Origin of the sequence: Micromonospora sp. WMMA2032, from assembly GCF_002688545.1 — a bacterium.
Lineage (GTDB): Bacteria > Actinomycetota > Actinomycetes > Mycobacteriales > Micromonosporaceae > Micromonospora > Micromonospora sediminicola.
Genome location: NZ_CP024052.1, coordinates 4,502,493 through 4,617,209 on the forward strand (window position 1 = coordinate 4,502,493; position 114,717 = coordinate 4,617,209).

The window sequence follows — 114,717 nt, forward strand, 5'->3', positions numbered from 1 at the left end:
TGCAACTCTGAACAAACACCACCCGACCTGGGTTGGTTGACATGTTCATAGAGTTACGGCGGTCATGGCGGAGGGGAAACGCCCGGTAACATTCCGAACCCGGAAGCTAAGCCCTCCAGCGCCGATGGTACTGCACTCGGGAGGGTGTGGGAGAGTAGGACACCGCCGGACAATCTTCAGCTCAGGGCCACCCCGCACGGGGTGGCCCTGACGCATTTCCCCCGCCGGTCCGGCCGGAATCACCACGGCCGGCCCGGGCTGTCTCGTACCGTCGGTCGGGGATCCTTCCGTGCGCCCGGCCGCCCCTGGCGGCTACGGAAACGTGACGTGGCGTACGGCGGGTTCGTGATCGGGACGGACCGGCCGGGGTACAGGAGTGGTCATGGAGATCGGAATCATCGGGTCGGGGCACATCGGGGGCACCCTCACCCGTCGTCTGAGTTCACTGGGCCACAACGTGACGGTGGCCAACTCCCGCGGGCCGGAGAGCCTCGCCGACCTCGCCGCCGAGACCGGCGCGCGGGCGGCCGGGCTGGAGGACACCGTCCGGGGCGCGGAGCTGGTGGTCGTCGCGATCCCGCTCAAGGCGGTGCCGCAGCTGCCGGCGGCGCTCTTCGACGGCAAGCTCGTCGTCGACGCGAACAACTACTACGCCCAGCGCGACGGTGAGATCCCGGAGCTGCTGGACCGTAGCCTCAGCTCGAGCCGCTGGACGGCGGACCACCTCAAGGGCGCACGGGTGGTCAAGGTCTTCAACAACATTCAGGCCGCGCACCTGATGGACAACGGCAAGCTGGCGGGCGCCGCGGGCCGGATCGCCCTGCCGGTGGCCGGCGACGACGCGGACGCCAAGCGGATCGTCATGGGGCTGGTGGACGAGCTGGGCTTCGACCCGGTGGACGCCGGCACGCTGGACGAGAGCTGGCGCCAGCAGCCGGACACGCCGGTCTACGGCACCGACCGCGACGCGGACGGCGTACGGGAGGGCCTGGCCGCGGCGCGGCCCTGAGAACCACTGAGAACAGCGAGAGGCCCCGCCGGCCATGCCGGGCGGGGCCTCGTCGTGTGCGCGGGTCAGGCGCCCGGCTCGGGTGCGCAGATGAAGCGCGGCTCCGGGTCGTAGCGCCAGCTGAACTTCTCCCGCTTGATCACCTTGCCGTCCTTCTTGATCACCCGGTACGCGTCCTGCGCGAACCCCACGCTGCCCGCCGCGGCGATGCAGTCCGGCCCGGGCTTCAGGTAGACGGTCTTCGGCTGGGTGATGTTCCGACGCGGGCCGTACTCGGTCTTCACGCTGTCGTAGATCTTGGTGCTCCAGATCGACACGGTGATGGTGCTGGACGTGTACGACGTGTCGATGAGCACGCCGTGCGGCGTGTTGTTGCGGAACTTGAAGTCGAGCTGGGGCCAGAAGATGGTCGACTCGATCACGGCCGGGTAGCGGCTGAAGTAGAACGAGTGCGGCTTGTGCTCGACGTCCTGCATCCCGGCGTAGTAGGTCGCGTTGAACAGCGTGGTGGTGAACTGCGAGACACCGCCACCCACCCCCGGCACCAGCTTGCCGCCCACGATCGTCGGCGCGTCCTGGTAGCCCTGGTCGTAGCCGCGCTCACCGGTGTGTCCGTTGAGCGAGAAGATCTCCCCCGGCTTCACGATCGTTCCGTCCACGTCCTTCGCGGCCTGGACGATGTTCTGGCTACGCGGCGAGGAGAGGCCGCCGGGGAACCGGGTGGTGAAGGTGGAGACGCGTTCCTTGATGCCCAGCTCCGCGAGCGCGGCCTCGGTCAGCTCCGGCGCGGCCGGCTTGAGCTCGGCGCTGACCGAGCGGCCGGTCGACCTGGGCAGCACCGCGAGCAGGGCGGGGCCGAGCGCGGCGGCGTCGACCTGGCGACCGGCACGGCTCGGCACCACCTTGGGTTTGCCGCCGCTGATGGTCAGCCCGGCGTCGCGCGGTTCCACCTCGAGCGTGGCCAGCTTGCCGCCGAGCGCGGCACGCAGCCGCTTGACGTCGACCCGGGGGGTGAGCGTCCCGGCGTCGTCGGCCGAGAAGCGCAGCGACCGGGCGATGGCGGCAGGTGGGATGGTCACCGACCCGCCGTCGGTGGTGAGCGTGACGGGTGCGGAGACGGCCGGCCGGGCCAGCTCGGCGACGAGGCGGTCGACCTCCTCGCGGGTGGTCGCCGGCCACTTCTCCACCAGCGGCACGGTGACCGGCCGGGCGGCGAGCCAGCCCGACGTCACCGCCTCGGTGGCGCCGGCCGTGTCCACGGTCAGCGCTGGCTTCGGGTAGACGGGCTTGGGAGTGGTGCCGGTCCAGATGATGGCCGGCATGGTCATCTCCCGGCCCTGGGAACCCATCGCCTTGCGCAGGGCGGCCTCCAGCCGGGCGGGATCGACGGTCACCACCGGCTCGACCGTGCGGGACCCGACGAGCCGGCTGACCGCGTGCGCGTCGGCGGCGGCGGCGGCCGCGACGGTGGCGTCCACGTCGATGGCGAGCCCGACGTCCGCCGGCTTCAGTTCGGTCTTCTTCTCGCCCACGGTCATCGTGAGCGGGGCGTTCAGCGTCTCGGCGCGGCGCTCCAGCTCGGCGCGGAGCGCCCGGGCCGCGTCCGCCCGGCTCCGACCGCCCAGCTCGGTGCCGAGCACGGTGGTGCCGCGGGGCACGTCGCCGGCGTAGGCGTAGGCGCCGACGCCGACGCCCGCGGCGAGCACGGCGGCGGTGAGCCCGCCGGCCAGCAGCAGCCGGCCGCGCCGGGACCGCCCGGGCTTCTCCCCGCCGCCCGTGTCGGGCGGTGTGGCGACCGGCTCCAGCTCGACGCCGGGCCAGCTCACCGCCGCCACCTTGATGGTGGGCCGGTCGTCGGCAGCCGGCATCTTCTCGCCGTACATCGTCACTGCAACCTCGATCGGAAAGACACGCGGGGACCGCTTCCCCCGCGGGAGACACCTACGGTAACCAACGCTCGAGCCGGTCGGGAGTCTCCGGCCGGCAGTCGTGTCGGGCGAGTGCCGGTGTCGTACCCGTCACCCGTTTCGGGCCCCCGCTCCGTGGCCGGTCGTGGCACGGTGGGCGGGTGCGGACGGATGACCGGGTGGTGGCCGCGTACGGCGGTGGGTGGCTGGACCGGGCGGCGGCGTTGCGCGGCGACCCGGCCTGGCTGGCCGGGCGGTTGGCCGATCCGGAGAGCGTGGTGCTGCCGCTGTGGCGGGACCGGTGCCTCGTCGACGCCGGGCGGACGCCGGTGCGACCGGCGGTGGCCGGTGCGGCCGGCCTGCTCGCCGCCGCCGACGAGACGGTCTTCCTCGGCTTGGCGGAGGGCCGGGCGGTCTTCGCCGCCGACCTCTCCGGCCGCGCCGAGGGCGAGGCTCGCGACCTGGCCGGCGCCGTCGAGGCGGTGGACGTCCGGGCCCTGGTGGGCGGGCTGGGGGCGGCCGAGGCGGCCGTCCAGGCGTACGCGAAGGGGTTGCTGCACTGGCACCGGGGTCAGCGGTTCTGCGGTGCGTGCGGTGCGGCGACGGTCGCCGGGGCGGGCGGGCACACCCGGGCCTGCACCGGCGGTGGGTGCGGTCGGCCGCTCTTTCCCCGGATCGAACCTGCGGTGATCATGCTGGTGGAGGCGTCCGGTGAGCCGGAGCGTTGCCTGCTGGCCCGGCACCGTGGCGCCGGCGAGGACTCGTGGTCGCTGCTGGCCGGGTTCGTGGAGATCGGCGAGAGCCTGGAGGACGCGGTTCGGCGGGAGCTGGCCGAGGAGGCCGGGATCGCGGTGCGCGGGGTGGTCTACCAGGGTTCGCAGGCGTGGCCGTTCCCGGCCGGGCTGATGGTCGGCTTCCGGGCGACGGCGGCGTCGACGGAGGTCCGGGTCGACGGTGCGGAAGTGGTGGAGGCGCGCTGGTTCACCCGGGACGAGCTGCGCGCCCGGGTCGCCGCCGGTCGTCCGCTCGGCCGGATCGACTCGATCGACCGCCACCTGCTGGGGTCGTGGTTGGACGGCCGGAGCTGACCGGTCTCCGGTCGTCGTCGCGGGTCGGCCGGACGGGTGATCGGCACCTCACCCTCAGCGGCTTGTCAGCTGGCCGTTACCGAACTGTGATGTTTGACCGTGATGGCTACCACAGGTGAAACCTCTGCGCCATCGTGTCGTAATCAGGCCGGTTTGCCCGGGGCCGCTTGTCGCCGGGACGTTAACCGATGGTAACCGTAGGCGATCTTGATACCACAGCTGTGTTACCCGTCAGTAGCAAGGGGCTTGTGAGGTCTGTCGCTTCGCGAGAGCATCCAATCCGCGACCGCGCGGCCCGTTCGGCACAACGGCACCCGCGCCGCCCCGCAGCTTTCCGTCCCGCGTCGCGTCCCGCGTCCGGAGACGCACCCCCGTCGAGGAGGACCTTGTGAGTGAATCGGAGAACCGCGAGCTGAGTGGCGGCACCCGCTGGCGGCGCTTCGCCGCGGTGATGGTGCCCGCGACCGTCGTGGCCGGCGGCATCGTGCTGGGTATGGCCAACGGCGCCATCGCGGCGTCGTTCGCCGTGTCGGGCCAGACCTTCAAGGTCGGCGCCTCGAAGCTGGAGGGCACCGGCTTCAAGCAGTACGGCGGCATCGCCAAGGAGTCGGACGGCACCCAGCACCCGGTCGCCGTCTCCGAGATCGCCGACGCCAAGCTCTACGACCTCTGCCAGTCGGTCAACGCCAGCATCCCCGGCGTGCCGATCGTGCTGACCATCAACGCCGGCGGCGGCGGCAAGCCGGCCACGGCCACCAACCTGCTGATCGACATGGACTCGCTCGAGGGCGACGCCCGGTTCGAGAACATCAAGATCGGCCGGGACGCGGCCTCCATGAACCCGGCGCAGCCGGTCGTGCCGAAGTCCTTCGGCCAGAGCGCCGACGCGGTGACCATCACGGACCTGGAGCAGGTGGCCCGTTCCACCAGCGCCGGCGTCTTCACCCTCAACGGCCTGAAGCTCAAGGTCAACGTGGGCAAGGACGCCAAGGAATGCTTCTGATCTGAACTCGAGGCCCGCGGAGGGCGCCCTCCGCGGGCCTCGACCATGTCTCACCCCGTCAGCACCGCCAGGAGGAGTACGTGACAACCGCCGAAACGCAGCAGGCCCGGCCCGGTCGGCTCGGCCAGGCGTGGCGTGGCTTCCGCCGGTGGCGCCGGGCGCGGCCGTTCTGGGGCGGGCTCTTCACCACCCTGGCCGGCCTGGAGATCTTCGCCACCACCCAGCTGAGCCTCAACGGCCTCACCTTCCAGATGGGGCCCACCGGCTTCCTGTCCTGGCTCATCCCCACCATCCTCGTGGCCTGCGGCATGCTGCTCTGGTTCAGCCCGGCGCAGCGCATGTTCTACGCGGTGGTCGCGGCGATCACCGCGCTCTACTCGCTGATCGGCGTGAACCTCGGCGGCTTCTTCATCGGCCTGCTGCTCGGCATGGTCGGCAGCGCGCTCGGTTTCGCCTGGGTGCCGCGCAAGGGCCCGGCCGCCGACGTGCCTCCGGCGGAACCGACCGACGACGAGCCGGTCGAGGAGCCGGCCGACGAGCCGGAGCCGGCCCTGGTCGACGAGCTGCTGCCCCGGCAGCGGGAGGACGACACCACCGGGGTGCTCACCGACACCCTGCCGGAGCCGCGCAACCCGCTGCGGGAGTCGGCCCCGGCGGAACCGGCCGTGGACGCGCCGCCCGCGGACGCGCCGCGTGGTTCCGGGCAGCCGCCCCGGGCGTACGCGATCCTGCTGGTCCTCGCCGTCTCCGCGGCCGGACTGGTCACGATCCGCGACGAACGGCCGGCGATCGCGGCGCCGGCGGCCTGCCCGACCACCTCGGCCCCGGCGCCCAAGCCGTCCGCCTCGAAGACCCCGACGGCCTCCCCGTCGGCCAGTCCGAGCACCACCGCGCCGGCCGAGCCGGCGGAGGAGAAGGACGGCAACCTGCTGACCGACATCGTCGACGGCATCACCGGCCTGTTCACCGGCGGTGACGACGACAAGGCCGAGCCGTCGCCGTCGCCGTCCGCGTCGGCCGTGGCCGCCGCCGCGGCGACCCCGAGTGGGAGCGCCACGCCGAAGCCCAGCGGCAGCGCCAAGCCGTCGACCCCGGCCGAGCCGGGCGCCGACTGCGACGACGACAAGCCGGCGCCGACCAAGCCGAAGCCGGTCGAGGAGGGCAAGCCGCTGCCCAAGCTGGCCGCCGACCCCGACCAGCCGATCGTCGCCGACCCGCCGTCCCGGCTCACCGGCTCCAAGGTCACGATGACGGGGCTGCGCTTCGAGGGCATCGTCGAGCTGCCCACCCGCGACGGCACGCTCAAGTGCCTGAAGTTCACCATGGACAAGGCGGTCACCGACGACTTCACGCTGCTGGCCAGCGGCCCGGCCGGCAAGAAGCAGCGGTACGTGACCGACCGGCTCACCGTCGAGGGCGACGTCGCCTTCTACGCCACCCGGTTCGTCGGCTACCTGCTCGGCATCAAGATCACGCTGACGCCGGACCTGCCCTTCCCGGACGGCATCCCGATCACCTCGCCGATCCCGATCAGCTTCACCGACCCGGTGATCGAGCTGGCGTACGAGAACTCGAAGTCACTCACCGCCCGGCCGGTGCTCCGGGTCGACCTGGCCTGACCGGCGCGGACAGCGAAACGGCCGGGAGCCGGAGGGAACTCCGACTCCCGGCCGTCGCCGTGCTCAGAGCCGGGCCAGCGCCCGGCGCAGCGGGTCGAGCCCCAGCGCCCCCAGGTCGAGCGCCTGGCGGTGGAACTCCTTCAGGTCGAAGTCGGCGCCCTTGCGGGCCTTCGCCTCCTCCCGCGCCTGCAACCAGATCCGCTCGCCCACCTTGTACGAGGGCGCCTGCCCCGGCCAGCCCAGGTAGCGGTTCAGCTCGAAACGCAGGTTCTCGTCCGGCACCCGGCAGTGCGCCCGCATGAACTCCCAGCCCAGCTCCGGCGTCCAGCGCTCGCCCGGGTGGAAGCCGAACGGGTTGTCCGCCGGAATCTCCAGCTCCAGGTGCATGCCGATGTCGACGATGACCCGGGCCGCGCGCAGCGCCTGCCCGTCGAGCATGCCGAGCCGGTCGCCCGGGTCGGCCAGATAGCCCAGCTCGTCCATCAGGCGCTCGGCGTAGAGCGCCCAACCCTCACCGTGCCCGGAGACCCAGCAGAGCAGCCGCTGCCAGCGGTTGAGCAGGTCGGCCCGGACGGCCGTCTGGGCGACCTGGAGGTGGTGGCCGGGCACGCCCTCGTGGTAGACGGTCGTCACCTCGCGCCAGGTGGAGAAGTCGGTGATGCCCTGCGGCACCGCCCACCACATCCGCCCCGGGCGGGAGAAGTCCTCGCTCGGGCCGGTGTAGTAGATGGCGCCGTCGCTCGTCGGCGCCAGCCGGCACTCGATCCGGCGGACCTGCTCCGGGATGTCGAAGTGGGTGCCGTTCAGCTCGGTGATCGCCTTGTCCGCGAGCTCCTGCATCCAGTCGCGGAACGCCTCCTTGCCGCGCACGGTCCGCGCCGGGTCGGCGTCGAGCGCGGCGACGGCCTCGTCGACCGTGGCGCCCGGACCGGCGATCTGCCCGGCCACGATCCGCATGTCGGCCTCCAGACGGGCCAGCTCCGCGAACCCCCAGGCGTACGTCTCGTCCAGGTCGACCTTGGCGCCGAGGAAGTACTGCGAGGCCAGTTCGTAGCGCTCCCGGCCGGCGGCCTGCTTCTCCCGCCCCACCGGGGCCAGCTCGGTGCGGAGGAACTGACCGAACTCGGCGGTGGCCGCGGTCGCGGCGGCGGCGCCCTTGCGCAGCTCCGCGCCGAGCGCGCCGTCCGCGTCGAGCCGCTCGACCAGGCCGTGGAAGAAGTTGTCGCCCTCCGGGTCCACCCAGACGTCGCACTGCTTGGCCACCTCGACGAGCTGCACCCGCGAGCTGACCCGGCCCTCGGCGGCGGCCTCGCGCAGCGTGCGCTTGTAGCCCTCCAGCGCCGAGGCGAAGCGGTTGAGTCGGGTGGCCACGTTGGCCTTCGCCTCCTCGCCGTCGGTCGGCATCAGGTCGAAGACCATCCGGATCTCGTGCAGGCCGCTCTCGATCACGCTGATCTCGCTGGTGGTCTCCCCGGCGTCGTGCCGGGCGAGCTCCAGGCCGAGGCGCTCCTGCATCGCCTCCTTGGCGGTCCGCTCCGCCTCGGTCTCCGGCTCGGTCACGTCGAGCTGGCCCAGCGTGCGCCGGGTCAGGTCCGCCCGGGCCGCGTAGCCGTCCGGCGTGAGGTCGTCGAGCTGGTCGTCGTAGCCGGCGATGCCGACGTAGGTGGCGCCGGTCGGGCTCAGCGGAGCCCACTCGGCCACGTACCGGTTGGCGAGGTCATCGATTCGTCCCACGGGCGAACCCTACGTGACCGGGCCACCCCGGTGTCGACAGCGTTTGCCGTGTTCGCCGGCGGCGACCCGACGGCTCAGGGCAGCAACTCGACCGGATCGAAGTCGATCGTGAAGGGTGCGTCCAGCTTGAGTCGTTGGCCGCTGACCGCCTGCGCCGTGCTGACGTAGCCGCCGTCGCGGAGGGTGAGGAACTCGACGCCGACGTGACGGATCTGGCGGACGACCCGCACCCGCATGAAGTACGGGACGCCGGCCTCGGCGCAGCGGCGGGGCTTGTCCACGAAGTCCTGACGGCGGCTGCCGGGCGACACGAACTCGACCGCCATGGTGCACAGCCGCACCGGGATCCAGCGATCATCCTGGTCGGTCTCGGGCAGCGCGTGCAGGACGGTGAGGTCGGGCTGGATCCAGCGGTCCGGGCTGAAGGTCAGGTTCACCTGGCCGAAGACGAAGTAGCCGGCTTCCTTCGCCGCGGGCTTGAGCAGATGCAGCAGCTCGCCCTCGGCATAGCTGTTGGTGCCGGTCTCGGCGGGGGTCATGACCAGCCTTCCGTCGATGCACTCGTAGCGCGCGTTCGGCAGCTCGCGCAACGGGAGGTAACGGTCGGCGAGCTCGGTGGTCCACATCCCGTCGAAGTCGACGAGCGGATCGAACGGCGTGGGCATGGCCATCGACGTCCCACCTCCTCGGCTGGTCAACGCCTCCACTGTAAGGCGGTTGCTGTGGTGGTCGACACGGCGTCTGAATTTCGCGCGACATCGTCGTACCCCGGGGGCAGAGTGTCAGGGGTGACAGTCGAGACCACTCCTGACCCCGCGCCGCTGCGGAGCTGGCTGCCCGGGTTCGTCGCGCTCGCCGCCATCTGGGGCTCCAGCTTCCTCTTCATCAAGGTGGGGGTGGCCGAGCTGCACCCCGTGCACCTCACCCTCTTCCGGGTCGCCACCGGCGCGGTCACGCTTCTGGTGGTGCTGGCCGTGCTGCGTGACCGGCTGCCCCGCGAGCCCTGGGTCTGGGCGCACATGCTGGTGGTCGCCGCGTTGGGCGTTGCGCTGCCGTTCACCCTCTTCGGCTTCGGCGAGCAGCGGGTCGAGTCGATGCTGGCCGGCATCTGGAACGCCACCACGCCGCTGATCGTGCTGCCGCTGGCCGTGCTGGTGTTCCGCACCGAGCGGCTGACCGCGCGGCGGGCCGTCGGGCTGGGGCTGGGCTTCGTCGGCGTGCTGGTGGTGCTCGGCGTCTGGGAGGGCGTGGGCGGCGCCCACTTCACCGGCCAGCTCATGTGCTTCGGGGCGGCGGCCTGCTACGGCCTGGCGATCCCGTACCAGAAGAAGTTCATCGCGGGCAGCGCGCACTCCGGGCTGTCGCTGTCGGCGGCGCAACTGCTCGTGGCCACCGCGCAGCTCGCGCTGGTCGCGCCGCTGGTGGCGGGGGCACCCCCGATGCCGACCGACCTCTCGCTGCGGGTGGTGGCCAGCGTGCTCGCGCTCGGCGCGCTCGGCACCGGGCTGGCCTTCGTGATCAACATGCGCAACATCCGGCTGGCCGGGGCGAGCACGGCGTCCACGGTGACCTACCTGATCCCGGTGTTCGCGGTGCTGGTCGGCGCGGTGGTGCTCGGTGAGCGGATGAACTGGCACCAACCGGTCGGCGCGCTGGTGGTGCTCGTCGGGGTGGCGGTCGCGCAGGGCCTGTTCGGCAGGCGTGGACGCCGGCCGGAACCGGTGGCCCCCGCGGCCCGCACGGTCGAGCCGGCCGCCCGGGGCTGACCGCTCAGCCCCGGCCAGCCGTCCACTTCACCAGGCGGTCGGCCGTCCACGTGTTGACCACCCGGTCCGCCGGCACGCCGCAACGCGCCGCCCGCTCACAGCCGAAGCGCTGCCAGTCGAGCTGCCCGGGCGCGTGCGCGTCGGTGTTGATCGCGAACCGGCAGCCGGCCTCCAGCGCCCGGCGGATCAACCGCTTCGGCGGGTCCTGCCGTTCCGGCCGGGAGTTGATCTCGACGGCGACGTCGTGCTCGGCGCAGGCGGCGAAGACGACGTCCGGGTCGAACTCGCTCTCCTTGCGGGTGCGGGCCCGGTGGCCCCGGTCGCCCGGCCCGGTCACGCCCGCCGGCCGGGACGAGACCATCCGGCCGGTGCAGTGGCCGAGGATGTCCAGGTGCGGGTTGCCGATCGCGGCCAGCATCCGGCGGGTCATCCGCGCCCGGTCGTCGCTCAGGCCGCTGTGCACCGAGCCGACCACCACGTCCAGGCGGGCGAGCAGCTCGTCGTCCTGGTCCAGCGAGCCGTCGGCGAGGATGTCGACCTCGATGCCGGTGAGGATGCGGAAGCCCTTCGGCAGCGCCTCGTTCACGGCGGCCACGTGGTCGAGCTGCCGGCGCAGCCGGTCGGCGGTGAGACCCCGGGCCACCTTGAGCCGGGGCGAGTGGTCGGTGAGCACCACGTACTCGTGCCCCAGCTCGACCGCCGCCAGCGCCATCTCCTCGATCGGCGAGCCGCCGTCGGACCAGTCGGAGTGGGTGTGGCAGTCGCCGCGCAACGCGTCCCGCAGCCGCGCCGCCTCCTCGTCCAGGTCGGTGCCCTCGGTGGCGACCAGCCGGCGCAGGTAGACGGGTTCCTCGCCGGCCAGCGACTCGACGACACAGCGGGCGGTCACGTCGCCGACGCCGGCCAGCTCGGTCAGCTTGCCGGTGCGGGCCCGCTCCGCCACCTCCCCGGCGGGCAGCGCGCCGAGCGCCGCGGCCGCCGACCGGAACGCCCGGACCCGGTAGGTGGCCTCGTTCGCCCGCTCCAGCAGGAACGCGATCCGGCGCAGGTCGGCGATGGGGTCCCGGGCAGTCATGCCCTGGAACCTACGCGCTCGCGCCGCCCGCCGGGTGGCCCCGCACCGCGCGTCGGGGTCAGCCGCCGGCGGTCGACCGGCCGGGCGACGTCGGGCAGCCGTGCTTGCGCTGCCAGGCGGTGACCTCGGCGACCGGCGACCGGTTGCCGCCCTTACGCCACGAGTTCAGGTAGGGCGCCGGCCAGACCACACCCCGCCGGATCCACCAGTCGTTCGTGCCGGTGCACTTCGGCGACAGCCCGAAGTGCAGGTGGCAGACGTTGTTGGCGTTGCCGGTGCGGCCCACCTTGCCGAGCTGCTGGCCGGCGCGCACGCGTACGCCGGCGTCGACGCCGGCCGTGATCGCGCTCAGGTGGGAGCCGTAGTAGCGCACCCCGTCGTCGCCCAGCAGCGACACCGAGAGTCCGCCGTTGTTCGGCCCGAGCGGCCCGCGCTTGTCGAACCGGTCCACCCGGCTGACCTCCAGGACCACGCCGTCGGTGACCGCCACGACCGGCTCGCCGCAGTCGGCGAAGAGGTCGGTGCCCGGATAGCCGCCGTGCGTCGGGTGGTAGTCGACGTTGCCGGCCCGGACCGGGAAGACCCGCCGCACGTCGGTGCGGGTCGGCGTCGGGGCGGCGGAGGAGGCGGCCGGCGGGGTCGGGCGGGGACTCGCCGGCTCGGCCGGCTGAGCGGCGGTCACCATCGGGCTCGGGTCCCGCCAGGCGTCGGCGGGCGCGGCGGGGCGGTCGCACCCGGCGGCCAGCGCCGCCACGAGCAGCAGGACCGGGTACGCCGGACGCGTGCGGCGTCCGATCGATGGCGAGCGCATCCGATCATCCTGGCAGACCACTACCGTGGGGACGAACGCCGAGAGTCGGCCGCATAGATCGGTGACTGTGCGTGGTTGTCGAGGTGGGTCGTCCGGGAAGGGGGCAGCGGTGGCGAACGGGTGGTACGGCGTACCCGACGGGCCCGGTCCGGGGGTGGCGCACCCGCCGCCGCGTACGCCGTCGGGGCTCTTCCCGTCCGGCGGGCCCATGCGGCCCAGCTACCGCGAACCGCACCCGGTCACCGGCGGCGGCGTCGCGGTGGGCGCGGTGGCCGCGTTCGCCTGGCTGCTGCTGTTCGGGCTGGTCGGCCGCGATGTGCCCGGCTACGCGTGGTGGACGCTGTTCGCCGGCGGGGTGGCCTGGGCGGCCGCCGCGGCGCTGGTCCGCCACGGCGACCGGGGGGTGGCGACCGGGGTGGCCATCGTCACCGCGGGCGGCTGGAGCATCGCCGCCGCGGTTGTCGCGGTGCGGTGGGCGCAGTCCGGCGACTGGCCGCTCTGGTGACCTTGGGTGCCGGTTTCGCTGCGTAGCGAAGACCATCTTGACGAACGCGTGGTGACGGTTCACGCTCGCGGTATGGCCTGGACCACACCGCCGCGGCTCGACCCCGAGCGGAGCCGCCGTCGCCTGCAACTCCTCGCCGAGTTGGCCGGTGCGCGTGCGGTACAGCAGCGCGAACGGCCGCAGCGGGCGCGCACCGAGCGGCTGCGCCAGCTGATCGCCACCCGTCGGCGCGTCGCCGGCTGAACCACTTTCTCCAGGAACGGCCGGCCCCTTACGGGGCGTTGACCGGTCGCCCGCCGACCCGACCGGTTAACGTGCATCGCGTGACGTGTCGGCGTGCTGCCGAGGCCAATTTGGGGGGACCGTGTCGTACTTCGCTGCTGCCGTGGCGCGCGTCGACGGTGGCTGGACCGCCGGCGAGGTGAGCCTGCGGGGCGTCACCGACATCGAGGAGGTGGCCGACCGGCTGCGCGACGTCGAGCCGGACGCCGACCTCTCCCTGCTCTTCGTCGAGGCGGACGACACGTACCTGGTGATCCTGCGCCTGGACGAGGGGGAGGACCTCCGGGTCTTCGGCTCCGACTCGGCCTACGCGGAGGAGTCCCGGCTGGGCGCGCTGCTGGTGGGCGACCTGAAGACCTCGGTCACCGGGCTGGAAGATGTCGACGAGCCGCGCCCGACCGGCGGCGACGAGGACAGCGAGCAGCCGGCCGTGGACCCGGAGGCCGACCCGGTGGGCGACGCCGACCTCCTCGCCGACCTGGGCATCCCGGCGCAGAAGCTGCTCGCGCTCTGCGCCCACGAGGGTTCCATGCCGGCGGACGTGACCGCCGAGATCTGCCAGGTGCTCGGCTGTGCGGACGACGTCGAGGAGTTGCGTGAGGTCTGAGCCGGGCGAGTCGGTCACCCCCGGCGCGGCGGAACCGGTCGACGCCACCGATCCGGCGCTGGAGACGGTGGGACCGCCGGGCGCGGGGCCGGGTGCCGACGAGTGGCTGGCCGGGCCCGGCGAGCTGGGTCGCCGGCAGCGGCACGAACTGTGGATGCGCCGGGCCTTGGAGGTCGCGGTGACCGGCCCGGACGGCGACACCCCCGAGGACGCCGACGACGTGCCGGTCGGCGCCGTGCTCTACGCCCCCGACGGCGCCGAGCTGGCGATCGGGCGTAACGAGCGGGAGCTGACCGGCGACCCGACGGCGCACGCCGAGGTGCTGGCGCTGCGCCGGGCCGCGCAGCGGCTGGGCCGCTGGCGGCTGGACGGCTGCACCCTGGTGGTGACGCTGGAGCCGTGCACCATGTGCGCCGGTGCGATCGCGCTGGCCCGGGTCTCGACGGTGGTGTTCGGGGCGTGGGAGCCGAAGACGGGTGCGGTGGGCTCGCTCTGGGACGTGCTGCGCGACCGCCGCGTCACGCACCGCCCCGAGGTGTACGGGGGTGTGCTGGAGGTGGAGAGCGCGGCGCTGCTGCGCGCGTTTTTTCGCTGACCGGGTGCGCCGCGGCGCGTCGGTCGCGGCGTGTCGCGGCCCGACGGGCATGTTGCTTTCCTGCGATATGACTCTGAGGCATATTTATGCCGCTGAGTCATGACGCCCGAACCGGAACCCGTCGCGGCCCGGACGACGACCGCCCCGGCACCTGGTGGTGACGGGGCGGTCGGCGGAACGGATCGGTCAGGCGATGATGGTGTCGAGGGCGATCTCGACCATCTGGCCGAAGGTCTGCTCACGCTCCTGCGACGTGGTCTTCTCGCCGGTCTTGATGTGGTCGCTGACGGTCAGGATGGTCAGCGCGCGGGCCTTGAACCGGGCGGCGATCGTGTAGAGCGCCGCCGACTCCATCTCCACCGCCAGCACGCCGTAGTCGGCGAGCGTGTCGTACAGGTCCGGCCGGTCGGTGTAGAAGGCGTCCGCGGCCAGGATCGGCCCGACCCGCATGCTGATGCCGCGCCGCTCGGCCACCTCGACCGAGGTACGCAGCAGCCCGAAGTCGGCCACCGGGGCGTAGTCGATCAGCCCGTCGAAACGCATCCGGTTCATGTTCGAGTCGGTGGACGAGCCGATCGCCGCCACCACGTCGCGCAGCGCCAGGTCCTCGGTCAGGGCCCCGCAGGACCCGACCCGGATCAGCGACTTCACGCCGTACTCGTTGACCAGCTCGTGGGCGTAGATGGAGGCGGACGGCATGCCCATGCCGGAACCCTGGACGGAGACGTCGACGCCGTTCCACCGCCCGGTGAAGCCCAGCATGCCGCGCACCGTCGTGTAGCAGCGGGCCTCCTCGAGGTAGGTCTCCGCGATCCACTTGGCCCGCAGCGGGTCGCCCGGCATCAGGACCCGCTCGGCGATCTCTCCCGGCTCAGCGCCGATGTGCGTACTCATGGCAAAGATCCTGCCAGGCCGGCCGGAGGGATACCGGTTCGGCGTCCAGACCGGTGGTCCTGTACCCTCGTCGGCGGTGGCGTGTCCGAGTGGCCTAAGGAGCACGCCTCGAAAGCGTGTGAGGGTTTACGCCCTCCGCGGGTTCAAATCCCGCCGCCACCGCTCGTGAACAGCGAGAACGCCCGGTGCGATCCGTGAGGATCACACCGGGCGTTCCGCGTTCCGGGTCAGCTCCCGGTGAAGTCGTCGCCGAGCAGTGTGCGGATCCGCCCCAGTGCCCGGGCGTCGCGCATCTTCACCGCCGAAGCGGAGATCCCCAGGATCCTGGCGACGGTGGCGACGCTCTGGTCCTCCCAGTGTCGCAGCACCACGATCGCCTGGTCCCGGATCGGCAGTGTCGCCAGTGCGGACATCAATGCGACGTGCAGGTCGGTCGTCGCTGCTGGTTCCGGCCGTTCGGGCAGGTCGGCGCAGACCACCTCGGTGTCGCTGCGCCGGCTTCGCTGGTCGAAGACGGCGTTCATGAGCACCCGACGGCTGTACGCGTCGAGGTTTGCGCTGTGCCGGACCCGGCCCCAGGAGGCGTACATCTTGGCAAACGTGATCTGGGCGAGGTCCTGGGCGAGGTGCCAGTCCCGGCACATGAGGTAGGCGGTCCGTCTCAGCCGGGGTGCGGTCGCCGCGACGAACGCGCTGAAGTCCTCGTCCCGGGTGCTGCGCTCACGACGGCGGGCGGCGCTCCACCGGGCCAGTGGGCCGGCCGGGCGTTCGGCGGACGGCGTGGCGCGCACGTCGATCTGGCCGCTGGTCACTCACCCTCCCCGGATTCCGGGCGCGCCGGACACGGACCGCCCAGGATCTGATCGACGCCGTCCCTGTCGTGGAAGTCCGCGATGAGCCGGGCGGCGTCCCCCGCCCTGGCGAGTGTGACCTGGAAGGACTCGGGCATCTGCTCCGGCTTGACCGCATTGACCAGATCCGAATTGTCCCTGTACATCTCCTTGAACCTGGCGTACGCCTCGTCCTGGCCCTGGAATGTCACGCTGCGTACGAGTGGATCGGATCGGAGCGTGTCTTGGAGGTCGAGCCGCTGCTGATCGGTGACGTCCTGCCGCAGGAAGACCCGGACGTCGGCCGTCGCGTGTCCGCCCTGCCGGTCGCAGGCGGCGCTCGTGGCAGGCATCAGTGCCCCGGCCGCCACCACCGGTGGCACGGGCGCCCCCTGCGTCAGGGGCAGGTTCAGCGCGACCATGGCGGCGGCGACCGCGGTGAAGCCGGCTGCCGCACCGCCGGCGAGTAGGCGGCGTCTGCGCCGCAGGATCGCTCCCGCCGTCATGGCCTCCCGGGCCAGTTCTCCGGTCGGGGGCGCGGGTTCGACGCCGAGCGCCCGCTCGAAGAGCACGTGCAGGTTCTGGTCCACAGCTCACTCCTGGTGTCCGACGGCTTCCACCCTCAAGGACTGGTCGAGTCGCTGTATCGGTCACACCTGAGTTCCGACGGGTCGGATCAGCAGGGGCCGTAGCCCTCGTCGAAGAGGCGGCGGGCCCAGTCCGCGTACCCGGCGATGATCTTTCGGACCGTGACGCCGTCGTGCAGGAACAGGTACGCGCGGTCGCCGTCGCGGGCGAGCAGCCCGGCGAAGCGGTGACTGCCGGGCGGCGCCGGCAGCGCGGTGGCACCGGGGTACGCGGACCGGACGTCGGCGACCGGCGTGCCGGCGCTGATCCCCTCCGGCGTGCTCATCGGGTCGTCGAGCCAGAGCAGGACGAGCCGGTCGTCGACGAAGATCGGGCTGACCGAGCCGAGCCCGGTCAGCGTGGGCCCGCAGGCCTCCTCGTCGGTGTGCAGCAGGCCGCGCCGGGTGAGGTCCTCCTCGGTGTCGCCGAACTCCGCGTTGCGCAGGCCGTCGAGGCTGACCACCTCGGCGGCCCCGACCGGCCGGGCCGGCCACTGTGGATGGACGCCGCTGCCGGCGATGGACGCGGCAGCGGTCAGCGCGGCGATAAAGCCGAATTGTCGTAGTTTCATGCAATCCCCCAGTCCACAACGGGACCAGGGCGTCGAGGTTGCTGGTGCGGGTCGGATTGGCGCAGCTCCCATTCGTCGGCCAGTTCGTCCCAGTAGTCGGCGGACAGCCCGCGCCGGCCGTGCGCCAGCCAGCCCTCGGTGTCGCGCTCCAGGTGCAGGCCCAGCTCGGCGAACGGGTCGATCCACGCGCCCGGCTCGGCGCCCAGCCGGGCCAGCGCGGTGTTGATCGGCCACTCGACGCGCGGCCGGTCCAGCGCCTGGTCGTAGCGCGGCCCCCAGCTCACGTCGCCGCCCAGCCAGACCACCGCGGACTGGTGGCCGAGCCCGCCGGCGAACTCCGCCTCCAGGTAGGCCACCGGCCCGTTGTTCGACCAGCCGGCCAGCAGCTCCGCCAACGGCGGCGAGAGGACCAGCCGGAACGGGCGCTCGGCGCACGGGTCGTCGGCGGCGAAGTCCGGCAGCCGGCCGGTCAGCTCCTCGACCAGCTGCGGAGTGATCGGCAGCAGCGCGAAGTCCTGGCGGAGCGCGGCGAGCACCGCGTGGTCCAGGCCGGCGGTCCGCTCGCGGAGCAGCTCGACGTCGGCGACCACGGCGCTGAGCTGATAGCTCATCCGACCCGTTCGGCATCCACAGCCTGTGGATAGAACATGTGTACGACGCCTCCTCCCGTGTGTCCCGAGACGTTACCGGGGACGGGGGGCGGAAAACCCCCGGACGGAGTCGGATGGTTTCCGCCTTCTGGCGACCGACGGCGCTGCCTAGCGTCGATCATGTGATCGAACTACGTGAGTTGACCAAGCGCTACGGGGGCCGGGTCGCCGTGGACGGGCTGACCGTCCAGGTTCGGCCGGAGGTCGTCACCGGCTTCCTCGGCCCGAACGGCTCCGGCAAGTCGACGACGATGCGCATGACACCTCACCGGCTGGCGTCACGCCACGTTGCCGCCGACGAGATACCTCGGGCGTCCGTCGGCGAGCGCGGCCACCGCGTGACGCAACCGCTGCCAGATGTACGGGCGAAGCAGCGCCCGCGCGTCGTCGAGCGCAACGAAACGAGCCTCGGCCAGCTCGCCGTCCGTCGGCCGAAGTTGTTCCGTGGCCGGCAGCACGCCTCCGTCGAAGACGAACATCAGGCTGTCGTCCCACGGGCCGTGCGGGGCTACCCAGTCCACCACCAGCATCGACCCGACGCGCAGCTCCAGCCCGAGTTCCTCGTGGAGTTCCCGTGCGGCAGTGACGTGCGGTGGCTCGTTCGCCTCGGCCATGCCGCCCGGCAGATCCCAGTCCGGCTTGTAGCGAGGGTCGACCAGCAGGACCTCGCCCCGCTCGTTGCGCAGGAGCACGTCCACCCCGACCCGCTTGCGCGGTTGGCGCGCATTGCCCTCCGCAAGGTGTGCGCGCCAGGCTGCTGGATCTCGCTCGTACAGGGGACGCTCGTCGGCCATGAGGCCATTGTCGGCGGGTGTCATCCGGTCGGCAGTGGCAGCGCCAGCCAACTCCGTTCCCGGAACGTGTCGCGAAGCCGGTCCAGAAGCTGCGGCACGTCGGGGAGGTGGATGGAATGTGACCGCAGCAGTAGTGCGAGATGCCGAAGCTGATCGAGGACGACGGTGGAGCCGAGCCCGTGGGTGAGGTCGATGGTCTTATGGGTGACCAGGCACGCCTCGTCGATCCGGGCCTGCCCGACCAGCGCCGTGGCCAGGAGCGTCCGGGCAAGTGCCTGACTGCGTACCCGGGTGGTCGGCTCGTCGGTCACGATGTCGTCGAGCAGGCGTAGCGCGGCCGTCACGTCACCGAGGCGAAGTAGGCACCGGGCCATCTCGATGTCGAGTGAGGTGCGGTCGAACGGACTCAGCCATGGGGTTGGCGACGCTGCTGCCTGGCCGAGTGCGACTTCGGCGAGACGGAGAGTCGAGTGGCACTCGGCGGCTCGGCCCGCTGCCGCGAGACCGCGCGCCTGTAGGGCGAACAGCCGTGCGCGGACCCGTGCGCCCGCTTCCTCGTCCGCGATTACGCCGAGCCCTTCGATGGCATGGGCGATGGCTGCCGCTGCGTTGCCGTCGTGGGATGCGAGATGGCTGAGACTGCCGTGGACCTGACCGACAAGGAGGCGGGTGCCGCTGTCGACAGCGAGCGCCAACGCGTCACGGAAGTGCTGGCGGCCCGTGGTCGAGTCGCCGGAATCGTGCGCCATCCAGCCGGCCATCTCGTGCAGCGTCGCAGCCGCCAACAGCGTCGGCCGAGGGAGGGCGGACGATTGCCTCGTCGGCGGGAAGAACGCGGTGATGTGCGCAAGCGCCCCGCGGTACAGGTTCCGTCCGCCGATCTGCCGGTCGGCGCATCGAAGCGCGCTGAGCAGGTGAGGACCGGCTTCTCCGTCGACGTGTGGCGGAGCGTCGTCGCGCCCGGGCGGGAGGCGGAACCGCAGGATGTGGGCGGGAATCCCAGCACCCGAGCCCAATGGGCGAGCCGGTCGAGGTGCACCATCGGCGGCCCTGTCTCGACGCGGCTGAGTTGCGCCTGGGTGACCCCGAACCAACCGGCCACCGTGGCCTGAGGCAGCGGCTGCCGGCCGTGGTACGGATGGTGGCGGTAGGCCCGAATCACGCGGCCGAGGTGCCGTTCCGCCAAGGCTCGCCAAAGCGGCTCGTGCGACCAGAAGGTGGCCGGAACCTCGGGCGCTGCGACGACCCGGTCCCGCTCCGCCCGTTGGCAGGGGGCGCAACGCCCGGAGTTGTTGTCCGTCGCCAGGCCGGCCCCGCAGCGGGCGCAACCTGCTCGCCTCGTCATCGCGGTCATCAGCTCATTGAACTCGCTGCGTGATTGCGCGGTATACAGGCGGCGCATATGTTGCTGGCTGCTCTGCGCGTACGCGGAAGGGGCCGGACCTTCGACGGGCCCGGCCCCCTGGCGATCAGGTCGTCACCACGCGGACATGTCGGGGAGTTGGTCGATGGAGATGGTCCTCGGGTTGGCCATCGCGGTGCGCCACAGCCCGGCCACGTCCTTGCCGCTGCCGTTCCAGTCACGCGAGGCCCAGACCACGAAGTACGGCCACGCCGGGTCGGAGTTCGGGTTGAGCGGGCTGAACGTCTCCGCCACACCGGTGGTCTTGGCGCCGCTGACCGCCTTGGTGGTGGCGAAGTCGGAGGCGCTCTGGAAGTAGTCGGAGGTGACCAGGTCGACGTAGCCGTCGCCCGGGTACCAGGACGCCAGCGAGGTGCCCTGGCCGCTGGCCATGCCGTTGAACACCCAGACGATGTTGTGCGCGCCGGCGAGCTGGGCCCGCTGGTAGATCAGCCGCCAGAGCTGCTTGTAGGCGTCCTGACCCTTCTTCGCCCACCACATGTAGTTGTTGTTCGCCTCGTGCAGCGGGCGGAACAGCACCGGCACCCCGGCGTCACCCATCTTCTTCAGCTCGCGGACCACCAGGTCGATGTCCTGGTAGAGCTTCGACGACGGGTTGTTCAGGTCGGGCTGGAAGTCGCAGGGCGCGGAGTAGTTGCCGCCGCGCGGGCAGTACCAGTGCCACTGGAACGCGACGATGCCGTTGCGCGACCTCGCCCAGTCGATGACCTGCTGGGTCTGGATGCTGCCCCGGGTGTACTCCATGAAGTCGAACGCCACCATCGCCGGGTAGCGGCCGGTCAGCTGCTGCACCCGGTCCGCGTCCGGCAGGTCGGTCTGACCGCTGACGTAGGTGTGCGTCCGCAGGTAGCAGATCAGGTTGCGGGCCTTCGAGTTCGCCTGCGGGTCGGCCGGCGCCTGGCCGCAGTCCGGGCCGGGCGGGGCGGGCGGCTTCACCGCGTAGACCTCGAACTCGTAGAGCGAGTAGCCCCAGGCGGTGCCGCGTGCGGTGCCGGACATCCGGACGTACCGGCCGCTGGCCCCGGCGGGCGTGACGTCGTCGGTGCCGCCGTCGCCCGTCGTGGTGCTGAACACCGGGGTCCAGGTGGCGCCGTTCGTCGAGGTCTGGATCTGGTACGCCCTGCCGTACGCCGCCTCCCAGCGCAGCCGCACGGTGGTGATCGGGTACGTGGCGCCGAGGTCCACCTGGATCCACTGCGGGTCGGCGTAGAGGCTGGACCAGCGGGTGCCGCCGTTGCCGTCGACCGCCTGGCCGGCGACGTTCGGGCTCTCCGTCGACGAGACGGCGACCGGCCGGTTCAGCGCGAGGTTGCCGGTGGGGGTGGTGGTCGGGTCCGGGTCCACCGTCGGGCTCGGGCTCGGGCTGCCGGTGGGGCTGGGCGTGGGGCTGCCGGTCGGGCTCGGCGGCGCGGTGTCGCCGCAGGCCGCGCCGTTGAGCGTGAACGCGGTCGGGGTCGGGTTCGACCCGGTGTAGGTGACGTTGAAGCCGAAGCTGACCGTGCCGCCCGCCGGAACGCTCGCGTTGTAGGAGACGTTCGTGGCGGTGGCGTTCGCGCCGGACTGCGTCTTCGTCGCGTTCCACATGTCGCCGATCACCTGGTTGCCGGGGAACGCCCAGCCCAGCGTCCAGCCGTTCACGGCGGCCCCGGTGTTGGTGATCGTGACGTTGGTGGTGGCACCGCCGCCCCAGTCGTTGGTGACCTGCCAGGTCACCGAGCAGGCGCCGGCGGCGGCCTGGGCGGGTGGCGTGGTGACGAGGGCGGTGGCCAGCGCGGTGACGGCTGCGGCCGCCCCGGCCAGACACGCCCGCGTGCGGGTGCGCTGGTTCATGAGGAACTCCCGTACGGGTGGTGGGTGCGGGGGAGTCCTCGTCGCCCGGACGGGCCGGACCGTCGGTTGCCCTCCCGGCGGTCGACCCGGCGAAGATATCAACGATGGTCTTCTTAACCGGTTAACTTTGTCAATGCCCAGTCGAACACTCGTCGAACGGGAGGCCTTGTGAACCGGTCAAGGGTCGCTGGTCGGTGGGCCGGACGGCATCACGGCGGCGGGAACGACGAAGGGCCGGCACCCGAGGTGCCGGCCCTTCGTCGACGGCGGAGGATACGAGATTCGAACTCGTGAGGGTGTGAACCCAACACGCTTTCCAAGCGTGCGCCCTAGGCCTCTAGGCGAATCCTCCGCGAGCCAGGATACAGGTCCCCCGACGGCGGGCCACCCCACCCTCCCGGAAGATCCACACGGCGTCGGGTAGGCTGGTCCCACCTCCCGTGCGGCGGTATCTCGTGAACCTCCCCAGGGCCGGAAGGCAGCAAGGATAAGCGAGCTCTGCCGGGTGCACGGGAGGCCTTTCTGTCTCCGGGTCCCGGTAACGTCGCCTCGGGTCGAGTCACGGGGTGGTGGGTGGTCACCCGGGGCCGACCGGCGCAGAATGGCTCGGTCGAGAGGAGGCGGGACGGGTGGCACTGGCCCTTTACCGCAAGTACCGGCCGCGCACCTTCGCCGAGATGATCGGCCAGGAGCAGGTCACCGAGCCGCTGTCCCAGGCGTTGCGCAGCGGTCGGCTCAACCACGCGTACCTCTTCTCCGGCCCCCGCGGCTGCGGCAAGACCTCCAGCGCCCGGATCCTGGCCCGCTCGCTCAACTGTGAGCAGGGCCCCACCCCCGAGCCGTGCGGGCAGTGCGACTCGTGCCGCGGGCTGGCCCCCGACGGCGGCGGGTCGATCGACGTCATCGAGATCGACGCGGCCAGCCACGGCGGTGTCGACGACGCCCGCGAGCTGCGCGAGAAGGCGTTCTTCGCGCCGGCCCGCAGTCGCTTCAAGATCTACATCATCGACGAGGCGCACATGGTCTCGTCGGCCGGCTTCAACGCCCTGCTCAAGCTGGTCGAGGAGCCGCCGGAATACGTCAAGTTCATCTTCGCCACCACCGAGCCGGAGAAGGTCCTCGGCACGATCAGGTCGCGGACGCACCACTACCCGTTCCGGCTCTACCCGCCGAAGGTGGTCCGGCCCTACCTGGAGCAGCTCTGCGAGGCGGAGGGGGTGACCGTCGAGCCGGCGGTCTTCCCCCTGGTGGTGCGCGCCGGTGGCGGCAGCATGCGGGACAGCCTCTCCGTGCTCGACCAGCTCATCGCCGGCGCCGGTCCGGAGGGGGTCGGCTACGCCCGGGCCGCCGCGCTGCTCGGCGTCACCGACTCCGCGCTGATCGACGAGATGTGCGACGCGCTCGCCGCCGGGGACGGCGCGGCCGCGTACGCCACCGTCGACCGGGTCGCCGAGGCCGGCCACGACTCGCGCCGGTTCGCCACCGACCTCCTGGAGCGGCTGCGCGACCTGATCGTGCTCCAGCAGGTGCCGGACGCCGCCGCCAAGGGCCTCATCGACGGCCCGGCCGACCAGATCGAGCGGATGGCCGCGCAGGCCCAACGGCTCGGCCCGGCCACGCTGTCCCGCTGCGCCGACATCGTGCACAACGGCCTGGTCGAGATGCGCGGCACCACCGCGCCCCGGCTGCTGCTGGAGCTGATCTGCGCCCGGATGCTCCTGCCCGGCGTCGACGACTCGTCCGGCGGCCTGCTCCAGCGCCTGGAGCGGATGGAGCGCCGGCTCACCCTGGGCGGCGCCGAGCCGGCCGCCGCGCACGCCACCGGAACCCCGGAGGTACGCCCGGCGACGCCCGCCCCGGGCGCGGCTGCCGCCGCGGTCCACCCGGAGACCGCCGGCACGCCGGCGGCTGCCGACGCCCCGACCGGTGCGGCCGCCGCCCGCGCCGCCGCCCTGGCCGCCGGCTCCCCCCGTGGTGCCGCCGCGGGCGGTGCCGCGCCCGGCGCCTCCGGTGCCGCAGCCGGTGCCCCGGCTGCCGAAGCCGCATCCGGTGGCCCGACGGCCGATGCCCCGGCCGCCCCGGCCCGCCGCCCGGTGCCGCCCTCGGCGGTGATGCCCGACCCGGCCACCCCCGAGCCGCCCCGCCCGGGCGCGGCGAACCCCGGCGCGCTGGACGCGGTCGCGGTGCGCCGGGTCTGGCCGGAGGTGGTCGGCAAGGTCAACCGGAGCAACAAGCGGATCGCCGCGCTGATGCGTGACGCGGTGGTGCGTGACCTGGACGGCGACACGCTGGTGCTGACCGTGAAGTCGACGGTGCTGGCGAAGATGATGGCCGACCACGCCGCCGTGCTCACCGACGCGCTCTACGAGGAGTTGGGCGGTCGCTGGCAGATCCGGTGCGAGGTGGCCGGCGAGCGGGGCGCGTCCTCGCTGGGCGGCCCGTCCCGCCCGTCCGGCGCGAGCCGCGCCCCCGCCGAGGCCGTCCCGGCCCCGGCCACCTCCGGTCCGGATGACGCCGCCCGCCGGCGCCCCGACTCCGGGACGCCGGACGCCGCCGACGGGCGTCCGGGCCCGGGTGGCCCGCACGGTGCCGGTGGGCGCCCCGACTCCGGTGGGCCCGACGGTGCCGACGGCCGTCCGGACTCCGGAAACGGCGGGGTCGCGCCTTCGGCGTCCGGCCCGGGTGGGGCCGCACCGGCCGGCTCGACCGGTGACTCGGGCACCCGGTCCGCGCACGGCAACCGCGCCGACGACCACGGCAACCGCGTCGGTGGGCCGGCGGGTCCGGGCGGCGGCCGCTCCGGCACCGGGGCCGCGCCGGCCGGCGGGTCGACCCGGGCGTCGGCGGGTGCGCCGGCCGCCGGAAAGCAGGACGACGAGGAGGACTGGCCGGAGCCGGTGCGACCCGGTGGCGCCACCAATCCGGTGCGTACCCCCGCCGCGACGCCCGCCGTCGACGGGGAGGACTGGCCGGCGGCGGCCCGTCCGGGCGGGGTGGCGGCGACCGCGACCGCCGCTCCGGCCGTACCGAAGCCGGCCGCGCCCCCGGCGGCGCCGGCGGGCGGCGGTGGGCCGAAGAACAGCGCCATCGCGGCGGCCCGCGCGGCCGCGGCGGCCGCGGCGGCCGGCGGTGGGCCCGGCAAGGGGACGCGGGCCGCGCAGCCGGCGCGGAAGACCGCGGACGCGGAGTGGGCCGGTGAGCCGCCTTACGACCCGGACTTCGACGGGCCGGTCCGGGGTGGTCGGGCGCCGGCGGCCGCGGCACCGGCGTACGAGGGCTTCGACCCGGGCGACGAGCCGCTGGACGAGGTGATCGACGAGCGGACCGCCCGGCAGTCCAGCGAGGAGCAGGCGGTGCAGCTGCTGCGCGAGACGTTCGGGGCCGAGAAGATCAACGAGGTGGACGCGCGCTGAGCGCGGGTCGACCCGGAGGAGCGGTGCCGTGGCCCGACTAGGCTGGGCGCGGCCGAGCAGACGAGTGCGAGAAGGAGCGGTCCGTGCGCCCAGGTGGACAGCCGAACATGCAGCAGATGCTGAAGCAGGCGCAGAAGATGCAGCAGCAGATCGCCAAGGCCCAGGCCGAGTTGGCCGAGGCGGAGCTGGAGGGCACCGCGGGCGGTGGCCTGGTCACCGCCACCGTCGCCGGCACCGGTGAGCTGAAGGCGATCAAGATCGACCCGAAGGCGGTCGACCCGGAGGACGTGGAGACCCTGGAGGACCTGGTCGTCGCGGCCGTGCACAACGCCGCCGAGGCGGCCCGCGAGCTGACCGAGAAGAAGATGGGCCCGGTCGCGGGTGGGATGGGCGGCCTCGGCCTGCCCGGGTTCTGAGCCGGCAGATGTACGAAGGTGCCATCCAGGACCTGATCGACGAGCTGGGCCGGTTGCCGGGCGTGGGCCCGAAGAGCGCCCAGCGGATCGCGTTCCACGTGCTGTCGGCGGATCCGGCCGACGTCAACCGGCTGGCCGGCGCGCTGCGCAAGGTCAAGGACCTGGTCCGGTTCTGCACGACCTGCTACAACGTGGCCGAGTCCGAGCAGTGCCGGATCTGCCGCGACCCCCGGCGCACCGACGAGGTGCTCTGCGTGGTCGAGGAGCCGAAGGACGTGGTGGCGATCGAGCGGACCGGCGAGTTCCGCGGCCGCTACCACGTGCTCGGTGGCGCGATCAATCCGCTGGAGGGCATCGGCCCGGACAACCTGCGGATCCGTGAGCTGATGACCCGTCTCGGCAGCGGTACGGTCCGCGAGCTGATCCTCGCCACGGACCCGAACACCGAGGGCGAGGCGACGGCGACCTACCTGGCGCTGATGGTCAAGCCGATGGGGATCGCGGTGACCCGGCTGGCCAGTGGCCTGCCGGTCGGCGGCGACCTGGAGTACGCCGACGAGATCACGCTGGGTCGTGCCTTCGAGGGCCGTCGAGCGGTCTGAGAACCGTCGTGTCGCCTCCGGCGGGTGCCCTGCGGGGTGCCCGCCGGCGGTGTCTCCGGACCGGATCTCCGACGTTCGTCGATCTGACAGGTACGAGCCTCCGGGACCGGATCGACGTAACAAATTCGGCCCTTCGGCCGACGAACATTAGGTGAACAGCAGCGATACCCTTCGAATCGAATGCCTCGCTGCGGAAAAGACACGATCCGATACCAACCCGCCCCCCTGGCGTTTCCGCATGCTCCGCCCTGGGGCTAAGGTCACCGCACATCGGTGACCCCTGTCACCACGTTGTCCGTACCCCCAAGGACGAGGTGAAGCACCATGCGTGCACCCAGGCCGAAGGCCGCGATCGCGGCCGTCGCGGTCGCGGCCCTCGCGGTAGCAGGCTGCGCCGAGAGCGACCGCGACAGTGGCTCCGGAGGTAGCAAGAAGGACACCCTCGTCTTCGGCGTCGCCGGAGACCCGAAGGTGCTCGACCCCAGCTTCGCCAGCGACGGTGAGTCGCTGCGCGTGGCCCGCCAGGTCTTCGAGACCCTGGTCCGCCCCGAGGAGGGTGGCACCAAGGTGACGCCGGGCCTCGCCGAGTCCTGGACCCCGGACGCGGCGGGCACGACCTGGACCTTCAAGCTCCGCTCGGGCGTCAAGTTCCACGACGGCTCCGACTTCAACGCGGAAGCCGTCTGCTACAACTTCAACCGCTGGTACAACGCCAAGGGCCTCATGCAGAGCCCGGACGTGACCGCGTACTGGCAGGACGTCATGGGCGGGTTCGCCAAGAACGAGAACCCGGACCTGCCGCCGAGCCTCTTCAAGTCCTGCACCGCCAAGGACGCCACCACCGTCGACCTGGCGTTCAACCGGGTCTCCAGCAAGATCCCGGCCGCGCTGATGCTGCCGTCGTTCTCGATCCAGAGCCCGAAGGCGCTGGAGCAGTACGACGCCAGCAACGTCACCGGCACCGCCGAGGACATCAAGTACCCGTCGTACGCGATGGAGCACCCGACCGGCACCGGGCCGTTCAAGTTCAAGTCGTGGGACGTCGCCAACAAGACGCTCACCATCGAGCGCAACGACGACTACTACGGCGACAAGGCCAAGCTGAAGACCATCATCTTCAAGACCATCTCCGACGAGAACGCCCGCAAGCAGGCGCTCCGCTCGGGTGACATCCAGGGCTACGACCTGGTCGGTCCGGCGGACGTGGAGCCGCTGAAGAAGGAGGGCTTCAACGTCCTCACCCGCCCGGCCTTCAACATCCTCTACCTGGCGATCAACCAGAAGGGGAACCCGAAGCTGGCCGACATCAAGGTCCGGCAGGCCATCGCGTACGCGTTGAACCGGCAGGCGCTCGTCGACTCGAAGCTGCCCCCGGGCGCCAAGGTCGCGATGAACTTCTTCCCGGACACCGTCGAGGGCTGGAACGGCGACGTCACCAAGTACGACTACAACCCGGAGAAGGCCAAGCAGCTGCTGGCCGAGGCCGGCGCGACGAACCTGACGCTGAAGTTCCACTACCCGACCGAGGTCACCCGGCCGTACATGCCGAACCCGAAGGACATCTTCGAGCTGCTCTCGGCGGACCTCAAGGCGGTCGGCATCAACGTCCAGGCCATCCCGCTCAAGTGGAGCCCGGACTACCTCAACGCCACCACCTCCGGCAGCAAGCACGACCTGCACTTCCTCGGCTGGACCGGTGACTACGGCGACGCGTACAACTTCATCGGCACCTTCTTCGACCGGCCGAAGGACGAGTGGGGCTTCAACAACCCCGCGCTCTTCGCCCAGTTCAAGGACGCCGACACCACCGCCGACGCGGCGGCTCGGACGGAGAAGTACAAGGCCCTCAACAAGGCGATCATGGACTTCCTGCCGGGTGTGCCGATCTCGCACTCCCCGCCGGCGATCGTGTTCGGCAAGGACGTGACCGGGATCAAGGCGAGCCCGCTCACCGACGAGCGGTACGCGACCGCAGAGTTCAAGTGATCTGAAGGCACTGACGCGGGCGGGCGCTGTGACCACAGCGCCCGCCCGCACCCCTCCGCACCCCCTCCGAGGCGCCCGTGTTCCGGTTCATCGTCAGACGCCTGCTACAGCTGATACCCACGCTGTTCGGGCTCTCCGTCCTGCTGTTCATCTGGCTCCACCGACTTCCCGGCGGGCCCGAGACCGCGATCCTCGGTGAACGGGGCACGCCCGAGACGCGCGCCGCCATCCGGCGCAACCTCGGCCTCGACGAGCCGATCCTGGTCCAGTACGCCCGCTTCCTGCGGCGGATGATCCGGCTCGACCTGGGCACCTCGACCGGTACGAAGCGAGCGGTCACCACGGAGTTCGTGGAACGGTTCCCCGGCACCGTCGAGCTGACGATCATGGCCATGATCCTCGCGGTCGGCATCGGCATCCCGCTCGGCTACCTGGCCGCCCGCCGGCGCGGCCGGTTCCTCGACCACGCCTCCGTCGGCGGGTCGCTGATCGGCATCTGCATCCCGGTCTTCTTCCTGGCGTACGTGCTCAAGGCGATCTTCGCGGAGAACCTGGGCTGGTTCCCGTCCAGCGGCCGGCAGGACCCGACCATCGGGGCGACCCGGGTCACCAACTTCTTCGTCCTCGACGGGCTGATGACCCGCGAGTGGGACGCCGCCGCCGACGCGCTCTGGCACCTCGTGCTGCCGGGCATCGCGCTGGCCAGCATCCCGCTCGCGATCATCGTCCGGATCACCCGGGCCAGCGTGCTGGAGGTGCTCAACGAGGACTTCGTGCGGACCGCCGAGGCCAAGGGCCTGACCGAGCGGACCGTCCGCCGGCGGCACGTGCTGCGCAACGCCATGCTGCCGGTGGCCACCTCGATCGGTCTGCAGACCGGTCTCCTGCTCTCCGGCGCGGTGCTCACCGAGACCGTGTTCGCGTTCAGCGGCATCGGCGCGTTCGTCGCGGAGTCGATCAGCCAGCGGGACTATCCGGTGCTGATGGGCTTCATCATGATCATTGCGGTGGTGTACGTGCTGGTGAATCTCCTGGTCGACCTCTCCTACAGCGTGATCGACCCGAGGGTGAGGGTGCGATGACCATCACCACAGGCAAGAAGCGCGAGAAGATCGACCGGCTCGCCGAGCTGGCCGCCCGCGACGACGAGCAGGGGGTGAGCCTCTGGAAGGAGGCGTTCCGCCGGCTCCGGCGCAACCCGGCCGCCGTCATCGGCGTGGTGATCCTGGCGGTCTTCGTCCTGGTCGCCGTCGTCGGTCCGTTCCTCGTCCCGTACAGCCCGACGGACTCCATCGGCATCCGCGAGGGGCTGGTCAAGTCCGGCCAGGGCATCATCCCGGGTGCCTCCGCCGACCACTGGCTCGGCTTCGACCACCAGGGTCGGGACGAGTTCAGCCGGCTGATCGTCGGTGCCCGGCAGACGCTGCTGGTCGGCGTGGTCTCCACCCTGATCGGCCTCGCGGTCGGCGCGTTCATTGGTGGCGTCGCCGGCGCCGCGGCCGGCCTCGGCGGGCGCTGGGGACGCTGGATCGACACCACCCTGATGCGCTTCATCGACATGCTGCTGGCCATGCCGAGCCTGCTCCTCGCGGTGAGCATCGCGGCGCTGCTAGGCGCCAGCCTGACCACCGTGATGATCGCGGTCGGCGTGGTGTCGGTGCCGATCTTCGCCCGGCTGCTGCGCGGCTCGATGATCGCGCAGGCCAACAGCGACTACGTGCTGGCCGCGACGTCGCTGGGGGTGAAGCGGTCGAAGATCGCCCTCACCCACGTGGTGCCGAACTCGATCGCCCCGGTCATCGTGCAGGCCACCCTGACGTTGGCCACCGCGATCATCGAGGCGGCCGCGCTGTCCTTCCTCGGCCTCGGCAACCCCGACTCGGCCATTCCGGAGTGGGGCGTCATGCTCGCCGACGCGCAGCCCTACCTGGGCATCCGCCCCGGGCTGGCGGTCTATCCGGCGCTCGGCATCATCATCACCGCGCTCGGATTCACCCTGCTCGGTGAGGCGATGCGTGAGGCCCTCGACCCGAAGCTGCGGAAGTAGGTCAGTCAGTCATGGCACTGCTCGAAGTGGACGACCTCTCCGTCACGTTCGCCCGGCGCGGGCAGCGCACCGTGCACGCGGTGGACGGGGTGTCCTTCTCGGTCGACGCCGGTGAGGTCGTCGGCCTGGTCGGTGAGTCCGGCTGCGGCAAGAGCGTCACGTCGCTGGCCATCATGGGTCTGCTGCCCAAGCAGCCGGGCCTGCGGGTCGGCGGCAAGGCGGTCTTCGACGGCACCGACCTGATCCAGCTCGACGACCGGTCCCGCCGCGACATCCGCGGCCGGGACGTCGCGATGATCTTCCAGGACCCGCTCTCCTCGCTGAACCCGGTCATCCCGATCGGGCTCCAGGTGACCGAGGTGCTCACCCGGCACCGGGGGATGAAGGGCGAGGCGGCCACCAAGGAGGCCGCCGAGCTGCTCGACCGGGTCGGCATCCCGGACCCGCGCCGCCGGCTCAAGGAGTATCCGCACCAGCTCTCGGGCGGCATGCGGCAGCGCGCGTTGATCGCCATGGCGGTCGCCTGCCAGCCCCGGCTGCTGATCGCCGACGAGCCGACCACCGCGCTGGACGTCACCATCCAGGCGCAGATCCTGGAACTGCTCAAGGACCTGGTCCGCGACTCGGGCACCGCGCTCGTGATGATCACGCACGACCTCGGCGTGGTGGCCGGCATGTGCGACACCATCAACGTCCTCTACGCCGGTCGGGTGGTGGAGACGGCCACCCGCCGTCCGCTGTTCCGCCAGCCCCGGCACCCGTACACCGAGGGTCTGCTCGGTTCCGTGCCCCGCCTGGACGCCGGCCGGGGCGAACGGCTGAACCCCATCCCCGGCTCGGTACGCGACCTGCTGCCCTGGCCGGACGGCTGCGCGTTCGCCCCGCGCTGCCCGCGCCGGGTCGACGACTGCGTGGGCGAGCCGCCGGAGCTGGTGATCGCCCACGACGGGCGGGGCTACCGGTGCGTCAACCCGGTGCCGGTGCCCGGCCTGACCCCCGGTGCGGACGTCGCGGCCACCGTGCCGACCGAGGCCGCGCCCGGCGCGGTGCCGGCCCAGGCCGAACCCGCCGACCCGCCGGCCGTGCCGGGCTTCGGACCGGCCGCGCGCGAGGAGGAGACACCCCATGAGTGACAACGAGATCCTCGTCGAGGTCCGCGACCTGAAGGTGCACTTCCCGATCCGCCGGGGGCTGCTGTTCGACCGGACCGTCGGGCACGTCAAGGCGGTCGACGGCGTCGACCTGAGCATCCCGCGCGGGAAGACGTACGGCCTGGTCGGCGAGTCGGGCTGCGGCAAGTCCACGCTCGGTCGGGCGCTGCTCCAGCTCACCCCGCCGACCGGCGGCGAGGTGACGTTCGACGGCGTCGAGCTGACCACGCTGCCCGCCGGCAAGCTGCGGTCGATGCGACGCCGGATGCAGATGATCTTCCAGGACCCGATGTCCAGCCTGGACCCCCGGCAGAACGTCGAGTCGATCCTCACCGAGGGCCTCCAGACGCACGGCATCGGCGCCGACCGCGACGATCGGCGGCGGATCATCGGCGAGACGCTGGACGCGGTGGGCCTGCCGAAGTGGGCCCTCTCCCGCTACCCGCACGAGTTCTCCGGCGGCCAGCGGCAGCGCATCGGCATCGCCCGGGCGCTGGTCCTCGGGCCGGAGCTGATCGTCGCCGACGAACCGGTCTCCGCGCTGGACGTGTCGATCCAGGCCCAGGTGGTCAACCTGCTGGACGAACTCCAGGAGAGCCTCGGCCTGACCTACTTGGTGATCGCGCACGACCTGGCCGTGGTGCGGCACATCTCCGACATGGTCGGCGTGATGTACCTGGGCGCGCTGGTCGAGGAGGCGCCGAGCGAGCGGCTCTACACCGAGCCGCTGCACCCGTACACCCGGGCGCTGATGTCGGCCGTGCCGGTCCCGGACCCGGACGTCGAGGACCGGCGGGAGCGGATCCTGCTCGCCGGAGACCTGCCGTCGCCGGCCAACCCGCCGTCGGGCTGCCGGTTCCACACCCGCTGCCCCTGGGCCCAGCCGACCCGGTGCGCCGACGAACGCCCCGAACTGCGGCCGATCGGCGGAAGCCGGGTGGCCTGCCACTGGGCCGAGCAGATCGCCGCCGGCGAGCTGCGCCCGCACGAGGTGACCGCGACGATCAGCCGGCCCGAGGGCGAGGGCGAAGAGCCGGGCGTGGTCTCCGCGCCCAGCGAGCCCGGCTCGTACGTCTGACCGCGCGGCGGCGCGTCCCCACCCGGACCCGGACGGGGACGCGCCGCCGGCTCAGCCCTCGGGGCGGTTGAGCAGGCCCACCGCGATCGTGTGCACCGCGTCCACCGCGGCCGGGTCGGCCAGCGGGGCGCTGCCGCCGGTCACCGCATACCACTCGTCGGCGTCCTTGTACTGCACCCGCAGCGTCACCCGGCCGTCGGCGTGCTCGGTGCGCAGGGTCAGCTCGCCGGTCACCACGCCGACCTCGTCGGTCATCACCCCACCCGGACCGGCGGTGATGTCGGCCGTCCGGGCGGCCGGCCCGGCCGGGGCGCCCCCGGTCGGCGCGCCCGGAACCGCGTCGGCGGACATGCCCGCCCCGGAGACGTCGGCGGGCTCCGGCTGCCGACCGTCAGCGGTCATCCCGGCCGAGGCCGGGCCGGTCGCGGTGGTGTCACCGGCCGCCGCGGCGTCCTCGCCGGTGGCGTCCGGCGTCCTCTCCGGCGCCGGTGTGCCACCCGCCCCCGTCACGGCTTGCTCGCCCATGTGCAGCCCTCCAGCATGTCGGTGAGGGCGGCCTTCTCGGCACTGGTCACCGTCAGCCGCCAGTAGTGCTTGACCGTCACCCAGTCCGCCGCGTACTGGCACCAGTACGACCGGTTCGCCGGCTTCCACTGGGACGGGTCCTGGTCACCCTTTGCCCGGTTGGAGCGCAGAGAAACCGCGATGAGCTGCGGCCGGGTCTGGTCGTTGGCGAAGTCACCGCGCTTCGAGTCCTCCCACTCGTCCGCGCCGGAACGCCACGCGTTGGCCAGCGGCACGATGTGGTCGATGTCCACGTCCGAGGGGTCGGTCAGCACCACCCCGTCGTAGACGCTCTCCCACCGCCCGCCGACCACGTTGCAGCCGGAGAGCTTGATGCCCTCGCCGTCGCGCTGCAGCACGGTGTCCCGGACGTCGCAGTTCTTGCCGGTGTCCCGCCAGTGCGGGAAGCGGGAGCGGCTGTAACCCTTCATCGACCCCGCGGCGGCCACGGTCAGCTCGCCGAGCTGCTGGTTCACGTTCCCGGCGGCGCTCGGTGGCGCGTCCGGCTCGGTGACGGAGGGGTCACAACCGGCCGCGCCGAGGGCGAGCACCGCGGCGAGCGCGGCGGTCAGCCCGGCTCGGAATCCTGATCTCGTACGCACAGACGACACCTCTCCAGCTTGCGGGCTCCGGGCGAGTCCGCACAGTACCCGGCGGCGGTTTCCGTGATTCGTGGCGTCGAGGGTGGAGCGCCGGGCAGAGTGGATAGCCGTGACCGCACCCGCTCCCGCACTGCGTACCGGCTCGGCCGCCGGGCGTGGCACCCTGCTCGCCGCGATCCTCGCCTCCGGCATGGTGTTCCTGGACAGCACCGTGGTCAACGTCGCGCTGCCGCGTCTCGGCGCGGAGCTGGACGCCACGGTGGCTGGTCTGCAGTGGACCGTCAACGGCTACCTGCTGATGCTGGCCGCGTTCGTGCTGCTCGGCGGCGCGCTGGGCGACCGGTTCGGCCGGCGACGGGTCTTCCTGATCGGGGTGGCCTGGTTCGCCGTCGCGTCGGTGCTCTGCGGGCTGGCCCAGGGCACCGGCTGGCTCGTCGCCGCCCGGTTCCTCCAGGGCGCGGGCGGGGCCCTGCTCACCCCGGGCTCGCTCTCCGTGCTCCAGGCCAGCTTCCATCCCGACGACCGGGGCAAGGCGATCGGCACCTGGTCCGGCCTGTCCGGTGTGTCCACCGCACTCGGGCCGCTGCTCGGCGGCTGGCTGATCGACACGCTCTCCTGGCGGTGGATCTTCTTCGTCAACCTGCCACTGGCCGTCGGCGTGGTGCTCGCCGCGATGCGCTGGGTGCCGGAGAGCCGGGACGAGGCGGTCTCGCGTACCGGGGGAGGGCGGGGGTTCGACGTGGCCGGCGCGCTGCTCGGCGCGCTGGCGCTCGGCGGCGTCACGTACGCGCTGATCGACGCCCCGGCGCAGGGCGCCTCCCCGGCGGTGCTGGCCGCCGCCGTGGTCGGGGTGGTCGCGGTGGTGGTGTTCGTGCTCGTCGAGCGGCGGCGCGGGGACACCGCGATGCTGCCCACCGGGCTGTTCTCCAGCCGGCTCTTCTCGGTGCTCAACGTCTTCACCGTGGTGGTGTACGCGGCGCTCGGCGGGTTCACCTTCTTTCTCGCCGTCTACCTGCAGAACGTGGTCGGCTGGTCGGCGCTGCTCACCGGCCTGGCCACGGTGCCGATGACGCTGCTGCTGCTGGTCGGCTCGCCCCGGGCCGGCGCGCTGTCCGCGCGGATCGGCCCCCGGCTGCCGCTCACCGTCGGTCCGGTGGTCGCCGCGGCGGGCCTGCTGCTGCTGCGCCGGGTCGGGCCGGGCGCCTCGTACTGGGTGGACGTGCTGCCCGGCGTGGCGCTGTTCGGCGCCGGGCTCACGCTGGTGGTCGCCCCGCTCACCACGTCGGTGCTCGGCGCCGTGGCGGACCGGTTCGCCGGGGTGGCCAGCGGCTTCAACAACGCCGCCTCCCGCGCCGGCGGCCTGCTCGCGGTGGCCGCGTTGCCGCTGCTGGTCGGGCTCTCCGGGACCGGGTACGAGCAGAAGGGCGCGTTGGCCGACGCGTACCGGGGGGCGATGGCGTGGTGCGCGGGGCTGCTGCTGGGCGGCGCCCTGCTCGCCGTGGTGCTCATCCACCGCCCGGTGAAAGGAAGGGCCCCCTCTTAACGCCTCCGGTAGAGGAGGGGCCCCTTGTTAACACCGACGCCCGAAGGGTGCGGGGGTGTTAAGAAGGGCCCCTTCCTCTGCACGAGGCGTTAAGAAGGGGCCCTTCCTTGCACCTCAGGCGCGGGTGCGGTTGACGGCGCTGGTGACCGCCTTGATCGAGGCGGTGACGATGTTGGCGTCCACCCCGACACCCCACACCGTGCGGCCGTCCACCTCGCACTCCACGTACGCGGCGGCCTGCGCGTCACCGCCGGAGGACAGCGCGTGCTCGTGGTAGTCGAGCACGCGTACCGCCACGCCCAGCGACTGCAACGCGTTGACGTACGCGTCGATCGGGCCGTTGCCGACGGCGGTGAGCGGCCGGGTCTCGCCGTCGACGCCGACCCGGGCGTCGATCTCGACCTTGCCGTCGACGGTGCCGATGGTGTAGCCGGCCAGCGTGACCGCCGGGTCGACCTGGTGGTCGACCAGGTAGTTGCGGGCGAAGATCTCCCACATGGTGCCCGGCTCGACCTCGCCGCCGTCGTGGTCGGTGACCTCCTGGACCACGCCGGAGAACTCGATCTGGAGGCGGCGCGGCAGGTCGAGCTGGTGCTCGCTCTTCATGATGTACGCGACGCCGCCCTTGCCGGACTGCGAGTTGACCCGGATGACCGCCTCGTAGGTGCGGCCCAGGTCCTTCGGGTCGATCGGCAGGTAGGGCACGGCCCAGGTGAACTCGTCCACCGGCACTCCGGCCGCCGCCGCGTCGGCGTGCAGCGCGGCGAAGCCCTTGTTGATCGCGTCCTGGTGGGAGCCGGAGAACGCGGTGTAGACCAGGTCGCCCGCGTACGGGTGGCGCTCGTGCACCGGCAGCTGGTTGCAGTATTCGACGGCGCGCTTGACCTCGTCGATGTTCGAGAAGTCGATCATCGGGTCGATGCCCTGGGAGAACATGTTCAGGCCGAGCGTCACCAGGTCGACGTTGCCGGTGCGCTCGCCGTTGCCGAACAGGCAGCCCTCGATCCGGTCGGCGCCGGCCAGCAGGCCCAGCTCGGCGGCGGCCACGCCGGTGCCCCGGTCGTTGTGCGGGTGCAGGCTCAGCGACAGGCTGTCCCGCCGGGGCAGGTGCCGGTGCATCCACTCGATCGAGTCGGCGTAGACGTTGGGCATCGCCATCTCGACGGTGGCCGGCAGGTTGACGATGAGCTTCCGGTCCGGGGTGGGGTCGACGACCTCGATCACCGCCGCGCAGACCTCCAGCGCGTACTCCAGTTCGGTGCCGGTGTAGGACTCCGGCGAGTACTCGTAGTGGATGTCGGTGTCCGGGGTGTGGATCTCCGCGTACTTCTGGCAGAGCCGCGCGCCCTGGGTGGCGATGTCGGTGATGCCGTCGCGGTCCAGGCCGAAGACCACCCGGCGCTGCAGCGTCGAGGTCGAGTTGTAGAAGTGCACGATGGCCCGGCGGGCGCCGCGCAGCGACTCGAAGGTCCGCTCGATCAGGTGCTCCCGGCACTGGGTCAGCACCTGGATCGTGACGTCCTCGGGGATCAGGTCCTGCTCGATCAGCTGGCGCACGAAGTCGTAGTCGGTCTGGCTGGCCGACGGGAAGCCGACCTCGATCTCCTTGTAGCCCATCTGCACCAGGAGCTGGAACATCCGGCGTTTGCGCTCCGGCGACATCGGGTCGATCAGCGCCTGGTTGCCGTCGCGGAGGTCCACCGCGCACCAGCGGGGCGCGGTCTCGACGCGGCGGGTGGGCCAGGCGCGGTCGGGCAGGTCGACCCGGAACTGCCGGTCGTACGGGAGGTAACGGTGGACCGGCATCCGGCTGGGCCGCTGGCGGGCGAACGGATCGGTCTCGGTGACAGGTTGAGCCATCTCGGAGTGCTCCCTGGAACATGTGGCGTCAGCAGATCGGACGGTGTCGGCGAGATGCCGGGCGACGGTGCGCGGCGATGCCGAGAAGAAGATCGGATGTGCTGGACGGCGCGGTTCAACTCCGCGACGAGGTGCCGGCCGGTCAGGCCTCGTCGCGGCAGCCAAGGAGAAGGTACGCCTGCCACATGACAGGGTCACCCTACGTGGTGGGACGGGTGGTGGGAAGGCTGGTCCGGACTATGGGACCGGAGTCACCGCTTCGGTGGATTCCGGCACTCCACCCAGCCGGGGCGTCCGCTCCGCCCAGGCCACCGCCGGCACGATCGCCGACCCGACCAGCACGAAGATCGCCGCCGTCGGATACCAGCCCCAGCCGCCGGTCGTCACACCCAGCGCGGTCAGCCCCGCCGGCGCGATCAGGAACTGGAGCTGCGAGCCGAGGCCGAACGCGCCCACGTACGCGCCGCGCTGGGCGGCCGGCGGCAGCGTGGCGGTGAGCCCCCACGTGCCCGCCGACTCGATCAGTTCGGCCAGGATGAGCAGCGTCGCGGCGGCCACCAGCGCCACCACCGTGAGCCAGCCCCGGGTCTGCGCCGAGATCGGCAGGACCACGCAGAACAGGGCGATCAGCAGCGCGCCCCGGCGGGAGGCCCGGGCCGCGCCCGACGCGGTGTCCGCGCCCCGGCTGGCCCGCACCTGCAGCAGCACGATCAGGACCGTGTTGAGCAGCACCAGCGCGGCGATGAGCGTCTTCGGCGCGTCGGTGTGGGTGAGGATCCACAGCGGCATCACGGTGAGATAGAGCGTCTGGTGCGCGGTGAGCAGCCCGGACAGCAGCGAGACGGTCATGAACGGACGGTCCCGCAGCACCGCCAGCCGACTCATCGGCTCGGTCGGCCGGGTCACCTCCGGCAGCCGGGGGAGCCGGTTCACGAAGCCGGCGGTCACCAGGAAGACCACGGAGATGAACCAGACCATGCCCCGGTACGCCCAGATCGTGTCGACGGCCAGCACCAGGCCGCTGATCAGCGCGCCCAGCCCGAAGCCGACGTTGAGCGAGGACCGCTGGTAGGCCATCGCGGTGACCCGTTCCTCCGGGCGCAACACGTTGATCGAGTAGACCTGGCGGGCCACCCCGGTCGCCGCACCGGTGATGGCCAACGCGAGCACCACGGCGAGGAATCCGGCGAAGCCAGTGACGAACGGGTACGTCGCGAACAGCGCCGCGTCGAGTAGCAGGCAGACGATCCACACCCGCTGCGGGCCGTACCGGTCGGTGAGGCCGCCCAGCGGCACGGTGCCGAGCAGCGTCGCCCCGGCGGCCAGCGAGAGGCCGAGGCCGACCTGGGCCGGGCTCAGCCCCAGCGCCCGGGTGAAGAAGACCGCGCTGCCGGCCTGGAACAGACCGTGGCCGACGGCGAACACCATGGCCTGCACGGCCAGGGCGCGGGTCAGCCCGGCCGGCGGTACGACGTGTCGGACAGCGGTGCGGATGTTCTCTCTGGCCCCCATGACCATTGAGCCAACCGTGTCCCCCACGCTCCGGTCGAGCCTTTTAGTCTGGGTCGAATCCTGCATCCGGGGGTGTGCGTGTCCGAGTTGCGGTTCAGCCTGGCCGATGTGGCGGGCGTGCGGTTCGCCGTGTCGCCGGCCAACGAGACGGTGATGAGCATGTGGGCGCTGGCCGATCCGGTTCGCTACGCGGTGCACCTGCCGTGGATCGACCGGGCCCGGGTGACGCTGCGCCGCCCGGAGGTGGCCGTGCGGGTCCGCCCGCTGGTGGAGCTGACCGGGCCGCGCCGCTGGCTGCCCGACTTCCTCACCCCGGCGGCCCGGCCGGACGCGGGAATGGTCGAGCAACTCGACCAGATCGCGGCGACGCCGCCGGCAGTGGTGGTCCAGGATCTGCTGGCGACCACCCCGAGACGGCCGCTGAGTCCGTTCGGGGAGGCGCTGCTGGCCGATCCGCGCGGGCTGCTGCCGCAGCTCGTCGACGCGGTCCGTGTCTGGCACGACGAGGCGATCGCCCCGGACTGGCCCCGGATGCGGGCGCTGCTCGACGCCGACGTGACCCATCGGGCCACCCAGCTCGCCGAGGGTGGCGCGGGCCGGCTGTTCGAGCAGCTCCACCCGAGCCTGCGCTGGCTCGGCGACCGGGTGGTCAGTGACGACCCGTTCGAGCGCGACTTCGACCTGCGTGGCCGGGGGCTGGCGCTGAACCCGGGCGTGTTCACCGACCGGCGGGTGCTGTGGAACCTGCTGGAGGACTCGCTGCCCGCCGGGTCGTACCCGGTGCGGGCGGTCGGGACGCTCTGGGAGCGGGCCCCGGCGTCACCGGGCGACCCGCTGGCCCGGGTGGTCGGTGCCGGCCGGGCCGCGCTGCTGCACCTGCTCGACTCGGCGGTGACCACGACCGACCTGGCCCGGCTGACCGGGATGTCGGCGGGAAACGTCTCCCAGCACCTCACCGCGCTGCACGCGGCCGGGCTGGTCGCCCGCTGCCGGGTCGGGCGGCACGTGCTCTATCGCAACACCGACGTCGGGGCGGCTCTGCTCCGAGCCCCGCGCGGCGTCTGACCCGGCATCGCCGGCCGCCGGCGCCACGACGGTCGATCGTCCGAGGCTCAGCGCAGCAGCAGGGCGGGCAGGGGGCGCCGGCGGCGCAGCGCGGTCTCCCGGGCGTAGAGGTCGGGCGGGAGTGTGGCCGGGTCGCCGAGGCGGCCGACGGCGACCACCACCAGCGGCCGGACGTCGTCGGGCAGGTCCAGCTCGGTGGCGAGGCGGGGCCGGTCGAGCCGGGTGAGCTGGCGTACGTGCAGGCCCAGCGCGGTGGCCTGCACGGTGAGGTGGGCGACCGCCTGGCCCAGGTCGTACGCGCTCCGCTCGGGGTCGTCACCGGCGTGCGCGGCGAGCAGCAGGGCGGCGGCGTGCCGGGCCCAGCCCTGGTCGGCATCGGGCAGGCCGACCAGGATGCGCTTCCAGGTCTCGTCCTGCCGGTGTCCGAGCGCGAACCGCCACGGCTGGGCGTTGCCCGCGGAGGGGGCCCACCGGGCGGCCTCCAGCAGGGTGGCCTCCTCGTCGGTGCTCAGCCGCGCGTCGGGGTCGAAGGCGCGCGGGCTCCACCGGAAGGCGAGCAGCGGGGTCAGGTCGGCCATGGGGACAGACTTCCCGAGGGGTGTGTCATCGGGCCGCCCCGGGGTCGCCAGATGTGGTCAAGGGCACCCGTAACGGACAAAGCGCTACGACGTTGTCGGCTCCGGCGCGTCCCGGCCGACCGGTTCGCCGTCGCCCACCGCACCGGCCAGCTCCACCGTCGCCGGCGCGGGGCCCGGCTCACCGGTCAGCGTGAGCATGCCGAACGCGGCGCGGACCGCCACCGGGGTGCCGTCCTCCCGGTAGCAGTAGATGCCGACGTCCAGCGGGGCGTTCATCGAGGCCGAGGTCGAGTCGACGGCGTAGCACCTGCCGGTGACGCCGGTCGGCGCGTCGGCGGGGGAGACCGCCAGCGGGGCCCGCCGGTCGGTGAGCACCTCCAGCCAGTCGGTGAACGGGTGCTGCACCCGGGGGTCCAGCCGGCGGGGCACCGCGTCGTCGGCGTCGCCGAGACGTGCGCAGGAGGCCGGCTCCGCCCGGCCGGCGGAGGGGAGGGCGCACTGGAACAGCCCGTCGGAGGTGGCGGCGAGCGAGACGTCCACCGTGCCGTCGTGCGCCCAGCCGGGCACGTCGACCCGCCAGCTGCCGTCGTCGGCGCTGGTCACCGCGACGGCGCGGGGAGTGCCGCCGGTGGGGGTGAAGGCGTAGGTGGCGGTGAAGTGTCGGTCCTGCGCGGCGGCGGCCACCCCGGCCAGCTCGTCGCGGGCGGCGTCGACCTGCACCGGGACCGGGTCGGCGCCGCCCGTCGGGGTCACCGCCGGCGGGTCGGCCCCGCATCCGGCCAGCACCGTCGGCAGGAGGAGCGCGAGTACGCCGGTCCGCCTCGGAACCGCGCGTCGATGAGCGTGCACCGGCCCATTCTGCTGGCTGGTGGTGGCCCGGGTCAGCCCACCGTACGGCTGTACCGCTTGGCGTGTCCGTGGTCCGCGGGGCTGGTGAGCCGCCCCACGCCGGGGCCGGATGGTGGGATCACCCGACCCGGCGTCGTGGCCCGCCCGATACCCTGAGGAGGTCTGACACACGCCGCCGGACGAAACGCCCGGCGGCGTCGGCACGCTCAGGGTCGTCGCTGGGAGGGAGTGCACCGTCGTGGCACTCGTGGTGCAGAAGTACGGCGGGTCCTCCGTCGCCAACGCCGAGCGGATCAAGCGGGTGGCCGAACGCATCGTGGCGGCCCGCAAGGCGGGCGACGACGTGGTCGTGGTGGTCTCCGCCATGGGCGACACCACCGACGAGCTGCTCGACCTGGCCAACCAGGTCAGCCCGTTGCCGCCGGGCCGCGAGCTGGACATGCTGCTCACCGCCGGGGAGCGGATCTCCATGGCGTTGCTCGCCATGGCCATCCACAACCTGGGGTACGAGGCCCGCTCGTTCACCGGTTCCCAGGCCGGCGTGATCACCACCTCGGTGCACGGCCGGGCCCGGATCATCGACGTGACCCCGGGGCGGCTCAAGGGCGCGCTGGACGAGGGCGCGGTGGTCATCGTCGCCGGTTTCCAGGGCGTCTCGCAGGACACCAAGGACGTCACCACGCTCGGCCGGGGCGGCTCCGACACCACCGCCGTGGCGCTCGCCGCCGCGCTGCACGCCGACGTCTGCGAGATCTACACCGACGTGGACGGCATCTTCTCCGCCGACCCGCGGATCGTGCCGAACGCCCGGCACATCAAGCAGATCACCTACGAGGAGATGCTGGAGCTGGCCGCCTGCGGCGCGAAGGTGCTGCACCTGCGCAGCGTCGAGTACGCCCGGCGCGCGGGCTTGCCGATCCACGTCCGTTCGTCATACTCGACCAACACCGGCACGATGGTCACCGGATCGATGGAGGACCTTCCTGTGGAACAGGCACTGATCACCGGGGTCGCCCACGACCGCAGCGAGGCGAAGATCACCATCGTCGGCGTGCCGGACGAGCCGGGCGCCGCCGCGCGGATCTTCGACACCGTGGCCGGCGCCGAGATCAACATCGACATGATCGTGCAGAACGTGTCCACCGAGGGCACCGGCCGCACCGACATCTCGTTCACGCTGCCCAAGGCGGACGGCCCGACCGCGATGGCCGCGCTCAGCAAGATCCAGGAGTCGGTCAAGTTCAAGGGCCTGCTCTACGACGACCACGTCGGCAAGGTCTCGCTGATCGGCGCCGGCATGCGCTCGCACCCGGGTGTCGCCGCCGGGTTCTTCGCCGCGCTCGGCACCGCCGGGGTGAACATCGAGATGATCTCCACCTCGGAGATCCGGGTCTCCGTGGTCTGCCGGGACACCGACCTCGACAAGGCGGTCCGGGCCATCCACGACGCCTTCGAGCTGGGTGGTGACACCGAAGCCGTCGTCTACGCCGGCACCGGGCGGTAGCGCGGATGGCGTCGTTACCCACCCTCGCCGTGGTCGGGGCGACAGGTGCCGTCGGCACGGTGATGTGCCAGATCCTCTCCTCCCGCCGCAACGTGTGGGGCGAGATCCGGTTGCTCGCCTCCGAACGGTCGGCCGGTCGCCGCATCCTGTGCCGAGGTGAGGAGTTGACCGTCCAGGCGCTCACCGCCGACGCGTTCGACGGTGTCGACGTGGCGATGTTCGACGTGCCGGACGACGTGGCGGCCGAGTGGGCGCCGGTCGCGGTGGCGCGCGGCGCGGTGGTGGTGGACAACTCCGGCGCGTTCCGGATGGACCGGGACGTGCCGCTGGTGGTCCCCGAGATCAACCCCGAGCAGGTGCGCAACCGGCCGAAGGGGATCATCGCCAACGCCAACTGCACCACCCTGGCCATGATCGTGGCGATCGCCCCGCTGCACCGCGAGTACGGCCTGCGCGAGCTGGTCCTCGCCTCGTACCAGGCGGTGTCCGGGGCGGGGCAGGCCGGGGTGGACGCGCTGCACCTCCAGCTCGGCAAGATCGCCGGGGACCGGGTGCTCGGGTCCCGCGCCGGCGACGTGCGCCAGGCGGTCGGCGACGAGCTGGGCCCGTTCCCGGCGCCGTTGGCGCTGAACGTGGTGCCGTGGGCCGGCTCGCTGGCCGACGGCGGCTGGTCCTCCGAGGAGATGAAGCTCCGCAACGAGTCGCGCAAGATCCTCGGGCTGCCCGACCTGAAGATCTCCGCCACCTGCGTCCGGGTGCCCGTGGTGACCGGTCACTCGGTCGCCGTGCACGCGGTCTTCGCCACCGAGGTGGACGCCGAGGGCGCCCGCGAGGTGCTGCGCAACGCGCCGGGCGTGATCCTGGTCGACGACCCGGCGGCCGGGGAGTTCCCGATGCCGATCGACGCGGTCGGCACCGACCCGTCCTGGGTCGGCCGCATCCGCCGCGCCGTGGACGACCCGAGAGCCCTCGACCTCTTCGTGACGGGCGACAACCTCCGCAAGGGCGCCGCCCTCAACACCGCCCAGATCGCCGAACTCCTCGCCAAGGCCCTGACCTCCTGACCTGCCCCCGCTTCCTGCGCGATCTTGCACTTCGTGCCCGGGCATCGTGGACATATGCCGCGCATCAGGGGCCGGAACTGCAAGATCGACGGCGGGTGGGGGTGGGGGTGGCGGGTCAGGCGGCGGAGAGGTGGATGCCGTCTCGGCCGTGGCGTTTGACCGCGTAGAGGGCCTGGTCGGCGCGGTGGAGGGTGCGCTCGGGGGTCTCGCCGGGGCGGGGCAGTGCGACGCCGACGCTGATGGTCCGGCCGGTGCGGCGGGCCGCCTCGGTCAGGCGCTCGGCGATCCGGACCGCCTCCTCCGGGCGGCTCACCTCGATCACCGCGACGAACTCGTCGCCCCCGGTCCGGTACAGCTCGTCGCCCTGCCGCAGTGCGCCCTCCAGGGCCCGGGCCAGCCCTACCAGCAGCCGGTCGCCGGCCTGGTGGCCGTACGTGTCGTTGACGTCCTTGAACCCGTCCACGTCGATCGCCAGCAGGGCGGTACGCCCCGGCGTGGCGCTGGCGATCCGCTGCCCGAACGGGCCGGTGTGCCGGAGGCCGGTGAGCGGATCGGAGTTGGCCTGCTCGCGCAGCCGCGCCAGAGTGCGCAACCGGTCCCGGCAGGTCCACGCCTGCCCGGCCAGCAACTCGATCAGGTTGACAGTGGTCGGGTCGGGGCGCAGCAGTCGCTCGTCGGCGACCAGCAGCACCCCGCCGGCGGTCGGCGTGCCGACCGGCACCGCCACCAGCGTGCGGGCGCCGGCCCGGGTCAGCGGCAGATACTCCTCGGTCGGCGGGTGCCCCGCCTCGCCCAGCGTGTACGCCGAGCCGTACCGGTGGGCACGGTCGATCATCCGGTCCAGCGCGACCGGCCCGGCCTCACCCAGCTCGGCCCGGATCCGTGCCTCCAGCTCACCCGGGGTGTGGGTGGGCGCGTTCAATTGGGGCCCGCGCCGGCCGGTGAGCACCAGCACGGCCGCGGCGAGCGCGGACACGTCCCGGGCGGCGGCGATCGCGGCGGTCGTCAGGTCCCAGTCCGTCGGCGCGGCGGTGAACGCGGCCGCGTGCCGGAGCAGCTTCTCGCTGCGGCTCTCGGCCGGCGGGCCGCCGAGCGCCGCGATCCGGGCGCCGAGCCGGTCGGCCAGCCGCTCGGCGGTCTCCCGCCACGGCGTGAGTCCGACCGGTTCGCTCCACTGCAGGTCGAGCACGCCGATCGGGTGGCCGTCCGGGTCGCGTACCGGCACGCAGAGCTCCGCGGTGACGTCCGGCCGGACCGGGAGGTAGTCGGGGTCGGCGGCCACGTCGGGCACGGCGGCGGTCTCCCCGGAGGCGTAGACCCGCCGCACCACGGACGGCTCGGGCCGGTGGTGGGCCGGCGCCCCGTCGGTCGTCGCCGGGACGTGCGAGAAGACCTGCCAGGCGCCGGTCGCCGCGACGCACCGGAGCCGGTCGTGGACCCGGAGCAGGATCGTCGCGGTCGCCGGGGTGTGCCGGGCGAGCGCGGCGACCGTCCACTGGCACGCCTCCGGCACGGTCGACGCCGTGGGAAGGCGTGCCGTGACGTCGCGGAGAACTCGCTCGTGATCCACGTCGTTCCTGCTCGGAGGGGGTCGGGTGCGATCAAATGTACTCAGCGCGGCGGCCGTCGACCTTCGTACACATGTGCTATCCACAGGCTGTGGACGCGGCCTGTGGGTACCGGGCGGGCCTGCGCGGCGCGGCCCGCCGGCGATAGCGTGGAGGCCCCGGGCTCCGAGGAGGCGCCGATGCTCATCGCCCAGCTCAGCGACCCGCACGTGACCACCGGTCCGCTCGCCGCCGAGCAGGCCTCCGGGCTGCACCGGGCGCTCGGGTCGGTGCTCGCCCTGCGTCCCCGGCCCGACTGCGTGGTGATCACCGGCGACCTCACCAACAACGGTCGGCCGGACGAATACCTCGCCCTCCGCGAGATCGTCGGGCGCTTCCCGTTGCCCGTCCACCTGGCCACCGGCAACCACGACGACCGCGAGTCGCTGCTCGACACGTTCGGCGGCACCCCCCACCTGGCCGGCGGGTTCTCCGCGCACTACCACGTCGACCATCCGGACGCCACGCTCGTGGTGCTCGACTCGCTCACCGCGGGCAGCTCCGACGGGCGGCTCGGCGACGAGCAGCTCGACTGGCTCGACGGCGTGCTCGCCGGCCGCCCGGAGGCGCCCGCCGTCGTGTGCCTGCACCACCCGCCGATCGCGGTGGGCATCCCGGCCGCCGACGCGATCCGGCTCGCCGACGGGGACGCGCTCGCCGCCGTGGTCGCGCGGCACCCCCACGTCGTACGCGTCGCGGCGGGTCACCTGCACCGCCCGGTGACCAGCGCGTTCGCCGGCACGGTGCTGACCACCGCGCCGAGCACCTGGGTGCAGGCGAGCCTGACCATGACCGACGAGGAGGAGATCGGCCTGGTCGCCGAGCCGACCGCGTTCCTGCTGCACCGGGTGGCCGACGGCGGCTGCGTCACGCACACCGTCCAGGTGAGCCACGCCGCGGGGCGGACCTGCTGGTTCTAACCGCCGGGCCGCTCCTCTGGTATGTCGCGTACGGCTCCAACCTGCACGCGGCGCGGCTCGACTGGTACCTGCGCGGCGGGCGTCCGCCGGGCGGGCTGCGCACGTACCCGGGCTGCCGGGACTGCCGACCACCGGAGCGGACGGTCGCGGCGCTGATCCCCGGCGGCGTCTACTTCGCCGGTGAGTCCCGGGCCTGGACGGGCGGAATGGCGTTCTACGACCCGGGGTTGCCCGGCCGGGCGGCGGCGCGCGGCTACCTGGTGACGGTCGAACAGTTCGCCGACATCGCGGCGCAGGAGATGTACCGGGCGCCGGGCGCCGACCTGGGCGGCATCCGCGCGGCGATCACCACCGGCCGGGCCACGCTCGGGGCGGGCCGTTACGAGACGCTGCTGCGGGTCGGCACCCGCGACGGCCTGCCGATGCTCACGTTCACCGCCCCGCACCGGGCGGTGGACGTGCCGTGGACCCGGCCGGCGCCGGTCTACCTCGGCATGCTGGCGCGGGGGCTGCGGGAGGCGCACGGCTGGGACGTCGCGCGGACCGTCGACTACCTGGCGGGCCGGCCCGGGGTCGCCGGTCGGTGGAGCCGGTCGGCGCTGCGCGTGGTGGCCGGCGGAGGACCTCCCTCCGACGGTGAGTCGAGTTCGGACAGTTCGGTTCGGGTGCCGGTCCGTCCGGTGTGAACGACCGTTCGGCTCGCGACGGGTGGTCCGCCGGGAGTTTTTCCGGTTAGGAAGGTTGCCAGCGCAACGGTTTCCGCGTGACATGAGCGACGGCGCCGGCTCCCTGGTCCCTGGGGGCCGGCGCCCTGGGTGACACCGCGGAACGACAGCGTGCCCCGTGCGGGAATTCACCTGACCGTCATGTCGGACTCGTCGGGCAGACCGGCACGGGTCGCCCAGCGGGGCGAGGATTCCGGATGCCGCCCCGGTCGACCTGCGGGCCGGTGGATGAGAAGCTACCCCCGGCGGGGCGGCGTTCCCCCGAGTGCCGCCTTCCGCGATCGACCCCTGTCACGGCACGGATCAGGGTCACCGGGCGAACCATCGTCCGGACACCACGCGCCGGTATCTCACGAGGAGTTCCATGTCCGTCCCCGGGATGCGCCGCCGGGCCGCCGTCGGCCTGGCCGCACTCGCCGTGACCGCGTTCAGCGCGGTCGCCGTCACCCCCGACCAGGCCGAGGCCCACTCGAAGCCGGTCGACGTCCAGCTGCTCGCGATCAACGACTTCCACGGCAACCTGGAGCCGCCGAGCGGGTCCAGCGGCACCATCGACGGTCAGCCCGCCGGTGGCGCGGAATACCTGGCCAGCCACCTGAAGGCCATGCGCGCGGCCGCCCAGCAGCAGGGCAAGGGCACGGTCACGGTCGCCGCCGGCGACCTGATCGGCGCCTCGCCGCTGCTCTCCGCCGCGTTCCACGACGAGCCCACCATCGAGGAGATGAACCTCGCCGGGCTCGAGTTCGCCAGCGTCGGCAACCACGAGTTCGACGAGGGCGCGGCCGAGCTGCTGCGGATGCAGCGCGGTGGCTGCCACCCGGTGGACGGCTGCGCCGACGGCACCCCGTTCGAGGGCGCCACGTTCAAGTACCTCTCGGCGAACGCCTTCAAGACCAAGACCGGCCTGCCGCTGCTGCAGCCGTTCGGCATCAAGATCGTCAAGGGCGTGCCGATCGGCTTCATCGGGATGACCCTGGAGGGCACCCCGAACATCGTCAGCCAGCAGGGCGTCGCCGGCCTGCGCTTCACCGACGAGGCCGACACCGCCAACAAGTACGCCAGGATCCTGCGGCTGCTCGGCGTCAAGAGCATCGTCGTGCTGCTGCACGAGGGCGGTGTGCAGAACGGCGGCGGCATCAACGACTGCACCGGGTTCAGCGGCCCGATCGTCGACATCGCCAACCGGATGGACCCGTCCATCGACGTGATCGTCAGTGGGCACACCCACGCCGCGTACAACTGCAACATCAACGGCAAGCTGGTCACCAGCGCCAGCTCGTTCGGCCGCCTGGTCACCGACATCAACCTGAAGATCGACCCGCGTACCCGGGACGTCATCAGCGCGTCGGCCAACAACGTCGTGGTCACCCGGACCGTCGAGAAGGACCCGGCCTCGACCGAGCTGATCAACCGGTACAAGACCGCCCTCGGCCCGGTGGCCGACCGGGTTGTCGGCGAGACCACCACCGCGATCACCAAGACCCAGGAGAACCTGTACCAGACCGGGGTCGACGCGAACGGCAAGCCGACGTACCAGACCGGTGAGTCGCCACTGGGCAACCTGATCGCGGACGCCCAGCTCGCCGCGACCGACACCGAGCAGAACGCGGTCGCCGCGTTCATGAACCCCGGTGGCGTCCGCGCCGACCTCGACGCCGGCCCGGTCACCTACGCCGAGGCGTTCACCGTCCAGCCGTTCGCCAACAACCTGGTGACGCTGGACCTGACCGGCGCCCAGCTCTACTGCATGCTGGAGCAGCAGTTCACCGTGGCCCGGGTGCTCTACGCGTCCTCGACCGTGAACTACGTCGTCGACGTCAACGGCGCCACCGCGCCGGCCGGCACCCCGTGCGCCGGCACCCGGGTGGTCCGGGGCAGCCTCACCATCAACGGCACCCCGGTGACCGACACCGCGACCTACCGCGTCACGGTGAACAACTTCCTCGCCGGCGGCGGCGACGGCTTCAGCGTCCTGACCGGCGGCACCAACGCGGTGACCGGCCAGATCGACCTGGACGCCTTCACCGCGTACCTGACCGAGAAGTCGCCGGTGTCCGCGCCGGCGCTGGACCGGATTCGGACCACCGCGGAGGTTCCCGCCGCCTGACGGCACCGCACCGCCAACGGGCCCCGGAGCGCTGCTCCGGGGCCCGTTGTCGTCCGTGCCGGTCAAGGAGTTCGCGTCGGGGAGGGTGCCGAAGCGTGACGCGAACTCCCTGGTCGATGAGCCTGGGGGAGGTCAGGCCACCGGCACGGGCTCGGGGCCCCGCGCCGGGCGGCCGTCCTGGGCCTGGGTGAGCAGGGGGCGCAGTGACAGCGCGAGCAGTGAGGCGACCAGGCAGCCGCCCACCACGACGGCCACCCAGACCCGCCCGTCGGCCGCGCCGATCAGGGGCCCGGCGGTGACCGGACCGACCACTCCGCTGATCCCGAAGATCATCGAACTCATGGCGTTGTACCGACCGCGCAGCTCGTCGGTGGCCAGCGCGTTGGTCAGGGCCGGCATCACCGGCGACAGCATCGTCTCGCCGAACCCGAAGATCGCCGAGCAGGCCACCACGCCGAGCGCCGCGAGCACCGCGTTGCCACCGCCGACAACACCGGCCGCACCGAGCACCAGCCAGGCCCCCGCGAAGACCGCGCCGACCGTCGCCAGCGCGCCGGTGCGGCTGCGCCCCTCCAGCCGGCGGAGCACCAGCAGCTGGGAGAGCACGATCATCACGGTGTTCGCGGCCAGCGCCCAGGCCACCACGCGGGGCGTGACCTCCACCACCCGCACCGAGTACGCGGCGAAGCCCACCTCGATCTGCGCGTACCCGCAGGTGGTCAGCACCAGGCCGAAGACGACCAGCCGACGGAACGGCCGGTCCCGCAACACCGTCAGGTAGCCACCGCTGACCGGGGTGACGCCGCCCTCCGGGACCGCGGTCGTGGCCGGGCGACGCCCGACGTGGGGCAGGGTGAGCAGGATCAGGGCGGGGGTCAGATAGCTCACCGCGTCCAGCACGTAGATCGCCTGGAACGTGACCGGCCGGGCCACGTCGACCACCGCGCCGGAGATCAGGCCGCCGACGCCGATGCCGAGGTTGAGCAGGGCGAAGTTCAACCCGAAGACACGCTGTCGCTCACCGTCACCGGTGAGCGACGCCAGGATGGTGTTCTGCCCGGCCCAGATCGCCGAACTGCCGAGCGCGACCAGGGTCATCACCCCGAACGCGGAGGCGGTCGAGTCGACCAGCGCCAGCGACCCGGTGCCGACCGCCTCGACCACCAGGCACGGCAGCACCACCCGCCGGGCGCCGAACCGGTCGATCAGCGTCCCGCCCAGCGGAGAGAGCGCCAACGTCACCGCGCCGAACCAGCCGATCACCAGACCCGCCCGGGCGTCGGTCAGCCCGCGTACGTCGGTCAGGTAGATGAACAGGAACGGCAGGGTGAGGCCGCGCCCGACCGCGGAGAGCAGCGTGCCGACCAGGATCCGGCGGGCTTCGGGACGGGCGGGCAGGGCGCGGCGCAGCATGGCTGGATTCTGTGCGGCGGGTACGACGGCCGCGACCCGTTTACCCCGCGCCCACCACGGTCACGGAGCCGGAAGGTGAGCAAGCACACCCGGTCTGCCATGCTGGCCCGGTGAGCACGACCTGGCGCCACCTGCCCGCCCCGGCCCGCGAGATCGCCGAGACCGCCACGGACGCGGTCGCCGCCGCCCGGGACCGGGACGCGGCCGCGTACCGCCCGGCCGTCGAACGACTCGCCGTGGCCGACCGGGCCGGGCTGGTGCTCGGCGGCGCGGTGCGCCTGCTGCTGGAGGAGGGGCACCCGGACGGGTTGGACGGCGACGACGTGCGTCAGGTCCTGGAGCGCTGCGCCCGGTCGGCTGCCACGTGGTGGCCCGAGGTCGACCCGCACGTGCTGCTGGTGCTGCTGGCCGGCGCGCTCGGCGTCTACGACCCGGGCGACGACGAGAACCCGCCCGACCCGGCGGCCGTCGCCCGGCACGCCCCGCTGCTCGTGGCCGACCTGCTCACGGTCACCGGACGCCCGTTCGCCGACTGCCTGAACGCGGCGTTCGCCGAGGTGGCCCGCACCGAACTGCACGACTGACCGGCCGACCCGGTCACGGGCTGGCGGCCAGGAAGACGAACGCGGCGAGCAGCACCAGGTGCACCCCGCCCTGGAGCACGGTGGCGCGCCCGGGCACCACGGTCAGCACGCCGGTCACCGCGGTCAGCGCGAGCAACGTCATCTGGGTGCCGCCCAGGCCCAGCAGCAGCGGGCCGTCCAGCCAGATCGAGGCGATCGCGATGGCCGGGATGGTCAGGCCGATGCTGGCCATGGCCGAACCGAGGGCGAGGTTGAGGCTGATCTGCACCCGGTCCCGCCGGGCCGCCCGGGCGGCGGCCAGCGTCTCCGGCGCCAGCACCAGCAGGGCGATGACCACGCCGACGAACGCCTGCGGCAGGTTGGCCGCCTGGACGGCGGACTCGATCGCCGGGGAGATGGTCTTCGCGTCGCCGACCACCGCGACCAGCGCCACGACCAGCAGCGCCAGGCTGGCCAGGGCGGTACGCGTGGACGGCGGTTCGGCGTGCCCGTCGCCGTCGCGGTCCTCGGCCATGATGCTGCCCTCCTGGGTGACCGGGAGGAAGTAGTCGCGGTGCCGGCCGGTCTGCACCATCACGAAGAGCAGGTAGAGAGCCAGCGAGGCGACCGCCGCGAAGGCGAGCTGGGCCGGGGAGAACTCCGGACCGGGACGGCTGGTGGTGAACGTCGGCACCACCAGGCTGAGCGTGGCGAGGGTGGCCACCGTCGCCAGGGCCCCGCCGGTGCCCTCCGGGTTGAACACCGCGACCTGACGGCGCAGCGCGCCGAGCAGCAGGGCCAGCCCGAGGATGCCGTTGCAGGTGATCATCACGGCGGCGAAGACGGTGTCCCGGGCCAGCGCCTGCGTCTTGTCCCCACCGCTGATCATCAGGGTGACGATCAGGCCGACCTCGATCACGGTGACCGCGACCGCCAGCACGAGTGAGCCGTACGGCTCACCGACCTTGTGGGCCACCACCTCCGCGTGGTGCACGGCCGCCAGCACGGCGGCCGCGAGCAGGGCGGCCACCACGGCGATGAGCACACCGGGCAGCTCCCGGCCCCACGTGACCACGAGCAGGAGCACGGCGACCAGGGGTACGACAGTGGTCCAATCGGTCAGGCGGGATCGGATCATCGCTGGCATGCGTCAACCATGCCAGGTGAATCGATCAACCGCCCGTGGCCGGACGCCTTCGCGCCGCTTTCGTCCCGTCCCCGTTCGACGCCGCGAGCGCCGGCCGGGTCGGTGGCCGCCGTCACGGTGCAACAGCCCACAACGCTCGGGCGTCCCGGTGGCAGGAGGTGGCCGATGGCTGGTGCCGAACCGGCGTTCGAGGAGTTCGTCCGGGCACGGTGGGCGGCGCTCGTCCGCTACGGGTACGTGCTCACCGCGAACCCGCACGACGCGGCCGACCTGGCACAGGAGGCGCTCGCCCGGCTCGGTGCGGCGTGGCCCGGCCTGGTGCGGCCGCCGTACCGGGGTGTACCCCCGAGGTGCTCACCCTGCGTACGACGGAGGCGGAGCTGGTCGTGCTCGACCTGGGAGCGATCCGCTGAGCAGGGCGGGCAGGTCGGTCAGGCTCGCGAACGAGGGCCCGTCCCAACCCGGGTCGGTGTCCTGGTGCTCCGTGGTCCGCAGCACGGTCATCCCGACCGCGGCGGCCCCGGCCAGCTCGCCGTCCGCGCCGTCGCCGGCGTAGACGCAGTCGCCCGGGGCGACGCCCAGCCGCTCGGCCGCGTGGCGGTAGATCGCCGGGTCGGGCTTGGCCAGCCCGACGTCGCTGGAGAAGACCGCGACGTCGAAGCGGTGGGCCAGGGCGGTTCCGGGCCACGCCTCGGCGGTCTCGGCGGTCGCGTTGCTGATCAGGGCGAGCGGACGCCCGCCCGTGCGCAGCGCGTCGAGCACGTCCAGGACGGCGGGCGAGACGCGGCCCAGCACCCGGCGCGCGAGCGCCCGGCGGTGCTCGGCGGCCCGGCTCACCTGCTCGTCGGTCGGCGTGCCGCCGAGCCGGCCGGCGAGGATCCGGATCGTCTCCTCGACGTCCCAGCGGACCAGCCGGTCCCGCCACGTCGCGTGGTACGCGGCGACCAGCGCGTCCGGCGGCACCCCGACGACGAGCGCCATCTCGCCGACCACCCGGTCGCGCTCGGCGTCGGCCCCGTGGACCAGGGTGTGGAACAGATCGAAGATCACCGGCCGGGCCATGTGGGCATCCTACTGAGACGGTGACCGCCGTCACCCCGGCCCTTCTCCGGAGACGCGGAACGTGCTTGCCGCAGACGGTTCGGGGAGGGAAGGGTGCTGCGTGTGACGCACTCTCCCCACGGCCTGACCATCCCGTCAGGTCTCTCCCCTCAGCGCCGCCGCCTGCTGATCGAGCTCGCGGCCCGGAACGACGCGGATCACGGCGAGGACCTGCTGGGCCTGGTCCTCTCCGGTTCGGTGGGCCGGGGTGTCGCCACCGAGCGCTCGGACCTGGACGTCTACGTCGTTCTCACCGACGGGGGCATGGGCGGCCGCAGGACGACCCGATCCCCTGACGTCGACGAGATTCCGGTCCCGCTGTCCCAGTTGGAAGAGGTGCCGCCGTTCGGGAGCGGGGGCTGGTGGTTCCGCTGGTCGTTCGCCTGGGTCCCGATCCTCCTTGACCGCACCGAGGGCCGGTTGCCGGTAGCGCTTCATCGAGCGGCCACGGTCACGCCCGACGAGGCGGAGGCGATCCTGGTCGAGCACGACCGCCTGGACGGGTGGCTGAACCATGCCTACCGCGCCCTCAAGAGCGACCGGGACGGGCGCGGACTGGAACGCCGGCTCGATGCCGCCGAGTCGGTGCCCTGGTTGCTGGACGTCATCTTCACGTTGGCCGGGCGGGTGCGCCCCTACCACAAGTACCTGCCCTGGGAACTGGGTGAACACCCGCTGCCCGGGTGGGAGGCGGGTGGACTCCTGTCCCTGCTGGAGGCCACCCTGGACGGCGATCCGGCCGCCATCCGGACCACCTTCGCGCGGGTCGAGAGCCTCTGCGCGACTTTCGACGACGAGCGTTCCGTGCCGGTGCTGACCCCCGTCTTCGAAGGCTGGGGAGACGAGCTGCAGATCTTCCGGACGTGAACGGGCGGGAAGTGCGCGGCGGTGCTGGCTCGGATCGCTGCGGGCCCTGCCCGGGGTTGGGCACCAAGACGCACCAGAGGGCACATCCGTGGATCGGATGTGCCCTCTGACCTCTGGTCGGGGTGGCCGGATTCGAACCGACGACCTCTTCGTCCCGAACGAAGCGCGCTACCAAGCTGCGCCACACCCCGAGGCGTGCCGACAAATAGTAGCCCACCCGCCTCCGTGGTCAAACTCGGTACCCCCGTGCCCCGCGCCCGGGCCCGGACGTCAGCGGGAGATCAGGGTCAGGATGCTCGCCTCGGGTGGGCAGGCGAAGCGGACCGGGGCGGTCGGGTGGGTGCCCAGGCCGGCGGAGACGTGCAGCCACGAGTCCGAGCCGGGCCAGCGGTGCAGCCCGCGCGCCATCGACCGGGGCAGCCCGCAGTTGGTCACCAGCGCGCCGTACCCGGGCACGCAGACCTGCCCGCCGTGGGTGTGCCCGGCGAGCAGCAGACCGAAGCCGTCGGCGGCCATCCGGTCCAGCACCGCCGGTTCCGGCGAGTGCGCCAGGGCGATCGACAGCGCGGCGGAGTCGCCGACCGGACCGGCCACGGCGTCGTAGTCGTCCCGCTCGATGTGCGGGTCGTCCACGCCGACCAGTTCGATCTCCCGGCCGCCGGCCTTGAGCGTGGTGCGGGCGTTGTTCAGGTCGGCCCAGCCGGCGCCGGTGAGGATGTCGCGCAGTTCCTCGTACGGCAGCGCCACGCCCTCGGTGTACTCCCGGTCGGGCAGGAAGTAGGTGAACGGGTTCTTCAGGACCGGCCCGGTGTAGTCGTTGGAGCCGAAGACGAAGGCGCCGGGCAGGTCGAGCAGCGGTTGCAGGGCGCGCAGCACGCCGGGCACCGCCTCCGGGTCGGCCATGTTGTCGCCGGTGACCACCACCAGGTCCGGGTCGAGCGCGGCCAACGAGGCCACCCAGTCCTGCTTGCGGCGCTGGCCGGGCATCATGTGCAGGTCCGACAGGTGGAGCACGCGCAGCGGTTCGGCGTCGGTCGGGAGCACCGGCACGTCGTACCGGCGGAGGGTGAACAGGTTGCGTTCGACGAGCGACGCGTATGCCAGGGTGGCCGCGCCGACGGCGGCGGTCCCGGCCGCGAGCCGGAATAGTGTGCGCTTTCGCATGGCGTTCAGGGTAGTTTCACCGTCCATGAGCACGCTGAAGGACCGTCTCACCGCCGACATGCGCGCCGCCCTGAAGGCGCGCGACGAGCTGACCACCTCCACGCTGCGGATGGCCCTCGCGGCCGTCGGCACCGCCGAGGTCGCCGGCCGGGAAAAGCGCGAGCTCAGCGACGACGAGGTGCTCGCGGTGCTGACCAAGGAGGCGAAGAAGCGGCGCGAGGCGGCGACCGCCTTCGCCAACGCCGGGCGCGTCGAGCAGGCCGGCAAGGAGACCGCCGAGGGTGAGGTGCTGGAGCGCTACCTGCCGAAGCAGCTCTCCGACGAGGAGTTGGCCGAGCTGGTCTCGGGGGCGCTCGCCGCGGGCGGCTTCACCGGCAAGGCGCAGATGGGCCCGGCCATGAAGGCGGCCCAGGGCGCGGTGGCCGGCCGGGCCGAGGGCGGCCGGGTCGCCGCCGAGGTACGCCGCCAGCTCGGCCTCTGACCGCCTCCGACCGCCGCTGACCGACGGAAACGGGCGGGCACCCGCTGGGGTGCCCGCCCGTCGTCGTCGCTCGCCGGTCAGCCGCGTGGGCGTCCCGGCCGGCCGTTGCCGTTGCCCGGGGGAGCGGGGGGCCCGCCCGGACCGGCGCTGTTGCCGGGCGTCGGCCCGCCCTGGCCGGAGCTGACCTCGATCATGACCACGCCGCCCTTGATGGTGCGTCCGTCCGGGCTGGTGCCGGCCGCGGTGCCGGCCGGGCACTCCGACGGCACCTTGTTGCTGGAGACGACCGGCTCGAAGCCGGCGCCCTTCAGCCGGGACTTCGCGGTCTCGACGGACTCGCACTTCACGCCCGGGATCGAGCGCTGGTCACCCAGGACGATCTTGCCGCTGGGCGGGGTGAAGTCCTTCCGCTCCTTACCCTTCATGGCGTCGCGCAGCGTCTCGTAGACCGCCGGGTTGATGCCGTTCGGCACGTCGTGGCCCATCTTCTGGGTGGTCTGGGCCCAGTCCGGGTCGGCCATGATGCCGGCCACCGCGTACTGCTTGGTCATGGCGACCAGCGAGGAGGTCTTCTCCGAGTCGGTGGTGCCGGACTTGCCGGCCACCGGCGCCTTCACGATGCCGCGGACGTTGCCGGCGGTGGCGGTGCCGCACTTCGAGGTGGAAGAGCGGTCGCCGACCGGGCAGCGGGCGGCGTCGACGGCGGCGCGGGCCACCTCGGTGCTGATCCGCTGCTCGCAGTGCGGCTTGGCGATGTCGAGCTTCTCGCCGTCCGGCCCGCGGATCTCCTGCACCGGGATCGGCTCGCAGTATTTCCCGTCGGCGGCCAGCGTGGCGTAGGCGTTGGCCAGCTCCAGCGGGGTGGTCTGCGAGACGCCGAGGCTGAACGCGCCCCACTGGTGCGGGTTGGCGGCGAGCTGTGCGTCGCTGGACGAGCGGAACGAGATGCCCAACTTCTGTGCCGCCTTGACCGCGTTCTCCGCGCCGACCCGCTGCTGGAGGTCGATGAAGAACGTGTTCACCGAGAAGCCGAAGCCGCTCCACATGGTGTGCGTGCCGGCCATCGACTTGTTGGCGTTGGTCGGGCAGTACTTGCTGGTGCCCTTGCAGGCGGCCGGTGAGTTGAACTCGACCGGGTAGTCGGACTTGAACTGATCCGGCGCGTTGATGGTGTAGCTGAGCGGGTAGCCCTTCTCCAGCGCGGCCACCAGCGTGAAGATCTTGAAGGTCGAGCCGGCCTGGTAGCCGGCGATGCCCGGGCCGCCGGTGACCAGCGGGTTCACCGTGTTCGGGTAGTTGCCCCGGATCTTCTTCTTGGCCTTGCGCGGGTCGCTGGAGATCTTGTTCTGCGGGTTGGCCGGGTCGTCGAGCTTGAAGTTCCGGTTCACCGCCACGGCCCGCACCCGGCCGGTGCCGGGCTCGATCACGGCCACCATCCGGGCCGCCTTGCTGCTCTCGCTCAGGTGGTTGCGCACCGCCTTGTCGGCGGCCTTCTGCGCCTGCACGTCGAGGCTGGTGACGATGCTGTAGCCGCCGCTCTTCAGCCGCCGCTCGCGGTCGTACGAGGTGCCGCCGAACGTCTCCTGCTGGAGCCACCAGCGGTAGAAGTAGTCGCAGAAGAAGCCCCAGGAACGGGTGGTGGTCTGGACGCAGCCGTTCGGCGTGCGCTTGCCCTTGACCTCGAGCTTGACCTTCTTGGCGGCGTCCGCCTCGGCCTGGGTGATCGCGCCGATCTGCACCATGTTGTCGATGACGTAGTCACGCCGGCCGACCGCGTCCGGGTAGCCGGCCTTGGTGGTGGGGTTGAAGTCGGTCGGCGCCTTCACCAGGCCGGCGAGCATGGCCGACTCCTGGATGTCGAGCTTGCTCGGCGGCTTGCCGAAGTAGACCTGGCTGGCGGCGTAGATGCCGTAGGCGCCGTTGCCGAACGCGGCGATGTTCAGGTAGCGCTCCAGGATCTCGTCCTTGGAGAGCTCCTTGTCGACCTGGAGCGCCAGGCTCATCTCGCGCAGCTTGCGGGTGCTGGTGTCCTCGGTGGCGGCGACCACGTCGGCCGGGTGGGTGGCCGAGTAGGAGATGGCCAGCCGGACGTACTGCATGGTGAGCGTCGACGCGCCCTGCCGGGACGAGCCGGCGGACTGGTTGTTGACGAACGCCCGGGCCACGCCGTTGAGGTCCACGCCGTTGTGCTTGTAGAAGTCGTGGTCCTCGGCCGCGACGATGGCCTTCTGCATGTACGGCGAGATGTCCTTGAGCTTGACGTCCTTGCGGTTCTCGTCGTACATGGTGGCCAGCGGCGTCTTGCCGTCCGAGGCCAGCAGGTAGGTGATCTGCGGGGCCCGGGCCACCGTCAGTTCCTTGGGCAGCGCGCCGAATGTCTCGGCACCCGCCTTGGCGGCAAGTCCGGACATCGCCACTGCGGGGAAGGCCGCCGCGGCGACCACCACGCCGGCCAGCAGGCCACAGATCAGTAGCGATGCGGCGTTGGTAAACACGTTGTGGTCACGTTTCCGCATCCAGGTCACCTCGACAGGGTACGCGAGCAGGGATCGGCGGGCGCGCGGGGAACTTTCCCCATTTCCTGCACGCGCCGGCCTCGTTGTGCTAAACGCACGAGCCCTGGTGCGGGGTTGCGTGAGATCCGCAGAAGTGTCCTCCGGACTCCACGTGCGGCGCAGCGTTTTCCCGTACCCGAGCCGGGTAGACGGCGGGCGAAGGCCCGGGAAGCCGGGAGTGTCCGGAATGATGGATTTAGCCGACAACGTTGCGTAATCGGGCGACTACACAGCATGATGGTGGCGGCGACCGCAGCCACACGTCGTCCGCGCCGCCCTGGGGAGGCCGGGCGGACGACCGGGGGGTCCGAAGAGCTGGCTGCTCGCGCGAAGTCGGTAGGTACTGCAAGGGGGGACGTGTACAGATGGGCATGATCACTGACTGGCCGTCACTGGCGGCGTGTCAGAACGGGGACCCGGACGCGTTGTTCGTACAGGGCGCCGAACAGAACGTGGCGAAGAGGATCTGCCGGAGCTGCCCAGTTCGGTACGAGTGCCTGGCCGACGCGCTCGACAACCGGATCGAGTTCGGTGTGTGGGGTGGCATGACCGAACGCGAGCGACGCGCGCTGCTGCGGCGGCACCCGCAGGTGACCAGCTGGCGCAAGATGTTCGAGGCGGCCATGAAGAAGAACGCCAAGGAGAAGGCCGGCAAGGACAAGGTGCTGGTCACCACCGCCACCTGACTGCCACGCGGGTCGGCGGGATCACCGCCGGCTGATCGCCTCACCGATCGTCCGCAGCCCGTCGACGTCGTGCACGTCGGCGGGCTGCGCCGTCACCGACACCGCCGGCACCGCCGGGAACGCCTCGGTGAAGCGGGCCGCCACCTGCTGCTCGCGTACCGCCTGCTGGGCCAGCGCGGCGTGCGCGCGCAACACCTCGACGGTGCCCTCGTGCCCGCCCTCGGCCGCCAGCCGCTCCGCCGCGGCCAGGCTCTCCGCCGCGGTCAGCTCCGGCACCGCCGGCTCGTGCACCCGGTTGAGCACCAGCCCGGCCAGTGGCATCCGCTCCTCACGTAGCCGGCCCGCGAAGTAGGCCGCCTCCCGGACCGCGTCCGGCTCCGGCGCCGCGACCAGCAGGAACGCCGTCTCCCCGGCCTGCAGGATCCGGTACGTCTGCTCGGCCCGCTGCCGGAACCCGCCGAACATCGAGTCGAGCGCGGCGACGAAGCCGGACAGGTCGGTGAGCAGCTGCGCGCCGAGCACCTTCTGCACCACCTTGGAGAACATCCCGAAGCTCGCCGTCACCAGGCTGAACATGCTCCGCCCGCCGGTGCGCGCCGGGGCCAGCAGCAGCCGCAGCATCCGGCCGTCGAGGAACCGGGACAGCCGGGCCGGCGCGTCGAGGAAGTCGAGCGCGGAGCGGGACGGCGGCGTGTCCACCACGATCAGGTCCCACTCGCCCCGGGCGTGCAGCTGACCCAGCTTCTCCATCGCCATGTATTCCTGCGTGCCGGCGAAGGTGGAGCTCATGGCCTGGTAGAAGGGGTTCGAGAAGATCTCCGCGGCCTTGGCCGGGTCGGTGTGCTGGAGCACCACGTCGTCGAACGTGCGCTTCATGTCGAGCATCATGGCGTGCAGCTCGCCGCCGCTGGACTCGACGTCGATGCCCTTGACCTGCCGGGGCGTGTTGTCCAGCTCGGTCAGGCCGAGCGACTGGGCCAGCCGGCGGGCCGGGTCGATGGTGAGCACCACCGTCCGTCGGCCGTGCTGCTCGGCCGCGCGCAGCGCCAGCGCCGCCGCGGTGGTCGTCTTGCCCACGCCGCCCGCCCCGCAGCAGACCACGATCCGCACGCCGGGGTCGGCGAGGATCTGGTCGACGTCCAGCGGAGGCGCCGCGTCTTCGGAAGGCACCAATCGAGCGTATCGGTCCCGAGGGCGTCTCTGCTCCGTGCCGGCCGCAGGTGTGAGTCAATCCGCCCGGACGAGGACCTCGGCCAGCGTCTCCAGTCCGGCCCGGTCGACCCCGTCGGGCAGCAGCGGCAGCTCGGTCAGGGGCAGCCCCAGCTCCACCAGGTCACCGCGGAGCGAGTCCTCCAGCTCACGGCGTACCCGCTGGTCGCGCGCCTCGGCGGCGAGACCGGCCACGGTCCGGGCATCGGTCGGCAGACCGGCGGCGGACAACCCCCGCTTCAGCTCCGCCGCGGTCACCGCGCGCCCGGCGGGCACCGGCGGGCGGGCGCCGTTGACGATCACCCGGCCGACCGGGAAGCCGAGCTGGGTCAGCTCGGCGACCGCGTCGAGCGTCTCCTGGACCGGCATCTCCTCCAGCAGCGTCACCACGTGCACCGCGGTCATCGGCGAGCGCAGCAGCGCGGACACGCCCTCGCTCTGGGTCTTGATCGGGCCGACCTTGGCCAGCCGCGCGGTCTCCGCCGTGACGTTGAGGAAGCGGCCGATCCGTCCGGTCGGTGGGGCGTCCAGCACCACCGCGTCGTACGCCCGACGGGACCCGCTGGTGCGGGTGGTCGCCTCCTTGACCTTGCCGGTGAGCAGCACGTCGCGCAGGCCCGGGGCGATGGTGGTGGCGAAGTCGATCGCGCCGAGCTTGCGCAGCGCCCGGCCGGCGGCGCCCAGCTTGTAGAACATGTCCAGGTATTCGAGGAGCGCCGCCTCGGCGTCGACCGCCAGGGCCCGCACCTCACCGCCGCCCGGCGCGTCGGTGAGGTGTCGCTCCTCGTACGGCAGCGGTTCGGTGCCGAAGAGCTGGGCGATGCCCTGCCGCCCCTCCACCTCGACCAGGAGGGTGCGCCGGCCCCCGGCGGCCAGCCCGAGGGCCAGCGCGGCGGCCACGCTGGTCTTCCCCGTGCCGCCCTTGCCGGTCACCACGTGCAGGCGGGCCGGCCATCTGCCGGCGGTCTCGGCCGGCTGCTCACTCGCTGCCACCCGTCGAGCCTAACCAGCCCGGCGGATCAGGCGACCTCGCAGACCCACCAACCCGTCTTCTGCACCACGGTGAAGCGCAGTTCCTGGTCGGCGACCTTCTCGTCGGCCGTGGTCATGGTGACCCGGGTGGAGACCGTGGCCCGGTCACCGGTCTGGTTGTCGACCACCGGGTTGGTCCAGCGGAACCGGGGGTTCTGGTACTGGCCGGCGTACTTCTGCACCTCGGCGACCTTGGCCGCGATCTTCCGGTCGTCACGGGCCGCGGAGCAGACGAACGTGGCCGCCTTCTCGGCGTCCCGCTCCTGGTAGACCGCCTTGAGGAAGCCCTCCACCGCCACCTGCGGCTCCTTCGCGCCCCGGCCGTCCTCGCCGTCGCGCAGGGCGAGGAACGCGGCCGTCCCCCCGCCGCCGCAGAGCAGCACCGCCGCGGCCAGCACGAGGGAGGCGATCAACAGGGTCGGACGCTTGCGCGGCGGCGGCCCCGCCGGGTAGGCCGGGTGGCCGGGAGCGGGACCGGACCCGGGCGGCGGTGTGGCGCCGGGGGCCGGAACGCCGGGCCCGGGCGGCGTGAGGCCGGCGGACGCCGGCTGCGGGATCGGGTCGCCGGGCGTGCCGGTGGCGCCCCCGACGGGCGGTTGGGTCATGTGTCTCCCCCGGGTTGCGGCGCGCCCGTCGCCGCCCCAGGCGACGGGCACGGGGTCGAGGTGCGGGCGAGCGACGGCGCGCGCCCAGTCCGGAAGGGTAGCGGTCGCCGGGCCGCTTGCCAGCCCCGCGTACGCCCGTGCCGGGCGCCGCGTCGTCGTCGCGTTCCGGACCAGCCTTGTGTCGCATATGTGACTTGACGTGATCAGACGTGCGCGTCCCGTTGCCGGGACTGGCTCCAGGTCCTACGTTCGTCGCGACGCGGGGGGCCGGACCGGGGAGGTCCCGAGCCGGACGGTGGTGGTGGTGAACAGGTACGACGCCCGGAGGCAGCGGATGCGCGACGCGGAGAACATTCCCCGAGCCCAGTTCCCCGGCGACCGGGCCGGGCGGCCCGGCGACGCCGAGGTTCCCGGCACGGGCACGCCGTTCAACGAGCGGTCGTACCGGCCCCCGGTCGAGGTGGTCCGCACGCTGGTCCGGCCGGCCGGGCGGGGTCGCGACGAGGAGGAGCCCGGCTACGTCATCCACCTGCCCGTGCGGGTGCCCGATCTGGCGGCGGCCACCGCGCTGGCCGGGACGGTGGCCACCTCGCTGGGCTTCCTGGTCGAGCTGGACGCCGGCGAGACCACCGTCTCCACCGCCGACGACCAGAACAACCGGCACCGCGTCTTCTGCGACCTGCTGCTGCCCGACCGCAGCCGCTGCCCGCAGCGCTACGAGCACGAGGGCCCGTGCGGCGAGCCGCCCGCGCCGGAGCAGCGTCCCGCGTCCCGCTGAGGGCGGCGGACCGTAGGCTGTGCCTGACCGAAGTCCAAGTCAGGCAAGGGAGCCTTCCTCCGATGCAGAAGTGGGAATACGCCACGGTCCCGCTGCTGGTCCACGCGACCAAGCAGATCCTCGACAACTGGGGCGAGGACGGCTGGGAGCTGGTCTCCGTGGTGCCCGGCCCGAACCCGGAGCAGCTCGTCGCGTACCTGAAGCGCCCGAAGGGCTGAGTGTGAGCGCGAGGAGTGAGCCGGGGTTGCGAGCCCCGCAGTCGCGAACGAAGGACATCGACGCATGAGCAACGGACCCCACGCGAAGCTCGCCGAGCTCGGTCTCGACCTGCCCGAGGTGGTGCCGCCGGTGGCCAGCTACGTGCCGGCCGTCCAGTCCGGGCAGCACGTGTACGTCTCCGGTCAGCTCCCGATGGCCGACGGCAAGCTGCTCGCCACCGGCAAGGTCGGCAACGGCGTCTCCGCCGAGCAGGCGAAGGACCTGGCGCAGCGGTGCGCGCTGAACGCGCTCGCCGCGATCGACGCGCTGGTCGGCCTCGAGAACGTGGTCAAGGTGGTGAAGCTGACCGGCTTCGTGGCCAGCGCATCCGGCTTCACCGGTCAGCCCGGCGTGATCAACGGCGCCTCCGACCTGTTCGGGTCGGTCTTCGGCGAGGCCGGCCGCCACGCCCGCAGCGCGGTGGGCGTGGCCGAACTCCCCCTCGACGCCCCGGTCGAGGTCGAGGTCATCGTCGAGGTGGCGTAACGCCCCGTCCCCGTGATCTTGCAGTTCCCGCCCCGGCACAAGCCTCCAGACGGGGACAAACCCGGGGCCGGAGCTGCAAGATCGCGGGGAGTGGCGGGCGGAGTCGTACGATCGCTGCCATGGGTGGGCGTGTGAGCGGGGCCGCAGGGGCGCTCGCGGATGAGCTGCCCGGGTGGGTCTCGCTGCTGCGGGCGCCGAACCCGGGGCCGATGACGCTCGACGGGACGAACACCTGGGTGCTGCGGGCCGGCCCGGACGCGCCGGCCGTGGTGGTCGACCCGGGGCCGGCCGACGAGGCGCACCTGACCGCGATCGCGGCGCACGGGCCGGTCGGGCTGGTGCTGATCACGCACGGGCACGCGGACCACACCGAGGGGGCACCCCGGCTGCGCGAGCTGCTCGGCGGCGTGCCGGTGCTCGCCGCCGACCCGGCGCACACCGCCGGTGGGGCGCCGCTGACCGCCGACAGCACGTTCGACACGGGCCTCGACGTCCGGCTGCTGAGCACGCCCGGGCACACCGCCGACTCGGTCTGCCTGCTGGCCGCGCACGGCGACGAACGGGTCGTGCTGACCGGCGACACGATCCTGGGCCGGGGCACCACCGTGGTCGCCCACCCCGACGGCAACCTCGGTGACTACCTGTCCAGCCTGGAGCTGCTCTCCACGTACCGCGGGGTCCGGGCGCTGCCGGGCCACGGCCCGGCGCTGGCCGACTGCGGCGCGGCGGCCGAGTTCTACCTGGCCCACCGGCGGGCCCGGCTCGACCAGGTGCGTGCCGCGGTGGCCGCCGGCGCCACCACCGCGCCCGAGGTGGTCGCGGTGGTCTACGCCGACGTCGACCGGTCGCTGTGGTGGGCCGCCGAGTGGTCGGTCCGCGCCCAGCTGGAATACCTCGGGGTGGAACAGCCGTGACCTGCCCGGTGTGCGGGACCGTCGCCGTGCCCGGCGCGCGGTTCTGCCACAACTGCGGGGCCGCGTTGCCGGCCGCCGCCACGCTGCCGGCCGCCGAGCGCCGGGTGGTCACCGTGCTCTTCGGCGACCTCTCCGACTTCACCTCCTGGTCGGAGGACCTGGACCCGGAGCGGGTCGGCGCGGTCACCGACCGGGTGCTGGCCGCGCTGGCCGGCGCGGTCAAGACGTTCGGCGGGCACGTCGACAAGCTCACCGGCGACGGGATCATGGCGGTCTTCGGCGCGCCGGTGGCGCACGAGGACGACGCCGAGCGGGCGGTGCGGGCCGCGCTGTCCATGCAGCGGGCGGTCCGCCGGGTGCTCGACGACGAACGGGGCGGCGGCGCGCCGCTGGGCCTGCGGGTCGGGCTCAACACCGGCGACGTGATCGCCGGGATCCAGGCGGCCATCGAATACACCGTCATCGGCGACACCGTGAACACGGCGGCGCGGCTGGCCGACGCCGCCGCGGTCGGCGCGGTCTACGCCGGCGGGCGGACCTCCGCCGCCACCCGGCACGTGGCGTCCTGGCGGGCGCTGCGCCCGTTGCGGCTCAAGGGCAAGCGCGAGCCGGTCGAGGCGTACGAGCTGCTGGGCCTGCTGGACGCGCCGGGCACCCGCTCCGGACTCGGTGACGAGGCCCCCTTCGTGGGCCGGGAGACCGAGATCGGCCGGGTCGCGGGGCGGCTCGCCGAGGTGATCGACCGGGGTGAGCCCCGGGTGCTGCTGGTGACCGCCGAGGCGGGCATCGGCAAGTCCCGGTTCGCGGCCGAGGTGGAACGCCTCGCCGCCGGCTACGACGTCGGCGCGGGCAGGTACGCGGCGCACACCGGCGCCCGGGTGCTCTCGGTCCGCTGCGCCGCGTTCGGCGAGCGCCGCCGGCTCGCGCCCCTGGCCGACCTGGTCCGCGCGGCGGTCGGCCTGCCCAACGACGCGGCGACCGCGATCACCCGGGCCGCCGTCGAGGAACGGCTGCGCCGGCTCGGGCAGCGCCTCGCCCGACTTCCCGGCGACCTGCCGCCGATCGCCGTCGACCAGCTCCTGGCCCTGCTCGGGTACGCCGAACTGCCCGCCGGGACGGAGACCGGCGAGTGGAGCGCGGCGGCCCCGCCACCGGACGCCGAAGCGGTGCCGAACGCGGTCGCGGACCTGCTCAGCGCGCTCGCCGGCGAGGCGCCCCTGGTGATCGTGGTGGACGACCTGCACGACGCCACCGCCGAGACGGTCAAGGCGTTGGCGCTGACCCTCAACCGGCTCTCCGGCCCGGCGCTGGTGCTCCTGCTCGGCCGGCCCGAGCTGGTGCGGACCGCCGGCGCCCTGACCCGGCTCGCGGACGCCGAGGTGCACGCGCTGCCGCCGCTGCGCGGCGCGGACGCGTCCCGGCTGCTCACCAGCTACCTGGCCGGTGGCCGCCTGCCCCAGGCCGACACGGACCGGCTGCTGGCCACCGCCCAGGGCAACGCGTTCTACCTGGCCGAGCTGGTCACGCTGCTGATGGAGCGCGGCGCGCTGACCGCCGGGCCGGGTCGCGGCGCGGACGTCGGCTGGCGCCTCGCCCCCGGTTCGCTGGGCAGCCGGCTGCTCTCCCGAGACCTCGCCGCCGTGCTCGCGGCCCGGATCGACGCGCTGCCGCCGGACGCCCGCTCGGTGCTGCGGGACGCGGCGGTGGTCGGTGACACCGTGCCGGGCGGCGCGCTGGAGGCGCTGCGCGAACAGCGGGTCGGGCGGGACGGCCGACCCGCCGCGGTGGCCGCGGTCGAGCTGGACCGGGCGGTCGAGGAGCTGCTGCAACGCCGGATGCTGCACCGCACCCGCACCGGGTTCGCGTTCGCCACGCCGCTGATGCGGGAGGCCGCGTACGCCGGAGTGAGCAAGGCCGAGCTGGCCGAGCGGCACGCCGCGCTGGCCCGCTGGGCCGCGCCGGAGAGCGTGGACGGGACCGCCCCGCCGGCCGGCGGGTTCACCGAGGCGGCCCGGGACGACTTCGTCGCCGAGCACGTCGAGCGGGCGACCCGGCTCGCCGACGCGGTCAAGCTCCGCCCGGACGCGCCGGCCCGGGCGGTCGCCCCGCTGGGCGTGGCCGCGCTGAGCCGGGCGGCCCGCCGGTCGCTGCGCTCCGGGGAGCCGGCGATGGCGGTCGAGTACGCCGAGCGCGCGGCCGAACTGGCCCGCGACGGGGTGCCGCCGGCCGACCGGGTGGTGCACGCCCGGGCGCTGCTGCAGATCGGCCGCCCGGCCGACGCGCTGGCCTCGGCCGAGAAGATCGCCGCGAACACCGGCGAACCCACCATCCGGGCCGCCGCGCTGCTGCTCGCCGGACAGGCCCAGCAGACGCTGGGCGACGCCGAGCGGGCCGAGCGCAGCTGGCAGGAGGCGTTGCAGGTGGCCACCGACGCCGAGCTGCCCACGGTGCGGGCCTCGGCGATGCGCCGGCTCGGCATGGCCGACTTCATCGCCGGCCGGCTGGGGCAGGCGAGCAGCCGCCTGGCCGCCTCCTATCAGGTCAGTCTCGCCGCGAGGGATCCGCGCGGGCAGGCCTGGTCGTTGCAGAACCTGGCCTGGGTGACCACCACCCGCGGCGACTTCGCCGGCACCGACGCGGTGCTCGGCCGTGCCGCCCGGTTGTTCGCCGAACTGAAGGACCCGTACGGGCGGGCCTGGCTGCGCGGCACCACCGCGTTCGCCCGGCTGCTGGCCGGTCGGTTGCGGGAGGCGTGCCGGCTGGCGCGGGTCTTCCTGCCGTTCGGGGAGCGGGTCGGCGAGGCGTGGGCGGTGGGCACGTTGCGGGCGGTCGAGGCGTACGCCACCGCCGAACTGGGCGACCTGGCCGAGGCGGACCGGGCGGCCCGCCGCGCCTACCGGGACTTCGCCGAGGTGGGTGACGACTGGGGGCAGGGCTTCGCGCTGGTGGTGCGTGGCGTGGTGGCCCGCGGGCTGGGCGAGCCGGAGCACGCCGCCGACCTGTTCACCGACGCGCTGGCCTACGCCGACCGCACCACCCACCCGCTGCTCACCGGGATGGCCGGCACACTGCGCGGCTTCGTGGCGCTGGACATGGGCGACCACGAGACCGCGGAGCGGGAGGCGCGGTCGGTGCTGACCACTGTGGAGCCGCACAACCCGCAGGCTCCGGCCCAGGTCGCGCCGCGGGTGCTGCTCGCCATGGCCCGCGTGGCGGCCGGCGACCCGGGCACCGCGGTGGGACTTCTCGCCCCGGTCGCCACCGGCGCGGCGAACGCGCCGTCGCTGCTGTTCTCCCGCCGGCAGACGATGGCCCGGTACGCCGCCGCGCTCCTCGCCCACGGCCAGCGCGAGCAGGCGCTGGACTGGGCGCGGCGGGCGGTCTCCGCTCCGGCCGAGGACGTCCGCAGTCAGGTGGTGGCGCAGCTGGTCCTGGCCGAGGCGCTCGACGCCTGCGGACGTCCGGCGGAGGCGTTGGCCGGCGCCGAGGAGGCGGTGCGTCTGGCGTACGCCACCGAGCAGCGCAGCGAGCGGGCCGCCGCCGACGCGCTGCGGGCCCGTCTCGCCGGCGGCTGACCACCCACCCCTGTTCTGCCGGTTCCGGGGATGTGCTCGTCGGTGGGGCCGGTTAGCGTGGGGCGCTGCCGTCGGGATCGACGGCCACCACCGGTGTGCCCGAGCGGCCACCGGCGGACCGTTGCTGGGGAGGAACGATGAGGCTGCCGCGCTCCGGCGCCGGCTGGACGATCGCGGTCTTCGGGCTGCTGGCGCTGCTGCTCGGCGCGCTGGGCCTGATCTGGCCGGAGACGCAGCTGCGCCTGCTCGGCTTCGAGGTGCCGACGGAGCGCGCCCCCGGTGACTACACCGGCACGTTCCTCACCGCGTCCTCGATGGCCTCCTTCAACATGGGGGTCTACTACCTGCTCGCGGTCGCCACCGAGTGGCGCCCGTTCTACCGGTTCACCGTCTGGTTCCGGCTGGTCACGTTCACCGTGTTCACCATCGCGGTGCTCTCCGACGTGGCGCCGGACCGGTTCTTCGGGGTGGCGGCGTGGGAGGGGCTGGGCGCGGTCGCGACCGCCGTCGGCCTGTGGTGGGACGCCCGTCGGGCGGCCGCCGGCGCGGCCGGGTCGACCCGGCCCGACGACTCCGCGGCGGCGCCGGCCCCCGACGCGGCGCGCTGAGCGACCGGGACCGTTGGGTATTTTCGAGCCGTGACCGAGACCCCGCCCGGCGCCCTGCGGCTGCCCATCGTGCCCGGTCTGACCGATCTGAAGGTCTTTGCCCGGGGCGGTTACGCCACCGTCTACCGGGCCACCCAGATCTCCGTCGGGCGCGAGGTGGCGGTCAAGGTGGAGAACCGGACGCTGGACCACGAGCGCGACCAGGCACGCTTCCTGCGCGAGGCGCGCGCGGCCGGGCGGATGTCGTCCCACCCGCACGTGGTGGACCTCTTCGACGTCGGCGTCACCGTCGACCAGCATCCCTACCTCATCATGGAGCTCTGCGACGGCTCGTACGCGGAGCGCATGAAGACCTCGCCGCTGGGCCCGCTGGAGACCCGCGACCTCGGGGTGAAGATCGCCGACGCGCTGGCCCACTCGCACGCGGCCGGTGTGCTGCACCGCGACGTCAAGCCGGCCAACATCCTGCACTCGGAGTTCAACTCGGCGGTGCTGGCCGACTTCGGCCTGGCGGTGCTGGCCGAGGTGCGCGACGCCTCGGTCACGCTGGAGGTGCTCACCCCGGCGTACGCGCCGCCGGAGATGTTCAGCCACAGCCCGCCCAGCCCCGCGGTCGACGTCTACGCGCTCTGCGCCACGCTCTACGCGGTGATGCACGGCCGCCCCCCGCGCTGGCAGTCCGAACGCAACCCGAGCCTGGTCACCGTGCTGGAGATGTTCCAGCAGCCGATCCCGGGCCTGCCCGGCGTCCCCGACGAGCTGATCGACGTGCTCCGCCTCGGAATGTCCAACGACCCGGGCGAACGCCCCTCCGCGGTGGAACTCCGCGGCCTGCTCGCCTCGCTCCCGCTCGACCCGAACATCCCGGTGAGCGGCTCGCCGTTCCTGACTCCCGGCGGTGGCGCCGCGGGCGGCCCGCACAGTCGTGCCGGCGGGCCGAGCCCGCGACCGCCGGCCGAGCACGACCACCCGACCGTGCCGACCCGGAGCCGACGCTGGCCCCGGCGCTGGTTCCTCGGCGGGGCCGGGGTGCTCGCGCTGGCCGCGTCGGCCGCCGGGGGCGCCTGGATGGCCGGCGGAGCGCCGTCGGTGGTGTCGCCGACCCCGGTGGCCACCGGCGTGGTCGGGGCGACACCGGTGCCGGGGTGTGCCTCCGCCGACGTCCGGCTCCCCGACGGGGCGCACTGCGCGGCCGAGCTGGAGTGCTACGGCCCGGTGCGGTTGCGGCGCGACCGCGCCGAGGCGAGCCGGGTGCCGTGCGACGGTCGGCACACCTGGGAGACCTACGCGGCCGGTGACCTGCCCGTCGCGCTCACCGGGGCGGGCCACGACACGGTCGTCGCCGACCCGGCCGTCCGCAAGGTCTGCAACGTCGGCACGTTCCAGCTGGTCAGCGGCATCGGGCCGGCGGCCGGGTGGAACCTGGAGGTGCTGCCGCCCGCCTCGACCGAGCCGGGCCGCACCTACCGCTGCCTGGCCGGGCGGGGCGTGGACGCGCTCGCCAGCCCCACCCTCACCGGTCGCTGAGCCCGTTCACGGTCCGCTGCTGCCGGACGGCCCGGGGGTCGAGCGCCTCCAGCGTGTCCGCGTCCACCGGATGACCGGCGGGGGTGCGCAGGTTTCGCACCGCCCGCGGGTCGATCGCCTCCAGCGTGTCGGCGTCCACTCCGTACCCCGGGTCCTGGGTCGGCCAGGTGCTCTCCGCCGGGGCCGGCGGAGGGCCGGCCTGCCGGGCCGCGGTGACCGTCACCCCGGCGACCATGCCGAGCAGGACACAGACCAGGGCCAACACGACCGAGAGGATGCCGGGCGGTCGCCAGACCGCCAGCGTCACCACCGCGACGACCGTCGCCACGGACGCGACGACGGCCTTCGCCCGCGCATCGGGCTTCGGGAACGAACTCACCCGACAAGCATGGCCCAGCGCGTCGACCTGTCAACCGCCGGCCCGGGACGGCTTCCCGTCACCCACGCTCCACTTCGGAGCGGCGAAAAGCGTCGATCGAGAAAAAATCGTTACATTCCTTGGCTGTTTGCGGCGTCGGTCCGCGTTTGGGGGGCAGCTCCGGTGGCCGTCTCTCCCTAAAGTGACGGGGGTCGAGGTCTCCTCGACGGAACTGTTCCCCGACGGAAGGCAGCCTCATGCCCCGTGCAATCCGGTCCCTCGCCGCAACAGGGATCGCCGGCGTCCTCCTCGCCGGACCGGCCGTCGCGCCCGCCGCGGCGGCGACACCGCAACCGCCCGCGTACGACCGCACCAGCGCGGCCGAGGCACGCCGGGTGGACCGCGTGCCGACGCCGAAGCTCGACTGGTACGCCTGCTACGACTACGCCGAGTGCGCCACGGTCCGGCTCCCGCTGGACTACGACAACCCGAAGGGCGCCACCACCGAGGTCGCGCTGCTCCGGGTCAAGGCCCGCGACCAGCAGCACAAGGTCGGCAGCCTCTTCCTCAACCCGGGCGGCCCGGGCGGCTCCGGCACCAGCATCGCGCTCGCCGCACCCTACTTCCTCGGCGACGACCTGCTCGACCGCTTCGACATCGTCGGTGTCGACCCGCGTGGCGTCGAGGCCAGCTCGAACATCAGGTGCTTCCGGTCGGTGAAGGACCAGACCCGGGCGTACGCCGGGCTGAACGTCGCGTTCCCGTGGACGAAGGCGGAGGAGAAGGCGTACGTCGCCGCGTCGAAGGCGGTCGGCAAGGCGTGCTCGACCACCGGCAAGCCGCTGACCGGCGCCGCGTCCACCGCCGAGGTGGCCCGCGACATGGACGTGCTGCGCCGGGCGGTCGGCGACAAGAAGCTCAGCTACCTGGGCTTCAGCTACGGCACCGCACTGGGGCAGTACTACGCCAACATGTTCCCGGACCGCTTCCGCGCGCTCGTCGTCGACGGGGTGCTCAACCCGAACGCCTGGGTCGGCCAGGGCAAGGCCCGCGACCAGCTCCAGGAGACCCGGCTGCGCAGCGCCGACGGGGCGTACCAGGCGCTGCACGAGATCCTCGTCCGGTGCGACAAGGCCGGCCCGGAGCAGTGCGCGCTGGCGGCCACCGGCGACCCGGTCGCCGCGTACGAGACCGTGGCGAAGCGGCTGCGCAAGAAGCCGGCGGTGATCGACGACCCGGACTTCGGCTCGTTCACCGTCACCTACGCCGACTTCGTCGGCGCCACGCTCGGTGCGCTCTACGACCCGTACGGCTGGACCTCCGTGGTGGATCTGACCAGCCAGCTGCTGGCCCTGACCGATCCGGCCGCCGGCAAGGCCGCCGCCGCCTCGGCCCGCCAGGCGCTCGCCGCCCGCGCGGCGCAGGCCCGCCAACAGCGGGGGTACGACTTCCCGTACGACAACGGGCTGGAGACGTTCCTGACCGTCGACTGCACCGACGCGTACCACCCGAAGAGCGCGGACGCGTGGCCGGCGCTGTCGGCCAAGGAGGACCGGCGGGCGCCGTACTTCGGGCGCGCCTGGGCCTGGGGCACCGCGCCCTGCGCCCGCAACACCTGGACCGTGCGCGACGAGGACGCCTGGACCGGGCCGTTCAACCGCGTCACCGCCGCCCCGGTGCTGGTGGTCGGCAACTACTGGGACCCGGCGACCAACTACCAGGGCGCGGTCGGCTCGGCCAAGCTGCTGCCGAACAGCCGGCTGCTGAGCAGCGACAGCTGGGGGCACACCGCGTACGGCACGTCGGCGTGCGTGACCGGCCGGATCGACACGTACCTGCTCACCGGCAAGCTGCCGGCCAAGGGCACGGTCTGCGTCGGTGACGCGCAGCCGTTCCAGGACGAGCCGGCGGCCGACCGCGCGGACGCGTCCAAGAGCGCGCTGGCCAAGGCCGGCGAGCCCGGCCGGGGCGAGCCGAAGCGGCTGCCGCCGGTGGCGACGCCGCGGCCCGCGGTCGGCACGCTGACCGTGCGCTGAGGAACCCCCGGGGTACGGCGGGTGATCGGGCACCCGCCGTACCCCGGGCCCGGCGATGCGCGGCGCAGTGTGCGCCGACCGCTACCCTGAGTGCCCGTCGTCGTGTTCCCGATCGAGGTCGCCCGATGCCCGAGGTCTTTTCCCGCCACCGGTTCCGTTCCCTCGCCACCACGCTGGCGGTGGCGCTGACGTTGACGCTGGCCGCCGTGGCCGGCTGCGACAACCGCCGCGAGCCGCCGCTGCCCTCGGTCCTCGACAAGCTGCGCGAGTCGCACATCGACGGGCAGGCGAAGATCAAGATCGGGGTGGCCACCACCGAGCCGTTGATGGGCGAGCTGCGCAACGGCACCCACACCGGCTTCGACGTGGAGATCGCCCGCTACGTCGCCTCGTCGCTCGGCTTCGAGGGCGACCAGCGGGTCGAGTGGGTGTCACTGGCCACCGAGGACCGCATCCCCGCGCTCCAGGGCGGCACCGTCGACCTGGTCGTGTCCAGCTTCTCCATCACCGAGGAGCGGCAGAAGCTGGTCAGCTTCGCCGGGCCGTACTTCGTCACCACCCAGGAGGTGATGGTGCCGAAGCGGCTGCGCGACCGCGTCCGCACCATCGAGGACCTGCGCCGACCCGAGCTGAAGATCTGCACCAGCGGCGGCTCGACCACCGAGGCGGAGCTGGAGAAGCACCAGGTCCGGGCGTACGTGGTGAAGGAGGTCGGCGACTGCGTCCGGGGCATCCGGGAGGGGCGCTACGACGCGGTCAGCTCGGACGAGACCATCCTGGCCGGCTTCCTCTCCCAGTACCCGACCGAGTTCGAGATCGTCGACATGCCGTTCGGCACCAGCGAGCTGCTCGGCATCGGGGTGCCGATCGGCGACCCGGCGCTGCGCGACCTGGTCGCGTTCTTCCTGCAGAAGAGCTACCTGGAGGGGCGGGACGGGATCAGCAGCCCCTGGCTGACCGCGTACAACCGCACGCTCGGGCCGTGGCTGAAGGCGGACAAGTCCCAGCCGCAGCCGCTCGACGTGCCGAAGCTCGTCGACTTCGACGACAAGGCGCCCCGGCGATGACCGCGCCGGCGACCCTGCCGGACACCGTCGAGTCGACCCGTCCCGCACCGCGGCCGGCCGACCCCGCCGAGCGCCGCGCCCGGGCCAGCCAGTCGTTCTGGACCGCTGTCGTCGGCGTGCCCGCCGTCTTCTCGGTGCTGCGGCTCGGCGTCGAGGCCGGCGGCGAGTTGCAGACCACATTGCTGCTGGTGGCCAACGTCGGCACGGTGAACCTGCTGGCCGGCTTCCTCACCACGGCCGCCGCCCTGCTCTCCACCGCGCTGGTCGCGGTGTTCGCGCTCGGCGCGGTGCTGCGGGTCAGCGTGGACCGGATGTCGTCGGGGATGCGCCGCCCGCTCTTCGCGCGCTGGGTGGACAGCACCCCGGCCTGGTTCGCGGTGGCCAGCTTCCTGCTCGCGCTGGTCACCTGGCCGCTGCTCTACCTGCCGTTGCTGCTGCCGGCGTTCGTGGCCGCGTTCCAGCTCAGCCCGGAGCGGCTGCACGAGCAGCGGGTGCCCCGGCTGCTGCTGCTCGGCGCCGGCTTCGTCGGCTACCTCTGGCTGCTGGGGCCCACGCTGCTCGACGCCGGCCGGCAGGGGGAGGCGCTCGCGGTGGTGCTGCTGGTCGTACCCCCGGTCCTGGCCCTGTTCGTGACCGGCCCGCTGCCGGCGGCGGTGATCCGGCCGCTCGCGTCGATCACCGAGGCGGCGGTGCTGGCCATGCTGGTCTGGGCCGCGCTGCCGGTGATCAGCACGCCGGTGCTGCCGCTGACCGTGACCACCGTCGAGTCCGCGCCGGGCGTCACCGAGGACGTGCGTGGCCACGTCGTCACCGTGGACGACGTCGACGTGGTGCTGCTCCAGGAGCGCGGCGGCGTGCGCTACCTGCCGGTCGACCAGGTACGCGCCCAGGTGCTCTGCCCGAGCGAGGACGAGCTGCCCCGGCGGCAGTTGCGGGTGCGCGACTTCCACGTGGAGGACTCGCTGCTGGAAGGGCTGGGCCGCCGGGTCCGCCCGGTGCACCGCATCGACGCCGCCTGCCGCACGGTCGACTGAGCGGTCAGTAGGACTTGTCCTGACCGAGGACGTGCTGGGCGACGAAGTTGAGGATCATCTCGCGGCTGACCGGGGCGATCCGGCCGGCCCGTACCGCGCCGAGCAGCGTTGCCACGCCGTACTCGGTGGTCATGCCGGCGCCGCCGAGCGCCTGGACGGCGGTGTCGACGGCGAGCGCGGCGGCCTCGCCGGCCGCGTACTTGGCCATGTTGCCGGAGACGCCCGCCTCCAGGTCGCGACCGGCGTCGTAGAGCGTGGCCGCCTTGTAGATCATCAGCCGGGCCAGCTCGACCTGCACGGCCGCGTGGGCGAGCGGGTGCGCGACGCCCTGGTGCGAGCCGATCGACCGGCCGCCCCACACCTTGCGGGTGGCGGTGTAGTCGGACGCCTTCTCGATCGCGTACCGGCCGGTGCCGGCGCCCATCGCGGCGACCGTGATCCGCTCCGGGTTGAGCCCGGCGAACAGCGCCGGCAGCCCGGCGTCGAGCGACTCGCCGACCAGCGCGTCGGCGGGCAGTCGGACGTCGTCCAGGTAGAGCAGGAACTGGTTCTCCGGGGACAGGATCTCCATGTCCAGCTTGGACTTCTCCAGGCCCGGAGCATCGGTGGGCACGATGAACAACGCCGGCTTCAACCTGCCGCTCGCGGCGTCCTCGGTGCGGGCCACCACGAGCACGTGCCCGGCCTCGTCGACGCCGGAGATGTAGACCTTGCGGCCGGAGATCAGCCAGTCGTCGCCGTCGCGCCGGGCGACGGTGCCGAGCCGGTGGAAGTTCGAGCCCGCGTCCGGCTCGGTGATCGCGAAGACGATCTTCTGGGAGCCGTCCGCGAGGCCGGGGAGGTGCTTCTTGCGCTGCTCCTCCGTACCGTGCTTGTTGATCACCGTGGCGGCGATGGCGGGGGAGACCACGAGCAGCAGCAGCGGGCAGCCCGCCGCGGCCAGTTCCTCGCACACGAGCGCCAGGTCGGTGATGCCGCCGCCCCCGCCGCCGTACTCGGTGGGGATGTTCACGCCCAGGTAGCCCAGCCGGCCGGCCTCGTGCCACAGCTCGGTGGTGTGCTCTCCCGCCTTCGCCTTCCCGACGAAGTAGGAGTGGCCGTACTTGCGGCCCAGCTCCCGTACGGCGTCGCGGAGCTGGTCCTGCTCGGGGGTGAGGTCGAAGTTCACTGCGGGTCCTCCTCGGGGTCCACCACGGCCAGTACGGCACCCGTCTCGACCTGGCCGCCGGCCGGCACCGGCAGTTCCGCCACCACGCCGTCGGCGGGTGCGAGCACGGGATGTTCGAGCTTCATCGCTTCCAGCGTCAGCAGCAGGTCACCGGCGGCGACCCGCTGGCCGACCTCGACGTGCACCCGGGTCACCGCGCCGGGCAGCGGCGCGAGCAGCGACCCGGCCGCCAGCTCCGCGGCGGGCCGGGGCAGCCGGGGCAGCTCGGTGAGGCTCGCCGCCCCGTCCGGGCCGTCCACGAAGACCGACGACCCCACCCGGTGTACGCGGAACGCGCGCCGCACCCCGTCGACGTCGAGCACCACCCGATCCGGCGCGGCGCTCACCAGCTCCACCACGTTGTTAAGAGGGGCCCCTTCCTCTACCGAATCCGTTAAGAGGGGGCCCTTCCTTGCATCTGTCGACCACGCGGCGAGCGCGCCGGTGCGGTCGAGCCGGTACCGGATCTCGATCTCCGCGCCGTCCGGCCCGGTGAACCGGGTGACCTGCGGAACGGCCGGCACGTTGCGCCACCCCGACGGCAGGCCGGCCAGCACCGGCGCGGCGGCCCGGCGCGCGGCGGCGCCGGCCAGCGCGGCGGCCAGCGCGGCCAGCGGGAGTTGCGCGGCCGGCAGCAGCGGCGCGAAGACCTCCGGGTGCCGCTCCAGGAAGCCGGTGTCCACGTCGGCGGCGGCGAACTCTTCGCTGCGCAGCACGCGGACCAGCAGGTCCCGGTTGGTGGCGACGCCGTGCAGCTCGGCCCGGGCCAGCGCGCCGGCCAGGGCGCGGGCCGCCTCGGCGCGGGTGGGCGCCCAGGCGATCAACTTGGCCAGCATCGAGTCGTAGTGCACGCCCACCGTCGAGCCGTCCACGACGCCGGAGTCCAGGCGTAGCCCGCGGGTCGGCCCGAACTCGGCGGCGACCCCGGGGATCGCGAACCGGTGCAGGGTGCCGGTGGCCGGGCGGAAGCCCTGGGCCGGGTCCTCCGCGCAGAGCCGTACCTCGATGGCGTGGCCGTCCGGGGCCGGCGTGGTGCTGACCGGCAGCGGCTCGCCCTCGGCGACCAGCAGTTGCAGGCGGACCAGGTCCAGGCCGGTGGTCAGCTCGGTGACCGGGTGCTCGACCTGGAGGCGGGTGTTCATCTCCAGGAAGTGGACCTGGCCGTCCGGCGCCAGCAGGAACTCCACAGTGCCGGCGCCCACGTAGTCGACCGCCCGGCCGGCCGCCACCGCCGCCTCGTGCAGCCGTTCGCGTACCTCGTCGGGAAGCACGCCGGGCGCCTCCTCGACGATCTTCTGGTGGCGGCGCTGGATCGAGCAGTCGCGCACCCCGAGCGCCACCACCGTGCCGTGGGTGTCGCCGAAGATCTGCACCTCGACGTGACGACCCCGCTCGACGTACCGCTCGATGAAGACCGTGCCGTCGCCGAACGCCGCCGCCGCCTCGCGGCGCGCGCCCGCGACGGCCTCGGCGAGCCCGGCCGCGTCGCGGACGATCCGCATGCCCCGGCCGCCGCCGCCCGCGCTGGCCTTGACCAGCACCGGGAAGTCGGTGACCTGCCCGGGGTCGGTCCAGGTGGGCAGCATCGGCACGCCGGCGTCGGCGAGCAGCGCCTTGGCGGCCATCTTGTCGCCCATCGCGGCGATCGCCTTGGCCGACGGTCCGACCCAGGTCAGGCCCGCGTCGGTGACGGCCGCGGCGAACTCCGCGTTCTCGGCGAGGAAGCCGTAGCCGGGGTGCACGGCGTCCGCGCCGGACCGCCGGGCCGCGTCCAGGATCAGGTCGACGCGCAGGTACGTCTCGGCCGGCGTGTTCCCCGGCAGCCGTACCGCCTGGTCGGCCTCGGCGACGAACGGCGCGTCGGCGTCCGCGTCGGAGTGCACGACGACGGTCCGCACGCCGAGCGCCCGGCAGGTGGCGAGGACCCGGCGGGCGATCTCCCCCCGGTTCGCCACGAGAAGGGTGGTGATCATGGCTGTCCCCTCACATCCGGAAGACGCCGAAACCGTCGGCGCCCTTCACCGGTCCGTTGTGGATCGCCGACAGGCAGAGCCCGAGGACGGTACGGGTGTCCCGGGGGTCGATCACCCCGTCGTCGTAGAGCCGGCCGGAGAGGAACAGCGCCCCGGACTGCGACTCGATCTGCTGCTCGACCATCATCCGCATGGCGGTGTCGGTGTCCTCGTCGTACTCGCGGCCCCGGGCGGCGGCGGCCTGCCGGGCCACGATCGACAGCACGCCGGCGAGCTGCGCCGGTCCCATCACCGCCGACTTCGCGTTCGGCCAGGTGAACAGGAACCTCGGCTCGTACGCCCGGCCGCACATGCCGTAGTTGCCGGCGCCGTAGGAGGCACCCAGGTTGACCGTCAGGTGCGGCACCGTCGAGTTCGACACCGCGTTGATCATCAGGGCGCCGTGCTTGATGATGCCGCGCTGCTCGTACTCGGTGCCGACCATGTAGCCGGTGGTGTTCTGGAGGAAGACCAGCGGGGTGTCGGCCGCGTTGGCGAGCTGGATGAACTGGGCCGCCTTCTGCGCCTCGGCGCTGAACAGCACGCCCCGGGCGTTCGCCAGCACGCCGACCGGCCAGCCGTGCAGCTCACCCCAGCCGGTGACCAACGCGGTGCCGTAGCCGGGCTTGAACTCGTCGAACGCGCTGTCGTCGAGCACCCGGGCCAGCACCTCGCGCGGGTCGAACGGCACCTTCAGGTCGGCGCTGGCGATGCCGAGCAGCTCCTCCGGGTCGTACCGGGGTGGCAGCGGGTGGGGGGTGCGCGGCGGCGGCCCGTGCTTGCGCCAGTTGAGCCGGCGGACGCACTGCCGGGCCAGGCGGATGCCGTCCCGCTCGTCCTCGGCGAGGAAGTCGGCCAGGCCGGACGTGGTGGCGTGCATCGTCGCGCCACCCAGCGACTCGTCGTCGGTGACCTCGCCGGTGGCCATCTTCACCAGCGGCGGCCCGGCCAGGTAGACCTGCGACCGGTCCCGGATCATGATGGTGAAGTCCGACATGCCCGGCACGTACGCGCCGCCGGCGGTCGCATTGCCGAACACCACGCTGACCGTGGGGATCTTCGCCGCGGAGAGCCGGGTCAGGTCGCGGAACACCCGCCCGCCGGGAATGAAGATCTCCGCCTGGGTGGGCAGGTCGGCGCCGGCGGACTCGACCAGGTTCACCATCGGCAGCCGGTTGGCCAGCGCGATCTCGCCCGCCCGCCGCGTCTTCGCCAGCGACCACGGGTTGATCGCGCCGCCGCGTACGGTCGGGTCGTTCGCCACGATCAGGCACTCCACGCCCTCGACCACGCCGATACCGGTCACGGTGCTGGCGCCGACCGGGAAGTCGGTGCCGTACGCGGCCACCGGCGACAGCTCCAGGAACGGGCTGTCCGGGTCGAGCAGCAGCTCGATCCGCTCCCGGGGGAGCAGCTTGCCGCGCCCGTGGTGGCGGGTCACGTACTTCTCGCCGCCACCGGCCCGGGCCTGGTCGAGCGCGGTCTCCAGTTCGGCTAGGCGTTCCCGCAGCGCCTCCCGGTTGGCGGTGAAGGCCGGCGCGGATGTGTCGATCGTGCTCTGCAGGACAGTCACAGGCCCATGCCCTTCGCGATGATCTCATTCATGATCTCGGTGGTGCCGCCGCCGATGCCGAGGATGCGGGCGTCCCGGTAGTGCCGCTCCACCTCGGCGTCGCGCAGGTAGCCGAAGCCGCCGTGCAGTTGCAGCGCGGCGTCGACCACCTGGTCGCAGGCGGCCACCGCCACGTTCTTCGCCATCGCCACCTCGGTCACCACCGGTTGTCCGGCGGCCACCCGCTCGGCCACCTCGTGCACGTACGCCCGGGCCGCCTCGGCGCGGGTGTGCATCTCGGCCAGCCGGTGCCGGACGAGCTGCCGCCCGGCGAGCGGGCGGCCGAACGTGGAGCGGTCCCGGCACCACCGCACGGCCAGGTCGACGCAGCGTTGCGCGGTCGCGTACGCCTGGGTGGCCAGCGAGAGCCGCTCGGTGGCGAACTGCTGCATGATGGCGAGGAAGCCGGTGTCCTCCGGGCCGATCCGGTTCGCCACCGGCACCCGCACGTCGACGAAGGACAGTTCGGCGGTGTCCGAGCAGTGCCAGCCGAGCTTCTCCAGCCGCCGACCCACGGTGAACCCGGGCGAGCCCTTGTCGATCACGAGCAGGTTCAGCGAGCCCGACCCGGGGAAGTCGGTGCAGACCGCGGTGGTCACGAAGTCCGCCCTGATCCCGCTGGTGATGTAGGTCTTCGCGCCGTTCACCACGTAGTGGTCGCCGTCCCGGACCGCGCAGGTGCGGATGCCGGCGACGTCCGAACCGCCGTCCGGCTCGGTGATCGCCAGCGCGCCGATCATGGTCCCGGCCAAAGTGGGCCGCACGTACCTCTCGATCAGATGCTGCGGACCGCCGACGCCCGAGCCGGCTGTGTCGCCGCAGGCGGCGACGATGTGCGGGAGCGCGATGCCGTGGGTGAACAGGGCGGCGATCAGCCCGGACGAACCGCCCGAGCGGATGATCTCCTCGGTGACCACGATCGAGTCGAGCAGGTCGCCGCCGCTGCCGCCGACCGACTCGGGGAAGCCGATGCCCAGCAGCCCGATCTTCGCGGCGGTCTCGTGCAGCGACCGGGGCACCTCGCCGGCCCGCTCCCACCCGGCCAGGTGGGGCAGCACCTCGCGGGTGACGAAGGAGCGGGTCAGCTCGCGCAGCTGGCGGCGTTCGGGGGTGTCCACGATGGTCATGCCGGCACCTCCGCCGGCAGGTCGACCACCCGGGAGCGCAGCAGCTCACCGAGCGCCTTGGCCTGCGGGTCGAACCGGGTGGAGGCGGCCACGCCCTGGCCGAGCAGCCCTCGGATCACGAAGTTGACCGCGCGCAGGTTCGGCAGCTCGTACCGCTCGACGGTCAGCGGCGCGGTCTCCGGCAACAGCTCGGACAGCCGCTCCACGGTGAGCCAGCCGCGCAGCCAGGCCCAGGTCGTGTCCGTGCGGGCCCAGACGCCGAGGTTGGCGTCGCCACCCTTGTCCCCCGACCGCGCCCCCACCAGCTCACCCAGCGGCCCCCGCCGGGTGGCGTGCAAGGAAGGGCCCCTTGTTAACGCCTCGTGTTGTAAAGGGGCCCCCTGCAAACCGCTCGTCACGGTCGGCGGCGGGACCGGCACGCGCTCGCCGGAGGGAAGCACCGCGACGTGCTCCACCGCGTCCTGCGCGATGGTGTCGGCGGTGAACACCCCGTACGGCGTGGCGTCGCCGGGCAGTGTGGTCAGCGTGCAGCCCGGATAGGAGGCCAGCGCCAGTTCCACCGCCGCCGCCGAGAACGCCCGCCCGGCCCGCGACCTGTCGCCGTCGCGCAGGTGGACGTGCAGCAGCGCGCTCGCCGCCTCGGTGTCGCCGACGTCCGGGTGGTCGGTGCGGGCCAGCGTGAACTCCAGCCCCTCGGTGCCGACCGACTCCTCGATCTGGCTGCGGACCAGGGCCGCCTTGGCCGGCACGTCCAGCCCGCACAGGACGAACGTCATCGAGTTGCGGAAACCGCCGAGGTTGTTGACGCCCACCTTCAGCGTGTCCGGCGGCGGTGTGCCGCGCACCCCGGTGACGCGTACCCGGTCCGGGCCCTCCCGGTCCAGCCGCACCGTGTCCAACCGGGTCACCACGTCCGGCCCGAGGTAGTCCGGCCCGCCCACCTCGTAGAGCAGCTGCGCGGTGACCGTCTCGACGGTCACCGCGCCACCGGTGCCCGGGTGCTTGGTGAGCACCGAGGAGCCGTCCGGGTGCAGCTCGGCGATCGGGAAGCCGGGGCGGCGCCCGCCGTCCGGCAGCTCGGTGAAGAAGCTGAAGTTGCCGCCGGTGACCTGCGCCCCGCACTCGATCAGGTGCCCGGCCACGGTCGCCCCGGCCAGCGCGTCGAGGTCGTCGCGGGTCCACCCGAAGCGGGCGATGGCCGGGCCGACCGCCAGCGAGGCGTCGGTGACCCGCCCGGTCACCACCACGTCCGCGCCCGCGTCGAGGCAGGCCGCGATCCCGAACGCGCCGAGGTACGCGTTCGCCGTCAGCGCGTCCGGCCGCTGGATCGCGTCGCCCTCGACGTACCCGACCCGCACCTGGAGGCCGAGCCGGTCGCCGAGCGACCGGATCGCGTCGGCCAGCCCCGCCGGGTTGAGGCCGCCCGCGTTGGTGACCAGCGTGACGCCTCGCTCCAGCGCGGTGCCGAGCACGCCCTCCGCCTGGCGCAGGAACGTCTTGGCGTAGCCGAGCGACGGGTCGCGCATCCGGTCCCGACCGAGGATCAACATGGTCAGCTCGGCCAGGTAGTCACCGGTCAGCACGTCCAGCTCGCCGCCGTCGAGCATCTCGCGCCAGGCGTCGAACCGGTCGCCGTAGAACCCGGACGCGTTCCCGACCCGCAGCACGCTCATGAGGGCTTTCCGCTCGCCGGTTCCCGCTTGTCGCCGGGCGGGCCGGCGAACGCCTGGGCCACGTCCAGCCACTCGTCGGCCACCGGCCCGGTCGCGACCAGGGCCAGGTCGGCGCGGTGCCGGCGCTGGGTGACCAGCAGGCAGAAGTCGAGCGCCGGCCCGGTCACCCGGTCGGCCGCGTCCGCCGGCCCGAAGACCCACGGCTCACCGCCCGCGGGCGGGGTCAGCTCGACCCGCACCGGCGCCGTGGGCACCGCGCGGCCGTGGGCCGCGAAGCCGTGCCCGAGGGTACGGAAGCCGAGATGCGCGACGTGCCGCAGCCGCGCGGTCGGGGTACGTCGGACGTCGAGCGCGTCGGCCACGTCCTCGCCGTGCGCCCACGTCTCCATGAGCCGGGCGGTGGCCATCGAGGCGGGTGACATGCTCGTGCCGTACCAGGGCATCTTCTGCCCGGGCGGGACCGCGGCGAGCGCGTCGGCGAGCGCCGAGCGGCCGGCCCGCCAGCGGGCCAGCAGCGCCGGTGGCGGGGCGAGGAAGGACTCGGCGCCGTCCTCGACCAGACGGGACGGGTCCGGCGCGGAGGTGACCGAGGCGAAGAACGCCGACTCGTCGGTGGCGGCCAGATGAGCCACGTGGTCGGTCCAGGCGAGGTGCGCGACCTGATGGGCGACGGTCCAGCCGGGGGCCGGTGTCGGCCGGTCCCAGCCCGCCGGCGGCAGTTCCGCGACGAGCGCGTCGAGCTGCTCGGACTCGGCGGCCAGATCCGCGAGCAGTGCTGTCAGGTCGACCATGGTGCCTCCGGGCGGGACGGGCCGTCAGGGGATCAGTGCCGCTCGCCCTCCGCGGTGAGCAGCACGGCGAGCTGGCGCTTCCAGGCGTGCAGCAGGGTGGTGCGGCGGGTCGAGTCGTCGCTGAGCAGGTTGGCCACGCCGAGGCCGCGGAGCAGGTCGAGCGTGGTCTGGACCGATTCGCGGACGCCGGGGCGGCGCTCATCCACGCCGAGCAGCTCGACGGTGAGCCGGTGCATCTCGCGGCCGATCCGGGCCTCCAGCGGGACCAGCGCGTCGCGCAGCTCGGCGTCGGTGCGGGCGGCCACCCACAGCTCCAGCGCGGCGACGAAGAGCGGGCCGGTGAAGGCGGCGGCGAGCAGGTCGACCACCCCGTCGAGCCGGCGCGGGCCGGCCGGCAGGGCCTCCGCCTCGGTGCGCAGCTCGACCGCCCGCCGCTCGGTCAGGTGGGCGACGGCGGCGGTGACCAACGCCGCCTTGGTCGGGTAGTGGTGCAGCTGGGCGCCCCGGGAGACGCCCGCGCGGGCCGCCACCACCGTCGTGGTGGTGCCGGACCAGCCGTGCTCCACCAGGCACTCGACGGTCGCCTCCAGCAGTCGGGCCTGGGTGGCGCGGCTGCGGTCCTGCTGAGGGACGCGGGTCGATGCGGCGGGCACGGGGACAGCCTGCCGCCCTCGAAACAAACAGTCAAGCCTGACTTTTTTGAAAGGAAGGGCCCCTTGTTAACGCCTCCGGTAGAGGAAGGGCCCCTTGTTAACGGTCAGCGGCCGTCGCGGGGCCCGAAGACGGCGAGGGCGTCGGCGTCGGAGTGGCGGGAGCGGACGTACTCGTCGGCCCACGCCGCCGCGTCGGGAAAGGTGGACCCGGCGGCGATCCGGGCGCACGCGGCGTCCACGTCGAAGGGCGTCCGGCGCAGCTGCACGCCGGGGCCGAGCAGGGCCCACCAGGCGCCCGCGCCCCCGTACGGCATCCCGACGCTGCCCGGGTTCACCACCAGGCGGCGGTCGACCAGCCGCGCGAACGGCATGTGGGTGTGCCCGCAGACCACGGTGGTGGCCTCGGCGGGGAGGCCGGCGAAGACCTCGGCCCAGCGGTCGAGGCGGGAGTCGACGAGCACCATCTCCTCGTCGTCGCGGGGCGTCGCGTGGCAGAACAGCACCTCACCCAGGCCGGCGACCGGCAGCGTGACGCGCTGCGGCAGCGCGGCCAGCCGGGCCACCTGGTCGTCGCGGAGCTGGGCGGCGGCCCAGTTGGAGACGTCGTACGGGGCTGGACGGCCGGCATGGGCCGCCACCAGGTCACGTTCACCGTTGCCGCCCACCCAGCACGCCCGGTCACCGAGCGCGGCGAGCCGATCCAGCACCTCGACCGGCTGCGGGCCGTCGGCGATGTCGCCGGTGAGCACGATCAGGTCGGCGCTGGCCACGTCCGGCTCGGCCAGGACGGCCTCCAGCGCCGGCAGCACGCCGTGGATGTCGGAGAGGACGGCGACACGTTCACGCATCGCCCCAGCCTGGCCGCCGACCGCCGGGCCGTCCAGGAATTCTGCGCCGGGCAGAGACGGCGCCGGCCCGGACCGCGCGAGGCGGGCCGGGCCGGGAAAGCCGGTGCGGAGGTCAGACGCGCGCGCGGCGGGCCAGGCGCTCCGGGTCGAGGATGATGATGCTCTTGCCGTCCAGGCGCAGCCAACCGCGCGAGGCGAAGTCGGCGAGCGCCTTGTTGACGGTCTCCCGGGAGGCGCCGACGAGCTGGGCGATCTCCTCCTGGGTGAGGTCGTGGGTCACCCGCAGCACGCCGCCGTCCCGGGTGCCGAAACGGCCGGCCATCTGGAGCAGGTTCTTGGCGACCCGGCCCGGCACGTCGGTGAAGATCAGGTCGGCCAGCGAGTCGTTGGTCCGGCGCAGCCGGCGGGCCAGCACGCGCAGCAGCTGCTCGGCGATCTCGGGCCGGTTGTTGAGCCAGGGGCGCAGGGCCTGCTTGCGCAGCCGCACCAGCCGGGTGTCGGTGACCGCCGTGGCCGTCGCCGTACGCGGGCCCGGGTCGAAGAGCGACAGCTCGCCCACCATGTCCGACGGGCCCATCACGGCGATCAGGTTCTGCCGGCCGTCCGCGGCGCGGCGACCCACCTTGATCTTGCCGGACAGAAGGATGTAGAGACTGTCTCCGGGCTCGCCCTCGTTGAAGACGACCTCGCCCTTGCGGACCTCGATCGTCTCCATCTCCTTGGCGAGCGCCTCGGCAGCCTCCGGGTCCACACCCTGGAAGATCCCGCTGCGGGCCAGTACCTCGTCCATCGCGCACCTCCGCCTGCGCGTGCCGTCCGTCGGCCGGGTCCGCCGTCCGCTGATCCCTCGCGCGCCGCCAGTCTAGGCGCACATGAGCAGGAATCAGAGGTGCACCCCTGGAATCTTGATCGTTGGGCGTAACCTGCCCGACCTGGTGAGCGGCTAGGATCCCGCCTCCGGCCCGGGCCGGCGCCACCCGTTCCCACCTGCGATCGTAGGGTGACCGGCGTGCTCTGTGCGCCGATCCTGACCACCCGGTCCGAAACCGGCTGGGACATCCCGCTCCTGGTCTGGCGGTCCGAGGCGCCGCTGCTGGCGGTCGGCTCCGCCCCGCTGGGCGGGGGGATCGGCGTCCGCCGGTGGGTGGTGAACGCGACCGTGCCGATGTCGTACGACCGGGACGACCCCGCCGCCCACCTGGCCGAGATGGCCCGCGACCTCGACCTGGACGGGCCCGGCGTCGGGCTGCTCACCGGGGTGGACGTGACCGAGGTGGTGCACCGCGCGGACAGCGGCGTCCGGGTCTGGGCCACCGTCGGCCTGGGCACCCCGGTGTGGGCCGCCGCGCCCGCGCCCGCGCCGCCCGCCCAACGCGTCGGCACGGTCAACATCGTCGTGCACGTGCCGGCCCGGCTCGGCGAGGCCGCCCTGGTCAACGCGGTGGCCACGGCCACCGAGGCGAAGGCGCAGGCGATCTGGGAGCTGGGCCTGCCGGCCACCGGCACCCCCACCGACGCGGTCACCGTGCTCTGCCCCGCCGACGGCGACCCGGCCCCGTACGGCGGGCCCCGCTCGACCTGGGGCGGCCCGCTGGCCCGGGCCGTGCACGCCGCCGTCCGGGCGGGCGGCGCCGGCACCGTGGTGCCCTGGTCCGACCGGCGGGGGGTCTGACGTGCCACGACGGGTAATCCGACCGATCGGCCCTCGTCGGAGCGATCCCGGGACGGTAGCGTCGCCGACGATGTACGCTTCCGCCCGCTCTGCGCCCTGGTCCCGCCGCGCCGCCGCTCCCGGCCCGCGTCCCGCCGTCCCCGGTCGACGCCTCGCCGGGCTCGCCGCGCTCCTCGCCGTCCTCCTGGTCGCCGGCTGCTCGACCTCCGGCGGGGACGACCCGCGGTGGCAGACCGGGCAGGGCGGGGGGACCCCCGGCTCGGCCGCCCCCGCGACGGCCGAGCAGCCCGCCGCGGACGGTGCGGCCGACCGGGCGATCTCGCTGACCGCCACCGGCGACGTGATCATGGGTAACGCGCCGAACCGGCTGCCCCCCAACGGCGGCAAGGGCTTCTTCGACGACGTGAAGTCGGCGCTCAAGGGCGACCTGGTGATGGGCAACCTGGAGGAGCCGCTCACCGACGACACGGGTGCCGGCAAGTGCGGCCCGAACCCGAAGAACTGCTACCAGTTCCGGGCGCCCCCCGGCTATGCGGCGCACCTGCGCTCGGCCGGGTTCCAGCTGCTCAACCAGGCCAACAACCACGGCAACGACTACGGGCAGCAGGGCTACGAGAACACCCAGTCGGCGCTGGAGGCGCACGGGCTCAAGCACACCGGGGCGCCGGGCGAGATCACCGTGGTCGACGTCAAGGGCGTCAAGGTGGCCGTGGTGGGCTTCTCGTCGTACCCCTGGTCGAACAGCCTGATCGACATCGACGCCGCCAAGCAGGTGATCGAGTTGGCCAAGGAGCAGGCCCAGCTCGTGGTGGTCCAGGTGCACATGGGCGCCGAGGGCGCCGACCGCACCCGGGTGAAGCCGGGCACCGAGACGTACGTCGGCGAGAACCGCGGCGACCCGATGCGCTTCTCCCGCGCGGTCATCGACGCCGGCGCGGACCTGGTGATCGGGCACGGGCCGCACGTGCTGCGGGGCATGGAGTTCTACAAGGGCCGGCTGATCGCCTACAGCCTGGGCAACTTCGCCGGCGGCGGGAAGTCGCTGAACAGCGCCGGCCGGCTCGGCTGGGGCGGCGTGCTCAAGGTGTCGCTCACCGCCGAGGGCCGCTTCGTCGGCGGCACCTTCACCTCGACCGCGATGAACGGCGTCGGCAAGCCGTCGGTCGACCGGCAGGACCGTGGCCTCGGCCTGGTCCGCGAGGTGACCGCGGCCGACTTCCCGGACACCGGTGCGAAGCTCGACCCGAGCGGCAAGATCAGCGCGCCGGCGGGTGGCTGAGCGCACGCCGCCCGCGTGGACCCGCCGGAGCGTCGGCCCCGCGACGTAGGCTGGCCGGCGTGACCACGCGCTCTCCCGAGACCGACCTCGGTCGTACGCGTCGCGCCCGCCGCATCGGTCGGGTGCTGACCGAGACCCACCCCGACGCGCACTGTGAACTCGACCACTCCAACGCGCTGGAGTTGGCCGTCGCCACGATCCTCTCCGCCCAGTGCACCGACAAGAAGGTCAACGAGGTCACGCCGAAGCTGTTCGCCCGCTACCGCACCGCCGCCGACTATGCCGGGGCGGACCGGGGCGAGCTGGAGGAGCTGATCCGGCCCACCGGGTTCTACCGCAACAAGACCAGCTCCCTGATCAACCTGGGCCGCGCGCTCTGCGAGCGCTACGACGGCGAGGTGCCGGGCAAGCTGGCCGACCTGGTGACGCTGCCCGGCATCGGGCGCAAGACCGCGAACGTGATCCTCGGCAACGCCTTCGACGTCCCCGGCATCACCGTCGACACCCACTTCCAGCGGCTGGTGCAGCGGTGGCAGCTGACCAGCGAGACCGACCCGGTCAAGATCGAGCACGCGATCGGGGCGCTCTACCCGAAGCGCGACTGGACGATGCTGTCGCACCGGATCATCTTCCACGGCCGTCGGGTCTGCCACGCCCGCAAGCCCGCCTGCGGCGCGTGCACGCTGGCGAAGCTCTGCCCGGCCTATGGCACCGGGCCGACCGAGCCGGCGGCCGCGGCCAAGCTGTTGAAGGGCCCCCGCGCGCGGGACCTGGCGGTCGCCGTCGGCCTCGACCCCGACCTGGTGCCGCAGCAGGCGGCCGCGGCGGACGTGCCGTGACGCGCCGGCTCGCCTACCTGCTCGTCCCGCTGCTGCTCGCGGCGGCCGGCTGCACCGCCACGGCCGAGGAGCCGGCCGGCCCGGCGCTGGCCACCCGGGCCGAGCGTCCGTCGCCGTTCGCCGACTGCGCCCCGCTGACCGTCACGCCCGCGTCGGCCGCCCCGGCCCCGGCCGGCGCCGCCGGCGCCGAGCTGCCCGACCTGACCCTCAACTGCTTCACCGGCGGCGCGCCGGTGCGGGTGCGGGACGTCAAGGGCCCGGCGGTGATCAACGTGTGGGCGTCCTGGTGCGCCCCGTGCCGCAAGGAGCTGCCCGCCTTCCAACGGCTCAGCGAGCGGGCCGACGGGCGGTTCCAGGTGATCGGCGTGAACAGCCGGGACAGCCGGGGCGGCGCGCAGTCCATCGGCGAGGACTTCGGCGTCGGTTTCCCGATGCTCGTCGACCAGGGTGACGCATTCCAACGCTCGCTCGAACGCAACGCGTTCCCGCTGACCGTCCTGGTCGACGCCGACGGTCGGATCCGGCACGTCGACGCGACCGGCGCGTTGGACGACGACCGGCTCGCGAAGCTGGTCCGCACCCATCTCGGGGTGACGGTGTGACCCGGAGGCCGCCCGCGTGGTTCGACCCGCTGCTGGGCCGGCTGGGCACCGCCCGGGCGGAGGACTTCACCCGGATCGTCACCCCGGACAGCGGCGGCCGGGAGAGCGCCGTGCTGGTGCTGCTCGGCGAGGAACCCGACGCCGGGCCGGACGTGCTGGTCCTCCAGCGCGCCGCGACGCTGCGCAACCACGCCGGGCAGCCCGCCTTCCCCGGCGGCGCCGCCGACCCGGAGGACGCCGACGCCCGCGCCACCGCGCTGCGCGAGGCGAACGAGGAGGTCGGCCTCGACCCCGGCAGCGTCACCGTGCTGGCCGAGCTGCCCCGGCTCTGGATCCCGGTCAGCGACTTCGTGGTCACCCCGGTGCTCGCCTGGTGGCACGAGCCGCACCCGGTGCACCCGCGCGAGCCGGCCGAGGTCGCGCACGTCGCCCGGCTCCCGGTCGCCGAGCTGGTCGACCCGGACAACCGCATGCGGGTACGCCATCCCAGCGGCTGGATCGGCCCCGCCTTCTCGGTGCGCGGCATGCTGGTCTGGGGCTTCACCGCCGGTGTGATCGACACGTTGTTGCAGATGGGCGGTTGGGCCCGGCCGTGGCCGCGCAGCCGGGTGGTGGAGTTGCCGCCGGTGGGCGCCACCCCCGCCCCGTCGGCCGGCACCGACGCGGCGGACGAGACCCGGGTGCGCTGATCACCCGGGCGCACCCTCAGGTCACGTTCAGCGAGCGCTGAGCCTCCCGTGGGCCCGGTGCCCGTACCCTTGGGGCGTGTCCGCCGTGGATCTCGTCCTGCTCCTGCTCATGCTCGTGTTCGCGATCAGCGGATACCGCCAGGGCTTCGTCATCGGGGCCCTGTCGTTCTCCGGGTTCTTCCTGGGCGCGCTGCTCGGCCTCCAGATCGGCCCGCTGATCGCCCAGCAGTTCGCGGCGAGCGGCACCCGGGTCCTGATCTCCCTGGTGGCGATCTTCGGGCTCGCCGTGCTGGGGCAGGCGCTGGCCGGCTGGCTCGGCTCCAACCTGCGCGCGGCCATCACCGGGCCGGCCGGGAAGAAGATCGACGACGTCGGCGGCGCGTTCATCTCCGTCATCGCGGTCATGCTGGTGGCCTGGCTCGTCGCGGTGCCGCTGGGCTCCTCCTCGGTGCCCTGGCTGGCCGCCTCGGTCAAGAACAGCGCGCTGCTCACCGTCGTCGACCGTGTGCTGCCCGACCAGGCGCAGGAACTGTCCACGGCGCTGCGCGACACGGTCGACACCAACGGCTTCCCCGACGTGTTCAACGGGCTGGACCGCACCACGGCCCGGCAGGTGTCCCCACCCGACCCGGCGCTGGCCAACTCCCAGGTGGTGCAGAACAGCAAGCGGTCCGTGGTCAAGGTGCTCGGCTCCGCGCCGAGCTGCTCGCGCCGGATCGAGGGTTCCGGCTTCGTCTACGCCGACGACCGGGTGATGACCAACGCGCACGTGGTGGCCGGCACCCGTTCGGTGGCGGTGGAGTTGCGCGGCGAGCGGTACGACGGCGAGGTGGTCGTCTACGACCCGAACCGCGACCTGGCCGTGCTCTACGTGCCCGGCCTGCCCGGGCCGTCGCTGCGCTTCGCCGCGGGTGAGGCGGGCAGCGGGGCGGACGCGATCGTGCTCGGCTTCCCGCTCGACGGCCCGTACGACGCCCGCCCGGCCCGGGTCCGCGACGTCGACCGGATCACCGGGCCGGACATCTACTCCGCCGGTGACGTGACCCGGGAGATCTACACCATCCGGGCGCTGGTGCGCAGCGGCAACTCCGGCGGACCGCTGGTCTCGTCGAACGGGCTGGTGCTCGGGGTGATCTTCGCGGCGGCCGCGGACGACCCGAACACCGGTTTCGCGGTGACCGCGGCCGAGGCGCGGTCGGTGGCGTTGGCGGGCGCGGAGCGTACCCGGGGAGTGGGCACCGGCGACTGCACCTGAGCCGGCCGACGGCGGCCGGGCGGCGCGGGGTTCAGCCCCCGGCCGGCGCGCCGGCCGGCGCCACGTCGTCGCCCGACCGGTTCAGCGGCAGTTTCGCGCGCCCCCAGGTCAGCGTGCGGTCGAGCACCGCGCGCGCCATGATCGCCACGCAGGTCCCGCCGTTGAGGAACGAGGCCACCACGTCGCTGGGGTGGTGCATGCCCCGGTACATCCGGGTCAACGCCACCCCCACCGGCACCAGCACCAGCAGCGCCCACCAGGTGACCTTGGCCGGGGTGCTGCGCGCCCGCAGCGCCAGCAGCACCGCGAGGCCGACGTAGAGCGCGGTCGCGGCGGACGTGTGCCCGGACGGGAAGCTGGACGTCGGCGGGGACGCGTCCATGTGCTCGACGGCCGGGCGGTTCCGGTCGATGACCATGGTGGTGAAGAGGAAGATCAACGCCTGGGCGCTCACCGCCGCGCAGAGGAAGAGCGGCTCCCGCCAGCGGTGCAGCACCAACCGCAGCACCAGCGCGGCCAGCACGGTCACCACGACGATCATCTGGGTGCTGGCCAACGTGCTGAAGACCAGCGACACGTCGTTCCAACCCCCCGTCCGGTCGGCCGCCAGCTCGCGGTTGACCGCGTCCTCCACGGTGAACGGCCAGGTGTGCGCGAGGACCCGGGTGACCAGGAGTCCCAACCCCACCATGAGAGCGAACAGCAGCGCCAGCGGCAGCAGGACCCGCCGGGTGACCCGGACCACGACATCGGACATGGGCCGCCATCTACCCAGATCCGCGCCGGACTACGCCCGTGGGTCGTCCGGCCCCGGTTCGGCCAGCTCCGGCTCGATCCCCTCGCGCAGCGGACGCGTGGTCCGCCGGCCGGTCGAGGTCCGCCACGTGGCGAAGGCGGCCGCCGTGGCGGCCACCACGGCCACCCCGAGCACCCAGCCGCCCACCACGTCGCTGGTCCAGTGCACGCCCAACGCGATCCGGCTCAGCCCGGTGACCACCATGACCAGCGCGGCAGCCGTCCACAGCGCGACCCGACCGGTCCGGCTGTCCCGGGCGAACGGCAGGAACACCAGCAGCAACACCCCGGCCGCCAGCGCCGCGTTCAACGCGTGACCGGACGGGAAGGAATAGCCCGCCGCGCGCGCCACCGGATCCAGCAGCTCCGGCCGGTCGCGCCCGACCAGCAGCTTCAGCAACGCGCCGAGCAGCCCACCGACCAGCATGGTGGCGACCACCCACACGGCCAGCCGGGGCGCGCCGCGACGCAGCAGCCACACCACCACCACCGCGGCGGCCACCCGCAACGGCCCCGGCCCCAGCGCGTGGGTCCACACGGTCATCACGTGGACCCAGGCCGGATGGTCCACCGCGTAGCCGTGGAACGTGTCGGTGATCGACGCGTCCAGTCGGAGCAGCGGCGGCCAGGCGCCCAGCACCAGCAGCGCGAGCAGGGCGAACGGCACGAGCACCAGGAAGGCCGCGGTGGCGGCCAGGGTGAGCCGGAGACCCAGCGAGTGGTCGGGGTCGAGGCGGCGGGCCCGCCAGGACCGCTCCCGCATGGACGTCGGACCGGTGGTGTTCATGCGCCGTTCACTACCCAAGGCACGGCCTGATCAGACCGGCCGCGCCGGTCAGCGGCGGCTCTGCCGGAACCGGCGCACCATCAGCGCGGTGCCGGTGACCAGGGCGACGAACAACGCCAGCCCGGTCCACAACCGCTCCGGCGCGGAGTCGTCGGCCTGCCCGGCCGGGCGGGCCGACCACCCGGACTGCTGCGTACGGCCGAGCGGATCGCCGCCCTGCCCCGCGCCCGCCGCCCGGCTGTCCCGGCCCTCGCCGGGCGCCGGCCCGAAGCCCACCACACCCGGGGAGGCGTTGTCGTCGAGCGGGTTGCGCCCCACCGGCGACACGTCGGCGGTGAGCGCGGCCACCGGATCCACCATGCCGAAGCCGAACCGGTCGTCCCGTCCGGTCGGGCCGAGATCCCGGGCGGTGCTGATCAGCCGGTTCACCACGTCCCCGGCCGGCATCCGCGGATAGCGGGCCCGGACCAGGGCAGCCGTCGCGGCGACCAGCGGCGCGGCGAAGCTCGTCCCCTGCACCCGCCAGTAGCCGCCCTGCTGCCGCGCGCCGTAGAGGGCGGTGGCCGGGGCGCTGAGGATGGTCTCGCGGCCGGTGACCGAGCCGGACCAGAGGTTCTCGCTGTTGCGGTCCAGCCCGGTCACCGCCAGCACGCCCGGCTCCCGGGCCGGGTACCAGACCTTGGTGCTGGTCGACGTGGCCAGGTTGCCGGTGCAGGCGACCACCACCACGTCGCGCGCGAACGCGTAGTCGAGCGCCGCGGCCAGGGCCGGGCTGTCGCCGCTGCCGCCGAGCGACAGGTTGATCACGCGGGCGCCGTTGTCCACCGCCCACCGCACGGCCTTCGCGATGACCAGTGCGTCGTCGTACCGGTTCTCCGCGTCCAGCACGCGGACCGGGAGGATCCGGGCGTCCGGCGCCAGCCCCACCACGCCCCGGTCGTCGTCGGCCCGCCCGGCGATCAGCCCGGCCACCGTGGTGCCGTGCCCGACCGGGTCCGGCCCGCCCGCGCCGTCCGGGTCGACCAGGTCGAGGCCGGGCAGCACCTGCCCGGCCAGGTCCGGATGCGCACCGTCCACACCGGAGTCGATCACCGCGACCACCACGCCGCGACCGGTCGAGGTGCGCCAGGCGGTCTTCGCCCGCAACTCCGCCAACTGCCACTGCTCGTCGCGGACCTGGTCGGTGCGGACCGCCGCGTCGGGCGCCCGGGCCGGCAGCGGACGGGCGACGGGGACAGCCGCTGTCGCGTGCGCCGGTGGCGCGAGCGGGCCGCCCGCGACGACCAGCGCCGACACCGCGGCGAGCAGTGCCCGTCCGGTGAGACGCCGGGATGGCACGCCGGGAGCTCCCTGCCGTTCCCTGGTCACATTCCCCAGCCATTCCGTCGCGTCCGACACATGCTGCTCGGAGATTACCGGTTGTCCCGACCGTCACGGGGCAACTCCGCACGCCCGGTCACCCGGGCGGAAGATGGGCCAACTGCACCAGACGTACGCCCTCACGGCGGGTGACCAGACGGGCCCGTCCCGGGGGCAGCGGGCCGGCCTTCACCTGACCGACGAGCGGCCCCTCCTCCGGGCCCCCCGACATCACCAGCCCGGCCGTGGACAGCTCCCGCAGCCGCTGGATGACCGGCTCGTACGACGTCCGGCCGGCGCCACCCGAGCGCCGCGCCAGCACCAGGTGCAGCCCGACGTCCCGGGCGTGCGGGAGGTGCTCCTCCAACGCGCGCAACGGGTTGCTCGGCCCGCCGGCCACCAGGTCGTAGTCGTCCACCAGCACGAACAGCTCCGGCCCCGTCCACCAGGACCGGGCGCGCAGCTCGGCCGGCGTCACCCCGGGACCGGGCTGCCGCCCCTGCAGGTAGCCGGCCGCCGATTCGATCAGCTCGGTGGTGTGCGGCGCGGCCGTGCCGTACCCGATCAGGTGCGGCGTGTCGATCGTGCCCATCAGGCTGCGCCGGTAGTCCACCAGGATCACCCGGGCCTGCTCCGGGGTGAACCGGCGGACGATCGAGGTGGCCAACGCGCGCAGGAACGAGGACTTGCCGCACTCGGCGTCGCCGAACACCACGAAGTTGGGTTCGGTGGCGAAGTCGAGCACCACCGGGGACAGGTCCGCCTCGGCCACCCCCACCGGGAACGCCAGCCCGGTGGTCGAGGTCTGGTCCAGCTCGGCGTACGGCAGCACCGGCGGGAGCAGCCGCACCCGGGGCGCCACCGGACCGGCCCAGGCGCCGGCGACCGCCTTGACCAGGTCGCCGGTCTCGGCGCCCAGGGTGGTGGCCCGCGGTTCGGCGGTGAGGAAGTGCAGCCCGCCGGCGGTGATCCCGCGCCCCGGCCGCTCCTCCGGCACGGTCGCCGCCAGCGCCCGCTTGACCACCGCCGAGTCGGCCGGATCACCGAGGCGCAGCTCCAGCCGGGAGCCGAACAGATCGCGGATCGCCGGCCGGAAGTCCGACCAGCGCAGCGCGGTCGCCACCACGTGCACCCCGTACGCGAGGCCGCGCGTGGCCAGCTCGGTGACCAGCGGCTCCAGGTCCTCGTACTCGCCGCGCAGGGTGTTCCAGCCGTCGACCACCAGGAACACGTCCCCGAACGGGTCGGCGCCGCCCGGCCCGCCCGCGGCCCGTCGCCGACGCCAGGCCGCCATCGACTCCACCCCCGACTCGGTGAAGCGCCGCTCCCGCTCGACGAGCACGTTGACGACCTCGCCGACGGTCCGGCGGACCGCGGTGCCGTCGGTGCGCCCGCTCACCCCGCCGACGTGCGGCAGGTCGCGCAGCGCGCCGAGCGTCCCCCCGCCGAGGTCGAGGCAGTAGACCTGCACCTCGGCCGGCGTGTGGGTGAGGGCGAGCGCGCAGACCAGCGTGCGCAGCAGGCTGGACCGGCCGCTGCGGGTGGTGCCGACCACCCCGACGTGCCCGGCTGCGCCGTCGAGGGCCAGCCAGAAGAGGTCCCGCCGCTGCTCGAACGGCTTGTCCACCACGGCCACCGGCACCTGCAACGCGCCGTGCAGCTCCGGATTGGCCACGGTCAGCCCGCGCACCGGGTCGCTCCCGATCGCGCCGAGCAGCTCGTCGAGCGTCGGCGAGGCGTCCAGCGGGGGGAGCCACACCTGGTGCGCCGGCGGGCCCTGCCCGGCCAGCCGGTCCACCAGCAGGTCGAGCAGGGTCCCGCCGGTCTCCTCCTCGGCCGGAAGGGCCGCCGGCGCGGCCGGCTCGGGCACCGGGACCAGGTGGCTGGAGAAGGCGAGCACGCGAGGGCTCCCGGCGCCGGCCGTACCCGCCGGGCCGGGGCGGCGGCGGACCGTCCCGGAGACGTACGCGGCCTTGAACCGGACCAGCGGGTCGGTGCCGGAGCGCAGGTAGCCGTGGCCCGGGGTGCGGGGCAGCTCGTGCGCGTCCGGCACGCCGAGCACGGTCCGGGACTCCAGCGCGGAGAACGTGCGCAACCCGATCCGGTAGGACAGGTGGGTGTCCAGCCCGCGCAGCCGGCCCTCCTCCAGCCGTTGGCTGGCCAGCAGCAGGTGCACCCCGAGCGACCGGCCGAGCCGCCCGATCTGCACGAACAGGTCGATGAAGTCGGGCTTGGCGGAGAGCAGCTCGGAGAACTCGTCGCAGATCAGCAGCAGCGACGGCAGCGGGGCCAGCGGGGTGCCGGCCGCCCGGGCCCGCTCGTAGTCGCGCACGCTGGCGAAGTTGCCCGCCCGGCGCAGCAGCTCCTGCCGGCGCATCAGCTCCCCGTTGATCGCGTCCACCATCCGGTCGACCAGGGGCAGCGCGTCGGCCAGGTTGGTGATCACGGCGGCGGTGTGCGGCAGCCGCTCGAACGGCGCGAACGTGGCGCCGCCCTTGAAGTCGACGAGCACGAAGTTGAGCTGCTCCGAGCTGTGCGTGGCGGCCAGGCCGAGCACGAGCGTGCGGAGCAGCTCCGACTTGCCCGAGCCGGTGGCGCCGATCAGCAGGCCGTGCGGCCCCATCCCGTCCTGCGCCGACTCCTTCAGGTCGAGGTCGATCGCCCCGCCGTCGGCGCCCACCCCGATCGGTACCCGCAGCCGGTCCCGCGCGGCCCGGGGCGCCCACCCCTGCTCGGCGGTGAAGCCCTCGGGGTCGCCGAGGCCGAGCAGCTCGGGCAGGCCCGGCTCGGCGCCGGGCGGCGCGTCCGGTCCGCGTACGGTGCCGGCCAGCCGCAGCGGCGCGAGTCGCCGGGCCACCGCCTCGGCGTCGGCGGCCGGCAGCGCGTCGGCGGCGCCGACCTCGGCGTGCCCTTCCGCGGAGTGCGAGTGCAGCCGGCCGTCGACCAGGTCGAGCAGCAGCGCGTAGCGGTCGAGCAGCCGTGGGGGCGGGGTGTCCAGGTCGAGCACGGTGACCGCGTCGATGCCGCCGTCGCCGGCCAGGTCGGCGGCGCCGGTCAGGTCGCCGCCGTCGAGCACCACGACCACGTGCGGCCCGTCGGTGGCCGGGCCGTGCGGGCTGAACCGGGACCGGCTGCCGAGCACGTCGGCGAGGAGCCGTTCCAGGTCGGCGGCGGAGCTGGTGACCAGGCGCACCGCGCCCAGGGCGTCGGTACGCGTCGGGTGGTGGGCGTGCGGCAGCCACTTCACCCACTCCCACCGGTCCCGGCGCTCCGGCCCGGCACAGACCGCGACCAGCAGCTCGTCCGGGGCGTGGAAGACCGCGAGCTGGGTGAGCACCGCCCGGGCCAGGGCCTGCGCGGCGGGCGAGCCGGCGCCGCGTACCGGACCCGCCGGACCGCGCACGAAGACCCGGGCGAAGCTGCGCAGCGACAGCGCCACCGGCAGGTCCGGCACCACCGAGTACGCGTCCAGGAAGCGCCGCAGCGCCCCGGCGGTCATCGGCTCCAACTCCTCCAGCGGCCGGGTGACCGGCGGAACCAGTGGCGTGGCCAGCGTCTGCGGCCCGACACCGACCCGGACCACGGCGAAGTCGGGGTCGGCCGGCCGGCGTTCCCAGACCCGGTGGCTGTCCACCGTGGACCAGAGTCGGCCCGGCTCGGGGTGGCGGTAGGAGAGCCCGGCCCGCTGGGCGCCGGCGGTCTCCCGGACCCGGCGGCGCAGCGTGGCCAGGTGGCGCAGGTATTCCCGGCGGGCGGCCATCAGCTCGGACTTCTTCGGGCCGGCGCTGCCCCAGGTGGTCACCAGCATGGCCAGCGAGGAGAGCCCGAACATGCCGCCCACCGCGTACGAGTAGGCCCCGCCGCCCCGGCCGAACATCATCGCCATGGCCACCGTCCCGCCGAGCATCGGCAACACCATCAACGCCTGCTGCCAGCGCCCCCCGGTCGCCACCGGGATCTCCGGCGGCGCCTCGACGGGCAGCTCGCCGACCGGGATCTCCGGGGCCGGGCGGCGCGGCGGCCGCTTGATGACGACAGTGGACAACGATCCTCCCATGGCTCTCGGTAACCCGAGCCTGGCTCATAGTAGGTAAAGTCCTCTCGTCCGTCAGCCCACCGATCCGGTCCCGGATGGAGATACGTCGATGACAAGCGGGCTCGCCCGGGTCACCATCAGCGCGCCCCGGCGCCGGGTCGACGTGGCCCTGCCGGAGCAGGTCCCCCTGGCCGAGTTGCTGCCCGAGGTGCTCCGGCACGCCGGGGAGGGGCTGGCCGACGACGGGGAACGGCACGGCGGCTGGCTGCTGCGGCGCACCGACGGCGCGGTGCTCGCCACCGCCCAGGCGCTGCTGCCGCAGGGCGTCCGGGACGGCGAGGTGCTGCACCTCGTGCCGGCCCGCGCCGAGTGGCCCGAACTGGAGTACGACGACGTGGTCGAGGCGATCGTCGACGGGGCCCGACGCCGGGGCGCCGCCTGGTCCGCCCCGGCCACCCGGGCCGCCGCGCTGGCCGGGGCCGGCGTGCCGCTGGCCGTCGGGCTGGTCGCCGTGCTGACCGCCGGCGCCGGGGGCCGGGACTGGCCGGTCGCCGCGGCGGTCGCCCTGATCCTGGTGCTCGCCGCCACCGCGGCGTCCCGGGCGTACGGGGACGGCCCGGTCGGCGCCACCCTCGGCGGGTACGCGCTGCCCTGGGCGGCGACGGCCGGCGCGCTGGCGGTCGGCCCGGGCGACCCGGTCGGTCCGATCCCCGGGCTGCGCTGGATCGGCGCCCCCGAACTGCTCGTCGGCTCGGTGGCGCTGCTGCTGGTGGCGGTGCTCGGCCTGCTCGGGGTGGCCAGCCGGTCCCGGGTCTTCGTAGCCGGCGTCACAGTGGGCGCGGCCGGGGCGGTGGCCGCGCTCGGTGGGCTGCTGCTGACGCCCGCCGGCACCGCGGCCGTGCTGCTCGCCGTCCTGGTCTTCGCGCTCGGCGGGCTGCCGCTGCTGGCCATCCGGCTCGGCAAGCTGCCGCTGCCGCCGCTCACCCTGCCCGCTCCCGCCGGCACCCGTGACCTGCCCGACCGGGGACGGGTGCACGCCGCCGTGGCCCGCGCCGAGGAGGTACTGACCGGGATGCTGATCGGCCACGCCGCGCTGGCCGTCGGCGCGATCGGGGTGCTCGTCGCGGCCGGCGGGACCGCCGCGTGGCTGCTGGTCGCCGTCGGCAGCGGGGTGCTGCTGCTGCGCTCCCGGCTCTTCGTGGCGGTGCGGCACCGGCTGCCGGCCGTCGTCGCCGGGCTCGCCGGGTACGCCCTGCTCGGCGCGGTGCTGGCGGAACGGGCCGGTCCGGGCGGGCGACTCGCGCTGACCGTCGGCGGGCTGGCCCTGGCCCTGGTGGCGGTGACCGCCGGCGCCACGTACGCCCGGCGACCGGTGTCCCCGTACCTCGGCCGGCTGGCCGACCTGACCGACACCGCCCTGGTGGTCGCGGTGGTCCCGGTGGCCTGCGCGGTGCTCGACCTCTACGACCGGGCCCGCGGCCTGCTCGCCTGAGTACGCGACGGCCCGGGCCGCGACGTGCGACCCGGGCCGTGGCGAAGCGTGACCGTCAGTGCAGCGTCTCGCCGCGCTCCTCGGCCTCCTTGGCGCGCCGGTAGGACGCGGCGATCTCGGCCTCGGCCTCGACCCGGCCGACCCAGGTCGCGCCCTCGACCGACTTGCCCGGCTCCAGGTCCTTGTAGACCTCGAAGAAGTGCTGGATCTCCAGGCGGTCGAACTCGCCCAGGTGGTGGATGTCCCGCAGGTGCTCCTGGCGCGGGTCCTCGTAGGGAACGCAGAGGACCTTGTCGTCGCCGCCCTTCTCGTCGGTCATCCGGAACATGCCGATGGTGCGGCAGCGGATCAGGCAGCCGGGGAAGGTCGGCTCGGGCACCAGCACCAGCGCGTCCAGCGGGTCGCCGTCCTCGCCCAGGGTGCCCTCGATGAAGCCGTAGTCGGCCGGGTACTGCGTGGAGGTGAAGAGGGTGCGGTCCAGCCGGATCCGGCCGGTCGCGTGGTCCACCTCGTACTTGTTGCGGTGACCCTTGGGGATCTCAACCGTGACGTCGAAATCCATTTCCCACGCTCCCTCGTTTGCCCACGCTGGCTAACGGAACCAGCGGCTCGCCGCCCGCACGGGTGAACGCCCCCCGCCGGCTCCGGCCGCCGCATAGTGTTCGGACCGAAGTAGTGTCACCCAAGGTGATTTCGAGCGGGGAGGAGGGGGCCGTGGGGAGGGAAGATTCACACTACCGCCCCGAGGGGGTTGACGGGCGACGGTCCGTCGGATCCGGTTCCGGTGGAGCCACCGGGCGGGTGTCCGTCCCCGGCGCCAACGTTCCCCATCGTCCGGCCCCGGCCAGCGGATCGGCCCGGGTCACCCCGACCGGCGACCCGGCGGCGGCCCCGGTGAGCTGGCCCGGCGCGCCTGCTCCGATCCCGGTGAGCCCGCCGGTCCCGCCGGTCGGCGCCGCCCCGCCGCCGCCCCCGCCCGCCGTTCCGCCGCGCCGCCGTCGTGGCCGCCTGGTCGCGGCGCTGGCGGGCGTGCTGGTGCTGGTCCTCGCGGTGGCCGGGCTGGCGGTGCTCCGCCCGGGTCCGGTCGCCCGTCTGCTGGGCGGCGAGGCCACCCCGTCCGGTGCCACCGCCGCGCCGCCCGAGCCGGACCCGCCGGCCGTGCTCGGCGGTCCCGACGCCAACGCGCCGCTGCCCACCGAGGCCGGGATCCGGGCCGCGCTGGAACCGCTGGTGGGCGCCGCCGCGCTCGGCGACCGGGTGAACGTCTCGGTGGCGGACGTGGCCACCGGCGAGGCGCTCTACGGCAAGGGACCGGACGCGCCGACCGTGCCCGCCTCGGTGACCAAGCTCGCCACCGGTGTCGCGGTGCTCGCGGCGCGTGGCCCGGCTTACCGGATCCCCACCCGCGCGGTGGCCGGCCCGAACCCCGGCGAGGTGGTGCTGGTCGGCGGCGGCGACCCCACGCTCGCGGTGGACAAGAACGGCTTCTACCCGGGCGCGGCCCGGCTGGACGACCTGGCCGCCCAGGTGCGCGACGCGCTCGGCGGCACCGCACCGACCAAGGTGATCGTCGACTCGTCGCTGTTCAGCGGGCCGGTCTTCGAGCCCGGCTGGGACGCCGACATCCCCACCGGCGGCTTCGGCGCGGCGATCACCGCGCTGATGACCGACGGCGCCCGCAAGGACCCGGCGCTGGCGCGGCGCACCGCCGAGGAGACCAACCACGCCGCCGAGCGGGTGCCCCAGCCGGACCTGACCGCCGGCCGGCAGTTCGCCAAGCTGCTCGGGCTCACCGGTGGTGCCGCCCAGGTGACCCGGGGCGCGGCGCCGACCGCCGGGGGTTCCGGGTCGGCCGGCCCGGCGCCCGGCACCGAGCTGGGCAAGGTCGAGTCCCTGCCGGTGATCCGGCTGGTCGACATCATGATCAGCGACAGCGACAACGTGATCGCCGAGGCGATGGCCCGCCAGGTGGCGCTGGCCAAGGGCAAGCCCGGCTCGTTCACCGGGGGCGCGGCCGCCACCGACGAGGTGCTCGGCGAGCTGGGACTGCCGGCCGGCGAGATCAGCCTCGCCGACGGCAGCGGGCTGTCGCGCACCAACCGGATCAGCCCGTCCCTGCTCACCGAGCTGATCACGCTCGCCGGGAACGGCAGCCACCCGGAGCTGGCGGCGATCTTCGGCGGGCTGCCGGTCGGCGGCTGGTCCGGCACGCTCGACGAGCGCTACCGGGCGGCCGCCACCGCCGCCGGCGCCGGCGTGGTGCGGGCCAAGACCGGGACCCTGACCGGGGTGAACGCGATCGCCGGAACGGTGCTCACCGCCGACGGGCGGCTGCTCACCTTCGCCGTGCTCACCGACCGGACGCAGGGCTCGCTGGACGAAACCCGGCAGGCGCTCGACCGGATCACATCCGCGCTGGCCGGCTGCGGCTGCCGCTGACCGACCGACGTCGATCGGCCGACGCGAGCCCGGGTGGGGGTGTCGCGGCGCGGGTACGGTGGGTTCATGGCGCAGTTCGTGGACTGGGATCTGGCCGCCGCGACCGCGGGGGCGCTGGGCAAGTCGGGCCCCCGCGTGTCATACGCGGAGGCCACCGACGTGGTGGGCGACCTGCGCCGGCTGACCGAGGAGGCCGCCGGTCACGTGGCCGACTACACCGGGCTGCGCGCCCAGGTGGCCCACCCGCCGGTGCGCGTGGTCGACCGCCGGGACTGGGCGGCGGCCAACATCGCCGGGCTGCGCGAGGTGGTCACGCCACTGGTCGAGCGGCTCTCCGGGGACAAGCGGCCCGGCGCGCTCACCGAGGCGATCGGCTCCCGGCTCACCGGCGTGCAGGCCGGCACCGTGCTGGCCTACCTCTCCGGCCGGGTCCTCGGCCAGTACGAGGTCTTCGCCGGCGACCCGGGCCAACTGCTGCTGGTGGCCCCGAACATCGTCGAGGTGGAGCGGAAGCTCGGCGCGGACCCGCGCGACTTCCGCCTCTGGGTGTGCCTGCACGAGGTGACCCACCGGACCCAGTTCACCGCCGTGCCGTGGATGCGCGCCTACTTCCTCGGCGAGGTGCAGGCGTTCGTGGACGCCTCGCAGGGCGGTGAGCACCTGCTGGAGCGGCTGCGCCGCGGCGTGGCGACGCTCTCCGACGCGGTGAAGGACCCGGAGAGCCGGGCCAGCGTGCTCGACATCGTGCAGACCCCGGCGCAGCGCGCCGTGCTGGACCGGCTGACCGCGTTGATGACGCTGCTGGAGGGGCACGCCGAGTTCGTGATGGACGGCGTCGGCCCCGAGGTCATCCCCAGCGTCGGCGCGATCCGGGCCGCGTTCAACCGCCGCCGGGAGTCCGGCAACCCGCTGGAGAAGGCGATCCGCCGGCTGCTCGGCATCGAGGTCAAGATGCGCCAGTACGCCGAGGGCCGCAAGTTCGTGCACGGCGTGGTCGACCGGGTCGGCATGGCCGGCTTCAACAAGATCTTCTCCTCCCCGCTCACCCTGCCCCGGCTCGACGAGCTGGGCGATCCGGACGCCTGGGTGAACCGGGTGCACGGGCCGGCCGGTGCCACCCCGGCCGCCGGCTGACCCGGCCCTCCGGCCGCCGGTCGGCCCGGCGCCCGCGCCGTCCGTGGCGGCCGTGCGGCTCGCCGTGCGGCGGCTGCTGACCGACCTGCCCGCCGCCGGACCGGTCCTGGTGGCCTGCTCCGGCGGCCCCGACTCGCTGGCGCTCGCCGCCGCCACCGCGTTCGTGGCTCCCCGGCTCGGCCGCCCGGCCGGACTGGTCACGGTCGACCACGCCCTCCAGCCCGGCTCCGCCGAGCGGGCCGACGCGGTCGCCGCCTGGGCCCGCACGGCCGGGCTCGACCCGGTCGAGGTGCTCCGGGTACGCGTGGACGGGCGGCCCGGCGGTCCCGAGGCCGCCGCCCGCGGGGCCCGCTACGAGGCGTTGGTCGAGGTCGCCCGCCGGCACGGCGCGGCCGGGGTCCTGCTCGGGCACACCCGCGACGACCAGGCCGAGACGGTGCTGCTGGCGCTGGCCCGGGGCGCCGGCCCGCGCGGACTGTCCGGCATGCCGGAACGGCGCGACCTCGACGGGGTGCCGCTGCTGCGCCCGCTGCTCGACGTCGCGCGCGACGACACCCGGTCGGCCTGCGCCGCGCTCGGGCTCGACCCGTGGACCGATCCGCACAACACCGACCCCGCGTACGCCCGGGCCCGGGTCCGGGCCGACGCGCTGCCGGCGCTCGTCGCCGCGCTCGGCCCGGGCGTGGTGGCGAACCTGGCCCGGACCGCCCGGCTGCTCGCGGCCGACACCGCCGCCCTGGACGCGTTGGCCGACGCCGCCTTGGCCGACGTCCGGGCCGGCGATGAGGGGTTGTCGGTCGACAAGCTGGCCGCGCTGCCCGCGGCGGTGCGCACCCGGGTGCTGCACGCCTGGGCCCGGGAGCTGGGGGCCGCGCCGGCTGCCCTGTCGCAGCGGCACGTGGCGGCATTGGACGCCCTGGTCACCGGCTGGCGGGGGCAGGGGCCGGTGCACCTGCCCGGCGGTCGTCCGGTCCGCCGTCACGCCGACCGCCTGCTCGGCTGACCGTCGCGGCGGGGCGACGGTCAGGCGTCGGCGCGCTCGCGGAACGTGGTCCGGTAGGCGTGCGGGGTGGTGCCGACCCGGCGGGTGAAGTGGTGCCGCAGCGCTGCCGCGTCGCCGAAGCCGGCCTGGTCGGCGACGCTCTCCACGCTGAGCCGGGTGTCCTCCAGCAGTCGTCGGGCGAGCAGCACCCGTTGGTTGGTCAGCCAGTCGTGCGGGGTGGTGCCGGTCTCGGCCCGGAACCGGCGGGCGAAGGTCCGCGGCGCCATGTCGGCCCGGGCGGCCAGCTCGTCCACGGTGACGGTGCGGTCGAGGTGGCCCATCAGCCACTCCAGCACCGGTTCGAGCGTGGGGGCCTCCGGGGCGCGGGGGATCGGCGCCTCGACGTACTGGGCCTGCCCGCCGTCGCGGTGCGGCGGGACGACCATCCGCCGGGCCAGCCGGGTGGCCACGGCCGAGCCGTGCGCCTGGCGGACCAGGTGCAGGCAGGCGTCGATCCCGGCGGCGGTGCCGGCGCTGGTGAGCAGCCGGCCGTCCTGCACGTAGAGCGAGTTGCACCGGACCCGGGCCGCCGGGAAGCGCTGCTGGAGCTCGTCGACGTGCCGCCAGTGGGTGGTGCAGTCGCGCCCGTCGAGCAGGCCCGCCTCGCCGAGCACGAACGCGCCGGCGCAGACGCTGAGCAGCCAGGCGCCCCGGTCGGCGGCGCGGCGCAGCGCGGCGAGCACCGGCTCGGGCACCGGCGTCCCCTCGGCGTGCGCCGGCACCGCCACCAGGTCGGCCTCGTCCACGGGCGCGAGGTCGGCGGTGGGGGTGAGCAGGAAGCCGGAGCGGCTGCGGACCGGGGCGCCGTCGGCGGTGCAGACGTCGAACCGGTAGCCGGGGAAGCCGTCGACCGTGCGGTCGGTGCCGAACACCTCGGCGACGACGCCGAGTTCGAACGCGGCGACCTCGTCGAGGGCGATGACGGCGACGGAGCGGAGCATGTGACGAGGGTAACCCGAGAGGTGGCAGGAAATCGATGCCCGCTGGCATTCCTGCCACTGTCCGGACCGGACGGCGGGCCGGAAACTAGATGGTGTCCGGTGCGCACCGGCGGCGAAAACCATCCAAACCACGCGAAAGCGAGCGCCGCCATGACCGTTCTCCTGCTCCTGCTCTTCCTGCTCCTGCTCGTCGGCGCCAGCGCCCTCGGGCTCACCGCCGACACCCGCGACTCGGCCGACTGGAAGCCGACCGATGACGGGCGGCGCTGGCGCTCCCGCACCTGCTGAGGTGATTTGCCTCGTTCGCGCCGAAAATCCCCGGCGGGACCGCGCCAAAAGGGGCGGCCCCGCCGACGGAGGCCATCCGGCGTACGGCAGGCTAGGAGCATGGCTGACGGCTCCTGGTACGACGCCGACATCGACCACGTGATCATCTCCGAGGCGCAGATCCGCGAGAAGACCGCGGAACTGGCCAAGCAGGTCTCGGCGGACTACGCACACGTCGAGGACGGTCTCCTGCTCGTCTGCGTGCTCAAGGGCGCGGTCATGTTCATGGCCGACTTCGCCCGCGCGCTGGGCCGCCAGGGCCCGCCCGCCGAGCTGGAGTTCATGGCCGTCTCCTCGTACGGCCAGGGCACCACCTCGTCCGGCGTGGTCCGCATCCTCAAGGACCTGGACCGCGACATCGCCGGCCGGCACGTGGTCGTCGTCGAGGACATCGTCGACTCCGGCCTGACGCTCTCCTGGCTGCTGCGCTACCTGGAGTCGCGCTCGGCGGCCAGCGTCGAGGTGGTCGCGCTGTTCCGCAAGCCGGACGCGGTCAAGGTCGAGGTGCCGGTGAAGTACGTCGGCTTCGACATCCCCACCGAGTTCGTCGTCGGCTACGGCCTCGACTTCGGCGAGCGCTACCGCGAGCTGCCCTACGTCGGCGTGCTCAAGCCCGAGGTCTACGCCCGCGCCTGAGCGCCGTCGGGCCGCTCGTCAGCGGACGTTCAGCGGGCTCTCAGCCTTTCGGTCTACGGTAGAGACCGGTGACGTGGAGGCACCCTCCACGCCCGACCCCTCGAGCCGCGTGACCGGGCGGTGTGGGCGGGTCGGGTGCGGAGCTCCCCGCCACGCCGGCTCAAACCCTGGTTCGCCCTACGCGTAAGTGCCGGGCTCACAAGCTCACATCTCGCTCGTACGGTGTACCGTCGAATGACCGTGGTGCGGCAGTTCGCGCGCCCCGGGGGTCGGGCCGGCCCGCACGGCGGCCACGGCCGCCGCCCGAGGCGGCGACACCATTCAGACGGTCAGGACGTCGATCAGGAGGATGCGGGCGTCTCGGCGCCCGACGACAGCATGGAACGTACGCGTTTCTTCCGCCGACCGGTGGTCTGGATCATCCTGGTCATCCTCGGCGCCGTTGTGCTCAGTCAACTGTTCACCGCTGGTCCCAGCTACCACCGCGTGGACACGTCCGTCGCGCTCGACCAGCTCAACAAGGGCGGTATCGAGAAGGTCGTCTTCCAGGACAAGGAGCAGACGCTCCAGCTCGACCTGAAGGACAAGGCCAAGTTCGGCGACACCAACACCGACAAGATCGAGGCGCAGTTCCCGTACGAGGTCGGCGGCCAGGTCTGGAACCAGGTGCGCGAGGCCGAGGCGGCGGACCGGATCACCGGCCCGGTCGACACCAAGGTGTCGTCGGACAGCATCTGGGTCAGCCTGCTGGTCAATCTCCTCCCCATCGCGCTGCTCGTGCTCCTGCTGCTGTTCTTCATGTCGCAGATGCAGGGTGGCGGCTCGCGGGTGCTCAACTTCGGCAAGTCCAAGGCGAAGATGATCACCAAGGACACGCCGAAGACCACCTTCGCGGACGTGGCCGGTGCGGACGAGGCCGTCGAGGAACTGCACGAGATCAAGGACTTCCTGCAGAACCCGGCGAAATACCAGGCCCTGGGCGCCAAGATCCCGAAGGGCGTGCTGCTCTTCGGCCCGCCCGGCACGGGTAAGACGCTGCTCGCCCGCGCGGTGGCCGGCGAGGCCGGCGTGCCCTTCTACTCCATCTCGGGTTCCGACTTCGTGGAGATGTTCGTCGGCGTCGGCGCCAGCCGGGTCCGCGACCTCTTCGAGCAGGCCAAGTCGAACGCGCCGGCGATCGTCTTCGTCGACGAGATCGACGCGGTCGGCCGGCACCGTGGCGCCGGCATGGGCGGCGGCCACGACGAGCGGGAGCAGACCCTCAACCAGCTGCTGGTCGAGATGGACGGCTTCGACACCAAGGGCGGGGTCATCCTGATCGCCGCCACCAACCGGCCGGACATCCTCGACCCGGCGCTGCTGCGCCCGGGCCGCTTCGACCGGCAGATCCCGGTCGACGCCCCCGACATGGAGGGCCGCAAGGCCATCCTGCGGGTGCACGCCAAGGGCAAGCCGTTCACGCCCGACGTCGACCTCGACGCGGTCGCCCGGCGTACCCCGGGCTTCTCCGGCGCCGACCTGGCCAACGTGATCAACGAGTCCGCGCTGCTCACCGCCCGCAAGGAACAGCGGGCGATCACCAACGACTCGCTGGAAGAGTCGATCGACCGGGTGATCGCCGGTCCGCAGCGCCGGACCCGGGTGATGAGCGACCAGGAGAAGAAGATCACCGCGTACCACGAGGGTGGGCACGCGCTGGTCGCCTGGGCGCTGCCGCACGCCGCGCCGGTGCACAAGGTGACCATCCTGTCCCGGGGCCGGTCGCTGGGCCACACGCTGGTCCTCCCCACGGAGGACAAGTACACCCAGACCCGCGCCGAGATGATCGACACCCTGGCGTACGCGCTGGGCGGCCGGGCGGCCGAGGAACTGGTGTTCCACGAGCCGACCACCGGCGCCGGCAACGACATCGAGAAGGCCACCCAGCTGGCCCGCGCGATGATCACCCAGTACGGCATGAGCTCCAAGCTCGGTGCGATCAAGTACGGCACCAGCGGCGACGAGCCGTTCCTCGGCCGCAACATGGGCCACGAGCGGGACTACTCCGACTCGGTCGCGGCCGAGATCGACGGCGAGATGCGCGCGCTGATCGAGCTGGCCCACGACGAGGCCTGGGAGATCCTGGTGGAATACCGGGACGTCCTGGACAACATGGTCCTGGAGCTGATGGAGAAGGAAACCCTCTCCACCGCCGACATGGCCCGCATCTGCGCCCGGGTGGTCAAGCGCCCGCCGATGGCCCCCTACCACGGCTTCGGCAAGCGCCAGCCCTCGACCGAGCCGCCCGTGCTCACCCCGGCCGAGAAGGACGCGCTGCAGAAGCAGGCCACGGCCGACGGCATCTCGGTCGGCGGGTCCAGCAACAACTCGGACGGTACGCACTGAGCACCGACCCGACGGCCGGCTCCCCTCACCGGGAGCCGGCCGTTTCCGCGACCGAACCCGACGGCGACGACGCGCTCGACTACGTGGCCGCGCGCCTGATCAGCGGCAAGCTGACCGGTGGCCCGGTGGAGCAGAGCGTCGACCTAGCCCGGATCGAGAAGGCCGTCCGGGAGATCCTCATCGCCGTCGGGGAGGACCCCGACCGGGACGGCCTGCAACAGACACCGGCCCGGGTCGCCCGCGCGTACGCCGAGCTCTTCGCCGGCCTGCGGGTCGACCCGGCGCAGGTCCTCCGCACCACCTTCGAGGCCAACCACGAGGAACTCGTGCTGGTCCGGGACATCGACGTGATGAGCCTGTGCGAGCACCACCTGCTGCCGTTCCGGGGCAGCGCCCACATCGGCTACATCCCCGGCCCGGACGGCCGGATCACCGGCCTGTCCAAGCTGGCCCGGCTGGTCGAGGTGTTCGCCCGCCGGCCGCAGGTGCAGGAGCGGCTCACCTCGCAGATCGCCGACCTGCTGATGTCCAGCCTCGCGCCGCGCGGCGTCATCGTGGTGCTCGAATGCGAGCACATGTGCATGGCGATGCGCGGCATCCAGAAGTCCGGCGCCAAGACCATCACCTCGGCGGTCCGGGGCGGCCTGCAGAACGACGCCAAGTCGCGGGCCGAGGCCATGGCGCTGATCATGCACCGCTGACCCGGCAGAATCGACGGCCGCGTGCTCCCACCCGGGAGGCGCGGCCGTCGCCGTCGCGGAACGTCAGCCGGGCAGCATGGCCAGCAGCAGCACGGCGGCGGTGAGCACCGCCGGAATCAGGCAGACCAGGGCGCCGAACCGAGGAGTCCGGTCCACCCGGTCGGTCGGGCGGGGGCGGAAGAGCCGCCCCACCGCCAGCCAGCCCAGCATGAACGCGACCGCCGGCAGCGGCAGCCCCACCAGCAGCGCCAACGCGGTCACCGGCCCCGCGCCGGCCAGCGCGTACAGGGCGAGCTGGAGCAGCGGCACCACCAGCGCGAGCGGCCCGTACACCAGCAGGTTGCGCGGGCGGGCCGGCCAGCGGGCCAGCCGGGGCAGACCCCGTGCGCTCAGCGTGTCGTCCGCCGCGTCCGCCCACCCTCCGGCCGCACGCAGCGCCGCCAGCACCGCGGCCGGACCGCCGGCCATCGACCGGGCCGCCTCGGTCACCTCCGGCGGCGTCGGCACCAGGGAGATCGCCGGTAGGCCCAGCTCACGCAGCCGGGCCTGCTGCGGCGCCAGCCGTTCGCGTACCGCGGTCAACTCCTCGCGGGCCGCCGCCACCGACCGGGCCTGCTCCCCGGCGGCGGTGGCCGCCGCCCGGCGTACGCCGTCGAGCTGCCGCGCGGCCGCCACGTAGTCCGCCCAGGCCGACTCGGCCGGGTCCACGGCCACGGTCGCGCCACCGGCCCGGGGCCCGGGCACCGTCGTGCCGGTCTCGCTCACGCGGTGCCTCCGTCCGCTCGCGACCGCGGGGTCGGTGCCTCATCGGTGCCGAAGGGCACGAAGACCGTGCCCTGCTCGTCCGGGCCGTCCCAGAGCACCGCGCGGCCCGGCCGCGGCCGCCACCACACCGGCCGGTCGAAGAGCTGCTCCAGGCGACCGCCCGGCACGTCGGTGACCGCCACGGCGGTGAGCTTGTCCACCTCGCCCTCGGGACCGAGCAGCCCGGCCAGCGGCGCCGGCGTCCGCCACCAGCCGAGCAGGTGCCGGCCGGCTGGTGGGCCCTCCAGCAGCAGCGACCGCAGCAGCTCCGGCGGCAGCTCGGCGGCGTCCGGCACGTCCAGCCCGAACACCACCAGGTAGCCGGGCTCGTCCGACTCCACGGCCGACCGCAGCCCGGCCGCGTCGACCGTCTCCACCCGGTGCCGCCCGGCCAGCTCGGCGGCGAGCACGCCGGCCGGCTCGGCCGACCCGTTCGCCAGGGGGGCCAGCACGAACCGCGCCGCGCCCGCATGGGCCGCCGCCGCGCTGCGCACCGCGGTGACCAACAGCCGCTCGGCCTCCTCGTCGCGACCCAGCACGGCCAGGTTCCGGCCGGCGGCCGGCCCGAGCGGGACGGCCACGGTGCTGCGCCGGACGTCCACCGCCCGGCCGAGCAGCGCGGCCGGCCCGTGCGCCCGGCCGGCCAGGGCGGCCCGGTGCCGGGGGTCGTTGGCGAGCAGCGGGCGGGCGTAGCCGGCGAAGACCACCGGGGGGACGGCCTCCTCGGTCCGGTTCGACCAGAGCCGCCGCCGCAGGTCCGCCAGCACCTGCGGATCCTCGTACGGGTCGGGGAAGCGGATCATCCGCTCGTGCCCCCGGGTCGCGCCGCGCGGGCCGCCCAGCCCGCCGGCCGTGTTCACCACCGCACTGCCCACCGGCAGGCCGGCCGCCGAGTCGTTGGCCGGCTCCAGCACCGCCGAGCCGCCCGGCAACGCCACCCGCACCGGAAACTGGCCCAGCAGCGGGTCACGCGGACCACCGATGCCCAGGTCGCCCTCGCCGGCCAGCACCAGGTGGACCCCGTACGACCGGGCGGTGCGGGCCAGCGCGTCCAGCCGGGCCAGCACGTCGGCGGCGAGCCGGTCCCGGTCGCGCAACAGCAGCGGGAAGTTGTCGATCACGCAGACGATCCGGGGCAGCGGCTGGTGCTGGCGCAACTCGGTGTAGCGCTGCCCGCCGGCCCGCCGGGACGCCTCCTCCCGGCGGCGCACCTCCGCCTCCAGCTCGCCGAACAGGTCGGCGACGTACTCCCGGTCGGCGGCCATCCCGGCGGCCCGCACCTGCGGCACCCAGGACCGGTCCCGCTCGGTCTGCAGGAACTCCACGAAGGACTCGCCGTCGCCCAGGTCGGCCAGGTAGAGCGTCAGCTCGTCCGGCCCGTACCGGGCGGCCAGGCCGAACAACGCGTCGGTGAGGAACGCCGACCGGCCGGCCTGCGACCGGCCACTGACCAGCCAGTGCGGGGTCAGCTCGGTGAAACCGAGGCTGACCGGACGCCCGGCGGCGTCACCGACCGTGGTGCTCAACCCGTCGACCGAGTCCGCCGTCCACAGCCCGTCGGCGGGCAGCAGGTCGGCCAGGGCGAGCCGGGAACCGTCCTCGATCTGCCGGGCCAGCCGGCGGCACACCTCGGTGACCAGCTCCGTGGGCGGATCCTCGTCCAGGAACACCGGCGAGTGGAGACCACCCGGCGGTTCGGCGCCCGGGCTGCTGAACCCGGTGAGCGGCGGGTCACCGACCAGCGCGTACGCCGTGCGCACCGCGAGCGGGGTGGCCCGGGGCAGCGGACCGCCGTCGGGCCACCCGGCGACCACCAGGTGCAGCCCGGCGCGCGGCCCCCGGTCGGCCAGGTCGGCGAGCCGGTCCAGGTCGGCGGTGGTCGCGCCCTCGGGCAGGGCGGCCACCACGAGCAGCAGCGTACGGTCGTGCCCGCGCTGCCGCGAGGTCCCGGCGGCCACCCACTGCTCCGCCTCGGCCAGCACCGCCCGGAGCCCGGTCAGGTCGGCGGTGGGCGGGGGCAGCAGGCCCGCGTCGGCGAGCGCCGCGAATCCGGCGAAGGTGTCGCCCGGACCGCCGTCGACCGCCCGGGCCAGCAGCGCGCCCGCCGGCGTGGCCGCGAACAGGCGCAGCAGCAGGGCCCGGAGCAGCCCGGCCACCCGAGGGTCGGCGGCGTCGGCGTCGATGCTCAGGTGACCGCTGCCGAACAGCGGGACCAGCGCGGGGAAGCGGGCGTCGTCCAGCGGCGCGGCGGCGCCCACCCGGACCCGGGCCGGCGGACCGTCGCCCGGTGGCGTCGCCGACGTGAGGGCCTCCACCGCCGCGCCGGCCCACCCGGGCGCCGCCCGCTCGGCCGCCGCCCGCAGGCGTTCGGCCAGCTCGTACTGTCGGTGGTGATCGGCGGGGGCGGGCCGGATCTCGTCGAGGATGCCCGCCGCCGCGGTCGCGGCGGCCTCGGCCCGGCGGTGCAGCGCGGCGGCCCGACCGGCGCGCGCCTTCGGAGTCGCCACCGCGTCCACCTCTCTTCCCGAGGCCGACATCTCCTCCCGAGCAGTGACGGTAACCCAGGCGCGGGCCGTCCACCGGGATGTCGGTCGGCGCGGTGAGCTGCGCGGCGGTGAGCAGCCTCACCCCGCGCCGGCCCGCGCGCCGGGCGGCGTCCGTCCGGCGGTTCGCCACGATCCGCCAGTTCTGAGGCATTGGGTACGCGGCGCGCAGCCGATAGCCTCAGGAGGTGGAATCAGTGCAGCCCCCCGCCGGTTCCCAGGTCTCCCGCGTACCGGCGCAGCGGACCCCGCCGGAGCAGATGGCGCCCCCCGCGCCGGCTCCGCTTCCGGTACGCCCCAAGCGCCCGCTGCGCACCGTGCTGATGGTCGTCGCGGGGGTGCTCGCGTTGCTCTGCACGGGGGGAGCGGTGGTCGGGTTCGTGCTCTACGACCGGGCGACAGCCCCGGACCGCAGCGCCCCCGACGTGGTAGTAGTCAATTACCTTCAGGCCGTTTTGGTTGCGCGCGACGACAGCAGGGCGACTCTATTTACCTGCGATGGACCGGTCCCGGCGGTTGATGCTCTCAGGGCTGAGATCGTCAGCCGTGAAGAGGAGCTCAACGCGTCGATGGCAATAAACATCGAAGGCGTCACTGTGATCGAGAAAAGCGGAAAGGATGCCGTAGTCACCGCCGTCATCAGGAGGAGCGCAGTCGTAGATGGCGTGCAACAGAGTCTCACCGACCCATGGCGCTTCGAATTGGTGGACCGGAACGGGTGGCTGATTTGTTCCGCCCAGCGGCTTTAGAGCCTCACTCCAGCCAGAGCAGGTGAACGGGAACCTCCAGGGTGGTCGGTGCCTGGCCGCGCCAGGCCCAGCGGTACCACTCGAGCTCCGACGTCACCCGGACGCAGATGTCGCCGTCCGCGCCGGAGTAGGTCTCGGTGACCGCACGCAGGTCGCGTCGCTCCACACCGCCGTCCACGTGCACCACGCGCCGTCCGGTCACCGCGTCGGCCTCGAACGCCGGGGTGGGCGGCCGGCGGGTGGGCGCGTCGAGCGAGACCAGCCGGATGCCCGACCCGGACGCGGCGGCGGGTTGCGGCCGGTCACCGATCGTCTCCACCCAGACCCGCTCCACCGGCACCAGCGGCGCGAACACCTCCACCTGCTCGGACTCGGCCCGATACCACTCGTGCTCCGGGATGACCGGCACGTAGGTGCGGCTGCCCTGCACCACCCGCTCGTCGGCCCGCAGGTCGGCACGCCAGCCGAGACCGGGCAGACCGACCAGCACGCGGCGGCCGCGCAGGTCGGTTCCGCCGGTGGCGGGCACGATCTCGACCGGCCGGGGTGGCAGCGGCGCCCAGTCGGGACGGTCGGCGAAGGGATCGGGCAGCGGGTTGCTCATGCGGGGCGCCTCACTCGGACTTGCCGAGGGGGGCGCCCCGCTTGCGCATGAACGGCAGCGGGTCCTCGGCGCCGCGACTGGACCGGTCGCCGCTGTTGTGCACCTCGAAGTGCAGGTGCGGGCCGGAGGAGTTGCCGCTGCTGCCGGAGAGCCCGATCACCTCGCCGGCCTCCACCGCCTGACCCGGTGTGACCCGAGGTCGTTCGATCATGTGGCAGTAGCGGGTGATGAACCCGCCGGCGTGCAGGATGTCGACGAACCATCCGCAGCCGCCCTTGTTCGGCCAGCCGTCCCGGTCGCAGTCCCGCCGCCCCGAGCGGTCCGGATCGCAGCGCGCGACCAGCACCCGGCCCGCCGACGCGGCGTGGATGGGGGTGCGTTTCCCCGCGGCCAGGTCCACCCCGTTGTGGCTCGGGCGGGCGGCGGTGCGGAAGCCGGACACCACCCCGCCGGGCAGCGGGGCGGTCCATCCGGAGGCCGCGATCCGGGCCCCGGCGGCAGCGTCGCAGACGGCCCTGCCGGCGATCTCCACGGTCCGGGCCGCGCCGCCGGCCAGCGCGTCGACGATCCGCCCGGCCAGCTCCTCGTGCTTCGCGTAGGCATCCGGGAACGCGCTGACCTGGACCCGCTGGGCCACCACGGTGAGCGGCCGCTGCTGCCAGTTCGGGACCTTGACCATCTTCTGGTAGAACTTGCGCGCCGTGTACGAGGGCGTCATCCGCTGCTCGACGCTGCCCCAGCCGGGACGTTGCTGGAACAGGCCCAGCGAGTCGTGGTCGGCGCCGACGCCCTCGTGCGGCAGGGCCAGCGACGCCGGGACCGTGCTGTTGGCCAGGTTGCGCAGCGCCGACTCCTGCATCGCGGTGGCCAGCGCGATGACCCAGCCACGGGCCGGGACCTTCATGTCCTGGCCGACCTTGATGATGACGGCCGCGTTGCGCAGCTGAGCCTCGCCGTACTCGGCGAAGCGCGGCATGTCCCCGGTCAGGTTCACCCGGTAGGCGGGGTCGCAGTCGAGGGCCGCGAGCTTCGGATCCTCCTGGTCGCCGCCCAGCTCCGTGAGGAAGAACGCGCCGGCGCCGCCGACGCAACAGAGCAGGGCGAGTGCGACGGTGACCGCGGTGGCGAGGACGCCGACGCGCAGCTTGCGGCGGACCTGCGCGGCGACGGCTCGCTCGCCGCTCACGACCGCTCCCAGTCGACCGCGTCCACCAGCCACGGACCGTCCTCGGCGACCAGCTCGAGCCGGAGCGTGCCGTTGTCCAGCGGGACCAGTGCCTCCACGAAGGACTCGGTGCGCGGCCGCAGCGTCGGCGGGCCGGTGGTCCGCCGGGCGGGCACGGTCTCCGGATCGGCGCCGGTCATCTTCTCCACCAGCGCGGGCGTGGAGAGCGGACGCAACTTCGC

Annotated in this window: 101 protein-coding genes, 3 tRNA genes, 1 rRNA gene, 1 other RNA gene and 1 pseudogene (1 of these 107 cut by a window edge); 56 read left to right on the forward strand and 51 right to left on the reverse strand. The window is 73.5% G+C overall.

What is annotated here, in order from left to right:
* The first annotated feature begins 54 nt into the window (after positions 1-54).
* Positions 55-171, forward strand: a 5S ribosomal RNA gene (gene rrf / locus CO540_RS20840).
* Between the two features lie 211 nt (positions 172-382).
* Positions 383-1,009: an NADPH-dependent F420 reductase gene (locus CO540_RS20845; RefSeq protein ID WP_099164877.1), complete on the forward strand. Its 627-nt coding sequence runs from the start codon at positions 383-385 to the stop codon at positions 1,007-1,009.
* 65 nt (positions 1,010-1,074) lie between these two features.
* On the opposite strand, the gene CO540_RS20850 is transcribed toward CO540_RS20845, so the two are convergent.
* On the reverse strand, positions 1,075-2,892 hold the full coding sequence (locus CO540_RS20850; RefSeq protein ID WP_172968053.1) for a VanW family protein: 1,818 nt from the start codon (positions 2,890-2,892) through the stop codon (positions 1,075-1,077).
* Between the two features lie 185 nt (positions 2,893-3,077).
* On the opposite strand from CO540_RS20850, the gene nudC reads away from it, so the two are divergent.
* The 3 genes from nudC (at position 3,078) to CO540_RS20865 (ending at position 6,626) form a co-directional block, all read left to right on the forward strand.
* The gene (nudC, locus tag CO540_RS20855) at positions 3,078-4,004 is read left to right on the forward strand and encodes an NAD(+) diphosphatase (protein WP_099163318.1); all 927 of its coding nucleotides are present in this window, start codon (positions 3,078-3,080) and stop codon (positions 4,002-4,004) included.
* Between the two features lie 451 nt (positions 4,005-4,455).
* Positions 4,456-5,007: a DUF6230 family protein gene (locus CO540_RS20860; RefSeq protein ID WP_099164878.1), complete on the forward strand. Its 552-nt coding sequence runs from the start codon at positions 4,456-4,458 to the stop codon at positions 5,005-5,007.
* Between the two features lie 80 nt (positions 5,008-5,087).
* Entirely contained in the window at positions 5,088-6,626 is a 1,539-nt protein-coding gene (locus CO540_RS20865; RefSeq protein WP_099163319.1) for a DUF6114 domain-containing protein, read from the forward strand.
* Positions 6,627-6,689: 63 nt separating this feature from the next.
* On the opposite strand, the gene CO540_RS20870 is transcribed toward CO540_RS20865, so the two are convergent.
* Together CO540_RS20870 and CO540_RS20875 are read right to left on the reverse strand one after the other, a co-directional pair.
* Positions 6,690-8,360 (reverse strand): DUF885 domain-containing protein, encoded by a 1,671-nt coding sequence (locus CO540_RS20870; RefSeq protein ID WP_099163320.1) that lies wholly within the window; start codon positions 8,358-8,360, stop codon positions 6,690-6,692.
* 74 nt (positions 8,361-8,434) lie between these two features.
* A complete protein-coding gene (locus tag CO540_RS20875; protein WP_216642294.1) occupies positions 8,435-9,058 on the reverse strand; it encodes a Uma2 family endonuclease in 624 nt (207 codons plus the stop codon).
* Positions 9,059-9,148: 90 nt separating this feature from the next.
* Here CO540_RS20875 and CO540_RS20880 point away from each other — a divergent pair.
* Positions 9,149-10,248, forward strand: a pseudogene (locus CO540_RS20880) (DMT family transporter); the annotation flags it as partial.
* On the opposite strand, the gene CO540_RS20885 reads toward CO540_RS20880, so the two are convergent.
* Together CO540_RS20885 and CO540_RS20890 are read right to left on the reverse strand one after the other, a co-directional pair.
* Complete coding sequence (locus tag CO540_RS20885) at positions 10,131-11,201, reverse strand: PHP domain-containing protein (protein WP_099163322.1); 1,071 nt, start codon at positions 11,199-11,201, stop codon at positions 10,131-10,133. The pseudogene CO540_RS20880 and the gene CO540_RS20885 overlap by 118 nt on opposite strands.
* Positions 11,202-11,259: 58 nt before the next feature.
* Positions 11,260-12,222 carry a peptidoglycan DD-metalloendopeptidase family protein gene (locus CO540_RS20890; RefSeq protein WP_371682237.1) on the reverse strand — a complete coding sequence of 321 codons (963 nt, stop codon included), beginning with the start codon at positions 12,220-12,222 and terminating at the stop codon, positions 11,260-11,262.
* Between CO540_RS20890 and CO540_RS20895 the strand changes: the two genes are divergently transcribed.
* From CO540_RS20895 to CO540_RS20905, 4 genes are all read left to right on the forward strand, one after another.
* The gene (locus CO540_RS20895; RefSeq protein WP_091576827.1) at positions 12,221-12,517 is read left to right on the forward strand and encodes a hypothetical protein; all 297 of its coding nucleotides are present in this window, start codon (positions 12,221-12,223) and stop codon (positions 12,515-12,517) included. The two genes, CO540_RS20890 and CO540_RS20895, sit on opposite strands and share 2 nt — an antisense overlap.
* 72 nt (positions 12,518-12,589) lie before the next feature.
* Complete coding sequence (locus tag CO540_RS30435; protein ID WP_172967891.1) at positions 12,590-12,760, forward strand: hypothetical protein; 171 nt, start codon at positions 12,590-12,592, stop codon at positions 12,758-12,760.
* Positions 12,761-12,881: 121 nt separating this feature from the next.
* A complete protein-coding gene (locus tag CO540_RS20900; protein ID WP_091568366.1) occupies positions 12,882-13,406 on the forward strand; it encodes a tRNA adenosine deaminase-associated protein in 525 nt (174 codons plus the stop codon).
* 67 nt (positions 13,407-13,473) lie between these two features.
* Positions 13,474-14,001 (forward strand): nucleoside deaminase, encoded by a 528-nt coding sequence (locus CO540_RS20905; protein WP_371682311.1) that lies wholly within the window; start codon positions 13,474-13,476, stop codon positions 13,999-14,001.
* A 186-nt stretch (positions 14,002-14,187) separates the two neighbouring features.
* Here CO540_RS20905 and deoD read toward each other — a convergent pair whose 3' ends face one another.
* Complete coding sequence (deoD, locus tag CO540_RS20910; protein WP_091568373.1) at positions 14,188-14,895, reverse strand: purine-nucleoside phosphorylase; 708 nt, start codon at positions 14,893-14,895, stop codon at positions 14,188-14,190.
* Between the two features lie 75 nt (positions 14,896-14,970).
* Here deoD and CO540_RS20915 point away from each other — a divergent pair.
* Positions 14,971-15,057: transfer RNA gene (locus CO540_RS20915), tRNA-Ser, on the forward strand.
* Between the two features lie 65 nt (positions 15,058-15,122).
* On the opposite strand, the gene CO540_RS20920 is transcribed toward CO540_RS20915, so the two are convergent.
* The 8 genes from CO540_RS20920 to CO540_RS20960 form a co-directional block, all read right to left on the reverse strand.
* Entirely contained in the window at positions 15,123-15,707 is a 585-nt protein-coding gene (locus tag CO540_RS20920) for a SigE family RNA polymerase sigma factor (RefSeq protein ID WP_253866134.1), read from the reverse strand.
* Positions 15,704-16,315 carry a permease-like cell division protein FtsX gene (locus CO540_RS20925; protein ID WP_099163325.1) on the reverse strand — a complete coding sequence of 204 codons (612 nt, stop codon included), beginning with the start codon at positions 16,313-16,315 and terminating at the stop codon, positions 15,704-15,706. The genes CO540_RS20920 and CO540_RS20925 overlap by 4 nt, the downstream gene beginning before the upstream one ends.
* A gap of 86 nt (positions 16,316-16,401) precedes the next feature.
* Entirely contained in the window at positions 16,402-16,923 is a 522-nt protein-coding gene (locus CO540_RS20930; RefSeq protein WP_099163326.1) for a hypothetical protein, read from the reverse strand.
* A complete protein-coding gene (locus CO540_RS20935) occupies positions 16,920-17,534 on the reverse strand; it encodes a hypothetical protein (protein WP_099163327.1) in 615 nt (204 codons plus the stop codon). Before CO540_RS20935 ends, CO540_RS20930 begins: the two co-directional genes overlap by 4 nt.
* Before the next feature lie 317 nt (positions 17,535-17,851).
* Complete coding sequence (locus CO540_RS20945) at positions 17,852-18,367, reverse strand: NUDIX hydrolase (RefSeq protein ID WP_099163328.1); 516 nt, start codon at positions 18,365-18,367, stop codon at positions 17,852-17,854.
* A 20-nt stretch (positions 18,368-18,387) separates the two neighbouring features.
* Positions 18,388-19,128 (reverse strand): hypothetical protein, encoded by a 741-nt coding sequence (locus tag CO540_RS31050; RefSeq protein WP_253866136.1) that lies wholly within the window; start codon positions 19,126-19,128, stop codon positions 18,388-18,390.
* Positions 19,129-19,844: 716 nt separating this feature from the next.
* On the reverse strand, positions 19,845-21,620 hold the full coding sequence (locus tag CO540_RS20955) for a glycosyl hydrolase (protein WP_099163329.1): 1,776 nt from the start codon (positions 21,618-21,620) through the stop codon (positions 19,845-19,847).
* Between the two features lie 267 nt (positions 21,621-21,887).
* Positions 21,888-21,972: transfer RNA gene (locus CO540_RS20960), tRNA-Ser, on the reverse strand.
* 80 nt (positions 21,973-22,052) lie between these two features.
* Between CO540_RS20960 and ffs the strand changes: the two genes are divergently transcribed.
* The 9 genes from ffs (at position 22,053) to CO540_RS21005 (ending at position 32,313) form a co-directional block, all read left to right on the forward strand.
* Positions 22,053-22,142, forward strand: an RNA gene (ffs, locus tag CO540_RS20965) — signal recognition particle sRNA small type.
* 107 nt (positions 22,143-22,249) lie between these two features.
* Positions 22,250-25,033, forward strand: coding sequence for a DNA polymerase III subunit gamma and tau (locus CO540_RS20970; RefSeq protein WP_099163330.1), 2,784 nt, complete (start codon positions 22,250-22,252; stop codon positions 25,031-25,033).
* A 107-nt stretch (positions 25,034-25,140) separates the two neighbouring features.
* Positions 25,141-25,449, forward strand: coding sequence for a YbaB/EbfC family nucleoid-associated protein (locus CO540_RS20975; RefSeq protein ID WP_216642399.1), 309 nt, complete (start codon positions 25,141-25,143; stop codon positions 25,447-25,449).
* 8 nt (positions 25,450-25,457) lie between these two features.
* Entirely contained in the window at positions 25,458-26,051 is a 594-nt protein-coding gene (gene recR / locus CO540_RS20980; protein ID WP_099163331.1) for a recombination mediator RecR, read from the forward strand.
* A 324-nt stretch (positions 26,052-26,375) separates the two neighbouring features.
* The gene (locus CO540_RS20985) at positions 26,376-28,037 is read left to right on the forward strand and encodes an ABC transporter substrate-binding protein (protein WP_099163332.1); all 1,662 of its coding nucleotides are present in this window, start codon (positions 26,376-26,378) and stop codon (positions 28,035-28,037) included.
* Positions 28,038-28,114: 77 nt separating this feature from the next.
* Positions 28,115-29,119 (forward strand): ABC transporter permease, encoded by a 1,005-nt coding sequence (locus CO540_RS20990; protein WP_091568422.1) that lies wholly within the window; start codon positions 28,115-28,117, stop codon positions 29,117-29,119.
* Positions 29,116-30,084 carry an ABC transporter permease gene (locus tag CO540_RS20995; protein ID WP_099163333.1) on the forward strand — a complete coding sequence of 323 codons (969 nt, stop codon included), beginning with the start codon at positions 29,116-29,118 and terminating at the stop codon, positions 30,082-30,084. Before CO540_RS20990 ends, CO540_RS20995 begins: the two co-directional genes overlap by 4 nt.
* 11 nt (positions 30,085-30,095) lie before the next feature.
* A complete protein-coding gene (locus CO540_RS21000; RefSeq protein WP_099163334.1) occupies positions 30,096-31,217 on the forward strand; it encodes an ABC transporter ATP-binding protein in 1,122 nt (373 codons plus the stop codon).
* Positions 31,210-32,313: an ABC transporter ATP-binding protein gene (locus CO540_RS21005; RefSeq protein WP_099163335.1), complete on the forward strand. Its 1,104-nt coding sequence runs from the start codon at positions 31,210-31,212 to the stop codon at positions 32,311-32,313. The genes CO540_RS21000 and CO540_RS21005 overlap by 8 nt, the downstream gene beginning before the upstream one ends.
* 51 nt (positions 32,314-32,364) lie before the next feature.
* Here the strand turns inward: CO540_RS21005 and CO540_RS21010 are convergent, their stop codons facing one another.
* Positions 32,365-32,838, reverse strand: a complete 474-nt coding sequence (locus CO540_RS21010) for a hypothetical protein (RefSeq protein WP_099163336.1) — start codon at positions 32,836-32,838, stop codon at positions 32,365-32,367.
* A complete protein-coding gene (locus CO540_RS21015; protein WP_091568442.1) occupies positions 32,820-33,479 on the reverse strand; it encodes an HNH endonuclease family protein in 660 nt (219 codons plus the stop codon). Before CO540_RS21015 ends, CO540_RS21010 begins: the two co-directional genes overlap by 19 nt.
* Positions 33,480-33,588: 109 nt before the next feature.
* Here CO540_RS21015 and CO540_RS21020 point away from each other — a divergent pair, with 109 nt between their 5' ends.
* The gene (locus tag CO540_RS21020) at positions 33,589-35,022 is read left to right on the forward strand and encodes an MFS transporter (protein WP_091568446.1); all 1,434 of its coding nucleotides are present in this window, start codon (positions 33,589-33,591) and stop codon (positions 35,020-35,022) included.
* A 114-nt stretch (positions 35,023-35,136) separates the two neighbouring features.
* Here the strand turns inward: CO540_RS21020 and leuA are convergent, their stop codons facing one another.
* Both leuA and CO540_RS21030 read right to left on the reverse strand, forming a co-directional pair.
* Positions 35,137-36,882, reverse strand: coding sequence for a 2-isopropylmalate synthase (gene leuA, locus CO540_RS21025; protein ID WP_099163337.1), 1,746 nt, complete (start codon positions 36,880-36,882; stop codon positions 35,137-35,139).
* Positions 36,883-37,119: 237 nt separating this feature from the next.
* Positions 37,120-38,394 carry an MFS transporter gene (locus CO540_RS21030; protein WP_157779167.1) on the reverse strand — a complete coding sequence of 425 codons (1,275 nt, stop codon included), beginning with the start codon at positions 38,392-38,394 and terminating at the stop codon, positions 37,120-37,122.
* Positions 38,395-38,472: 78 nt separating this feature from the next.
* Between CO540_RS21030 and CO540_RS30225 the strand changes: the two genes are divergently transcribed.
* Positions 38,473-39,459: a MarR family transcriptional regulator gene (locus tag CO540_RS30225; protein ID WP_157779168.1), complete on the forward strand. Its 987-nt coding sequence runs from the start codon at positions 38,473-38,475 to the stop codon at positions 39,457-39,459.
* Positions 39,460-39,506: 47 nt separating this feature from the next.
* On the opposite strand, the gene CO540_RS21040 is transcribed toward CO540_RS30225, so the two are convergent.
* Entirely contained in the window at positions 39,507-40,037 is a 531-nt protein-coding gene (locus CO540_RS21040) for a nitroreductase family protein (protein WP_099163340.1), read from the reverse strand.
* 84 nt (positions 40,038-40,121) lie between these two features.
* A complete protein-coding gene (locus tag CO540_RS21045; RefSeq protein WP_099163341.1) occupies positions 40,122-40,886 on the reverse strand; it encodes a hypothetical protein in 765 nt (254 codons plus the stop codon).
* Positions 40,887-41,124: 238 nt separating this feature from the next.
* On the opposite strand from CO540_RS21045, the gene CO540_RS21050 reads away from it, so the two are divergent.
* On the forward strand, positions 41,125-42,390 hold the full coding sequence (locus CO540_RS21050) for an aspartate kinase (protein ID WP_091568473.1): 1,266 nt from the start codon (positions 41,125-41,127) through the stop codon (positions 42,388-42,390).
* 5 nt (positions 42,391-42,395) lie between these two features.
* A complete protein-coding gene (locus CO540_RS21055; RefSeq protein WP_098747424.1) occupies positions 42,396-43,454 on the forward strand; it encodes an aspartate-semialdehyde dehydrogenase in 1,059 nt (352 codons plus the stop codon).
* A 115-nt stretch (positions 43,455-43,569) separates the two neighbouring features.
* Here the strand turns inward: CO540_RS21055 and CO540_RS21060 are convergent, their stop codons facing one another.
* Complete coding sequence (locus tag CO540_RS21060; protein ID WP_099163342.1) at positions 43,570-45,024, reverse strand: diguanylate cyclase; 1,455 nt, start codon at positions 45,022-45,024, stop codon at positions 43,570-43,572.
* Positions 45,025-45,201: 177 nt separating this feature from the next.
* Here CO540_RS21060 and CO540_RS21065 point away from each other — a divergent pair, with 177 nt between their 5' ends.
* The 3 genes from CO540_RS21065 (at position 45,202) to CO540_RS21075 (ending at position 48,813) form a co-directional block, all read left to right on the forward strand.
* A complete protein-coding gene (locus CO540_RS21065) occupies positions 45,202-45,981 on the forward strand; it encodes a phosphodiesterase (RefSeq protein ID WP_099164881.1) in 780 nt (259 codons plus the stop codon).
* Positions 45,982-46,187: 206 nt separating this feature from the next.
* A complete protein-coding gene (locus CO540_RS21070; protein WP_253866139.1) occupies positions 46,188-46,667 on the forward strand; it encodes a hypothetical protein in 480 nt (159 codons plus the stop codon).
* 403 nt (positions 46,668-47,070) lie between these two features.
* Positions 47,071-48,813 (forward strand): bifunctional UDP-sugar hydrolase/5'-nucleotidase, encoded by a 1,743-nt coding sequence (locus tag CO540_RS21075; protein ID WP_099163343.1) that lies wholly within the window; start codon positions 47,071-47,073, stop codon positions 48,811-48,813.
* Between the two features lie 132 nt (positions 48,814-48,945).
* Here the strand turns inward: CO540_RS21075 and CO540_RS21080 are convergent, their stop codons facing one another.
* Complete coding sequence (locus CO540_RS21080) at positions 48,946-50,226, reverse strand: MFS transporter (protein ID WP_099163344.1); 1,281 nt, start codon at positions 50,224-50,226, stop codon at positions 48,946-48,948.
* Positions 50,227-50,336: 110 nt separating this feature from the next.
* Between CO540_RS21080 and CO540_RS21085 the strand changes: the two genes are divergently transcribed.
* Complete coding sequence (locus CO540_RS21085) at positions 50,337-50,810, forward strand: hypothetical protein (RefSeq protein ID WP_099163345.1); 474 nt, start codon at positions 50,337-50,339, stop codon at positions 50,808-50,810.
* A 13-nt stretch (positions 50,811-50,823) separates the two neighbouring features.
* Here the strand turns inward: CO540_RS21085 and CO540_RS21090 are convergent, their stop codons facing one another.
* Positions 50,824-51,927: a calcium:proton antiporter gene (locus CO540_RS21090; RefSeq protein WP_099163346.1), complete on the reverse strand. Its 1,104-nt coding sequence runs from the start codon at positions 51,925-51,927 to the stop codon at positions 50,824-50,826.
* A 363-nt stretch (positions 51,928-52,290) separates the two neighbouring features.
* The gene (locus CO540_RS21095) at positions 52,291-52,998 is read right to left on the reverse strand and encodes an HAD family hydrolase (RefSeq protein WP_099163347.1); all 708 of its coding nucleotides are present in this window, start codon (positions 52,996-52,998) and stop codon (positions 52,291-52,293) included.
* Positions 52,999-53,091: 93 nt separating this feature from the next.
* On the opposite strand from CO540_RS21095, the gene CO540_RS21100 reads away from it, so the two are divergent.
* Positions 53,092-53,904, forward strand: a complete 813-nt coding sequence (locus tag CO540_RS21100) for a nucleotidyltransferase domain-containing protein (protein ID WP_157779169.1) — start codon at positions 53,092-53,094, stop codon at positions 53,902-53,904.
* Positions 53,905-54,018: 114 nt separating this feature from the next.
* Here CO540_RS21100 and CO540_RS21105 read toward each other — a convergent pair.
* Positions 54,019-54,095: transfer RNA gene (locus tag CO540_RS21105), tRNA-Pro, on the reverse strand.
* Positions 54,096-54,174: 79 nt separating this feature from the next.
* Complete coding sequence (locus CO540_RS21110) at positions 54,175-55,068, reverse strand: metallophosphoesterase (protein WP_099163349.1); 894 nt, start codon at positions 55,066-55,068, stop codon at positions 54,175-54,177.
* A gap of 25 nt (positions 55,069-55,093) precedes the next feature.
* Between CO540_RS21110 and CO540_RS21115 the strand changes: the two genes are divergently transcribed.
* Positions 55,094-55,549, forward strand: coding sequence for a GatB/YqeY domain-containing protein (locus CO540_RS21115; RefSeq protein ID WP_099163350.1), 456 nt, complete (start codon positions 55,094-55,096; stop codon positions 55,547-55,549).
* A 77-nt stretch (positions 55,550-55,626) separates the two neighbouring features.
* Here the strand turns inward: CO540_RS21115 and CO540_RS21120 are convergent, their stop codons facing one another.
* Positions 55,627-58,065 carry a transglycosylase domain-containing protein gene (locus CO540_RS21120; RefSeq protein ID WP_099164883.1) on the reverse strand — a complete coding sequence of 813 codons (2,439 nt, stop codon included), beginning with the start codon at positions 58,063-58,065 and terminating at the stop codon, positions 55,627-55,629.
* Between the two features lie 404 nt (positions 58,066-58,469).
* Between CO540_RS21120 and CO540_RS21125 the strand changes: the two genes are divergently transcribed.
* Positions 58,470-58,790 carry a WhiB family transcriptional regulator gene (locus CO540_RS21125; protein ID WP_043327856.1) on the forward strand — a complete coding sequence of 107 codons (321 nt, stop codon included), beginning with the start codon at positions 58,470-58,472 and terminating at the stop codon, positions 58,788-58,790.
* Between the two features lie 21 nt (positions 58,791-58,811).
* Here CO540_RS21125 and CO540_RS21130 read toward each other — a convergent pair whose 3' ends face one another.
* Genes CO540_RS21130 through CO540_RS21140 form a run of 3 tightly spaced genes read right to left on the reverse strand, consistent with a single transcriptional unit; the run spans position 58,812 to position 61,636 of the window.
* Positions 58,812-59,963 carry an ArsA-related P-loop ATPase gene (locus CO540_RS21130; RefSeq protein ID WP_172967893.1) on the reverse strand — a complete coding sequence of 384 codons (1,152 nt, stop codon included), beginning with the start codon at positions 59,961-59,963 and terminating at the stop codon, positions 58,812-58,814.
* Positions 59,964-60,017: 54 nt separating this feature from the next.
* The gene (locus CO540_RS21135; protein WP_099163352.1) at positions 60,018-60,992 is read right to left on the reverse strand and encodes an ArsA-related P-loop ATPase; all 975 of its coding nucleotides are present in this window, start codon (positions 60,990-60,992) and stop codon (positions 60,018-60,020) included.
* Between the two features lie 26 nt (positions 60,993-61,018).
* Positions 61,019-61,636 carry a hypothetical protein gene (locus tag CO540_RS21140; RefSeq protein WP_099163353.1) on the reverse strand — a complete coding sequence of 206 codons (618 nt, stop codon included), beginning with the start codon at positions 61,634-61,636 and terminating at the stop codon, positions 61,019-61,021.
* 334 nt (positions 61,637-61,970) lie between these two features.
* On the opposite strand from CO540_RS21140, the gene CO540_RS21145 reads away from it, so the two are divergent.
* From CO540_RS21145 to CO540_RS21175, 7 genes are all read left to right on the forward strand, one after another.
* Entirely contained in the window at positions 61,971-62,414 is a 444-nt protein-coding gene (locus CO540_RS21145) for a hypothetical protein (RefSeq protein WP_099163354.1), read from the forward strand.
* A 62-nt stretch (positions 62,415-62,476) separates the two neighbouring features.
* Positions 62,477-62,632, forward strand: coding sequence for a DUF4177 domain-containing protein (locus tag CO540_RS21150; protein WP_013289021.1), 156 nt, complete (start codon positions 62,477-62,479; stop codon positions 62,630-62,632).
* 64 nt (positions 62,633-62,696) lie between these two features.
* A complete protein-coding gene (locus CO540_RS21155) occupies positions 62,697-63,158 on the forward strand; it encodes a RidA family protein (RefSeq protein WP_091568559.1) in 462 nt (153 codons plus the stop codon).
* Positions 63,159-63,277: 119 nt separating this feature from the next.
* Complete coding sequence (locus CO540_RS21160) at positions 63,278-64,072, forward strand: MBL fold metallo-hydrolase (RefSeq protein ID WP_099163355.1); 795 nt, start codon at positions 63,278-63,280, stop codon at positions 64,070-64,072.
* Positions 64,069-67,647: an AAA family ATPase gene (locus CO540_RS21165; RefSeq protein WP_099163356.1), complete on the forward strand. Its 3,579-nt coding sequence runs from the start codon at positions 64,069-64,071 to the stop codon at positions 67,645-67,647. Before CO540_RS21160 ends, CO540_RS21165 begins: the two co-directional genes overlap by 4 nt.
* 137 nt (positions 67,648-67,784) lie before the next feature.
* Positions 67,785-68,255 carry a hypothetical protein gene (locus CO540_RS21170; protein WP_091568566.1) on the forward strand — a complete coding sequence of 157 codons (471 nt, stop codon included), beginning with the start codon at positions 67,785-67,787 and terminating at the stop codon, positions 68,253-68,255.
* A gap of 30 nt (positions 68,256-68,285) precedes the next feature.
* The gene (locus tag CO540_RS21175) at positions 68,286-69,782 is read left to right on the forward strand and encodes a serine/threonine-protein kinase (protein ID WP_099163357.1); all 1,497 of its coding nucleotides are present in this window, start codon (positions 68,286-68,288) and stop codon (positions 69,780-69,782) included.
* On the opposite strand, the gene CO540_RS21180 is transcribed toward CO540_RS21175, so the two are convergent.
* Complete coding sequence (locus tag CO540_RS21180; RefSeq protein ID WP_091568570.1) at positions 69,769-70,161, reverse strand: hypothetical protein; 393 nt, start codon at positions 70,159-70,161, stop codon at positions 69,769-69,771. The genes CO540_RS21175 and CO540_RS21180 overlap by 14 nt on opposite strands.
* 236 nt (positions 70,162-70,397) lie before the next feature.
* Between CO540_RS21180 and CO540_RS21185 the strand changes: the two genes are divergently transcribed.
* The 3 genes from CO540_RS21185 to CO540_RS21195 all read left to right on the forward strand — a co-directional run bounded on the left by CO540_RS21185 (position 70,398) and on the right by CO540_RS21195 (position 74,277).
* A complete protein-coding gene (locus CO540_RS21185) occupies positions 70,398-72,176 on the forward strand; it encodes an alpha/beta hydrolase (protein ID WP_099163358.1) in 1,779 nt (592 codons plus the stop codon).
* 125 nt (positions 72,177-72,301) lie between these two features.
* On the forward strand, positions 72,302-73,243 hold the full coding sequence (locus CO540_RS21190; RefSeq protein ID WP_099163359.1) for a transporter substrate-binding domain-containing protein: 942 nt from the start codon (positions 72,302-72,304) through the stop codon (positions 73,241-73,243).
* On the forward strand, positions 73,240-74,277 hold the full coding sequence (locus tag CO540_RS21195) for a hypothetical protein (protein ID WP_091568578.1): 1,038 nt from the start codon (positions 73,240-73,242) through the stop codon (positions 74,275-74,277). The genes CO540_RS21190 and CO540_RS21195 overlap by 4 nt, the downstream gene beginning before the upstream one ends.
* A 4-nt stretch (positions 74,278-74,281) precedes the next feature.
* Here CO540_RS21195 and CO540_RS21200 read toward each other — a convergent pair whose 3' ends face one another.
* The 9 genes from CO540_RS21200 to CO540_RS21240 all read right to left on the reverse strand — a co-directional run bounded on the left by CO540_RS21200 (position 74,282) and on the right by CO540_RS21240 (position 84,990).
* The gene (locus CO540_RS21200) at positions 74,282-75,445 is read right to left on the reverse strand and encodes an acyl-CoA dehydrogenase family protein (RefSeq protein WP_099163360.1); all 1,164 of its coding nucleotides are present in this window, start codon (positions 75,443-75,445) and stop codon (positions 74,282-74,284) included.
* The gene (locus CO540_RS21205; RefSeq protein ID WP_099163361.1) at positions 75,442-77,457 is read right to left on the reverse strand and encodes a biotin carboxylase N-terminal domain-containing protein; all 2,016 of its coding nucleotides are present in this window, start codon (positions 77,455-77,457) and stop codon (positions 75,442-75,444) included. Before CO540_RS21205 ends, CO540_RS21200 begins: the two co-directional genes overlap by 4 nt.
* 10 nt (positions 77,458-77,467) lie before the next feature.
* Positions 77,468-79,069 carry an acyl-CoA carboxylase subunit beta gene (locus CO540_RS21210; protein WP_099163362.1) on the reverse strand — a complete coding sequence of 534 codons (1,602 nt, stop codon included), beginning with the start codon at positions 79,067-79,069 and terminating at the stop codon, positions 77,468-77,470.
* Positions 79,066-80,235 carry an acyl-CoA dehydrogenase family protein gene (locus tag CO540_RS21215; RefSeq protein ID WP_099163363.1) on the reverse strand — a complete coding sequence of 390 codons (1,170 nt, stop codon included), beginning with the start codon at positions 80,233-80,235 and terminating at the stop codon, positions 79,066-79,068. Before CO540_RS21215 ends, CO540_RS21210 begins: the two co-directional genes overlap by 4 nt.
* Positions 80,232-81,908 (reverse strand): acyclic terpene utilization AtuA family protein, encoded by a 1,677-nt coding sequence (locus tag CO540_RS21220; RefSeq protein ID WP_099163364.1) that lies wholly within the window; start codon positions 81,906-81,908, stop codon positions 80,232-80,234. Before CO540_RS21220 ends, CO540_RS21215 begins: the two co-directional genes overlap by 4 nt.
* Positions 81,905-82,699 carry a TIGR03084 family metal-binding protein gene (locus CO540_RS21225; protein WP_099163365.1) on the reverse strand — a complete coding sequence of 265 codons (795 nt, stop codon included), beginning with the start codon at positions 82,697-82,699 and terminating at the stop codon, positions 81,905-81,907. Before CO540_RS21225 ends, CO540_RS21220 begins: the two co-directional genes overlap by 4 nt.
* Positions 82,700-82,731: 32 nt before the next feature.
* On the reverse strand, positions 82,732-83,352 hold the full coding sequence (locus CO540_RS21230; RefSeq protein WP_099163366.1) for a TetR/AcrR family transcriptional regulator: 621 nt from the start codon (positions 83,350-83,352) through the stop codon (positions 82,732-82,734).
* A gap of 104 nt (positions 83,353-83,456) precedes the next feature.
* Complete coding sequence (locus tag CO540_RS21235) at positions 83,457-84,200, reverse strand: metallophosphoesterase (RefSeq protein WP_099163367.1); 744 nt, start codon at positions 84,198-84,200, stop codon at positions 83,457-83,459.
* A gap of 112 nt (positions 84,201-84,312) precedes the next feature.
* A complete protein-coding gene (locus CO540_RS21240; RefSeq protein ID WP_007073398.1) occupies positions 84,313-84,990 on the reverse strand; it encodes a Crp/Fnr family transcriptional regulator in 678 nt (225 codons plus the stop codon).
* 219 nt (positions 84,991-85,209) lie between these two features.
* On the opposite strand from CO540_RS21240, the gene CO540_RS21245 reads away from it, so the two are divergent.
* The 6 genes from CO540_RS21245 to CO540_RS21270 all read left to right on the forward strand — a co-directional run bounded on the left by CO540_RS21245 (position 85,210) and on the right by CO540_RS21270 (position 90,536).
* Positions 85,210-85,872, forward strand: a complete 663-nt coding sequence (locus CO540_RS21245; RefSeq protein WP_099164884.1) for an adenosylcobinamide amidohydrolase — start codon at positions 85,210-85,212, stop codon at positions 85,870-85,872.
* Between the two features lie 70 nt (positions 85,873-85,942).
* A complete protein-coding gene (locus tag CO540_RS21250) occupies positions 85,943-87,151 on the forward strand; it encodes a CapA family protein (RefSeq protein ID WP_099163368.1) in 1,209 nt (402 codons plus the stop codon).
* Between the two features lie 59 nt (positions 87,152-87,210).
* Positions 87,211-87,990 (forward strand): endonuclease III, encoded by a 780-nt coding sequence (gene nth, locus CO540_RS21255; protein ID WP_099163369.1) that lies wholly within the window; start codon positions 87,211-87,213, stop codon positions 87,988-87,990.
* Positions 87,987-88,592 carry a TlpA disulfide reductase family protein gene (locus CO540_RS21260; protein WP_099163370.1) on the forward strand — a complete coding sequence of 202 codons (606 nt, stop codon included), beginning with the start codon at positions 87,987-87,989 and terminating at the stop codon, positions 88,590-88,592. The genes nth and CO540_RS21260 overlap by 4 nt, the downstream gene beginning before the upstream one ends.
* Complete coding sequence (locus tag CO540_RS21265) at positions 88,589-89,281, forward strand: CoA pyrophosphatase (protein WP_099163371.1); 693 nt, start codon at positions 88,589-88,591, stop codon at positions 89,279-89,281. The genes CO540_RS21260 and CO540_RS21265 overlap by 4 nt, the downstream gene beginning before the upstream one ends.
* A gap of 76 nt (positions 89,282-89,357) precedes the next feature.
* On the forward strand, positions 89,358-90,536 hold the full coding sequence (locus CO540_RS21270; protein ID WP_098748020.1) for a MarP family serine protease: 1,179 nt from the start codon (positions 89,358-89,360) through the stop codon (positions 90,534-90,536).
* A gap of 31 nt (positions 90,537-90,567) precedes the next feature.
* On the opposite strand, the gene CO540_RS21275 is transcribed toward CO540_RS21270, so the two are convergent.
* From CO540_RS21275 to eccCa, 4 genes are all read right to left on the reverse strand, one after another.
* Complete coding sequence (locus CO540_RS21275) at positions 90,568-91,293, reverse strand: phosphatase PAP2 family protein (protein WP_091568615.1); 726 nt, start codon at positions 91,291-91,293, stop codon at positions 90,568-90,570.
* Positions 91,294-91,323: 30 nt separating this feature from the next.
* The gene (locus CO540_RS21280; protein WP_099163372.1) at positions 91,324-92,118 is read right to left on the reverse strand and encodes a phosphatase PAP2 family protein; all 795 of its coding nucleotides are present in this window, start codon (positions 92,116-92,118) and stop codon (positions 91,324-91,326) included.
* A gap of 48 nt (positions 92,119-92,166) precedes the next feature.
* Entirely contained in the window at positions 92,167-93,486 is a 1,320-nt protein-coding gene (mycP, locus tag CO540_RS21285) for a type VII secretion-associated serine protease mycosin (RefSeq protein WP_172967894.1), read from the reverse strand.
* An 88-nt stretch (positions 93,487-93,574) separates the two neighbouring features.
* Positions 93,575-97,522, reverse strand: a complete 3,948-nt coding sequence (gene eccCa, locus CO540_RS21290; protein WP_099163374.1) for a type VII secretion protein EccCa — start codon at positions 97,520-97,522, stop codon at positions 93,575-93,577.
* A 100-nt stretch (positions 97,523-97,622) separates the two neighbouring features.
* Between eccCa and eccD the strand changes: the two genes are divergently transcribed.
* Positions 97,623-99,005 (forward strand): type VII secretion integral membrane protein EccD, encoded by a 1,383-nt coding sequence (gene eccD / locus CO540_RS21295; RefSeq protein ID WP_099163375.1) that lies wholly within the window; start codon positions 97,623-97,625, stop codon positions 99,003-99,005.
* 55 nt (positions 99,006-99,060) lie between these two features.
* Here eccD and CO540_RS21300 read toward each other — a convergent pair whose 3' ends face one another.
* Complete coding sequence (locus tag CO540_RS21300) at positions 99,061-99,567, reverse strand: inorganic diphosphatase (protein WP_013288994.1); 507 nt, start codon at positions 99,565-99,567, stop codon at positions 99,061-99,063.
* 365 nt (positions 99,568-99,932) lie between these two features.
* On the opposite strand from CO540_RS21300, the gene dacB reads away from it, so the two are divergent.
* From dacB to tilS, 3 genes are all read left to right on the forward strand, one after another.
* Positions 99,933-101,444: a D-alanyl-D-alanine carboxypeptidase/D-alanyl-D-alanine-endopeptidase gene (gene dacB, locus CO540_RS21305; protein ID WP_172968057.1), complete on the forward strand. Its 1,512-nt coding sequence runs from the start codon at positions 99,933-99,935 to the stop codon at positions 101,442-101,444.
* Between the two features lie 66 nt (positions 101,445-101,510).
* Complete coding sequence (locus CO540_RS21310) at positions 101,511-102,578, forward strand: zinc-dependent metalloprotease (RefSeq protein ID WP_091576847.1); 1,068 nt, start codon at positions 101,511-101,513, stop codon at positions 102,576-102,578.
* 52 nt (positions 102,579-102,630) lie between these two features.
* The gene (gene tilS / locus CO540_RS21315) at positions 102,631-103,581 is read left to right on the forward strand and encodes a tRNA lysidine(34) synthetase TilS (protein ID WP_099164885.1); all 951 of its coding nucleotides are present in this window, start codon (positions 102,631-102,633) and stop codon (positions 103,579-103,581) included.
* A 20-nt stretch (positions 103,582-103,601) separates the two neighbouring features.
* Here tilS and CO540_RS21320 read toward each other — a convergent pair whose 3' ends face one another.
* Positions 103,602-104,561 (reverse strand): GlxA family transcriptional regulator, encoded by a 960-nt coding sequence (locus CO540_RS21320; RefSeq protein ID WP_091568625.1) that lies wholly within the window; start codon positions 104,559-104,561, stop codon positions 103,602-103,604.
* A gap of 150 nt (positions 104,562-104,711) precedes the next feature.
* Here CO540_RS21320 and CO540_RS30440 point away from each other — a divergent pair, with 150 nt between their 5' ends.
* The 4 genes from CO540_RS30440 to folE all read left to right on the forward strand — a co-directional run bounded on the left by CO540_RS30440 (position 104,712) and on the right by folE (position 108,610).
* Positions 104,712-104,849 carry a hypothetical protein gene (locus CO540_RS30440; protein WP_172967895.1) on the forward strand — a complete coding sequence of 46 codons (138 nt, stop codon included), beginning with the start codon at positions 104,712-104,714 and terminating at the stop codon, positions 104,847-104,849.
* A 99-nt stretch (positions 104,850-104,948) separates the two neighbouring features.
* On the forward strand, positions 104,949-105,524 hold the full coding sequence (gene hpt, locus CO540_RS21325; protein ID WP_091568626.1) for a hypoxanthine phosphoribosyltransferase: 576 nt from the start codon (positions 104,949-104,951) through the stop codon (positions 105,522-105,524).
* A gap of 378 nt (positions 105,525-105,902) precedes the next feature.
* Positions 105,903-107,909, forward strand: a complete 2,007-nt coding sequence (ftsH, locus tag CO540_RS21330; RefSeq protein WP_091568628.1) for an ATP-dependent zinc metalloprotease FtsH — start codon at positions 105,903-105,905, stop codon at positions 107,907-107,909.
* A gap of 83 nt (positions 107,910-107,992) precedes the next feature.
* Positions 107,993-108,610: a GTP cyclohydrolase I FolE gene (gene folE, locus CO540_RS21335; protein WP_091568630.1), complete on the forward strand. Its 618-nt coding sequence runs from the start codon at positions 107,993-107,995 to the stop codon at positions 108,608-108,610.
* Positions 108,611-108,673: 63 nt separating this feature from the next.
* On the opposite strand, the gene CO540_RS21340 is transcribed toward folE, so the two are convergent.
* Together CO540_RS21340 and CO540_RS21345 are read right to left on the reverse strand one after the other, a co-directional pair.
* On the reverse strand, positions 108,674-109,375 hold the full coding sequence (locus CO540_RS21340; RefSeq protein WP_099163377.1) for a hypothetical protein: 702 nt from the start codon (positions 109,373-109,375) through the stop codon (positions 108,674-108,676).
* Positions 109,372-111,930, reverse strand: a complete 2,559-nt coding sequence (locus tag CO540_RS21345) for an FtsK/SpoIIIE domain-containing protein (protein WP_172967896.1) — start codon at positions 111,928-111,930, stop codon at positions 109,372-109,374. The genes CO540_RS21340 and CO540_RS21345 overlap by 4 nt, the downstream gene beginning before the upstream one ends.
* Positions 111,931-112,154: 224 nt before the next feature.
* Between CO540_RS21345 and CO540_RS21350 the strand changes: the two genes are divergently transcribed.
* On the forward strand, positions 112,155-112,706 hold the full coding sequence (locus CO540_RS21350) for a hypothetical protein (RefSeq protein ID WP_099163379.1): 552 nt from the start codon (positions 112,155-112,157) through the stop codon (positions 112,704-112,706).
* A 4-nt stretch (positions 112,707-112,710) separates the two neighbouring features.
* On the opposite strand, the gene CO540_RS21355 is transcribed toward CO540_RS21350, so the two are convergent.
* The 3 genes in view from CO540_RS21355 to CO540_RS21365 are tightly spaced (at most 10 nt apart) and all read right to left on the reverse strand, a layout consistent with a single transcriptional unit that may run on beyond the window.
* The gene (locus tag CO540_RS21355) at positions 112,711-113,310 is read right to left on the reverse strand and encodes a hypothetical protein (RefSeq protein WP_099163380.1); all 600 of its coding nucleotides are present in this window, start codon (positions 113,308-113,310) and stop codon (positions 112,711-112,713) included.
* 10 nt (positions 113,311-113,320) lie between these two features.
* Positions 113,321-114,496: a M23 family metallopeptidase gene (locus CO540_RS21360; RefSeq protein ID WP_099163381.1), complete on the reverse strand. Its 1,176-nt coding sequence runs from the start codon at positions 114,494-114,496 to the stop codon at positions 113,321-113,323.
* Positions 114,493-114,717, reverse strand: partial view of a hypothetical protein gene (locus CO540_RS21365; protein ID WP_099163382.1) — the 3' end only. Its footprint extends 336 nt past the window's final position; the window shows 225 of its 561 coding nt (coding positions 337-561); the start codon falls outside the window, past its right edge; the stop codon is at positions 114,493-114,495. The genes CO540_RS21360 and CO540_RS21365 overlap by 4 nt, the downstream gene beginning before the upstream one ends.

Coding starts and splice junctions, on each gene's coding strand:
- CO540_RS21145 (WP_099163354.1), top strand. CDS start 61,971: ATGCGCGACGCGGAGAACATTCCCCGAGCCCAGTTCCCCGGCGACCGG.
- CO540_RS31050 (WP_253866136.1), bottom strand. CDS start 19,128: ATGGCCGGCTGGATGGCGCACGATTCCGGCGACTCGACCACGGGCCGC.
- CO540_RS21090 (WP_099163346.1), bottom strand. CDS start 51,927: ATGATCCGATCCCGCCTGACCGATTGGACCACTGTCGTACCCCTGGTC.
- hpt (WP_091568626.1), top strand. CDS start 104,949: ATGGCTGACGGCTCCTGGTACGACGCCGACATCGACCACGTGATCATC.
- CO540_RS21150 (WP_013289021.1), top strand. CDS start 62,477: ATGCAGAAGTGGGAATACGCCACGGTCCCGCTGCTGGTCCACGCGACC.
- CO540_RS21205 (WP_099163361.1), bottom strand. CDS start 77,457: ATGATCACCACCCTTCTCGTGGCGAACCGGGGGGAGATCGCCCGCCGG.
- CO540_RS21125 (WP_043327856.1), top strand. CDS start 58,470: ATGGGCATGATCACTGACTGGCCGTCACTGGCGGCGTGTCAGAACGGG.
- CO540_RS21070 (WP_253866139.1), top strand. CDS start 46,188: ATGGCGTTCTACGACCCGGGGTTGCCCGGCCGGGCGGCGGCGCGCGGC.
- CO540_RS20850 (WP_172968053.1), bottom strand. CDS start 2,892: ATGTACGGCGAGAAGATGCCGGCTGCCGACGACCGGCCCACCATCAAG.
- CO540_RS21320 (WP_091568625.1), bottom strand. CDS start 104,561: ATGCTCCGCTCCGTCGCCGTCATCGCCCTCGACGAGGTCGCCGCGTTC.
- CO540_RS21170 (WP_091568566.1), top strand. CDS start 67,785: ATGAGGCTGCCGCGCTCCGGCGCCGGCTGGACGATCGCGGTCTTCGGG.
- CO540_RS21240 (WP_007073398.1), bottom strand. CDS start 84,990: ATGGACGAGGTACTGGCCCGCAGCGGGATCTTCCAGGGTGTGGACCCG.
- CO540_RS20845 (WP_099164877.1), top strand. CDS start 383: ATGGAGATCGGAATCATCGGGTCGGGGCACATCGGGGGCACCCTCACC.
- CO540_RS21190 (WP_099163359.1), top strand. CDS start 72,302: ATGCCCGAGGTCTTTTCCCGCCACCGGTTCCGTTCCCTCGCCACCACG.
- CO540_RS21310 (WP_091576847.1), top strand. CDS start 101,511: ATGGCGCAGTTCGTGGACTGGGATCTGGCCGCCGCGACCGCGGGGGCG.
- CO540_RS21000 (WP_099163334.1), top strand. CDS start 30,096: ATGGCACTGCTCGAAGTGGACGACCTCTCCGTCACGTTCGCCCGGCGC.
- CO540_RS21275 (WP_091568615.1), bottom strand. CDS start 91,293: ATGTCCGATGTCGTGGTCCGGGTCACCCGGCGGGTCCTGCTGCCGCTG.
- CO540_RS21155 (WP_091568559.1), top strand. CDS start 62,697: ATGAGCAACGGACCCCACGCGAAGCTCGCCGAGCTCGGTCTCGACCTG.
- CO540_RS21355 (WP_099163380.1), bottom strand. CDS start 113,310: ATGAGCAACCCGCTGCCCGATCCCTTCGCCGACCGTCCCGACTGGGCG.
- CO540_RS21030 (WP_157779167.1), bottom strand. CDS start 38,394: ATGGGGGCCAGAGAGAACATCCGCACCGCTGTCCGACACGTCGTACCG.
- CO540_RS20945 (WP_099163328.1), bottom strand. CDS start 18,367: ATGGCCGACGAGCGTCCCCTGTACGAGCGAGATCCAGCAGCCTGGCGC.
- CO540_RS21220 (WP_099163364.1), bottom strand. CDS start 81,908: ATGAGCGTGCTGCGGGTCGGGAACGCGTCCGGGTTCTACGGCGACCGG.
- CO540_RS21080 (WP_099163344.1), bottom strand. CDS start 50,226: ATGCTGCGCCGCGCCCTGCCCGCCCGTCCCGAAGCCCGCCGGATCCTG.
- CO540_RS21185 (WP_099163358.1), top strand. CDS start 70,398: ATGCCCCGTGCAATCCGGTCCCTCGCCGCAACAGGGATCGCCGGCGTC.
- CO540_RS21225 (WP_099163365.1), bottom strand. CDS start 82,699: ATGGTCGACCTGACAGCACTGCTCGCGGATCTGGCCGCCGAGTCCGAG.
- CO540_RS21005 (WP_099163335.1), top strand. CDS start 31,210: ATGAGTGACAACGAGATCCTCGTCGAGGTCCGCGACCTGAAGGTGCAC.
- CO540_RS21160 (WP_099163355.1), top strand. CDS start 63,278: ATGGGTGGGCGTGTGAGCGGGGCCGCAGGGGCGCTCGCGGATGAGCTG.
- CO540_RS21065 (WP_099164881.1), top strand. CDS start 45,202: ATGCTCATCGCCCAGCTCAGCGACCCGCACGTGACCACCGGTCCGCTC.
- CO540_RS20955 (WP_099163329.1), bottom strand. CDS start 21,620: ATGAACCAGCGCACCCGCACGCGGGCGTGTCTGGCCGGGGCGGCCGCA.
- CO540_RS21215 (WP_099163363.1), bottom strand. CDS start 80,235: ATGACCATCGTGGACACCCCCGAACGCCGCCAGCTGCGCGAGCTGACC.
- CO540_RS21115 (WP_099163350.1), top strand. CDS start 55,094: ATGAGCACGCTGAAGGACCGTCTCACCGCCGACATGCGCGCCGCCCTG.
- CO540_RS21095 (WP_099163347.1), bottom strand. CDS start 52,998: ATGGCCCGGCCGGTGATCTTCGATCTGTTCCACACCCTGGTCCACGGG.
- CO540_RS20995 (WP_099163333.1), top strand. CDS start 29,116: ATGACCATCACCACAGGCAAGAAGCGCGAGAAGATCGACCGGCTCGCC.
- CO540_RS21280 (WP_099163372.1), bottom strand. CDS start 92,118: ATGAACACCACCGGTCCGACGTCCATGCGGGAGCGGTCCTGGCGGGCC.
- CO540_RS30435 (WP_172967891.1), top strand. CDS start 12,590: ATGGCCTGGACCACACCGCCGCGGCTCGACCCCGAGCGGAGCCGCCGT.
- CO540_RS20930 (WP_099163326.1), bottom strand. CDS start 16,923: ATGAAACTACGACAATTCGGCTTTATCGCCGCGCTGACCGCTGCCGCG.
- CO540_RS20935 (WP_099163327.1), bottom strand. CDS start 17,534: ATGAGCTATCAGCTCAGCGCCGTGGTCGCCGACGTCGAGCTGCTCCGC.
- CO540_RS20975 (WP_216642399.1), top strand. CDS start 25,141: ATGCAGCAGATGCTGAAGCAGGCGCAGAAGATGCAGCAGCAGATCGCC.
- CO540_RS21055 (WP_098747424.1), top strand. CDS start 42,396: ATGGCGTCGTTACCCACCCTCGCCGTGGTCGGGGCGACAGGTGCCGTC.
- CO540_RS21235 (WP_099163367.1), bottom strand. CDS start 84,200: ATGCGTGAACGTGTCGCCGTCCTCTCCGACATCCACGGCGTGCTGCCG.
- CO540_RS20885 (WP_099163322.1), bottom strand. CDS start 11,201: ATGACTGCCCGGGACCCCATCGCCGACCTGCGCCGGATCGCGTTCCTG.
- CO540_RS21195 (WP_091568578.1), top strand. CDS start 73,240: ATGACCGCGCCGGCGACCCTGCCGGACACCGTCGAGTCGACCCGTCCC.
- CO540_RS21120 (WP_099164883.1), bottom strand. CDS start 58,065: ATGCGGAAACGTGACCACAACGTGTTTACCAACGCCGCATCGCTACTG.
- CO540_RS20890 (WP_371682237.1), bottom strand. CDS start 12,222: ATGGGCCCGCCGGACGGGAAGAGCCCCGACGGCGTACGCGGCGGCGGG.
- CO540_RS21010 (WP_099163336.1), bottom strand. CDS start 32,838: ATGGGCGAGCAAGCCGTGACGGGGGCGGGTGGCACACCGGCGCCGGAG.
- eccD (WP_099163375.1), top strand. CDS start 97,623: ATGACAAGCGGGCTCGCCCGGGTCACCATCAGCGCGCCCCGGCGCCGG.
- recR (WP_099163331.1), top strand. CDS start 25,458: ATGTACGAAGGTGCCATCCAGGACCTGATCGACGAGCTGGGCCGGTTG.
- leuA (WP_099163337.1), bottom strand. CDS start 36,882: ATGGCTCAACCTGTCACCGAGACCGATCCGTTCGCCCGCCAGCGGCCC.
- CO540_RS20895 (WP_091576827.1), top strand. CDS start 12,221: ATGCGGCCCAGCTACCGCGAACCGCACCCGGTCACCGGCGGCGGCGTC.
- CO540_RS21075 (WP_099163343.1), top strand. CDS start 47,071: ATGTCCGTCCCCGGGATGCGCCGCCGGGCCGCCGTCGGCCTGGCCGCA.
- CO540_RS20985 (WP_099163332.1), top strand. CDS start 26,376: ATGCGTGCACCCAGGCCGAAGGCCGCGATCGCGGCCGTCGCGGTCGCG.
- CO540_RS21040 (WP_099163340.1), bottom strand. CDS start 40,037: ATGGCCGACCTGACCCCGCTGCTCGCCTTCCGGTGGAGCCCGCGCGCC.
- CO540_RS20860 (WP_099164878.1), top strand. CDS start 4,456: ATGGTGCCCGCGACCGTCGTGGCCGGCGGCATCGTGCTGGGTATGGCC.
- CO540_RS21250 (WP_099163368.1), top strand. CDS start 85,943: ATGTACGCTTCCGCCCGCTCTGCGCCCTGGTCCCGCCGCGCCGCCGCT.
- CO540_RS21300 (WP_013288994.1), bottom strand. CDS start 99,567: ATGGATTTCGACGTCACGGTTGAGATCCCCAAGGGTCACCGCAACAAG.
- ftsH (WP_091568628.1), top strand. CDS start 105,903: ATGGAACGTACGCGTTTCTTCCGCCGACCGGTGGTCTGGATCATCCTG.
- CO540_RS21140 (WP_099163353.1), bottom strand. CDS start 61,636: ATGACCCAACCGCCCGTCGGGGGCGCCACCGGCACGCCCGGCGACCCG.
- CO540_RS30440 (WP_172967895.1), top strand. CDS start 104,712: ATGACCGTTCTCCTGCTCCTGCTCTTCCTGCTCCTGCTCGTCGGCGCC.
- deoD (WP_091568373.1), bottom strand. CDS start 14,895: ATGAGTACGCACATCGGCGCTGAGCCGGGAGAGATCGCCGAGCGGGTC.
- CO540_RS21110 (WP_099163349.1), bottom strand. CDS start 55,068: ATGCGAAAGCGCACACTATTCCGGCTCGCGGCCGGGACCGCCGCCGTC.